This is a genomic window from Nocardia huaxiensis (assembly GCF_013744875.1).
GTDB lineage: Bacteria > Actinomycetota > Actinomycetes > Mycobacteriales > Mycobacteriaceae > Nocardia > Nocardia huaxiensis.
Map to the genome: position 1 here is coordinate 3,332,316 of NZ_CP059399.1, position 115,343 is coordinate 3,447,658.

Annotated in this window: 107 protein-coding genes and 2 tRNA genes (2 of these 109 cut by a window edge); 60 read left to right on the forward strand and 49 right to left on the reverse strand. The window is 67.5% G+C overall.

What is annotated here, in order from left to right; genetic code table 11:
• From H0264_RS38595 to H0264_RS14825, 10 genes are all read right to left on the reverse strand, one after another.
• A protein-coding gene (locus H0264_RS38595) for an amino acid adenylation domain-containing protein (protein WP_420832061.1) crosses the window boundary here: on the reverse strand, window positions 1–97 show its 5' end (the start). It extends 13,796 nt beyond the left edge of the window; only the first 97 of its 13,893 coding nucleotides appear in the window; the start codon lies at window positions 95–97; the stop codon falls past the left edge of the window.
• Between the two features lie 471 nt (window positions 98–568).
• Complete coding sequence (locus H0264_RS14785; RefSeq protein WP_244976190.1) at window positions 569–1,180, reverse strand: DUF305 domain-containing protein; 612 nt, start codon at window positions 1,178–1,180, stop codon at window positions 569–571.
• The gene (locus tag H0264_RS14790) at window positions 1,170–2,687 is read right to left on the reverse strand and encodes an LVIVD repeat-containing protein (protein ID WP_181584492.1); all 1,518 of its coding nucleotides are present in this window, start codon (window positions 2,685–2,687) and stop codon (window positions 1,170–1,172) included. Before H0264_RS14790 ends, H0264_RS14785 begins: the two co-directional genes overlap by 11 nt.
• Window positions 2,688–2,846: 159 nt before the next feature.
• A complete protein-coding gene (locus H0264_RS14795) occupies window positions 2,847–4,073 on the reverse strand; it encodes a cytochrome P450 family protein (protein WP_231086834.1) in 1,227 nt (408 codons plus the stop codon).
• Window positions 4,070–5,335 carry a cytochrome P450 gene (locus tag H0264_RS14800; protein WP_181584493.1) on the reverse strand — a complete coding sequence of 422 codons (1,266 nt, stop codon included), beginning with the start codon at window positions 5,333–5,335 and terminating at the stop codon, window positions 4,070–4,072. The genes H0264_RS14795 and H0264_RS14800 overlap by 4 nt, the downstream gene beginning before the upstream one ends.
• Window positions 5,332–5,862 carry a GTP-binding protein gene (locus H0264_RS14805; protein ID WP_181585558.1) on the reverse strand — a complete coding sequence of 177 codons (531 nt, stop codon included), beginning with the start codon at window positions 5,860–5,862 and terminating at the stop codon, window positions 5,332–5,334. The genes H0264_RS14800 and H0264_RS14805 overlap by 4 nt, the downstream gene beginning before the upstream one ends.
• A 76-nt stretch (window positions 5,863–5,938) precedes the next feature.
• The gene (locus tag H0264_RS14810; protein WP_181584494.1) at window positions 5,939–6,295 is read right to left on the reverse strand and encodes a DUF742 domain-containing protein; all 357 of its coding nucleotides are present in this window, start codon (window positions 6,293–6,295) and stop codon (window positions 5,939–5,941) included.
• Window positions 6,292–6,705 (reverse strand): roadblock/LC7 domain-containing protein, encoded by a 414-nt coding sequence (locus H0264_RS14815; protein WP_181584495.1) that lies wholly within the window; start codon window positions 6,703–6,705, stop codon window positions 6,292–6,294. The genes H0264_RS14810 and H0264_RS14815 overlap by 4 nt, the downstream gene beginning before the upstream one ends.
• Window positions 6,705–8,285, reverse strand: coding sequence for a sensor histidine kinase (locus H0264_RS14820; protein WP_244976192.1), 1,581 nt, complete (start codon window positions 8,283–8,285; stop codon window positions 6,705–6,707). The genes H0264_RS14815 and H0264_RS14820 overlap by 1 nt, the downstream gene beginning before the upstream one ends.
• A gap of 426 nt (window positions 8,286–8,711) precedes the next feature.
• Window positions 8,712–8,927, reverse strand: a complete 216-nt coding sequence (locus H0264_RS14825) for a hypothetical protein (protein WP_181584496.1) — start codon at window positions 8,925–8,927, stop codon at window positions 8,712–8,714.
• A 284-nt stretch (window positions 8,928–9,211) separates the two neighbouring features.
• Between H0264_RS14825 and H0264_RS14830 the strand changes: the two genes are divergently transcribed.
• From H0264_RS14830 to H0264_RS14875, 10 genes are all read left to right on the forward strand, one after another.
• Complete coding sequence (locus H0264_RS14830) at window positions 9,212–10,201, forward strand: zinc-binding dehydrogenase (protein ID WP_181584497.1); 990 nt, start codon at window positions 9,212–9,214, stop codon at window positions 10,199–10,201.
• A gap of 90 nt (window positions 10,202–10,291) precedes the next feature.
• A complete protein-coding gene (locus tag H0264_RS14835) occupies window positions 10,292–11,083 on the forward strand; it encodes a hypothetical protein (RefSeq protein WP_181584498.1) in 792 nt (263 codons plus the stop codon).
• Window positions 11,067–12,440, forward strand: coding sequence for an MFS transporter (locus tag H0264_RS14840; protein WP_181584499.1), 1,374 nt, complete (start codon window positions 11,067–11,069; stop codon window positions 12,438–12,440). The genes H0264_RS14835 and H0264_RS14840 overlap by 17 nt, the downstream gene beginning before the upstream one ends.
• Window positions 12,433–12,849, forward strand: a complete 417-nt coding sequence (locus H0264_RS14845) for a MarR family winged helix-turn-helix transcriptional regulator (RefSeq protein ID WP_181584500.1) — start codon at window positions 12,433–12,435, stop codon at window positions 12,847–12,849. The genes H0264_RS14840 and H0264_RS14845 overlap by 8 nt, the downstream gene beginning before the upstream one ends.
• A 209-nt stretch (window positions 12,850–13,058) precedes the next feature.
• Window positions 13,059–13,745, forward strand: coding sequence for an N-acetylmuramoyl-L-alanine amidase (locus H0264_RS14850; protein WP_244976193.1), 687 nt, complete (start codon window positions 13,059–13,061; stop codon window positions 13,743–13,745).
• Window positions 13,746–14,069: 324 nt separating this feature from the next.
• Window positions 14,070–15,932, forward strand: coding sequence for an APC family permease (locus H0264_RS14855; protein WP_244976255.1), 1,863 nt, complete (start codon window positions 14,070–14,072; stop codon window positions 15,930–15,932).
• Window positions 15,933–16,026: 94 nt separating this feature from the next.
• A complete protein-coding gene (locus H0264_RS14860) occupies window positions 16,027–16,932 on the forward strand; it encodes a metal-dependent hydrolase (protein WP_181584502.1) in 906 nt (301 codons plus the stop codon).
• A gap of 2 nt (window positions 16,933–16,934) precedes the next feature.
• Complete coding sequence (locus H0264_RS14865) at window positions 16,935–18,038, forward strand: PDR/VanB family oxidoreductase (RefSeq protein ID WP_181585561.1); 1,104 nt, start codon at window positions 16,935–16,937, stop codon at window positions 18,036–18,038.
• Between the two features lie 22 nt (window positions 18,039–18,060).
• Window positions 18,061–19,830 carry an SDR family oxidoreductase gene (locus H0264_RS14870; RefSeq protein ID WP_181585562.1) on the forward strand — a complete coding sequence of 590 codons (1,770 nt, stop codon included), beginning with the start codon at window positions 18,061–18,063 and terminating at the stop codon, window positions 19,828–19,830.
• Between the two features lie 161 nt (window positions 19,831–19,991).
• On the forward strand, window positions 19,992–20,264 hold the full coding sequence (locus tag H0264_RS14875) for a hypothetical protein (RefSeq protein ID WP_181584503.1): 273 nt from the start codon (window positions 19,992–19,994) through the stop codon (window positions 20,262–20,264).
• Window positions 20,265–20,283: 19 nt separating this feature from the next.
• On the opposite strand, the gene H0264_RS14880 is transcribed toward H0264_RS14875, so the two are convergent.
• Window positions 20,284–21,318 (reverse strand): TerC/Alx family metal homeostasis membrane protein, encoded by a 1,035-nt coding sequence (locus tag H0264_RS14880; RefSeq protein ID WP_181584504.1) that lies wholly within the window; start codon window positions 21,316–21,318, stop codon window positions 20,284–20,286.
• 175 nt (window positions 21,319–21,493) lie between these two features.
• Entirely contained in the window at window positions 21,494–21,922 is a 429-nt protein-coding gene (locus tag H0264_RS14885) for a nitroreductase family deazaflavin-dependent oxidoreductase (protein ID WP_181584505.1), read from the reverse strand.
• 115 nt (window positions 21,923–22,037) lie between these two features.
• Between H0264_RS14885 and H0264_RS14890 the strand changes: the two genes are divergently transcribed.
• Window positions 22,038–22,111 (forward strand) — tRNA-Ile (locus H0264_RS14890).
• Window positions 22,112–22,149: 38 nt separating this feature from the next.
• Here H0264_RS14890 and H0264_RS14895 read toward each other — a convergent pair.
• From H0264_RS14895 to H0264_RS14910, 4 genes are all read right to left on the reverse strand, one after another.
• Complete coding sequence (locus tag H0264_RS14895; protein WP_181584506.1) at window positions 22,150–23,253, reverse strand: FAD-dependent monooxygenase; 1,104 nt, start codon at window positions 23,251–23,253, stop codon at window positions 22,150–22,152.
• Window positions 23,254–23,303: 50 nt separating this feature from the next.
• Window positions 23,304–23,651 carry a DoxX family protein gene (locus H0264_RS14900; RefSeq protein ID WP_181584507.1) on the reverse strand — a complete coding sequence of 116 codons (348 nt, stop codon included), beginning with the start codon at window positions 23,649–23,651 and terminating at the stop codon, window positions 23,304–23,306.
• 72 nt (window positions 23,652–23,723) lie between these two features.
• Window positions 23,724–24,242 (reverse strand): carboxymuconolactone decarboxylase family protein, encoded by a 519-nt coding sequence (locus H0264_RS14905; RefSeq protein ID WP_181584508.1) that lies wholly within the window; start codon window positions 24,240–24,242, stop codon window positions 23,724–23,726.
• 194 nt (window positions 24,243–24,436) lie between these two features.
• Entirely contained in the window at window positions 24,437–27,415 is a 2,979-nt protein-coding gene (locus H0264_RS14910) for an AfsR/SARP family transcriptional regulator (RefSeq protein WP_181584509.1), read from the reverse strand.
• A gap of 71 nt (window positions 27,416–27,486) precedes the next feature.
• Between H0264_RS14910 and H0264_RS14915 the strand changes: the two genes are divergently transcribed.
• Genes H0264_RS14915 through H0264_RS14925 form a run of 3 tightly spaced genes read left to right on the forward strand, consistent with a single transcriptional unit; the run spans window position 27,487 to window position 30,533 of the window.
• On the forward strand, window positions 27,487–28,065 hold the full coding sequence (locus H0264_RS14915) for a carboxymuconolactone decarboxylase family protein (RefSeq protein ID WP_181584510.1): 579 nt from the start codon (window positions 27,487–27,489) through the stop codon (window positions 28,063–28,065).
• 55 nt (window positions 28,066–28,120) lie between these two features.
• Window positions 28,121–29,074: a pyridoxal-phosphate dependent enzyme gene (locus H0264_RS14920; protein WP_181584511.1), complete on the forward strand. Its 954-nt coding sequence runs from the start codon at window positions 28,121–28,123 to the stop codon at window positions 29,072–29,074.
• A 19-nt stretch (window positions 29,075–29,093) separates the two neighbouring features.
• Window positions 29,094–30,533 (forward strand): short-chain fatty acid transporter, encoded by a 1,440-nt coding sequence (locus H0264_RS14925; RefSeq protein WP_181584512.1) that lies wholly within the window; start codon window positions 29,094–29,096, stop codon window positions 30,531–30,533.
• 41 nt (window positions 30,534–30,574) lie between these two features.
• On the opposite strand, the gene H0264_RS14930 is transcribed toward H0264_RS14925, so the two are convergent.
• The 3 genes from H0264_RS14930 to H0264_RS14940 form a co-directional block, all read right to left on the reverse strand.
• Window positions 30,575–32,704 carry an SUKH-4 family immunity protein gene (locus tag H0264_RS14930; RefSeq protein WP_181584513.1) on the reverse strand — a complete coding sequence of 710 codons (2,130 nt, stop codon included), beginning with the start codon at window positions 32,702–32,704 and terminating at the stop codon, window positions 30,575–30,577.
• A 50-nt stretch (window positions 32,705–32,754) separates the two neighbouring features.
• A complete protein-coding gene (locus tag H0264_RS14935; protein WP_181584514.1) occupies window positions 32,755–32,925 on the reverse strand; it encodes a DUF6374 family protein in 171 nt (56 codons plus the stop codon).
• 100 nt (window positions 32,926–33,025) lie between these two features.
• Window positions 33,026–33,436, reverse strand: coding sequence for a PaaI family thioesterase (locus H0264_RS14940; protein ID WP_181584515.1), 411 nt, complete (start codon window positions 33,434–33,436; stop codon window positions 33,026–33,028).
• 116 nt (window positions 33,437–33,552) lie between these two features.
• Here H0264_RS14940 and H0264_RS14945 point away from each other — a divergent pair, with 116 nt between their 5' ends.
• From H0264_RS14945 to H0264_RS14960, 4 genes are all read left to right on the forward strand, one after another.
• Complete coding sequence (locus H0264_RS14945) at window positions 33,553–34,002, forward strand: helix-turn-helix transcriptional regulator (protein WP_181584516.1); 450 nt, start codon at window positions 33,553–33,555, stop codon at window positions 34,000–34,002.
• Window positions 34,003–34,007: 5 nt separating this feature from the next.
• Window positions 34,008–34,415, forward strand: coding sequence for a VOC family protein (locus H0264_RS14950; RefSeq protein ID WP_181584517.1), 408 nt, complete (start codon window positions 34,008–34,010; stop codon window positions 34,413–34,415).
• Between the two features lie 137 nt (window positions 34,416–34,552).
• On the forward strand, window positions 34,553–36,958 hold the full coding sequence (locus H0264_RS14955) for an ATP-binding cassette domain-containing protein (RefSeq protein ID WP_181584518.1): 2,406 nt from the start codon (window positions 34,553–34,555) through the stop codon (window positions 36,956–36,958).
• Between the two features lie 145 nt (window positions 36,959–37,103).
• The gene (locus tag H0264_RS14960) at window positions 37,104–38,144 is read left to right on the forward strand and encodes an alpha/beta hydrolase (protein WP_181584519.1); all 1,041 of its coding nucleotides are present in this window, start codon (window positions 37,104–37,106) and stop codon (window positions 38,142–38,144) included.
• Between the two features lie 87 nt (window positions 38,145–38,231).
• Here the strand turns inward: H0264_RS14960 and H0264_RS14965 are convergent, their stop codons facing one another.
• Window positions 38,232–39,860, reverse strand: a complete 1,629-nt coding sequence (locus H0264_RS14965) for a flavin-containing monooxygenase (RefSeq protein ID WP_231086813.1) — start codon at window positions 39,858–39,860, stop codon at window positions 38,232–38,234.
• 84 nt (window positions 39,861–39,944) lie between these two features.
• Complete coding sequence (locus H0264_RS14970; RefSeq protein ID WP_181584520.1) at window positions 39,945–40,328, reverse strand: ArsR/SmtB family transcription factor; 384 nt, start codon at window positions 40,326–40,328, stop codon at window positions 39,945–39,947.
• A 94-nt stretch (window positions 40,329–40,422) separates the two neighbouring features.
• On the opposite strand from H0264_RS14970, the gene H0264_RS14975 reads away from it, so the two are divergent.
• Window positions 40,423–41,226 (forward strand): hypothetical protein, encoded by an 804-nt coding sequence (locus tag H0264_RS14975; protein WP_181584521.1) that lies wholly within the window; start codon window positions 40,423–40,425, stop codon window positions 41,224–41,226.
• A 269-nt stretch (window positions 41,227–41,495) separates the two neighbouring features.
• On the opposite strand, the gene H0264_RS14980 is transcribed toward H0264_RS14975, so the two are convergent.
• Entirely contained in the window at window positions 41,496–43,241 is a 1,746-nt protein-coding gene (locus H0264_RS14980; RefSeq protein ID WP_181584522.1) for a TerD family protein, read from the reverse strand.
• A 139-nt stretch (window positions 43,242–43,380) separates the two neighbouring features.
• On the opposite strand from H0264_RS14980, the gene H0264_RS14985 reads away from it, so the two are divergent.
• A complete protein-coding gene (locus tag H0264_RS14985) occupies window positions 43,381–43,929 on the forward strand; it encodes a hypothetical protein (protein WP_181584523.1) in 549 nt (182 codons plus the stop codon).
• A 35-nt stretch (window positions 43,930–43,964) separates the two neighbouring features.
• On the opposite strand, the gene pabB is transcribed toward H0264_RS14985, so the two are convergent.
• Window positions 43,965–46,094, reverse strand: a complete 2,130-nt coding sequence (gene pabB, locus H0264_RS14990; RefSeq protein WP_181584524.1) for an aminodeoxychorismate synthase — start codon at window positions 46,092–46,094, stop codon at window positions 43,965–43,967.
• Between the two features lie 124 nt (window positions 46,095–46,218).
• Here pabB and H0264_RS14995 point away from each other — a divergent pair, with 124 nt between their 5' ends.
• A complete protein-coding gene (locus H0264_RS14995) occupies window positions 46,219–47,274 on the forward strand; it encodes a phosphotransferase family protein (RefSeq protein ID WP_181584525.1) in 1,056 nt (351 codons plus the stop codon).
• A 74-nt stretch (window positions 47,275–47,348) separates the two neighbouring features.
• Window positions 47,349–47,927: a DinB family protein gene (locus tag H0264_RS15000; protein ID WP_181584526.1), complete on the forward strand. Its 579-nt coding sequence runs from the start codon at window positions 47,349–47,351 to the stop codon at window positions 47,925–47,927.
• 2 nt (window positions 47,928–47,929) lie between these two features.
• Here H0264_RS15000 and H0264_RS15005 read toward each other — a convergent pair whose 3' ends face one another.
• Window positions 47,930–49,120, reverse strand: coding sequence for a serine hydrolase domain-containing protein (locus tag H0264_RS15005; RefSeq protein WP_181584527.1), 1,191 nt, complete (start codon window positions 49,118–49,120; stop codon window positions 47,930–47,932).
• Between the two features lie 140 nt (window positions 49,121–49,260).
• On the opposite strand from H0264_RS15005, the gene H0264_RS15010 reads away from it, so the two are divergent.
• The gene (locus H0264_RS15010; RefSeq protein ID WP_420832062.1) at window positions 49,261–50,688 is read left to right on the forward strand and encodes an amino acid permease; all 1,428 of its coding nucleotides are present in this window, start codon (window positions 49,261–49,263) and stop codon (window positions 50,686–50,688) included.
• Window positions 50,689–50,718: 30 nt separating this feature from the next.
• On the opposite strand, the gene H0264_RS15015 is transcribed toward H0264_RS15010, so the two are convergent.
• Window positions 50,719–51,486, reverse strand: coding sequence for an alpha/beta fold hydrolase (locus tag H0264_RS15015; RefSeq protein ID WP_181584528.1), 768 nt, complete (start codon window positions 51,484–51,486; stop codon window positions 50,719–50,721).
• Between the two features lie 45 nt (window positions 51,487–51,531).
• Here H0264_RS15015 and H0264_RS15020 point away from each other — a divergent pair, with 45 nt between their 5' ends.
• From H0264_RS15020 to H0264_RS15040, 5 genes are all read left to right on the forward strand, one after another.
• Window positions 51,532–51,918, forward strand: a complete 387-nt coding sequence (locus H0264_RS15020) for a MerR family transcriptional regulator (protein WP_231086807.1) — start codon at window positions 51,532–51,534, stop codon at window positions 51,916–51,918.
• 24 nt (window positions 51,919–51,942) lie between these two features.
• Window positions 51,943–52,794 carry a serine hydrolase domain-containing protein gene (locus tag H0264_RS15025; RefSeq protein ID WP_338040150.1) on the forward strand — a complete coding sequence of 284 codons (852 nt, stop codon included), beginning with the start codon at window positions 51,943–51,945 and terminating at the stop codon, window positions 52,792–52,794.
• Window positions 52,795–52,914: 120 nt separating this feature from the next.
• Complete coding sequence (locus tag H0264_RS15030) at window positions 52,915–53,451, forward strand: DUF3145 domain-containing protein (protein WP_181584530.1); 537 nt, start codon at window positions 52,915–52,917, stop codon at window positions 53,449–53,451.
• Window positions 53,452–53,547: 96 nt separating this feature from the next.
• On the forward strand, window positions 53,548–53,967 hold the full coding sequence (locus H0264_RS15035) for a hypothetical protein (RefSeq protein WP_181584531.1): 420 nt from the start codon (window positions 53,548–53,550) through the stop codon (window positions 53,965–53,967).
• An 89-nt stretch (window positions 53,968–54,056) separates the two neighbouring features.
• Window positions 54,057–55,604 (forward strand): hypothetical protein, encoded by a 1,548-nt coding sequence (locus H0264_RS15040; protein ID WP_181584532.1) that lies wholly within the window; start codon window positions 54,057–54,059, stop codon window positions 55,602–55,604.
• A gap of 39 nt (window positions 55,605–55,643) precedes the next feature.
• Here H0264_RS15040 and H0264_RS15045 read toward each other — a convergent pair whose 3' ends face one another.
• The gene (locus H0264_RS15045; RefSeq protein WP_181584533.1) at window positions 55,644–55,802 is read right to left on the reverse strand and encodes a hypothetical protein; all 159 of its coding nucleotides are present in this window, start codon (window positions 55,800–55,802) and stop codon (window positions 55,644–55,646) included.
• Window positions 55,803–55,872: 70 nt separating this feature from the next.
• Entirely contained in the window at window positions 55,873–58,971 is a 3,099-nt protein-coding gene (locus H0264_RS15050; RefSeq protein WP_181584534.1) for a DUF4132 domain-containing protein, read from the reverse strand.
• Between the two features lie 500 nt (window positions 58,972–59,471).
• On the opposite strand from H0264_RS15050, the gene H0264_RS15055 reads away from it, so the two are divergent.
• Entirely contained in the window at window positions 59,472–59,792 is a 321-nt protein-coding gene (locus tag H0264_RS15055; RefSeq protein WP_181584535.1) for a hypothetical protein, read from the forward strand.
• Between the two features lie 88 nt (window positions 59,793–59,880).
• On the opposite strand, the gene H0264_RS15060 is transcribed toward H0264_RS15055, so the two are convergent.
• The 6 genes from H0264_RS15060 to aceE all read right to left on the reverse strand — a co-directional run bounded on the left by H0264_RS15060 (window position 59,881) and on the right by aceE (window position 68,395).
• Entirely contained in the window at window positions 59,881–61,311 is a 1,431-nt protein-coding gene (locus tag H0264_RS15060; RefSeq protein WP_181584536.1) for an acyl-CoA carboxylase subunit beta, read from the reverse strand.
• A gap of 154 nt (window positions 61,312–61,465) precedes the next feature.
• The gene (locus H0264_RS15065; protein ID WP_181584537.1) at window positions 61,466–62,716 is read right to left on the reverse strand and encodes a KasA/KasB family beta-ketoacyl-ACP synthase; all 1,251 of its coding nucleotides are present in this window, start codon (window positions 62,714–62,716) and stop codon (window positions 61,466–61,468) included.
• 8 nt (window positions 62,717–62,724) lie between these two features.
• Entirely contained in the window at window positions 62,725–63,027 is a 303-nt protein-coding gene (acpM, locus tag H0264_RS15070) for a meromycolate extension acyl carrier protein AcpM (protein WP_181584538.1), read from the reverse strand.
• A 105-nt stretch (window positions 63,028–63,132) separates the two neighbouring features.
• Window positions 63,133–64,056, reverse strand: coding sequence for an ACP S-malonyltransferase (locus tag H0264_RS15075; protein WP_181584539.1), 924 nt, complete (start codon window positions 64,054–64,056; stop codon window positions 63,133–63,135).
• Between the two features lie 127 nt (window positions 64,057–64,183).
• The gene (locus tag H0264_RS15080; RefSeq protein ID WP_420832094.1) at window positions 64,184–65,482 is read right to left on the reverse strand and encodes a PucR family transcriptional regulator; all 1,299 of its coding nucleotides are present in this window, start codon (window positions 65,480–65,482) and stop codon (window positions 64,184–64,186) included.
• 45 nt (window positions 65,483–65,527) lie between these two features.
• Window positions 65,528–68,395: a pyruvate dehydrogenase (acetyl-transferring), homodimeric type gene (aceE, locus tag H0264_RS15085; RefSeq protein ID WP_181585567.1), complete on the reverse strand. Its 2,868-nt coding sequence runs from the start codon at window positions 68,393–68,395 to the stop codon at window positions 65,528–65,530.
• Between the two features lie 334 nt (window positions 68,396–68,729).
• Between aceE and H0264_RS15090 the strand changes: the two genes are divergently transcribed.
• From H0264_RS15090 to H0264_RS15125, 8 genes are all read left to right on the forward strand, one after another.
• Window positions 68,730–69,164, forward strand: a complete 435-nt coding sequence (locus H0264_RS15090) for a hypothetical protein (RefSeq protein ID WP_231086801.1) — start codon at window positions 68,730–68,732, stop codon at window positions 69,162–69,164.
• A gap of 157 nt (window positions 69,165–69,321) precedes the next feature.
• On the forward strand, window positions 69,322–69,744 hold the full coding sequence (locus H0264_RS15095; RefSeq protein ID WP_181585568.1) for a DUF3052 domain-containing protein: 423 nt from the start codon (window positions 69,322–69,324) through the stop codon (window positions 69,742–69,744).
• A 100-nt stretch (window positions 69,745–69,844) separates the two neighbouring features.
• Window positions 69,845–70,309: a peroxiredoxin gene (locus tag H0264_RS15100; protein WP_181584541.1), complete on the forward strand. Its 465-nt coding sequence runs from the start codon at window positions 69,845–69,847 to the stop codon at window positions 70,307–70,309.
• Between the two features lie 28 nt (window positions 70,310–70,337).
• Window positions 70,338–70,409 (forward strand) — tRNA-Val (locus tag H0264_RS15105).
• Window positions 70,410–70,600: 191 nt separating this feature from the next.
• Window positions 70,601–70,936, forward strand: a complete 336-nt coding sequence (locus H0264_RS15110) for a DUF6247 family protein (RefSeq protein ID WP_181584542.1) — start codon at window positions 70,601–70,603, stop codon at window positions 70,934–70,936.
• Window positions 70,937–71,295: 359 nt separating this feature from the next.
• The gene (locus H0264_RS15115; RefSeq protein WP_181584543.1) at window positions 71,296–71,724 is read left to right on the forward strand and encodes a hypothetical protein; all 429 of its coding nucleotides are present in this window, start codon (window positions 71,296–71,298) and stop codon (window positions 71,722–71,724) included.
• A gap of 123 nt (window positions 71,725–71,847) precedes the next feature.
• Window positions 71,848–72,858, forward strand: a complete 1,011-nt coding sequence (locus tag H0264_RS15120; protein ID WP_276514549.1) for a DUF3558 family protein — start codon at window positions 71,848–71,850, stop codon at window positions 72,856–72,858.
• 244 nt (window positions 72,859–73,102) lie between these two features.
• Window positions 73,103–75,445: a DUF6185 family protein gene (locus H0264_RS15125; RefSeq protein ID WP_276514550.1), complete on the forward strand. Its 2,343-nt coding sequence runs from the start codon at window positions 73,103–73,105 to the stop codon at window positions 75,443–75,445.
• Between the two features lie 415 nt (window positions 75,446–75,860).
• On the opposite strand, the gene H0264_RS15130 is transcribed toward H0264_RS15125, so the two are convergent.
• Window positions 75,861–76,166 (reverse strand): hypothetical protein, encoded by a 306-nt coding sequence (locus tag H0264_RS15130; RefSeq protein ID WP_181584546.1) that lies wholly within the window; start codon window positions 76,164–76,166, stop codon window positions 75,861–75,863.
• 114 nt (window positions 76,167–76,280) lie between these two features.
• Entirely contained in the window at window positions 76,281–77,069 is a 789-nt protein-coding gene (locus H0264_RS15135; RefSeq protein ID WP_181584547.1) for a GTP-binding protein, read from the reverse strand.
• Between the two features lie 131 nt (window positions 77,070–77,200).
• Here H0264_RS15135 and H0264_RS15140 point away from each other — a divergent pair, with 131 nt between their 5' ends.
• The 5 genes from H0264_RS15140 to H0264_RS15160 all read left to right on the forward strand — a co-directional run bounded on the left by H0264_RS15140 (window position 77,201) and on the right by H0264_RS15160 (window position 82,224).
• Complete coding sequence (locus tag H0264_RS15140; RefSeq protein WP_338040151.1) at window positions 77,201–77,647, forward strand: Zn-ribbon domain-containing OB-fold protein; 447 nt, start codon at window positions 77,201–77,203, stop codon at window positions 77,645–77,647.
• The gene (locus H0264_RS15145; protein ID WP_181584548.1) at window positions 77,640–78,839 is read left to right on the forward strand and encodes a lipid-transfer protein; all 1,200 of its coding nucleotides are present in this window, start codon (window positions 77,640–77,642) and stop codon (window positions 78,837–78,839) included. Before H0264_RS15140 ends, H0264_RS15145 begins: the two co-directional genes overlap by 8 nt.
• 102 nt (window positions 78,840–78,941) lie before the next feature.
• On the forward strand, window positions 78,942–80,126 hold the full coding sequence (locus tag H0264_RS15150; protein ID WP_181584549.1) for an NAD(P)/FAD-dependent oxidoreductase: 1,185 nt from the start codon (window positions 78,942–78,944) through the stop codon (window positions 80,124–80,126).
• A gap of 10 nt (window positions 80,127–80,136) precedes the next feature.
• Complete coding sequence (locus H0264_RS15155) at window positions 80,137–81,081, forward strand: sigma-70 family RNA polymerase sigma factor (protein ID WP_244976195.1); 945 nt, start codon at window positions 80,137–80,139, stop codon at window positions 81,079–81,081.
• A 60-nt stretch (window positions 81,082–81,141) separates the two neighbouring features.
• Window positions 81,142–82,224, forward strand: coding sequence for a serine hydrolase domain-containing protein (locus H0264_RS15160; protein ID WP_181584550.1), 1,083 nt, complete (start codon window positions 81,142–81,144; stop codon window positions 82,222–82,224).
• Here H0264_RS15160 and H0264_RS15165 read toward each other — a convergent pair.
• Genes H0264_RS15165 through H0264_RS15175 form a run of 3 tightly spaced genes read right to left on the reverse strand, consistent with a single transcriptional unit; the run spans window position 82,221 to window position 86,155 of the window.
• A complete protein-coding gene (locus H0264_RS15165; protein WP_420832063.1) occupies window positions 82,221–83,636 on the reverse strand; it encodes an aspartate ammonia-lyase in 1,416 nt (471 codons plus the stop codon). The two genes, H0264_RS15160 and H0264_RS15165, sit on opposite strands and share 4 nt — an antisense overlap.
• Before the next feature lie 21 nt (window positions 83,637–83,657).
• Window positions 83,658–84,689, reverse strand: coding sequence for an asparaginase domain-containing protein (locus H0264_RS15170; protein WP_181584552.1), 1,032 nt, complete (start codon window positions 84,687–84,689; stop codon window positions 83,658–83,660).
• Entirely contained in the window at window positions 84,686–86,155 is a 1,470-nt protein-coding gene (locus tag H0264_RS15175) for an amino acid permease (RefSeq protein ID WP_181584553.1), read from the reverse strand. The genes H0264_RS15170 and H0264_RS15175 overlap by 4 nt, the downstream gene beginning before the upstream one ends.
• 194 nt (window positions 86,156–86,349) lie before the next feature.
• Here H0264_RS15175 and H0264_RS15180 point away from each other — a divergent pair, with 194 nt between their 5' ends.
• Together H0264_RS15180 and H0264_RS15185 are read left to right on the forward strand one after the other, a co-directional pair.
• Window positions 86,350–87,027 (forward strand): FadR/GntR family transcriptional regulator, encoded by a 678-nt coding sequence (locus H0264_RS15180; protein ID WP_220139984.1) that lies wholly within the window; start codon window positions 86,350–86,352, stop codon window positions 87,025–87,027.
• Window positions 87,028–87,394: 367 nt separating this feature from the next.
• Window positions 87,395–88,798, forward strand: coding sequence for a wax ester/triacylglycerol synthase domain-containing protein (locus H0264_RS15185; RefSeq protein WP_181585572.1), 1,404 nt, complete (start codon window positions 87,395–87,397; stop codon window positions 88,796–88,798).
• Here H0264_RS15185 and H0264_RS15190 read toward each other — a convergent pair.
• Entirely contained in the window at window positions 88,690–89,322 is a 633-nt protein-coding gene (locus H0264_RS15190) for a TetR/AcrR family transcriptional regulator (protein ID WP_181584554.1), read from the reverse strand. The two genes, H0264_RS15185 and H0264_RS15190, sit on opposite strands and share 109 nt — an antisense overlap.
• A gap of 72 nt (window positions 89,323–89,394) precedes the next feature.
• Between H0264_RS15190 and H0264_RS15195 the strand changes: the two genes are divergently transcribed.
• The 6 genes from H0264_RS15195 (at window position 89,395) to ligD (ending at window position 95,981) form a co-directional block, all read left to right on the forward strand.
• Entirely contained in the window at window positions 89,395–90,396 is a 1,002-nt protein-coding gene (locus H0264_RS15195) for a GlxA family transcriptional regulator (protein ID WP_181584555.1), read from the forward strand.
• A 99-nt stretch (window positions 90,397–90,495) separates the two neighbouring features.
• Complete coding sequence (locus H0264_RS15200) at window positions 90,496–91,458, forward strand: alpha/beta hydrolase (RefSeq protein WP_181584556.1); 963 nt, start codon at window positions 90,496–90,498, stop codon at window positions 91,456–91,458.
• A gap of 29 nt (window positions 91,459–91,487) precedes the next feature.
• A complete protein-coding gene (locus tag H0264_RS15205) occupies window positions 91,488–92,198 on the forward strand; it encodes an alpha/beta fold hydrolase (RefSeq protein ID WP_181584557.1) in 711 nt (236 codons plus the stop codon).
• 155 nt (window positions 92,199–92,353) lie between these two features.
• Window positions 92,354–93,823, forward strand: coding sequence for a glyceraldehyde-3-phosphate dehydrogenase (locus H0264_RS15210; RefSeq protein ID WP_181584558.1), 1,470 nt, complete (start codon window positions 92,354–92,356; stop codon window positions 93,821–93,823).
• 123 nt (window positions 93,824–93,946) lie between these two features.
• Entirely contained in the window at window positions 93,947–94,960 is a 1,014-nt protein-coding gene (locus H0264_RS15215) for a YncE family protein (RefSeq protein ID WP_181584559.1), read from the forward strand.
• Window positions 94,961–95,024: 64 nt separating this feature from the next.
• Complete coding sequence (gene ligD / locus H0264_RS15220) at window positions 95,025–95,981, forward strand: non-homologous end-joining DNA ligase (RefSeq protein WP_181584560.1); 957 nt, start codon at window positions 95,025–95,027, stop codon at window positions 95,979–95,981.
• Between the two features lie 38 nt (window positions 95,982–96,019).
• Here ligD and H0264_RS15225 read toward each other — a convergent pair whose 3' ends face one another.
• The 3 genes from H0264_RS15225 to H0264_RS15235 are packed head-to-tail and all read right to left on the reverse strand — an operon-like array spanning window position 96,020 to window position 97,688.
• Window positions 96,020–96,856: a helix-turn-helix domain-containing protein gene (locus tag H0264_RS15225; RefSeq protein WP_181584561.1), complete on the reverse strand. Its 837-nt coding sequence runs from the start codon at window positions 96,854–96,856 to the stop codon at window positions 96,020–96,022.
• A 3-nt stretch (window positions 96,857–96,859) separates the two neighbouring features.
• Window positions 96,860–97,378: a DUF6879 family protein gene (locus H0264_RS39210; protein ID WP_181584562.1), complete on the reverse strand. Its 519-nt coding sequence runs from the start codon at window positions 97,376–97,378 to the stop codon at window positions 96,860–96,862.
• Window positions 97,359–97,688, reverse strand: coding sequence for a hypothetical protein (locus tag H0264_RS15235; protein WP_181584563.1), 330 nt, complete (start codon window positions 97,686–97,688; stop codon window positions 97,359–97,361). Before H0264_RS15235 ends, H0264_RS39210 begins: the two co-directional genes overlap by 20 nt.
• Window positions 97,689–98,070: 382 nt before the next feature.
• Here H0264_RS15235 and H0264_RS15240 point away from each other — a divergent pair, with 382 nt between their 5' ends.
• Window positions 98,071–98,415 (forward strand): hypothetical protein, encoded by a 345-nt coding sequence (locus H0264_RS15240; RefSeq protein ID WP_181584564.1) that lies wholly within the window; start codon window positions 98,071–98,073, stop codon window positions 98,413–98,415.
• A gap of 5 nt (window positions 98,416–98,420) precedes the next feature.
• Window positions 98,421–98,825, forward strand: coding sequence for a VOC family protein (locus tag H0264_RS15245; protein WP_181584565.1), 405 nt, complete (start codon window positions 98,421–98,423; stop codon window positions 98,823–98,825).
• Here H0264_RS15245 and H0264_RS15250 read toward each other — a convergent pair.
• Window positions 98,771–99,904 carry a hypothetical protein gene (locus H0264_RS15250; protein ID WP_181584566.1) on the reverse strand — a complete coding sequence of 378 codons (1,134 nt, stop codon included), beginning with the start codon at window positions 99,902–99,904 and terminating at the stop codon, window positions 98,771–98,773. The genes H0264_RS15245 and H0264_RS15250 overlap by 55 nt on opposite strands.
• Window positions 99,905–100,099: 195 nt before the next feature.
• Here H0264_RS15250 and H0264_RS15255 point away from each other — a divergent pair, with 195 nt between their 5' ends.
• The 3 genes from H0264_RS15255 to H0264_RS15265 all read left to right on the forward strand — a co-directional run bounded on the left by H0264_RS15255 (window position 100,100) and on the right by H0264_RS15265 (window position 103,015).
• On the forward strand, window positions 100,100–101,545 hold the full coding sequence (locus H0264_RS15255; protein WP_181584567.1) for a serine/threonine-protein kinase: 1,446 nt from the start codon (window positions 100,100–100,102) through the stop codon (window positions 101,543–101,545).
• Window positions 101,546–101,636: 91 nt separating this feature from the next.
• Complete coding sequence (locus H0264_RS15260) at window positions 101,637–102,356, forward strand: PASTA domain-containing protein (RefSeq protein ID WP_181584568.1); 720 nt, start codon at window positions 101,637–101,639, stop codon at window positions 102,354–102,356.
• Window positions 102,353–103,015, forward strand: coding sequence for a lysophospholipid acyltransferase family protein (locus H0264_RS15265; protein WP_181584569.1), 663 nt, complete (start codon window positions 102,353–102,355; stop codon window positions 103,013–103,015). The genes H0264_RS15260 and H0264_RS15265 overlap by 4 nt, the downstream gene beginning before the upstream one ends.
• Here H0264_RS15265 and H0264_RS15270 read toward each other — a convergent pair.
• The 3 genes from H0264_RS15270 to H0264_RS15280 form a co-directional block, all read right to left on the reverse strand.
• Window positions 103,012–103,941 carry a cutinase family protein gene (locus tag H0264_RS15270; RefSeq protein WP_181584570.1) on the reverse strand — a complete coding sequence of 310 codons (930 nt, stop codon included), beginning with the start codon at window positions 103,939–103,941 and terminating at the stop codon, window positions 103,012–103,014. The two genes, H0264_RS15265 and H0264_RS15270, sit on opposite strands and share 4 nt — an antisense overlap.
• Window positions 103,942–104,104: 163 nt before the next feature.
• A complete protein-coding gene (locus tag H0264_RS15275) occupies window positions 104,105–104,632 on the reverse strand; it encodes a hypothetical protein (RefSeq protein ID WP_181584571.1) in 528 nt (175 codons plus the stop codon).
• Between the two features lie 42 nt (window positions 104,633–104,674).
• Window positions 104,675–105,163, reverse strand: coding sequence for a MarR family winged helix-turn-helix transcriptional regulator (locus H0264_RS15280; protein WP_181584572.1), 489 nt, complete (start codon window positions 105,161–105,163; stop codon window positions 104,675–104,677).
• Between the two features lie 36 nt (window positions 105,164–105,199).
• On the opposite strand from H0264_RS15280, the gene H0264_RS15285 reads away from it, so the two are divergent.
• Window positions 105,200–105,595: a nuclear transport factor 2 family protein gene (locus H0264_RS15285; RefSeq protein ID WP_181584573.1), complete on the forward strand. Its 396-nt coding sequence runs from the start codon at window positions 105,200–105,202 to the stop codon at window positions 105,593–105,595.
• A 175-nt stretch (window positions 105,596–105,770) separates the two neighbouring features.
• A complete protein-coding gene (gndA, locus tag H0264_RS15290) occupies window positions 105,771–107,213 on the forward strand; it encodes an NADP-dependent phosphogluconate dehydrogenase (RefSeq protein ID WP_181584574.1) in 1,443 nt (480 codons plus the stop codon).
• A gap of 25 nt (window positions 107,214–107,238) precedes the next feature.
• On the opposite strand, the gene H0264_RS15295 is transcribed toward gndA, so the two are convergent.
• Window positions 107,239–108,276 (reverse strand): AraC family transcriptional regulator, encoded by a 1,038-nt coding sequence (locus H0264_RS15295; protein WP_181584575.1) that lies wholly within the window; start codon window positions 108,274–108,276, stop codon window positions 107,239–107,241.
• Between the two features lie 152 nt (window positions 108,277–108,428).
• On the opposite strand from H0264_RS15295, the gene H0264_RS15300 reads away from it, so the two are divergent.
• The 3 genes from H0264_RS15300 to H0264_RS15310 are packed head-to-tail and all read left to right on the forward strand — an operon-like array spanning window position 108,429 to window position 113,211.
• The gene (locus tag H0264_RS15300; protein ID WP_181584576.1) at window positions 108,429–110,018 is read left to right on the forward strand and encodes a GMC family oxidoreductase; all 1,590 of its coding nucleotides are present in this window, start codon (window positions 108,429–108,431) and stop codon (window positions 110,016–110,018) included.
• On the forward strand, window positions 110,015–111,538 hold the full coding sequence (locus H0264_RS15305) for an aldehyde dehydrogenase family protein (RefSeq protein WP_181584577.1): 1,524 nt from the start codon (window positions 110,015–110,017) through the stop codon (window positions 111,536–111,538). Before H0264_RS15300 ends, H0264_RS15305 begins: the two co-directional genes overlap by 4 nt.
• A 35-nt stretch (window positions 111,539–111,573) precedes the next feature.
• Window positions 111,574–113,211, forward strand: coding sequence for a long-chain fatty acid--CoA ligase (locus H0264_RS15310; protein ID WP_181584578.1), 1,638 nt, complete (start codon window positions 111,574–111,576; stop codon window positions 113,209–113,211).
• A gap of 137 nt (window positions 113,212–113,348) precedes the next feature.
• Here the strand turns inward: H0264_RS15310 and H0264_RS15315 are convergent, their stop codons facing one another.
• Both H0264_RS15315 and H0264_RS15320 read right to left on the reverse strand, forming a co-directional pair.
• Complete coding sequence (locus tag H0264_RS15315) at window positions 113,349–115,130, reverse strand: AMP-binding protein (RefSeq protein ID WP_181584579.1); 1,782 nt, start codon at window positions 115,128–115,130, stop codon at window positions 113,349–113,351.
• On the reverse strand, window positions 115,120–115,343 hold the end of the coding sequence (locus H0264_RS15320) for an SDR family NAD(P)-dependent oxidoreductase (protein ID WP_181584580.1). Its footprint extends 718 nt past the window's final position; the window shows 224 of its 942 coding nt (coding positions 719–942); its start codon lies off the right edge, out of view — the gene reads right to left on this strand; the stop codon is at window positions 115,120–115,122. Before H0264_RS15320 ends, H0264_RS15315 begins: the two co-directional genes overlap by 11 nt.

Sequence of the window (115,343 nt, forward strand, 5' to 3'; positions counted from 1 at the left end):
AGCGCTGTGCCACCAGCTCGCCGAGGCGGCGGCGGGTGTCCTGCAGCTCCCGGGTCGCTTTTGTCAGATACGAGCGAAGTGCCGCGTCGTCAGCCACGCAAACCTCCTGTGCGCACGGTCCGTTCCCCTGCGAATGGACGCGTGTCAGTGCGTAAATGCGAATCCGCAATGCGGATCACAAGGAAGCCGCCACAGCCGATTCCGGCCGCGGCAACAGGTATCCCACTGCCCTCGGGACGAAACACCGACGGATTGCCGATCGGTGTGCGACAGCACCTCGATGTGCTGAATTCATGTGGTATTCAATCGCATTGGATCGAATACGAACTGTTTGCCCTATCGGGCCCCACGATACATGTCCGGATGTTGCTCCGGTAGTGCTCGGTTCGCTGAGACTCCTTCGATCCAGACCCTTCGCATCATCGGCTCACGTATCGAAACATACTCTGGCGCATCGTATCTCGCACTACCTACGGTGCGCTTGGTCGCGGGCACAGGGATGTCGCGGTGCGCTTGTGCCCAAAACCAAGTAGCGTATGATTCGCGCATTCCCGGGGTGCGCCGATTCCTATGGATAGGGCAGTGGATTCGCCTCCCGCGTCGCGAGCAAGGTTGTCATGACCCCTATTTCGGCGGCCTGCTGCCGCACTATTTCGAGTGCGGTGCGCTTCACCTGGGCATTGCTCGCGTGGTCATAGGCGAACTGCGCCATATCCACGCCGCCGCGATGATGTCGCACCATCAATTGCAGGAAAAGCACTTCCGCGTCGGTGCCGCGCGATCCGGCCAGCCGGGTGATCTCGCCGGTGCTCGCCATGCCCGGCATATGCCCGCCGCCGTGCTCGTGCCCGCCCATCCAGCGCATGGATCCGTCGGAGGTGCGCGGCAGGTCGGACAGGTCGAGCCACCCGCGCATCATGGCGATCTCCGCCGTCTGCGCGGTGCTCATCTGATCGGCGAGTGCGCGAATCTGCGGCGTCACCTCCCGCGCCAGCGTCTGCGCCAGCAACACCGCCTGATCGTGGTGCGTCGACATGTCCTGGGCGAAGCCGATATCGACGTCGGTGAGCCGCACCCCCTGCTGCGTCTCGGGCGGCGCACTCCAGCGTCCGAGCCCGAACGCCGCCAGCACCAGCAGCAACACCGCCCCGGTGCGCACCACCCGCGCGCTACGAGCCAATGGTCGAATCCTGGTCCACCGGAGGTGAATACACCGAGGCGTCGAGCTCCAGCACCATGAAACCGTTGTCCGAGCAGGTGGTCCACAACTGGCTGCCGTGCCACTCCGGGGGCGACAGGCACCAGTCGGCCGAAAGATCCCCGAACACCGTCTGATTCAGCCGCGGTCCGAACAGCACATTCGGATCGATGCGCCCCTGCAACGCATCCCGCACCAGGGGCACCAGTGCGAACAGTGGCAGCCCCAGGTTCGAGGAGATCCCGTGCGGCGAATTGGGCAGCACCGCGCCCTTGCCGGTCTGGGCGGGCGGGTTGTAGTACGCGATCTCCCGAATGTCCTCGAGCCGGCGCACATCGAACACCCGGATCCCGGCCTGCCCCCACGAACAGGCCAGCGCCGTCGGATCATTCGGCCGATCGGCCGCACAGTAGTGCGAGTCGTACGAGTACGCGGAACCGCCCATGGCGGAACGCCATTGGTCATCGATGTTCCCCGGCAGGTTCACCTCGAGCTTGAGCGTCCGCACAATCCGCGGATTTCGCGGATCGGCCACATCCAGGATCTTCACCCCGCCCGACCCCGCCTCGTCCGGCGTGAAGATGTACGGCCGCCCGTCATAGGTGACCGGCACGCTGTGCTGATTGAACAGCCCGTCCGCCCACAGATAGGTAGCCAGCTGCGGCACAGCGGGATACGGATCCCGCCGCTGCACCGCACTGATATCCAGAATATTGATCCCGGTCTGCACCGACAGGAACATGGTGTTCCCATCCGGACTGATCCCGAACCCGTGCTCGGTCAGCGCCTGCACGCTCTGCCAGATGATCCGCGGATTCGCCGGATCACGCACGTCGATCGCACTCAGCACCCCCGGCCCCACCCCGGACGCCCAGTAGGTATTGCCATCCGGTGAGAACCCGCCCTCGTGCGACAGAAACGGCAGCGGCATGGTCAGATTCGTGCCCACCCCCGGATTGAGCAGCCGAGGATGCGCGCAGTCGGAGATGTCGTAGATCGAGAAGTACGCCGTCCCCATGGCCACCGGCACCGCCGTCGCGGCCAGCAGCTTCCGCTCCTTGTTGACCTTCAACGACTCCCACGTACCGCCCAGCATGGCCGGTTCATCGAGCGAGGCCGTCCGCACGGGATTGGCCGGATCGCTCACATCCAGCACATGCACGCCCGGGGCGGCCGGATCGAGAAGATTCCCGGGGAAGAACGTACTGGTGTACGAGCAGTGGTCGTAGGTGACCGACAGAACCCCGCCGCCCTGCTCCTGCAACCCGCCAATCTGAAACAAGTTGCATGAATATCCCAGCCTGCTGCGCCCGTTTCCGCGCTCCTCGGCGGGCACATCCCCCTGTAATCCGTTCTCCGGCGACGATCCCGGCCCGCAGTTCGCCCGCGGCACCGATACCGAGCCGATTTCGGTGGCGGTGAACGTCTCCGCCCGCGTTGCGCCGGGTGCTGTACCAGCGAACAGAGCCACTGCGATGGCCGTTGCCACGCCTCGAATCCGCGTCGACACATCGCCCCCTTCCCTGGCGAAATGTAACGCGTTGCAGCGTATGCGACGCGGGTGTGCGCCGGGAGTGGAATGAGGGGTGACAGAACACGCCAAAAGCCCGCCCGGTGGGATCCGGGCGGGCTTTGGGGAGCGGACGGCTCAGGACAGACGCAGTGGCAGACCCGTCAGATCGTTCTGGGTCATGACCGGGAGGTGGCCGATCTCGTCGGCCGGGACGGCCAGCTTCATGTTCGGGAAGCGGTCGAACAGGGCGGGGAGGGCGATGGCGGCCTCGAGGCGGGCCAGAGCCGCGCCGGGGCAGATGTGCGGGCCGTAGCCGAAGGAGATATTGCGGGCGGCGGTGGGGCGGGTGATATCGAATTCGTCGGCGTCGTCACCGTGCAGGGTGGTGTCGCGGCCCACGGCGCGATAGGAGATGACCACGCCCGCGCCCTGCTCGATGACGGTGTCGCCGACGGGGATGTCCTCGGTGGCGAAGCGCATGAGCAGGTGGGTCACCGGGCCGTCGTAGCGCAGGGTTTCCTCGATGGCCTGCTTCCACTCGATATCGCCGGAGCGGAGTTTGTCGAGCTGTTCGGGGCGGGAGAGCAAGGCGCGCACGGCATTCAGAATGAGGCTGACCGTGGTTTCGTGGCCCGCGGCGACCAGGGCCTGGAGGTTGCCCGCGACCTCCTCGGCGGTCAGCGGTTCGCCGCCCTCGTCGGCGAGGATCAACGCGCTGGTGAGGTCGTCGCCGGGTTCGGCGGTCTTGCGGGCGACCATATCGGCGAAGTAGGCGTTCAGGTTCTCGATGACGCGCAGGCGCTCGTCCTGGGGCGTCATGACCGAGAAGAACGCCTTGTAGCTTTCCAGCAGCATGGGGCCGTCGCTGTGCGGGACACCCATGAGGTCGCTGATCACCCGCATGGGCAGGGGGTAGGCGAAGATCTGCTTGAGATCGACGACTTCGCCTGCGCGACCGGCATTTTCGAGGTCGTCGAGGAGGCGGGCGACGATCTGCTCGATGGCGGGGCGCATCTCCTCCAGGCGGCGCGGGGTCAGCGCCTGGGTGGTCTTGATGCGCAGACGGCGGTGTTCGGCGCCGTCCACGGTGAACATGGAGCGGCCCACGTCGATCATGCCGATGAGCGGCCACTGGCGGGTCACCGCACCGGACTGCCACAGGCCCCAGGCATTGATGTCCTTGACAAGCCTGGTGTCGGTGAGCAATTGGCGGGCGAGCGCATGGTCGGTGACGGTCCAGGACTCGACCCCGAGCAGGTCGATGCGGGCGAGCGGTCCGGCCTCGCGCAGGCGGGCGGTCTCCCCGGCCAGGTCACCGACCATCGGATCGATGGCGATGGCGTGCGGGCATGCAGAACTCACAGAAAACCTCCGACGGCGCGTACAGGCGTGAAAACAACAGGAAGAGAAGTCATTCCGCGCAGGAACGGAGACGGCCGCCGGACCAGATGCTGCGCGGGCACGGCCAGGTCGATATCGGGCAGCCGATCCAGCAGCACCTCGATCCCGGTCCGGGCGATGATCTCGGCGATGTGCTGCGCAGGGAACGGGCAGCGGTACTCGCCGTGGCTGAACGCGAAATGCGCACTGTTGCCGTGATGTACGGCGCTGTCGCCGGAAACACTCTGGCGCACATGCGGATCGGTGTTCGCCGCGGCCAGGCCGAGCAGCAGCAGGTCGCCGGCGCGAATCAGCTTGTCGCCCAGCCGGGTGTCGCGAGCGGCCCAGCGACCGGCCAGGATCGAGGTGGGGGCGTCCTCCCACAGCACCTCGTTCATGGCCTGATCCACGCTGCGGCGGCCGCCGCCCAGCGCGGCCGCGAAACGGTCGTCGGTGAGCATGAGCCCCACCGAGTTCACCAGCCAGTCCGAGGTCGGCAGATGCCCGGCGGCCGTGACGGCCATCAGGTCCAGCACATATTCGGTGTCGGAGAACGCATCCGGGTGCGCGAGCATGCGCGAAACCAGATCGTCGCCGGGCGCGGCCTGCTTGCGGGCCAGCAGATTCTGCATGTGCCCCATGAAGGCCATGTACCCGGCCTGGGCCTCGGCGGTGCCGTCGGCCATGGTCTTCATGGCGCGCGCCAGCTCCGGGCCCTCCTCGTCCGGGAAGCCCAGCAGCCACGCGAGCACGAGCACCGGCAGCGGTTCGGCGAAGTCGGCCACCAGGTCGGCGCTGCCGCGACCGCAGAAGACATCGATCAGCCGATCCGCCAAACTCTCACAGACCCGGCGCAATTCGAATGGATCGACGCCTTCGAGAGCGGGCTCCACCATGGCCACGTGCCGCAGATGCTCGGCCCCGGCGGTGAAGTAGATCGACGGCATGGGCTGGCCGACCATGGGCAGCAGCGGCCAGTCCGGCGGAATATTGCCCCACTGGTTCCACAGGCTCACATCGCGCGGGAACAGCTCCGGCGAACTGGTGACCTGATGCAGTTCGCGATAGCCGATCACCAGCCACGCGGGCACGTTGCCGGGCAGTTCCACCGCCACCACCGCGCCGTGGTCGCGGCGCATCTCGCGGTAGAGGCTGTGCGGGTCGGTGTGAAAGCGCGGTCCGCTCAAGGGAACCGCGTCGTGCGCCACCGGGCAGCCGCCCGGGCCGGGTGCGGGCGAGGTCATCGGACGGTCTCCGGGGTGTAGAGGTGTTCCACCAGCGAGATCAGCACGTCCCGGCAGGACTCCCGATCGCGTGCGTCGCAATCCACCAGCGGCACTTGCGGATCCAGGTCGAGTGCGTCGCGCACCTCGTCGAGCTGCGCGTCACCGCCGAAGTTGTTGCACGCCACCACGAACGGCGTGCCCTGATGCTCGAGCCGGTCGATGGCGTACCAGGAGTCCTCGATGCGGCGCTGATCCACCAGCACGATCGCCCCCAGCGCGCCGGTGAACAGCCGGTCCCACAGGAACCAGAACCGTTCCTGGCCGGGCGCTCCGAACAGATACAGCACGTGCTCGGCGTCGATGGTTATCCGGCCGAAGTCGAAAGCGACCGTGGTGGTGGTCTTCTCGGGTGCACCCGCCGGATCGTCGATGCCGTAGCCGACCTGCGTCATGGTGGCTTCGGTGTCCAGGGGCCGGATTTCGCTGACCGAGCGCACCATGGTGGTCTTGCCGACCCCGAAACCGCCGACGATGACGATCTTCAACCCGTGCCGGGCATCGGCGTGCAGCGGGGCGTCCGCGCGGGCGGGACGGGGGTCGCGACCCCGGGGGTTCCAGAAGTCATAGCTTGCGGAGTCCAACGAGCACCTTCTCGAGCGTGGTGGTGTCGGGTAGTGAATTCCATTGCACGCCAGGGTTGTGGCGCGGATGGCGCACCGTGATCCGGCCGGCGTGCAGCAGATCCGACAGCAGAATGGTGGTGATGCCGACCGGCAGCCGCAGCTCCGCCGCGATCTCCACGACGGCGGTCGGCGCCCGGCACATGTCCAGGATGGCCCGATGCTCGGACTGCATGCCCGGCGTCGGATCGCATTCGCTGACAACGAGAGTCACGAGATCGAACGCATCCGAATCCGGTCGGCTGCGTCCCCCGGTCACCGTGTAGAGCCGGTCCGGACTCTCGTCTGGCCTGGTCACGACACGCTCGCTCCCCGCACCCGGGGCATGGCGACCAGATGCTCGCCGAGTTGTTCCACCAGTTCGCGCATATTGTGGCCGACCAGCCCGGCATCGGCGTCCTCGGCGGCGACCACCGCGATGTGCGCGCCCAGACCCGCCTCCACGATGAACAGGATGCCGCCGTAGAACTCGGTCATAGACTGGCGCACGCCACCCCGGCCGTCACCGAACTCGACCGACGCCCCGTGCGAAAGGCTCTGGATCCCCGCGGCAATGGCGGCCAGCTGATCGGCGCTGTCGACGCCCAGCTCCGGCGTATGGCAGATCTTGAGCCCGTCCCCCGACAGCAGCAGCGCGTGCCGGGCCTGCGGGGTGCGCGCCAGCAGTTGCTCCAGCAGCCAGCTCAAATGTGTCGCGGACGGTGTCATCACTCGCTCTCCAAACCTGCGGACGGGGACGATTCGGCCGGCTGCGGGCGGCCGTTCACCGCGCGCTGGAACGCCCCCAGCGCGGATGGCGGCGACGCCGGCCGCCGCGGCGCGGCCGCCTGCTCGTTCGAACCCCCGGAATAGGCCGACAATCCACCCGGATGCGTGGCCGCCAGCGTGCTGCCCCGCCGCCGCCTCGGCAACCCGGACGCCGTGGAAGTCGCTGCGCGCTGGGCAATCTCGTCCAAGCTGGCCGGTGCCGGCTGTGCGGCCGGAGCCGTATGCGCGGCAGGTGTGGCCGTGCTGCCGGAGGAATCCGTTGCGGTAACCGAGCCCCCCGTCATTCCGGCATGCTTTTGGCCGGAATCCACCAAGTCCGGCTGCGGTTCCTCGTGTGGATCCCGGCCAAGAAGCGCGCCGGGATGACGAGGGGGTTGATCTTCGGAAAGGGTTGTAGGCGAGGTGGATACAACGGCGGGAAGGCTCGCGGGTGTGGGAGCCGGGTCGGTGGCGGCCGGGAGGGCGGTCAGCGATCCGGTCTGTCGCTCCAGGCGAGTGGTGAGTTCGCGTGGCACCACGACGACGACGGCCGTGCCGCCGATGGCCGAGGGGCGGAAGGAGACGGTCAGATCGTGTTTGCGGGCCAGATGGCCGACGACCGCGAGACCGAGCCGGGTGCCGGACAGTGAGGAGAGGTCCGAGGTGCGCTGTTCGCGGGATACGGCCTGTTCCGCACGGCGCAAAGCGGATTCGCTCATGACGAGCCCGCTGTCCTCGATGGTGATCACGACCCCGGCGGGCACCTCCGCGGCGTACACGTGTACCTCGGTGGTGGGCGGCGAGAAATTGCAGGCATTGTCGAGCAGCTCGGCGAGCGCGTGCATGATGCCCTCGGCCGCGTGCCCGGCGATGGCGATCTCGGTGACCGCCCGCAGCCGCACCCGCTGATAACCCGCCACGCGACCCATTGCTCCGCGCAGAATCGATTCCATGGCAATGGGTTTGGCCCACCGGCGACCCGAGCGCGCACCGCTGAGCACCGCGATGCTGTCGGCCAGCCGGCCCGCCTGCGCGGTGCGGTGATCCAGTTCGAGCAGGTCCGCCAGCACCTGCGGATCGGCGTGCCGATGCTCCATCTCGCGCAGTTCGGCCAGCATGCTGGTGCTCATGGCCTGCATGCGCCCGGCCGCACCCGCGAACGCCGCCAGCGCCGCCGCCCGCCGGTTCTCACTGGCCTTCAGTTCCTGATCCTGTGCCGCGACCGTCGCGTTCAGGGCCTCGAAGTGCGCCTGCGCGTTGCTGATTCGCGCATTGGCCTCGGCCATGACGGAGGCGATGCGCGCCTCGGTGTCGGCGGTGTGCGCGACGGCGGCCCGCCGGGCCACCAGCGCCTGCCCGCGATAGTAGGCAGCGGCCGTGACCGCCGCGCAGCACAGCACCGCGACCAGGCTCGCGCCGACCGCGAGCGGGAGACGAAACTCGTTGGGAGCACTGAAAACCGCCGCCCCCACCACCACGACGGCCGCCCCGGCCGACACCAGCATCGCCTCGTACGGCAGCCGGACACTCCGAACGGCCACGGGCTCGCCCTGCGGCGAATTCGATGACTCCGACAAGCTACGCACTTCCGTACTCACGTTCACCGGGGGTGAACGCCCCGATGCGATCACCGCCCTGCCCGCCGCGCCGAAGCGTCGGAGCCGCAGACAGATTCGGATCCAGCTGTGGAGCATAAGCGTCTGAGATGGTCGGCGCTACCCGAGAGCGAACGCCGCGGCAACAGGCCGTCTCGTTCGCCGGGAAGCCGGTCGGATCACCGTAATTCGCTGTACAGCCGCAGTTTTCGATCCGGTCATGAGAGTGCGTCGGCGAGCGGCGAACAGTCCTGCGGTGAGCACCCGGACTGATCATGCGCGGGTCGACCGTCGGACGGCGTGCGTCTCATTATCGGGACAATTCTGGCCCTGGTTGGATTGGCGCGCGTGGTCCGGGGTTGGCGTGGTGGGTCAGCGACTTCCGGTGCGCACGCCGTCCCGGATCTGGTACACGCGCGATGTGGTGATGTCACCGGCGGCCTTGGCGATCAGGAAGACCCGCTCGCCCGCCAGGGTGGCGTCCTTGATCTTCTTTCGCCATACGGCATCGGCGGCACGTGCGGCATCGGTTGCGGCCTTGCGGGCGCGAGTGGCTTCGCGAACGTCGGAGAGCAGCGGCGTGGGCATTGCCCGGTCCTTCCTGTGTCTGATCTGAATTTGGGTCACAATGTTGTGTTGTTGCAACAACGGTAAACGTGGATGCAAACCGGAGTCAATACCGCTTGCCTCGAAAATGGCTCGATTATGGTTCAGCCCGCACGAGTGCGAATCCGTGGTCGGGGTCACCGTCGAGGCGCGGATTATTCCCTCGTTCACCCGTCGCGTAATCCCCGCCCGCGGCTTGACCTCAACCGAGCTCGAGGTTCGACGCTGGGTGCATCGGTGATCGAATTCGAAAGGGAGACAGCGATATGCGTGCAGTGGAGGTCAAGGCGTTCGGCGACCCCGAGGTCCTGACGGTTGTCGAGAGCCCCGACCCGGTTCCGGGTCCCGGCGAGGTGGTCATCGAGGTCGCGGCGGCCGACGTCATGTTCCTGGACACCCTGCTGCGTTCCGGCGCGGGCGCCCGGTTCTTCCCCGTCGAGCCGCCCTTCGTGCCCGGTGGCGCGATCGCGGGCGTGGTCGGAGCCGTCGGATCCGGCGTGGACCCCGCCTGGGTGGGCCGTCGCGTCGCCTCGAACACCGCGGCCAGCGGCATCGGCGGCGGCCTGCCGATCGGCGGGTATGCCGAGAAGGCCCTGGCCCGCGAGGAGCAGCTGACCCAGGTGCCCGCCGAGGTGGAGCTGACGCAGGCGGTGGCCCTGGTCCACGACGGCCGCACCGCCCTGGCGGTCTTCGATCGCGCTGCCGTCCAGCCCGGCGAATGGGTCCTGATCACCGCCGCTGCGGGTGGGCTCGGCACCCTCCTGATCCAGCTGGCCCGCGCGGCCGGGGCGCGCGTGATCGCGGCCGCGCGCGGGGAGAAGAAGCTCGCGCTGGCCCAGCGTCTCGGCGCCCACGAAGTCGTCGACTACTCCGAGCCGGGCTGGGCCGACCGGGTGCGCGAGGCGACCGGCGGCGTTCAGGTGATCCTCGACGGCGCGGGCGGCCCGATCGGTGTGGCGGCCCTGGCTGCCGCCTCCCCGGGTGCACGATTCATCGGATACGGCAATGCCGCAGGTGGATTCGCCCCCATCGCCCCGGAAACCGCTGCCGCCCAGCGCGTCACCGTCGTTCCGCTGTTCGAACTCACTGCGGCCGAGGTGGATTGGACCGCCTTGTTCGAACGCGCGCTCACCGAAGCCGCCTCCGGCCGCCTGGAGGTCGTGATCGGCCACACCTTCCCGCTGGATCATGCCGGGGCCGCACATGCCGCCATCGCCGCTCGCGAGACCTTCGGCCGCACCATCCTCACCGTCTGATCCCACCCGGCGTGTCGTAGGTGTTTTCCCAGTTCCCGCCGGTTTCGCGCGGCATGGTGGGAGCTGAGCGCACACGACACGGAGGTGGCGATGGGCTATCGGGCAGCGGTGCTGGGCATGGCCGGGGTGGCGGTGGTCCTGGGTGCCGGGCCGGCCGCGGCGGAGGTCGCCGACCCGGCGACGGTGCCGCCGCGCACCGCGATATCCCTGCGGTCGGTGGTGCCCGGCGTGCGGTGGGGCACCGCCAATGAGACCGAAACCCGTGCGGGGCTGTCGATTTCGAAGTTGTACCTGGCGGACTACGCGCTGCGGCACGGCGACGGGTCCGCCGAGGACAAGGAGCTGGGGGAGCGGATGATCCGCAACTCCGACGACGGCGCGGCCGAAGCGATGGCGGCCAAGTATCCGTACGCCATCGACGAGATCGCCGCCGAATACGAGCTGAAGGGCACCAGTGGCGCGGGCGGCTGGGGCATGTCGTCGACCACCACCGCGGATGTCGCCGACTTCCTGGCCGCCAAGCAGCGCCGTGAACCGGATTCGCCGCTGCTGCGGTGGATGGCCACCGCGAGCGAGGTCGCCGCGGACGGGACGGTCCAGGACTGGGGCACGTCCCAGGTGCCGGGCGTGACCGGGACCAAATGGGGCTGGTCGGACCTGGGGGTGCCGGAGGTGGCCTCGGCCTCGATCGGACCCGGGTTCACGGTCAGCGCGCACACCTACGGGACCGCCGCCGAGCAGACCCGGGACGTGCTCGCGGTGGTGCCCGAGGTGGTCGGGGAGTTGTACGCCGCATGCGTGCCGTGGCCGCTGCCCTGCGAACTGGGGGTTGCCATCGCAACAGTTGTAGGTTCACAATCGTTGTGTGCTTACAAGTGTTGAAGGGCTGAGCGCGCGGCGCAAACAGATCATCCTGATCACCTGCTGCCTGAGCCTGCTCATCTCCTCCATGGACGCGACCATCGTGAATGTCGCACTCCCCACCATCCGCGATGATCTGGGCGCACCCCTGTCGCGGCTGCAATGGATCGTCGACGTCTACACGCTCACCCTCGCCAGCCTGCTCATGCTCTCCGGCGCGACCGCCGATCGATTCGGGCGCAGACGCATGTTCCGGATCGGGCTCATCGTCTTCGCGACCGGCTCACTGCTGTGCAGCCTCGCGCCCACCATCGACATCCTCATCGGGGCGCGATTTCTGCAGGCCATCGGTGGCTCCATGCTGAATCCCGTTGCCATGTCGATCATTACGACCGTTTTCACCGGACGCGTGGAGCGGGCGCGGGCGGTCGGCATCTGGGGTGCGGTGGTGGGCATCTCGACCGCGCTCGGGCCGATCGTGGGCGGTACGCTCATCGACACCCTGGGCTGGCAGTCCGTGTTCTGGATCAACCTGCCGATCTGTGCGGTGGCCTTCGTGCTCACGACTGTCTTTGTGCCGGAATCGAAGTCGGCCACCTTCCGGGGCATCGACCCGATCGGGCAGGTGCTCGCCATCATCGTGCTGTTCACACTGGTGTTCGGCCTGATCGAAGGGCAGCCGCTGGTCTTCGTGGCCTCGGCGGCGGCGCTGGCCGGATTCATCCGGCACGAATCCCGGCATCCGTGGCCCTTCATCGATCTGCGGTTCTTCCGGAGCTTCCCGTTCACCTCGGCCACCGTCATCGCGGTGTGCGCGTTCGCGGCGCTGGGGGCGTTCCTGTTCGACATGTCCATGTATCTGCAAGGGACACGGCACTTCTCGGCCGTGCACACCGGATTGCTGTATCTTCCCATGGCATTGGGCATGCTGATCTTCTCACCGCTGTCGGGACGACTGGTGGGGCGCTACGGCACCCGGCCCTCACTGCTGATCGCCGGAATTCTCATGGCCCTGGCGGCCGCCGGGCTGACCCAGCTGCAACCGGATACGCCGATCTGGCAGTTGATCGTGCTGTTCGTCTTGTTCGGCATCGGCTTCGGCACCGTCAATGCCCCCATCACCACCGCCGCGGTGAGCGGCATGCCCCTCGATCGCGCGGGCGCTGCGGCCGCGGTGGCCTCCACCAGCCGTCAGGTCGGCGTGAGCCTCGGTGTGGCACTGTGTGGAGCGCTCTCCGGGGCCGGATTGTGGTGGACCATCACCGCATTCGCCATCGCCGTGACCGGCCTCGGGGTGGCCGCGAACACCGCGTGGGCATATCGTTCCCGCGATCGCGTCGCACCGCTACTGGAACAGAAGGCCCCCGCACATGTCTGAAACCCCCACCCCCGACGAGGTCTGGCGACTGCTCACCCACGTGGTGATCGACAGCCGCGATCCGTGGCGGCGGGCGGTCACCGAACGAACCGGGATGCCGTTCAGCCGGATTCGCGTGCTGAAGCGACTGCGGCCGGGACCCATCACCCTGAAGGAACTCGCGCACGCCGCCGGCATGGACGCGCCGGCGGCCACCGTGGCCGTGAACGACCTCGAGGAGCGCGGACTGGTCGTGCGGGAGATCGATCCGGCCAATCGGCGGCAGAAACTGGTGTCCATCACCGAGGCGGGGGAGCGGGTTGTCGCCGACGCCCTGGACACACCCGAACCCGCGCCCGCGCCGATCACCGAATTGTCCGACGCCGAATTGCGTGCCCTGCGCGACCTCCTGCGCAAACTCGAACCCTGACCGTCATCCCGGCGTGTATTCAGCCGGGATCCACAGAGCAAGGCACGCTATCCGTGTCGATCCCGGCCAAAAGCACGCCGGGATGACGGGGTGCGAGTTTGCTGAGGGGGCCGACATTCCGGTGCCCGGGCCGTAGGGTGGGCCGGGTGCGACAGCGACACTGGAAAGCAATGGCGGCGATCTGCGGTGCACTGTTGATCGGGGGACAGATGACAGCTTCGGCTCAGGAACCCGCGCGGACACAGTTGCCGTTCACCAAAACGGTGGTCATCGACCCCGGGCACAATGGCGGCGGCGCGGCGCAGCCCGATGTCATCAATGCCTCGGTGGCCGACGGGCGCGGTGGCAGCAAAGCCTGCAATACCACCGGCACCAGCGCCAATGACGGCTATACCGAGCACGAGTTCAACTGGGATGTGGCGCAGCGGGTCCGGGATCTGCTCACCGCGCGCGGCTATCGCGTGGTCATGAGCCGCGACAGCGATTCCGGGGCCGGTCCGTGCGTGAACGATCGCGGCACGCTCGGTCAGCGCGTCGGTGCGGCGGCCGTCGTCTCCATCCACGCGGACGGAGCCCCGGCGGGTGCGCACGGCTTCCACGTCGCCTACTCCAACCCGCCGTTGAACGCATCGCAGGGCGAACCCTCGGTGCGGCTCGCGACCACCCTGCGCGACAGCCTCGTGCGCTCCGGCTTCACCCCCTCCACCTACATCGGCGACGAGGGCCTCAACCCGCGCGCCGACCTGGCCGGCCTCAACTTCTCGGAAGTGCCTGCGGCCCTGGTGGAGTGCGGCAATATGCGCGATCCCGGCGACATCGCCATCCTCGAATCCCCGGACGGCCGCGCGCGCATCGCCGCCGCGATCACCGACGCCATCGCCGGCTACGTGGGCTGAGCTGCTTCGCCCCTGCCGGGGGTACGAGTAGTGCGGCCCCGCTGAGGTTCGTGCGTGAAGGGCCCTGGGCCGTCCCGGCTCTGGGGGTTCGGGGGCGAAGCCCCGGAGAGCTCGGAGAGTCCTTTTCTCTCTTCGGCGCGGGATTACCGACTGCCCGGTCGGCGGTCGGTACATTTGCCCCGACATTGCCGATTTCGGGACTACCGGGCATTCCGGGTCCGGGGAGGACTGGACTTGACCACCACCGAGGAACGGTCACGCTCGCGCTTCGCCGCCTGGCTGCTCGAGGATGCCGGGGAACAGCACGCGCAGATACCCGGACCCATGGTCAAGCCCGGTCCCAAGGAGCACCGGCAGCCGTGGTGGAAGGTCATGTGCCTCACCGGCGTCGACTACTTCTCGACCCTGGGCTATCAGCCCGGCATCGCGGCGCTCGCGGCCGGAGTGCTGTCGCCGCTGGCCACCATCGTGCTGGTGGCGCTGACGCTGCTCGGTGCGCTCCCGGTCTATCGCCGGGTGGCCAGGGAGAGCCCGAACGGTGGCGGCTCCATCGCCATGTTCGCCGACTTCCTGCCGAAATGGTGGGGCAAGATCTTCATCCTGGTGCTGCTCGGCTTCGCGGCCACCGACTTCACCATCACCATGACGCTGTCCGCGGCCGACGGCGCCGCGCACATTGTCGAGAATCCGTTCGTCCCGGACGCCCTGCACGGGCACAACCTGGCGATCACGCTGGTGCTGCTGGCATTGCTGGCCGCGGTGTTCCTCAAGGGTTTCTCCGAGGCCGTCGGCATCGCGGTGGTGCTGGTCGGGGTGTACCTGTCGCTCAATCTCGTGGTCGCCGTGACCGGCATCGTGAAGGTCGCCGAGCAGCCCGAACTCATCGGCGACTGGAAGGACCTGCTCACCGCGCAGCACGGCAGTCCGATCGCCATGATCGGCGTCGCCCTGCTGGTGTTTCCCAAACTGGCGCTGGGTCTTTCGGGCTTCGAGACCGGTGTCGCGGTCATGCCGCAGATCCAGGGCGGGCCGGGTGACACCCCCGAATACCCGCGTCACCGCATCATCGGCGCGCGCAAGCTGCTGACCACGGCCGCGCTCATCATGAGCTGCTTCCTCATCGTCTCCAGCTTCATCACCACCATCCTCATCCCGCAGGCCGCCTTCGAACCCGGCGGCGAGGCCAATGGCCGCGCACTGGCGTATCTGGCGCACGAGCACCTGGGCAATGCCTTCGGCACCGTCTACGACGTGAGCACCATCGCCATCCTGTGGTTCGCGGGCGCCTCGGCCATGGCCGGCCTGCTCAATCTGGTGCCGCGCTATCTGCCGCGCTTCGGCATGGCGCCGGAGTGGGCCCGTCAGATCCGGCCGCTGGTCTTGGTTTTCGCGGTGGTGGCCTTCGGCATCACCTGGTACTTCGACGCCAGCGTGGACGCGCAGGGCGCGGCCTACGCCACCGGCGTGCTCGTGCTCATCACCTCGGCGGCCGTGGCCGTCACCTGGTCGGCCTGGCGCAAGCAGCAGCGCAGCCGGGTGCTCGGCTTCGGGCTGGTGTCGGTGATCTTCGTGTACACCACCATCGACAACATCATCGAGAAGCCCGAGGGCGTGCACCTGGCGATTCTGTTCATCCTCGCCATCATCGTGGTGTCGTTCGCCTCGCGATTCCGGCGAGCGTTCGAATTGCGGGCCATCGAGGTCACTTTCGACGAGAAGGCCGCCGCGATCATCGACGATCTGGCCGCGCGCGGCGAGGTCCGCATCGTCACCCACGACGTCGATCAGCGCCAGCCCGAGGAGTACGCGGAGAAGGAAGCCGATCAGCGCCGCGAATCCCACATCCCGGAGGGCGAGCCCATCCTCTTCCTCGAGGTGATCGTCAAGGATCCCTCCGAGTTCAGCACCGATCTGCTGGTGACCGAGGTCGAGGTGGCCGAGTACCACATCCTCTCGGTCGAGGCCGCGGCCGTGCCCAACTCCATCGCGGCCATCCTGCTGGCCATCCGGGACCGCACCGGTGTGCCGCCGCACGTCTACTTCGAGTGGACCGAGGGCAACCCGCTCATCAACCTGGCCCGGTTCATGTTCTTCGGTGAGGGCGAGGTCGCGCCGGTGACCCGGGAGATCCTGCGGCGGGCGGTTCCGCGCCGGTCGCAGCGCCCGCACGTGCACGTCGACAGTTGATTCGGTTTAGCTGTAACTCCAGGTTTCACACAAGCGTAGAATATTGCTACGCTCACGCAGCAAAGCAGTGTGGAAACTGAAACCAGGAGTATCGATGAAGCTACTTCCGAAGCTGGGCCGCCAGCCGGTGACCGAACCCGGTGAGGTAGCCCTGCAGGCCCGCAATGTGCAGTTCGATTGGTCGCGGACCAAGCCGGTGTGGATGGCCGAGGAGCCGATCGCCTCGCATGTGCTCAACGCGCTCAGCATGCTGCTGCCCGAGGGTGAGCGCAGCTTCATCGTCACCTACGGCGAGGCGCTCGAACTGGTCCGCGACGAGAAGCTGCGCGAGGCCATGATCGGATTCATCGGCCAGGAATCCATGCATGCCGAGAGCCACCACAATGCCCTCGAAGAGGTGCTGCTGGCGCACGGCATCGACGTGGAACCCTATGTGCGGCAGACGGAATACCTCTTCCGCAAGACCCTGGGCCCGCGTGAGCTGGACACCCCGGCGGCACAACAGCAGCAGTTGGTGGAGCGGCTCGGCTTCATCGCGACCCTCGAGCACTTCTTCGCCTTTCTCGGCGACTGGATCCTCAATGCCGACCTGGAACAGTTCGACGCCGACCCGCAGATGCTGGACCTGTTCCGCTGGCACGGCGCCGAAGAGGTCGAGCACCGCATGGTCGCCCACGACGTGGCCGAGTACTTCGGGATCGGTTACATCCGCCGCGGCGCGCTCATGCTGATCGTGTTCCCGCTGTTCATCGCGCTCCTCGTGCGCGGCACCAAATACCTTGTGCACCAGGATCCTGCGCTGCCCAACCACCGCTACCCGATGCTCATCGGCCGCATCTTCGCGTCCATGTGGCGCGGTGCGCTGCCCGGGATCCCGTCGCTGCTGTGGAGCGCGCTGTCGACCTTCAAACCCGGCTACAGCCCGGAGCCGGTCGGCTCCACCGCGCAGGCGGTGGCCTACCTCGCCCAGTCCCCGGCGGCTCGGATCATGGCCTCGTGACCATGACCCGACCGATTCCGGCCGAGCCGCCCGCGGATCTGTACGGCAAGGAGCGGGCCGACCGCACCACCCGGGTGCTGGACAAGATCGCCGAAACGCGTTTGCGGTGGACCACTTTCGTCAACCGGAAGGAACCGCCCGCCCGGGTCGACGACCGGCGGATTCCGCTGGTCGTGGTGGAGCGGCGGGTGGAGGCGCACGACACCGATGTGATCAGCCTGCTGCTGACCGCGCCCGACTCGCGGGTGCTGCCGGAATGGCGGCCGGGCGCGCACCTGGATCTGGAACTGCCGTCCGGGAAGCTGCGGCAGTACTCGCTGTGCGGTGATCCGGCCGATCGGCACGCGTATCGCATTGCGGTGCGGCGGATTCCGGACGGACTGGGCGGCTCGCTGGAGGTACACGACTCGCTGAAGGTCGGCACAGCGGTGACCGTGCGCGGGCCGCGCAATGCGTTCCCGTTCGTGCTGCCCGGATACGGATCGTCCGCTGCCCGAGTGCATTTCGTCGCCGGTGGCATCGGCATCACGCCGATCCTGCCGATGATCCGCATGGCCGAGCGGCTCGGCGTGGAATGGTCGATGGTGTACGCGGGACGCAGCCGCGACACCATTCCCTTCCTGTCCGAGGTGGAGAGCTTCGGTGACCGCGTCACCGTCCGCACCGACGACGAGCACGGAATCCCCGACGCGGCAGCGCTTTTGCCGGGCGTCGGACCCGATACCTCGGTCTACTGCTGCGGTCCGGTGGTCATGACCAAGGTGATCGCCGATGCCGTGCGCGACATGCGCGGCGTGGAAATGTATTCCGAGCGCTTCTCCGCCCCGCCCGTGGTGGACGGGAAGCCCTTCCAGGTCGCGCTGGCGCGCAGCGGGGAAACCCTCGACGTGCCCGCCGACAGGTCCGTCCTCGAGGAAGTGCTGAAAGTCCGTCCGGACAGCGCGTATTCGTGCCGTCAGGGCTTCTGCCGCACCTGCAAGGTCCGGGTGCTCTCCGGCGACATCGACCACCGCGACACCGTGCTCACCGCTGACGAGCGGGCCGCCGGCGACATGCTCATCTGTGTATCCCGTTGCGACGGCGACCGTCTGGTGCTCGACCTCTGAGCTCCCGCCTCCCCAGGAGAAGATCGTGACCGATCAAACGACCATCATCCCCGCCGCCGAGCGCCTCGTCCGCAATGGTGAATTCGATATCGCCGTCTACGAATACGGCGAGCCGTCGGCGGAGACCATTGTGCTGGTGCACGGCTGGCCCGATGACAACCACCTGTGGGATCGCGTGGTGCCGCTGCTGGCCGACCGCTTCCACGTGGTCACCTACGACACCCGCGGGCACGGGCGCTCCACCCGCACCACGCGCACCGAGGACTACAAGCTCGAGCATTTCGCCTCCGACTTCTTCGCCGTCGCCGACGCGGTGAGCCCGGACAAGCCGGTGCACGTGCTGGCCCACGACTGGGGTTCGGTGGAGATGTGGGAGGCGGTGTGTGAGCCGCAGGCAGCGGACCGCATCGCCTCGTTCACCTCGGTTTCCGGGCCCAACCTCGACCACCTGGGTGCATGGACGCGCGGTGAGCTGTCGAGCGGCAAGGTGTGGGGGCCGTTCACCCAGTTGCTGTCCTCGCTGTACACCGGGCTGTTCATGACGCCGGGCGTGCCGCGCGTGGTGCTCAAGCCGCTGGGCACCGAGAAGATGTGGTCGCGGTTCGTCGGGCTCATGAACGACACCTCGCCGGAGAACATCAAGCTCGGACCGGAGTTCCGGCGCGACTTCTTCGACGGTATGCGCATCTACCGCGCGAACATCCTGCAGCGCATGGCCGATCCGCGCGAGCGTCGCACCGAGGTGCCGGTGCAGCTGATCATCGCGCGGCGCGATGTCGCCGTGCGGCCCGCCGGATACGCCGACACCAAGGAGTACGCACCCAACCTGTACCGGCGTGAGGTCGGCGGCGGGCACTGGCTGCCGTTCTCGCATCCCGAACTGCTGGCGACCTCGACCGCCGAACTCATCGACGCCTGCAATACCGGCGTGGTGCCGCGCACCCTGCGCCGCGCCGAAGTCGGCAGGGAGCAGCGGCCTTTCGACGATCAGCTGCTGGTGATCACCGGCGGCGGCAGCGGCATCGGGCGCGAGACCGCACTCGCGTTCGCGCGTCGCGGCGCCGAGGTGGTGCTGTCCGACATCAATCTCGACTCGGCCAAGGAAACCGCCGAACTCATTGCGGCCGAAGGCGGTACGGCGCACGCCTACGCGCTGAACGTCGCCGATGCCGACGCGGTGGACGCCCATGCCGCCGAGGTGATCGCCGCGCACGGGGTGCCCGACATCCTGATCAACAATGCCGGCGTCGGTCAGGCGGGCGACTTCTTCGACACTCCCGCAGCCGAATTCAATCGGGTGCTGGACATCAACCTGCACGGTGTCATCAATGGCTGCCGGTCCTTCGGCAAGGCCATGGCCGAGCGCGGACTGGGTGGCAATATCGTCAACCTGTCCAGCATGGCGGCGTACACGCCACAGCGTGGGTTCAGTGCGTACTCCACCAGCAAGTCGGCGGTCTTCATGTTCTCCGACTGCCTGCGGGCCGAACTGAGTGGCAAGGGTATCGGCGTGCAGACCATCTGCCCCGGCATCGTGCACACCAACATCGTCGCCACCACCCGCTTCGCCGGTGTTTCGGCCGATGAGGAAGCCGCCAAGCAGCAGAAGTTCGACAAGATCTACGCCGCCCGCCGCTACACCCCGGACAAGGTGGCCGAGCAGATCGTCAAGGCCGTCGAACGCGGCCGCGATGTCGTGCCGGTGACCCCCGAAGCCTGGTTGCAGTACCGGTTCAACCGCTTCGCACCCTCGGTCGCACGGTTCTTCGCGGCGCGCGTGAAACTGACGTAAACCGCACTGCCCGTTGGCAAACGCCCCCGTGCCGTACGCACGGGGGCGTTTGTCGTATCACGGCTGCTCCGCTACCCAGCAGCGGGATGTGTCACACCTGAACAGACTCCCCGGATTGTTCTGTCTGTCCGAGAGGTTCGGTGCGACAGTAGCTTTCGGCCATGGTCACAGCACTCATAGTCATCGGCATTCTCACCGCGCTCACCGTCGCGATGATCTCGCTCTCCCGCACGTCCACTTCGCCGCCGCCGCGTACGCATCGGCGCCGTCGTCAGAGCGGGTTCTATTACTACGACGGCGGCACCGGCAGCAGCGGCGGCGGATCGAGCTACACCGGCTGCGGTGGGGGCGGAAGCAGTTGCGGCTCCGGCAGTTCCAGCGGCTCCAGCGGTTGCGGGGGAGGCGGTGGCTGCGGGGGTGGCGGCGGCTGTTGAGCCGCCGCCACGCGATCCGTCAGGCCGGGTGTTCCGAAGACGCGGGCGTCTCGATCTCCGGCCGCTGTCCCCGCGTGGCCCGCAGGCTGGTGAGCGTCACCGTCACCAGTACCGCCACGATCACGCCGAGCGAAGCCGCAGTGGGAATGGTCGGCACGCCGCTCCACACGCCGTGCGCCCAGTGCAGCACCAGCTTCACGCCGATGAAGGCGAGAATCACCGCGAGGCCGTAGGCCAGGTGCACCAGTCGCGAAAGTGCCGCGTGCAGAACGAAATACAGTGCGCGCAGGCCCAGCAGCGCGAACGCGTTGGTGGCGAACACCAGGAACGGGTCGCCGGTCACGCCGTACACCGCGGGCACCGAGTCCACCGCGAACACCACATCGGTGGCCATGACCGCCGCGACCACCAGCGCCAGCGGGGTCAGCGCGCGCTTGCCGTTCTCGATGACGGTCATCTTCGTGCCGCGGTAGTCATCGGTCACCGGCCAGATCTTGCGCAGCAGCCGGACCGACTTCATCGAGGCCACATCCACCTCGGCCTCGTGCCCGCCCGCCGCATCGGCCAGCAGCTTCACCGCCGTCAGCAGCAGGATCATGCCGAAGAGCAGGAACGCCCAGTCCAGGGTGGCCAGCGCCGCGGCCCCCAGCGCGATGAACACGCCGCGCAGCACCAGCGCGCCGACGATGCCGAACAGCAGCACCCGCTGCGCCAGCACCTTCGGCACCGCGAACGCCGCCAGCAGCAGCATGAACACGAACAGGTTGTCCACCGACAGCGACTTCTCGAGCACGTAGCCGGTGAAGTACTCCACCGCCGGCGTGGACCCGTTGTTCACCCACAGAAAGACACCGAAAGCGACCGGCAAAGCGATATAGAAAGCCGTCCACCCCAATGCTTCGCGCATGGAGACTTCATGCGGCCGCCGGGTCAGCGCGAAGTCGAGCACCACCAGGGCGAGCACCACACCGATGGTTCCCGCCCACAACCAGGGCGTTCCCACCGAATCGATGGCGGTATCAGAACTAGCGAAATAGGACAGGGTGGAACTCATCGGACCTCCTCGGGCATGGGAAACCAGCCGAGGTCTCCTTCACCCATGTCCGTGGGCAACCACCCGGGGATTGGCGACGGCGCCATCCGTACTGACCGGAATGATTCGTGGGAAGTACTCCCCTCTGGCCCGACCTTAGCCCACCCTTATCTCACTTGTCCAGTTCGCCCGATTGCTACCGAGGGCTCAGCACCACCACAGCAATCGGCCGCGACGTCTTCTCCTGATACTGCGAATACCGCCCGCCATTGACCTTGTCCACAATCGCGAACCGCCGCGCATACTCCGGATCATCGGGATACGTGGCCCGCGCGGTAACCGGAATCTTGGTGGTCCCCACCTGAATCTCACAGTCCGCCTTGGCCTTCAGATTCGCCAGCCACCCCGGCGGCCGCGGCGACCCACCATTGGACGCGGTAACCAGATAATCCTTCCCATCCCGCCCATAGGTAAGAGCATTAGTCCGCTCCTGCCCCGTCTTCCGCCCAACCGTCCGCAACAACAGCGTCGGGTTCCCGAACAGCAACCGATGCCCGACAACCCCCTTGCTGTTCTCATAAATCCACTGATGCGCCCGAAGCACATTCACGAACAGATCCGCCATCGTCTTCCCTCCACTCCTGGCCCCCTACGCCACCGTAAGTTCTCGCGAGTCCGAATAGGCAACGACCCACCCGAGGCGGTAACATTCCACCGCCCGCAGCCATGCGCAGCGGTCGGGGGCGGTAGCTCAGTCGGTTAGAGCCGTGGACTCATAATCCATTGGTCGCGGGTTCGAGCCCCGCCCGCCCCACAACACCTGTATCCGGCCGCCGCGGATTCGCGGTCGGGTCAGCAGCATTCCCAGTCGAGGACCTTGGCCAGTGATCTGGACTGTGCCGAAGGCGGGGTCCAACGCAGCAGCGCGTTGCGGAGCAGTACGGCCGCGGGGGAGGAGAGCTGGCCGACGGAGCCGACCAATCGGGAGCGTTCGGCGATCATCTGGGTTCGGGGTCTGCGCTGAGTGTCGTAGCGCGTGAGGTCGCCATCCCGGGTGGCGACGTGGGCCAGCACCACGGCATCCTCCAGGGCTTGGCAGGCGCCCTGGCCCAGATTCGGGGTCATGGCGTGCGCGGCATCGCCGATCAGTGCGATCCGGCCCGCCACATAGGTTTTCAGGGGTGGCAGGTCGTAGAGGTCGTGCTTCAGGATCGTTGCTTCGTCGACCGCGGCGAGCAGGGCCGGGATGGGGTCGTGCCAGGAGCCGAACCGGGTCCGCAGTTCGAGCAGTCCGCCGCCCGGGGTTCCCGCCGCCATGTCGGCGGTGGCGAAGCAGTAGACCCGGCCGTCCGGGAGGGGGCTGTAGCCGAAACGTTCACCCCTGCCCCAGCTTTCCCCCATATCGTCGATCGGTTCGGTGGGCGTGACGACCACCCGCCAGGCGGTGTATCCGCTGTAGCGGGGTTCGATCGCACCGCAGACCGCCCGCCGGACGACGCTGTGAATGCCGTCCGCGCCCACGACCACATCTCCGGCCGAAGTTCCCGCCGAGTGCGTGACGACGCCGTCGGCCTGCGCCGCCGTCACCGAAATACCGGTGCGCACTGCGGCTTCCGGGACGGCGGCGCGCAGGATGTCGAGGAGGTCGGCGCGATGCATCATGACCGGACTGCCGTACTGCGTGCGGATGGCCTCGGTGTCGGTCCGGGAGAGCCAGCGGCCCCTGCTGTCACGGATCCCCGCCGAGCCGTCCGCCCGGGCCCGGCCGCGTACGGTTTCGCCGAGACCGAGCGCATCCAAGGCGCGAAGTGCATTGGGCCACAGCGATAGTCCGGCGCCGACCTCCTCGATTCGGGTCGAGCGCTCCAGCACCTCGACTTCCCAGCCGCGCCGCCTGAACGCGATGGCTGTCGCGAGACCACCGATACCGCCGCCGACAATGACCGCCTTGGGCATGTTGCTCTTTTCCTTTCACTGGTATCCGGGACGTGAACAGGACCAGCGGGTCAGGCCGCGGCTCCCAATCCCAGGGCCGCGGCGACCGGGACGAGATACAGCAGCGGGAAGGCGACCGTCTTGTAGGAGCGCGCTCGCAGGATGGTGATCACCGCGCCGGCGAAGTACAGGATCAGTCCGATCGCGGCGGCCACACCGAGCAGCGGGATGAACAGGCCGACGATCATTCCGATCGCGCCCGCGGCCTTGAGCAGGCCCAGCATGGTCCACCAGCTCTGCGGCACACCGTATTCCACCAGCGGATCGGTCACGAAGGTCGCTCGTCGCAGCAGCGAGAACGCCGAGAACCCGACCCAGGCGGCGGCGACGATGGTGACGGTGATGTAGGCGATGTTCATTTCTCTCCTTGTGAATGGGTGCGGGCAGGCGCGCGTACCGGCACGCCCGCGGTAGTCGAGGGTCAGTGGGTTCTACTGCGCTGCAACGGGTGTCCACTGTCCGGCGGGCGAGACGCCGGGGATCGGTTTGCCGATGAGGGCCACCGGGACGAAGAAGTTCACCTGGCCGATGGCCATCGCGAGGGTGGCCAGGGCCTTGTCGTCGTACTGCGCGCTCGCTCGCGCGTACAGCTCGTCGGAAACCCGTTCGCCGTCCGAGGAGGGCTGCAGGATTGCTTCCACCAGGGCGAGCGCGGCGCGTTCGGCCTCGGTGAAGTAGGGGGCGTCCTGCCAGGTGGCCACCGCCGCGATGCGCTCCTCCGACTCGCCGGCTTTGCGCAGGCCACCCACGTGCAGCAGCACCAGGTAGGTGCTGCCGACAATTTGACCGGCGCGCAACTGGATCAGGCTGATCGTGGTCTGCGGGACGGAGCCGTTGCCGGTGGCCTTGAACAGCGCACCGACGACCGCGCCCATCTCCGGGACGAGCTGCGCCGGGTTGGGCAGCCGGGAGCCGGTCTGCTGCGGTGCGATGGCGGCGGTGGTCGACATGGTGATTTCCCTTGCTGTGTGAGTTCTGGTGTGGAACCGGGGCGGTGGGAAACGTGACCGTGGGATCGCCGGCTCGGCGAAGTTCGCGTTTCCGCACCCCGAAAGCGTCCTGCGCCGGGTTGATACTTCGCCGATGCGTCGGCTATGGAATCGGCGATGCGGGTGAATCGCCGATGCGTCGTCCTGCGTGCCGACTAGGACAGTTCGGCGAGGAAGTCCCGCACGCCGTCGGCCATCGGAAGGCCGAGGGTCCGATACCGCTGCAGCGCCAGTTCGGCGTGCTCGCGGGCCGGGTCCAGCTGCCCGCACAGGTGATGCGCGCGGGCCAGCCCCTCGTGGGCGTCGGCTTCCTCGGGCAGATTGCCTGTCCGCACCGCGAGGTCGAGTGCGGCGGCATGTTCGGAGATCGCCTGTGCCGCATCGCCACCGGCGCGGGAGGTGTGCCCCAGCCCGTTCCACGCGGCGGCCTCGTCGCCGTGGGTGCCGAGTACGCGGTACAGCTCGAGCGCTCGGCTGTGGTGCTCGCGGGCCTGATCCGGCTGTCCATCCCAGCGGTACAGCGTGCCGAGCTTGTTCAGCACCAGCGCCTCGCCGCGCGCGTTGCCGACCTGACGATGCAAATCCAGTGCGCGCGAGAGATGTTCGCGGGCCTCGTCGTGCCGGTCGGCGCCGAGGACCAACGCGAGGTTCCCCAGCACGTGCGCCTCACCACCCCGGTTACCGATCTCCCGGGTTATCCACAGCGCGCTGCGGAAGAATTCGCGGGCGGCGTCGGGATCGCTTTGCCGCCAACGGACATTGCCGAGCGTATTGAGCGCGCGGGCCTCCTCGAACCGGTCCCCGTTCGTTCGGGCCACCGCCAGCGCATGCTCGGAATATCTTGTCGCGTCGGCGTATTCGCCGCGCCGCCACGCCGTCCAGCCGAGGTCGGCCAGTGCCCGCGCTTCGCCGGAACGATCACCCAGTTGACGCCCGGCCACCAGCGCGACCGCATGCAGCCGGGCCGCGTCGGTGTGGTGGAAGTACCCGTCCAGGTACGGGCGCAGCGTCACCGCCGCATCGCGGACGAATTCGGGCCGAGCGTGATCCGCCGCATGGACGATCACCGCCATGAGATTGGCCCGTTCGGCGTGCAACCATTGCACCGCGGCGACCGGACAGCCGACACCGGTGATCGGACCCGCGGCGGGCGGCAGTGAATGGCGGTCGGTCGCACTGTGCGGAAACAGCAGATCCACCGCGGACCGGGCCGTGTGCAGATAGTGGTCGAACAGCCGGGACTGCGCGGCCTGCCGTGCCGTCTCGGATTCGTCGACCGCCACGATCGCGGTCGCGTGCGCGCGCAGCAGGTCGTGCAGCAGATAGCGTCCGGGTTCGTGCTGTGCGACGACGTGCACGTCTAGCAGCTCCTCGAGCAGCAGTTCGGCGTCGTCGGCGTGCGGCAGTTCGGCGAGCGCGGCGGCGGCCGCGGGGTCGATGTCGCGGCCGGGATGCAGGCCGAGCAGCCGGAACAGGCGTTGATGCGCCGGGGCGAGCTGCCCGTAGGACAATGCGAAGGCCGCCGCCACACCGCGTTCGGCGGTGGCCAGTTCGACCAGCCGCCGCCGCTCGTCACGTAGCCGTCCCGCCAGGTAGCCCACGGTCCACTGCGGCCGGTGCAGCAGTCGTGCCGCCGCGATCCGCACCGCCAGCGGCAGGAATCCGCACAGCTGCAATACATCCAGCGCCGCCACCGGCTCGGCGGTGGCGCGGGTGCCGACGATCCGCTCGAACAGCGCGATGGCGTCGCCCGGCGGCAATACCGGCATCGACACCGCGTGTACGCCGTCGAGATCGATCATTCTGCGGCGGCTGGTGATCAGGATCAGGCTGTCGGTGATGGCGGGCAGCAGCGGGCGGACGTGGTCGGCGTCGGCGGCATTGTCGAGGACCACGACGATCCGGCGTCCGGTCAGCTCGCTGCGCCAGAGCGCACTGCGGTCGCTCTCGCCGATCGGGATGCGATCAGCGGGGATTCCCAACTGCCGCAGCAGTATTTCCAGCGCGGCAGCCGGGGCGACGGCGGCGCGCTCGGCCGCGTAGGCCTGCAGGTCGACGAACAGCTGTCCGTCCGGGTAACGCTCGGCGAGGCGATGCGCGGCATGGACGGCCAACGCGGTCTTGCCCACGCCGGCCATGCCGTCGATGGCGACGATGCCGCCCGGTCCCTGTTGATCGGCGAGGCCCAGTCGATCCAACTCGGCTGTGCGGCCTGCGAAATCGGGAATGTCGTAGGGCAGGAAGTTCGCGCCGGGCGGTGTCTCCGGGGGCGGGGCGGCCGCTGTCCGATCCGCGCGCGGCGGCTGGGGCGCACCCGAAGCCGGTTCCGGTGGCCGGGCCGGATTCGGCGGCGGGGGCCGGTGCGGTTCCGGGTGAATGCGCTCCGCGGGCAGCAGCAGCGCCGGATCTCCGCGCAGCACAGCCTGTTCCAGCTCGGTGAAGGCCGATCCCGGATCCAGCCCGTCCTGTTCGACGAGCGCGGTGCGCAGCGCGCGGGCGCAGGCCAGCGCGTCGCGTTGGCGTCCGGCACGATGCAGCGCCAGCACCAATTGGCCGGTCAGCCGCTCCCGCAACGGATTCTCGGCGACCTGGGCGGTGAGTTCATCCAGCAGTTGCTGGTGCCGCCCCAGCGCCAGTTCCAGGTCCATCAGTCGCTCGACCGCGGTGAGTCGCTGCTCATGCAGCCGGGCGCGGGCGGCGGCGACGTAGGCGGCGGTCAGGTCGCCCAGCGCGTCACCACGCCAGAGTGCCAGTCCCGCCCGCAGTTTCGCGACCGCTTCCAGCGGCTCCGCCGCGTGTTCCGCGGCGGCGACGTGATCGTTGAAGCCGGTGAGATCGAACTGATCCGATGCCGGATGCGCGACGTAACCGGCCGCTCGGGTCTCGACGGTCTGCACGGCATCGGCGGCACGCAGCACCCGCCGGATCGCGGTGAGCGAGGCATGGATCTGGGCCCGCGCGGTATCCGGCTCGTCGAAACCCCAGATCGCCTCGATGAGCCGCTCTATCGTGCAGACGCGACCGGCGTTGAGGAGCAGGTAGGCGAGTACCCCGCGGTGGCGCGGCGCGAGGGTCGCGACCTGGCCATCGAGACTGATCTCGACCGGCCCGAGAATCGAAAAACGTACATCCATTGTCGGGTCACATACAACACCCATCGCGGACGCATCGCAAAAGTATCAACGCACCCGATCACGCTGGCCCCATGACCGAGCTACCGCCGCTGCCGCTGATCGAGCCGGAGGCCGCCACCGGCGTGACACGCACCTTGTTCGACACCGCCCAGCGCCTGTTCGGCATCACACCGAATTTCGCCAAAGCGCTGGCGCACAGTCCGGCCGCGATGCGCGGCCATCTCGCCCTCGCCGATTCCCTGTACACGGAGAGCACGCTGGACTCGGACACCCGGACCCGGCTGGGCCTGCTGCTGGCGCAGGAACACGGCTGCGATTACGTGCTGTCGGCGCACAGCTTCCTCGCCGCGCGGGTCGGCGGATTGAGCGAGCAGGCGATGACCGAGGCCCGGTCCGGCTCGGCGACGGACCCGAAGCAGGCCCAGATCCTGGCCTGGGCAACGGCATTGGTCCGCCGCCGGGGCGCGGTCACCGACGAGGAGGTGGCCGCGGCCCGCGCCGCGCTGTCGGACGCCGAATTCGTCGATGTCGTGGCCGAGATCGCGCTCGCGGTGTTCGATTCCTACCTGTCGCTGGCCGGGCGCGTGCCGATCGACTGGCCGCTGGTGCGGCACACCGAACGGGGCGGCGACGGCGACAGCGAGCGCTGATACCCTCACTCGGCCCGCCGAGCTGGTGGCGGGATGTGAGGAGGCGTGCGGGGCAATGGGTTCGCGGACCCCGGTATTCGACGATGTCACGGCGGCCTCCCGGCGCATAGCGGGAACTGTCCGGCCCCTCACGGTGATCGATGCCGACGCGGATCTCGCACCGGCCGGCAGCATCGGTCTGGCCCTCGAATTCCTGCAGCACACCGGCTCCTTCAAGGCCCGGGGCGCGGCGAACCTGGTAGCCGCGCTGCTGGAGACGGGTGGCATGCCGCCCGCGGGCCTGGTCTCGGCCACCGAGGGCAATGCCGCCATCGGATTCGCCTGGGCCGCCCGACGATTCGGTGTGCCCGTCACCGCGTTCCTGAGCCGTTCCGCACCACCGGCCAAGGCGGAACGGTTGCGTGACCTGGGTGCCGAGGTGCGGGTGACGGGCGCGACGAAGGCCGAAGCCCAGCACGCCGCACGGCGATTCCGGGAGGACACCGGCGCCATCGACGCCTTCGTCCACGACGACGTACTGACCTCGGCCGGGGCGGGCACCATCCTGCTGGAGCTCGCCGCATTGCGACCGGACCTGGACACCGTGATCTGCGCGGTCGGCGCCGGTGGCATGTTCTCCGGAATCGCCGCCGTCGCCGAGAAACTGAGCATCCGGGTGGTCGGGGCCGAACCGGAGGGCAGTCAGGCGCTGCACGCCGCCCTCGCCGCGGACGCCGTGCAGGAGGTCGAGATCGATTCCATCGCCTCCGATTCCCTCGGCGCACCCCGGGTGTCGCCCGCCGCTCTGGCCTGGGCCAAGACCACCGGCGCCCGCTCGGTCGTGGTGGACGACGCCGCGATCATCGACGCGCGCCTGCAGCTGTGGCGGCGCCATCGCCTCGCCGTCGAGCACGGTTCGGCCACCGCGCTGGCAGCCCTGCTCACCGGTGCCTACCGGCCGCAACCCGGGGAACGGATCGGGATCGTGCTGTGCGGGGCCAATACCGATCCCGCCGACCTCACCCGCTGACCGCGCAAGGAACACCCGGATGGCGACTCCAGCAGTAGAAACCGACTCCGAGAAGGGACTCGCGCGGGTCGCGCAGGCGCTCGCCCGGTGGACGGAGGATTGGTTTCCGGACGCCTACGTGGTGGCGCTCGCGGGGCTGATCCTCGTGGCTGCCGCGGCCCTGGCCAACGGCTCCTCGCCGCAGACCGTTGTCGACGCGTTCGGTAACGGCTTCTGGGATCTGACGGCGTTCACGCTGCAGATGGCCATGGTGGTGCTGACCGGATATGTCGTCGCCACCTCGCCACCGGTCACCCGGCTCATCGACCGGCTGGCCGCCGTGCCGCGCAGTGCGGCCGGCGCCGTGAGTTTCGTTGCGCTGCTGTCGATGTCGGTGTCCCTGCTGAACTGGGCGCTGAGCCTGGTATTCGGCGGCCTGCTGGCCCGGGCCATCGCACGCCGGTCCGGCCTGCGCGTGGACTACCGCGCGCTCGGCGCCGCGGCGTTCATGGGAATCGGGTCGGTGTGGGCGCTGGGCATCTCGTCCTCCGCGGCGCAATTGCAGGCCACGCCCGCCTCGTTGCCACCCACGCTGCTGCGGATCACCGGTGTGCTCGACTTCGGGCACACCATCTTCACCTGGCAGTCGCTGTGCACGTGTGCCGTCCTCGTGGCGCTCACCGTGGCGATCGCGTACTTCTCCGCACCCAGGGGGGCGGCGATCGAGACGGCACAGGACCTGCGCATCGACCTGGACGATGAGCCGGCCGAAATCGCGCCGCGCTCGCGTCCGGGCGAATGGCTCGAGTACAGCCGCATTCTGCCGATGCTGGTCCTGCTCATGACAGCGGGCTGGCTGATCTCCCAGCTGTCCAGCAGGCCGGTGCTCGCGATCATCAGCAGCCTCAACTGCTATCTGCTCGTCTCACTGATGCTCGGCCTGGCCTTGCACGGGACGCCGAGAAAGTTCCTGCAGGCCGTGTCCCTCGCCGTACCCGTGACAGCCGGGATTCTCGTCCAGTACCCGCTCTACGCCGCGATCGCCGCCATCCTCTCGAAAGCGAAAGGGCGGGATGGGCATACCCTTTCCGAACATCTGGCAGCGGTCTTCACCGATATCGGTGGCGGCGGGAACTTCGCCGTCGCCATCGCCCTCTACACGGTGGTATTGGGCGTGTTCATTCCGTCAGGCGGCGGAAAGTGGCTGATCGAAGCTCCGTTCGTCATGCAGTCGTCGACCGACGTCGGCATGAATCTCGGCTGGACGGTACAGATCTACAATGTGGCCGAGGCGCTGCCGAATCTCATCAACCCGTTCTTCATGGTGCCGCTGCTGGCAGTACTGCGACTGCGCGCGCGTGACCTCGTCGGATTCACCTTCCTGCAGTTCATGATCCACCTTCCGGTGGTGCTGCTCCTCGTCTGGTTGCTGGGCACGACATTCGACTACGTGCCGCCGATCCTGCCCACCACGCCGTGAATGCGGCACTGCCGCATCGTGATCCGTCGGTCCGGGACGGTTCAGTGCCACTCGTCGAAGTGCAGCAGATGCTGCCAGATGTCGGTGGTCGCGGCGGGGTCCACTTCGGGTAGGTGCCGGCGGAGTTCGGCGAGGACGTCGTTGCGGTCGGGGCCGGCGGTGCGGTGGATGGTCGCGTAGCGCTGTAGCAGGGCGAGCATGAGCACGAAGGACTCCAGGGTGGTGCCCAGGAGGTGGTGTCGGGGATGGAGGTAGGAGGGCGCGTCGGCGGGGATCATGCGGAGGACGCGGCCGGTGCTGCCGTCGAGGAGCAATGGGGTGCCGAGGCAGTCGCCGAGGAGATGGAAGGGGCCCGCGCCGGGGGGTTGGTCGGCCTCGGGGATGGAATGCCAAGTGCGGGTGGGGAGTTCGCCGGTGGGGTCGAGGGTGATGCCCAGGAGCCATTCGATGGCGGGGACGCCGGTGTCGGTGAAGAGGCGGCGCGTGGGGGTATGGGTGATGGTTTCGGGGAGGTCGGTTCGACGGTGTAGGTGCGCGGGGGTGAAGACCTGTTCGAGGAGGTGGCGAGGGTTGGTGAGGGTGGTGGGGTCGAAGGGTCGCGGGCGGAGGCGGCCGTGAGCGCCGAGCAAGGGTGTGAGGTGGGTGGTGGGGTGGGTGCGCAGGAGGGTGGGGTCGATGCGCACACCGCAGGCGCCGTGCGGGCCGGCCATGACCAGGATGTCGGCGGCCATGGTGGCGTAGTCGGCGGTGGGGTGGTGGAAGATGCCGAGCGGCTCGCCGTCGCGGAGAATTGTTGTGCGGCGCCAGTTTCCGGAGGTGGTCAGTTCGCCGTCGACGGGGACGCCGTCTTCGAAGACGTCGGTGAGGCCGGGGTGGTCGAAGGCGTCGGGGACGGGGCCCGCGAGGGTTTCGCCGGTGGTGGCGTCGAGGATGAAGGCGATGCCGTCCTCGTCCACGGAGACCGCGGCGGGTGTGCCGTTGTAGCGGGTGGCGCCGACTGTTTCGAGGTCGGTCGTGTGCCAGGGCTCGGGTTCCCGGAAGTCGCCGCGGGCGCGCTGGCGGGACCAGACGGTGTGGAAAAGCAGTGGCTCGGGGCAGGATTCGGCGAGCAGGCGGGCGCGTTCGGGGTCGCCGCGCAGGATCGCGTCGTGGGCAAGGTGTGCGACCCATTCACCGTGCGGGGCGCCGGTGAGGCCGTAGCCGGTCAGGTAGTGCAGGGACGCTGCGTGGGTGCCGCGTTCGATGCCGTCGGGGTAACCGGCTCGGAAGGCTTCCACCAGCGCGTCCTGGGGGATCCGTGCCAGGGCGTTGGCGTCGGCGAGGAGATCGTCGAAGCGTCCGGCGGCGATCGCGTGGCCGGGGAGGGATCGCCGCTGCCAGTCGGCGCTCAGGTCACCGGTGCGGAGCAGTCCGGTCATGTGGGCGTGCAGGTCTGCCGCGTCGAATTCGTGGCGCAACTGTTCGGCAAGGGCGTACGAGGAGAATCCGATGCCATCGGGATCCCGTGCCAGGAACGGGAATTCGGTTGCCCACTCGGTGAGCTGGACGGTGGTGACAGACAGTCCGGCCGCGTGGCACAGCATTGCCCAGCCCTCGATCGGCAGCCGCCGCAATTGCGCCTGCGCCAGAGCGCGGACTGCGGGGAGCGCTGGGCCGTCCGGTGGCACGACGGGTTCGATGTCGGGCGAGCTCAGCTCGACGACCCGGGTTCGCTGCTGTTCGGCGGGATCGGTGAGATCGGGCGCGCGGTCGCATTCGACGATCAGTCGCAGTTGCCCTTCCCTGGTGGCTATCCGCAGCCATCGCAGCACGCCGCGCAGGCCCTGCGGCGCCCCGCCCGACAGCAGCGACCCCACCCGATGGGCATTGGCGATGATGATCGTGCGCCCCTTGCGGTCCCGGCGCAGCGCGGAGATCAGGTCGGCGAAGTCCCGGCACGGTCGACGGGTCGGCTGCGTAAGCAATTGCGCCACCACGGAATCCGCGTCCAGGCCCGCCGCGTCCACCAGGTGGGTATCGGGGGCGGCGGCCGCGAATCGGTGCAGCGCGGTCGTTTTGCCGCTGCCTTCGGGGCCGCAGACGTAGAGCAGGCCCGGCTCGCCGTCCAGTAGTTCCCGGAACGCGCTGTCGAGAACCGAACTGCCGGAGGCGATGTCGTCGTGCCGTGTCATGGCTCTCTTCTACCGTGCCCCGGGGTTTGCCGCTCGGCGGGCCCGGGCGGTCATTCGCCGATCTCCTCGCGGTAGATGCGCATGCCCTCGGCGATCTTGCCCGCGGCGTGTTCGAGTTGCTCGGGGGTTATGTACTTGCCCCAGGCGGCGGCGTCGAGCAGTTGTCTGCGGACCTGGTCGAGGTTCATGTGGGCCCATTCGAGGCGCGACAACTCCGGCATGGCAGGGGAGATTACCTCGAGTCGAACAAACTTTCGATAGTAGGGGAGGGGTCCGACAAACTTCCGGAAGCCGGTCGCGCGGGCTCGCTGCGGGCGCGGGTCAGAGCACCGCTTGGGTCTGGGTCACCTTGGCGACGAGTTTGCCTGCGTCGTCGTGGATTTCGGTCTCCACGATGATGAACTTGCGGCCCGCGTGCAGGGGGCGGGCGGTGGCGGTGGCGTAGCCGGAGCGGAGGCCGCGCAGGAAATTGGTCTTGGACTCGACCGTGGTGGTGCCCTGCGCGCCCTCGGGGAGATTCAGGAAGGCGCAGACGGCGGCGGTGGAATCGGCGAGGGACATGAAGACGCCGCCGTGCATGGCGCCGCCCAGGGTGCACAGGGACTCGTCCCAGGCCAGGCGGGTGCGGACCAGGTCCCTGCCGTGTTCGAGGACTTCGATGCCCAGCTTGTCGCTGAAGGGCATGGTGGCGAAGAGCTGGGCGCCGGTGGGGTCGAGCACGGTGTCGGTCATGGATTCGACTGTGCCGCATGGGCGGCGGCCCGTCGATTACCTGCCGGGTAATGCGGGTGGCTCGCGCACGCGGCGTGGCTGAGCGAGTGATCATGCAGGTCAAGTAGGCTCGGGGCGTGACGAGCACCTCCGCCGCCGAGCAGCGCAAGCGGGATCTTGCGCAGTTGCGGCGGGTGCGGGATCGGATCGATCGGGAGTACGCGCAACCCCTCGACGTCGAGAAGCTCGCGCGGGATGCGCACATGTCGGCCGGGCATTTGAGCCGCCAGTTCAAGGCCGCATACGGCGAGGCACCGTACAGCTATCTCATGACGCGGCGGATCGAGCGGGCCATGGCCCTGCTGCGCCGGGGGGATCTGAGCGTCACCGAGGTCTGTTTCGCGGTGGGCTGTCAGTCGCTGGGGACGTTCAGTACCCGGTTCACCGAGCTGGTCGGCATGTCGCCGAGCGCCTACAAGAAGGATGCCGCGCAGGATATCGAGGGGATGCCGTCGTGCGTGGCCAAGCAGGTCACCAGACCGGTCAGGAATCGAGAAGCGCAGCAGCCTGCGCCGAATCTAGCCTGATCAGTATGGATATCACCATTCAATCGAGCTTCCTGCCGCAGGACGATCCGGATGCGGCCGTGGCCTTCTACCGCGACACGCTGGGCTTCGAGGTCCGCAAGGATGTCGGCTACAACGGCATGCGCTGGATCACGGTCGGCCCGCCCGGACAGACCGACACCAATATCGTGCTCTATCCGCCGGAGGCCAGCCCCGGTCTCACCGATGACGAGCGCAAGACCATCACCGACATGATGGCCAAGGGCACCTATGCCAGCGTCGTGCTGGCAACCGATGATGTGGATGCCGCGTTCGAGAAGATCCAGGCCACCGCCGAGGTCGTGCAGGAACCGGCCGATCAGCCCTACGGCGTGCGCGACTGCGCCTTCCGCGATCCCGCGGGCAATATGGTCCGCCTCCAGCAGGCGAACTGAACACGCACCGAGACCCCGACCGAATCAGTGCCGACACCACCCGGGCAAATTTGCCCGGGTGTGCGGTGCTGCTGATTGAATCGAGCCTGGCCACGTCGACCGAGACCACGCAGCCGGCCCCCGCGTAAGGAGACCCGATGACCACGGCCACGAGAAACGGCGCGAAGAAGAAAACCGCGGCAGCCACCGCCCTCGCTCCCGCCGACAGCCACGATCTGATCCGTGTGCTCGGCGCGCGCGTGAACAATCTCAAGGACGTCAGCATCGAGATTCCGAAACGCCGGCTCACGGTGTTCACCGGCGTCTCCGGGTCGGGCAAGAGCTCGCTGGTGTTCAGCACCATCGCCGCGGAATCGCAGCGGCTCATCAACGAGACCTACAGCTCCTTCGTGCAGGGCTTCATGCCGACGCTGGCCCGGCCCGAAGTGGACGTGCTGGACGGGCTGACCACCGCCATCATCGTCGATCAGCAGCGCATGGGCTCGGACCCGCGTTCCACCGTCGGCACCGCCACCGACGCCAATGCCATGCTGCGGATTCTGTTCAGCCGCCTCGGTAAGCCGCATATCGGTTCGCCGCAGGCGTTTTCGTTCAATGTCGCCTCCATCAGCGGTGCGGGCGCGGTGAGCATCGAACGCGCGGGCAAGACGGTGAAGGAGCGCCGCAGCTTCAGCATCACCGGCGGCATGTGCCCGCGCTGTGAGGGCCGCGGCGCGGTCAACGACATCGACCTGACCCAGATCTACGACGAGAACAAGTCGCTCAACGAGGGCGCGCTCACCGTCCCCGGCTACAGCATGGACGGCTGGTACGGCCGGATCTTCAGCGGCAGCGGCTTTTTCGACATGGACAAGCCGATCAAGAAGTTCACCAAGAAGCAGCTGAACGATCTGCTCTACAAAGAACCGACCAAGATCAAGGTCGATGGCATCAACCTCACCTACGAGGGCATCATCACCAAGCTGCGCAAGACGACGCTGGCCAAGGACGTCGACTCGCTGCAGTCGCATGTGCGCGCCTTCGTGGAGCGCGCGGTGACCTTCCAGACCTGCCCCGACTGCGCGGGCACCCGGCTCAGCGAACTGGCCCGGTCCTCGAAGATCAAGAAGATCAGCATCGCCGACGCCTGCGCCATGCAGATCAGCGATCTGGCCGAATGGGTGCGGGAGCTGAAGGAGCCGTCGGTCGCGCCGCTGCTCGACGCGCTCGGCCAGACCCTCGACTCGTTCGTCGAGATCGGACTCGGCTACCTCTCGCTGGACCGCGCCTCGGGCACGCTGTCGGGCGGTGAAGCCCAGCGCGTCAAGATGATCCGGCATCTGGGGTCCTCGCTCACCGATGTCACCTACGTGTTCGACGAGCCCACCGCCGGACTGCATCCGCACGACATCCAGCGCATGAACAAGCTGCTGCTGCAATTGCGGGACAAGGGAAATACGGTGCTGGTGGTCGAGCACAAGCCGGAGACCATCGTGATCGCTGACCACATCGTGGATCTCGGTCCGGGCGCGGGTTCGGGCGGCGGCACCATCTGCTTCGAGGGCGACGTCGACGGACTGCGCAAGAGCAAGACCGTCACCGGACGCCATTTCGACGATCGCGCCCAGCTCAAGGACGCGGTGCGGAAAGCCAAGGGCGCGTTGCAGATCCGCAAGGCCAACACGCACAATCTGCAGAACGTGAACGTCGACGTCCCGCTCGGCGTGCTCTGCGTGATCACCGGTGTCGCGGGCTCCGGCAAGAGCTCGCTCATCCACGGCTCCATTCCCGCCGCGGAAGGCGTCGTGTCCGTGGACCAGACGCCGATCAAGGGCTCGCGGCGCAGCAATCCGGCCACCTACACCGGGCTGCTGGAACCCATCCGCAAGGCCTTCGCCAAGGCCAATGGCGTGAAACCCGCACTGTTCAGCGCGAATTCGGAGGGCGCCTGCCCGAACTGCAACGGCGCGGGCGTGATCTACACCGACCTGGGCATCATGGCCGGCATGGAGATCACCTGCGAGGTGTGCGAGGGCAAGCGGTTCGACGCCTCGGTGCTCGAATACCACCTGGGCGGCAAGGACATCAGCGAAGTGCTGACCATGTCGGTGGCCGAGGCCGAGGAATTCTTCGCCGCCGGCGAGGCGCACATTCCGGCCGCGCACGCCATCCTGGAGCGGCTCGCCGATGTCGGGCTCGGCTACCTGACCATCGGGCAGCCGCTCACCACGCTGTCCGGCGGTGAACGGCAGCGGCTCAAGCTGGCCACCCACATGGCCGACAAGGGCGGGGTCTATGTCCTCGACGAGCCCACCACCGGGCTGCACCTGGCCGATGTCGAGAACCTGCTCGGGCTGCTCGACCGGCTGGTGGAATCCGGCAAGTCGGTCATCGTCATCGAGCATCACCAGGCGGTCATGGCGCACGCCGACTGGATCATCGACCTCGGCCCGGGCGCCGGCCACGACGGCGGCAAGATCGTCTTCGAGGGCACGCCCGCCGACCTCGTCGCCGACCGCTCGACCCTGACCGCACAGCATCTGGCCGAATACGTGGGAGCCTGACCGCCGGGTCGGTGGACCGCAATTTCCGGCGGCCCACCGGCCCATCTCAGGTGACCATCAGGTTCGCGACAGCAAACCCTCAGCGCACTGGACGAGTGTGGTTTCTCGGATCTTTCCGATTGAAACTATTGAGGAGACGGCTCGCGTGCGTGTATCGAAGACCTGGGGCAGTGCAGTGCTGGCATTGACGGCAACCGTCCTGCTACCGGTCGCGGCGGGCACGGCCTCCGCCACCCCGGTCCCCACCGTCCAGGCCGCCGGCACCTCCGCCGACGGCTCCTACATCGCCTCCACGACCTCCACCGGAGACCGCACGCTGAAGTTGCAGGTCTATTCGGCCGCCATGCGGAAGAACATCGAGATCGATGTGCAGCTGGCCGCCGACACCTCCGCACCGCGCCCGGTGCTGTACCTGCTCAATGGCGCCGGCGGCGGCGAGGACTCGGCCACCTGGCAGAAGCAGACCGATGTGCTGTCCTTCCTGAAGGACAAGGACGTCAATGTCGTGCAGCCCGTGGGCGGACAGTTCAGCTACTACACCGACTGGCGCGCACCGGACCCCAAACTGGGCGTGAACATGTGGAAGACCTTCCTCACCGAGGAACTGCCGCCGCTCATCGACAAGGCGCTGAACACCAACGGGCTCAATGCCATCGCGGGCCTGTCCATGGCGGGCACCTCGGTGCTGCAGCTGCCCATCGCCGCGCCCGGCCTCTACAAGTCGGTGGCCGCCTACAGCGGCTGCGCGCAGATCAGCGATCCGATCGGCTACAACTTCGTCAATACCGTGGTCGCGGCCGGCGGCGGCAATTCCGAGAACATGTATGGCCCGCAGGGCGATCCGATGTGGGCGGCCAACGACCCCTACGTGCACGCCGAGGGGCTGCGCGGGGTGAATCTGTACATCTCCAGCGGTTCCGGTCTGCCCGGCCGCTGGGACACCCTCGACGGGCCGCACACCCTGCCCGGGCCGGGCGGCTATGCCAACCAGGTGCTGCTCGGCGGCGGCATCGAGGCGGCCACCAACTACTGCACCCGCAATATGCAGGCCAAACTGAACCAGCTGGGCATTCCCGCCACCTTCGACTTCCAGCCGACGGGCACCCACTCGTGGGGCTACTGGCAGGATGACCTGGAGAAGTCGTGGCCGGTGCTCGCCGAGGGACTCGGCCTGCCCGCCAATTGATCTCACCTGCGCGTCCGAGGAAGCGCGCAGGCGGGGGAACGGCTCGCCGCCATGACGGGCGGCGAGCCGCTTCGATTCCGTATCGCGCTACTTCGTGAGCTCGAAGTTCGGGTAGCCGTTGTCGCGCTCCTCGTCACAGAAGCGGCGGTAGTTTCCGAAACCGCCGATGTAGGGCATGAATACGCGCTTCTTGCCCTCGACATTCGCGCCCATGTACCAGGAGTTGGCCTTCACGAACAGGGTGCCCTCGGCGACCTCCAGCAGGTGATCGGTCCACTTCACGGCCGCCTCGTCGCGCGCCTCCACCCGCGAAATGCCCTGCGCGCGGCAGTGTTCGACCAGATCCAGCACCCAGTCCAGCTGCTGCTCGGAATGCAGCACCATATTCGCCATCACCGACGGCGTGCCGACGCTGTTGATGCTGAACATGTTCGGGAAACCGGGGATGCCGAAGCCCAGATAGGTGAGCGGACCATCGGCCCAGGTGTCGCGCAGCCGGGTGGCCTGCGAACCCTGGATGTCGATGCGCAGCAGCGCGCCGGTCATGGCGTCGAAACCCGTTGCGTAGACCAGGGTGTCGAGCTCGATGAACTTCTCGGCGGTGCGCACGCCGGTGGGCGTGACCTCCTCGATGGGCTCACGGCGCAGGTTCACCAGCGAGACGTTCGGGCGGTTGAACATCTCGTAGTAGCCGGAGTCGGTGCAGATGCGCTTGGTGCCGATCGGGTGATCGGTGGGAATGAGATCATCGGCCACCGCCTGGTTCTCGACCTTGGCGCGAATCTTGGCCACCGCGAAATCGCGCACCAGCTCATTGGCTCGCAGATCGCTGTTCTGGTCCGGGAAGACCTTGTTGAACAGCACACCACCGCCGTTCCAGCGGTCCTCCATGGCGGCCTCGCGCTCCTGCGCGCTCAGCTCCAGGGCCTTGGTCTGCAGGCTCGGATGCGGGGTCGCGGCGGGCGCGTAGTAGGACTTCTCGCGGCGCTGCGGGTAGGTGGCGCGGATCTGCTCCTGCTCCTCGACGGTCCACGGCCGGTTCGGCATGGGCACGCTGAAATTGGGGGAACGCTGGAACACGGTCAGCTCCAAGGCTTCCCGCGCGATGATCGGCGAGACCTGGATGCCGGAGGAGCCGGTGCCGATCACGCCGACCCGCTTGCCGGTCAGATCCGCGCCCTCCTCGGGCCAGCGGGCGGTGAAAAGCTCTTCGCCCGCAAAGGTTTCCACGCCCGGGATATTCGGCTTGATCGGCGCGGACAGGCAGCCGGTGGCGAAAACCACGAAGCGGGAGGTGAATTCCTCGCCCTGCTCGGTGCGCAGCGTCCACAGCGCGGTGCCGTCGTCGAAACGGGCCTGGGTGACGGTCGCATGGAAGCGGTAGCGCTGCTTGAGCGCGAAGCGATCCGCCACATGGTTGAGGTAGGACAGGATTTCCGGCTGCGCGGCGAAACGCTCGGTCCAGGTCCAGCTCTGCTGCAGATCCTCGTCGAAGGAGTAGGAGTAGTCGACGCTCTCCACATCGCAGCGCGCACCCGGATAGCGGTTCCAGAACCAGGTGCCGCCCACGTCCGCACCGGCCTCCAGACCGAGCACGTTCAGCCCGGCCCGCGCCGCCTGATGGACGCCGTAGAGTCCGGCGAATCCGGCGCCGATGATGATCACATCGAAGGGACTGTCCTGCCCCGCGGTGGGATGCATGCGTGACCTCGCCATTCGTCTAGAGACTATTTCGAATAGGCATATCGTCGGCGCGCATGCGGCCGCCCGCGAGCGCTGGTCCCACTGACCAGGAGCGTGTTATTCGTGCGCGGGTTCGCCGGTCACCACGTGATCGGCGTGATTGAGGCCCTCGCGCACCAGGCGCGACAGATGCCCGTCGCGAATGCGGTAGATGATGCGGCGGCCCTCGCGGCGCGTATCCACCAGACCGGTGAAGCGGAGTTTCGCCAGATGCTGGCTGACCGCCGTGCGGGACGCACCGCAAGCCTCGGTGAGCGCGGTGACATCGGCCTCGCCCTGGGCGAGAATCCAGAGAATGTGCAGGCGGGTCGGATCGGCCAGCATGCGGAAGGTCGCCGTCGCGGCATCGAGGCGAGCCTGATCGGGATCGGCGGGGTGCGTGAGGCTGGGTGGTGCGAGTGCGGGGGAGTGCACCGCCTCGGCAGTGCGCTTGCGCTCCATGACTCACCTTTCCCGCGGGTCCGTAGCCAACAGTGTAGCGATCACGGCGAATCCGGCAGCGAGGAATACCCGCCCGCCGCCTATGATCACCCGCATGGGGAGGAACTCCACGGTCTGCCTGATGATCGCCGCCGCCGCCATGGCCATTGCCGGATGCGACAGCGTCGCTGGCGTACCGGACGCGACCTCGTCGTCACCGGCCACGCAGACCGCGCACACCAGCACCGCACCCGGTCCCGCGACCACCACTGCGCCGCCCGCCGAAGACACTGCCGCGCAAGGACTTCCGCTGTGCGCGCTCGGGCCGGCCGCGCCGCCCCCGGACTGCACCCTGGAATCGCACGACGACACCGGCATCACCTTCGACGTGAAGCGGACCGGCAGCGGCAATGCCGTCACCGTCACCATCGACGTCCACGACGCGAACCACGAACTGACACAGACGATCACCGAGCCGGACACACAGTCCATGGCCGAGAATCCCAAACTGCGCGATATCGACGGCGACGGACGCGACGAACTCATGGTGCCGTTGCAGAGCGCGGCCAACAATCTCGCCTACGCCGTCTACCACTCCTACGACGGGGTCGAATTCGTGCGGGCCGGTGAGGTGAGCGGACTCGGAATCGAGTCCACCGCAGACGGTTACACCGCCATCTCCGCCAAGAACGGCACCCAGGGATGGGATATCGGCTTCTGGACCTTCGCCTCCGGCAAGCTGATTCCCCTCGTCACCGCGCAGGTGAGCTACGTGTACGACAGCAGTCAGAAGATCGTCGACTACGAGTGCACCGTGGTGGACGACGGCGGGCTGTACCTGACCGGGCTCGGCTCGCAGGCCGCGGCGCGGGAGAAGTTCTGCGCCGAGACGGTCGTCACCCGGGTCATGCATCGCTGACGACCCCGGATCACTCCTTCGGCGGATCCCGGTCGCGTCGCGGATCGGCATGCCGGATGACCCTGGCGGACTTACGAATCCGGGGACGTCTCCGGGTGAACCCGGATACCCCGGCACACCCCGTCGCGCGAAGATGAGAGCAGGCCGGCTACCCGGCGCGGAATATCGCCGGCACAACCGTTCGGGGTAGCCGAACGACTCTGCCTCGCCGCCGTCGCCGAGGCACAGCGCAGCGTCGCGCAACCGTCGTTCGGCTCGACCCGATCCGCTCAGATACGCGCGCCTTTCGAGCGATTGCAGGCGCGGCACAGGATTTGCAGGTTCGCCGCGCTGGTCGCGCCGCCGCGGCTGATCGGGATGATGTGGTCGAACTCCAGGTAGTGGCTGTCGCCGCATTCCACGCATTTGCCGCCGTCGCGCTGCCAGACCTGTGCCTTCACCTCCTGCGGGATGCTGCGGGTGTCACGGCGGCCCGGGGTGAGCGCGAGCCGCTTGGCCACGCGCAGCGCGCCCTCGATGGTGGCGGCCGCCAGATCCGGATCCGCCACGTCGAAGGTGGCTCCACCGCGCGCCGAGGTGGCGGACAGCACCACCCGGCCGCCCTCCGACACCACCGAAACCACACGCCCCCACGGCATTTCGGCGCCGGTGTCGACGCCGGTGAAGCGCAGCTTCTTATTGCTGCAAATCAGCCGGCCCTCGGTGAGCTTCGGGCCGCGCGCCAGCTGCCGGATCTGGATCGCGGGCACATTCAGGTGCACCCGCTCCTCCGGATCCAGGTGCAAACCCGTCACCGGGATCACCGGCAGCTCACCCGACCGCAGCCGAGTCAGCATGCGCCCCCGCTGCATTCGCCGGCGCAGATCCTCGATCTGCGGCCCGCCCATGCCCAGCTCGGCGATGGCCGTCTCGAAGGTATCCATCTCGGCCTGCTCGATGGCCCCGTCCGCGAACGCGAACGCCACCAGCCGTTCCACATAGTCGTGGCCCACCGGCCGCAGCACGGCCTGCCCCGCCTCGCGCTCGATCCGCTGATAGCGCAGTGCGATCCACAGTCCGTCCCAGTCGTCCCCGCCCGGCCCCACCGTGCGCAGCACCCGCTCGGCCCGGCCCCGCCACGCCGCGAGATAGCCGTCGATCTCCTCGGTGCACTCCCGGCACGGCGCGGGCCGCCCGAACACCCGCCACCGCCGCGCCCGCCCGCAGCGCGGGCAGTGCCGCGCATCGGCGGCCGGTCGCGGCCTCGTGGACCCGGTCCACTCCTCCCCGTCCCACCACCGCAGCAGCCCCGGATTCTCCGGATCCGTATGCCAATTCGGCTGCTCCGGCTCCGGCGGCGCGGGCAGCGGTTCCACCTGCCGCTCCCGTTCGAGCGAGGGGCCGCGCCGTGGCGGCGTCCCGGCGTCCGCCCGTTGCGGGGCCGCGCTGTCCGAACGACGTTGCGTGGCGGCGTTATCGGTGCGGCGCGGTGCGGCGCCGTTCGTGCCGGTGGGTTGGCCGACGCCGTCGCCCGGCTCGTCCACCTGGACGCCGAATTCGGTGACGATGCCCTCCAGGCCGCTGGCCCAGCCCTGGCCGACGGCGCGGAAACGCCACTGGTCGTCGCGGCGGTAGAACTCGCCGAACATCATGGCGCGCACCGAGTCCGGGTCGGTGATCTCGAACCAGGCGACGGGGCGATTGTGGTCGAAGACGGTGAGGATGAGGCCGGGGACCTCGGCGAAGGCGGCCGTGTCGACCGAGCCGGTGAGAACGATGCGCCGCACCTCGGATTCGGTGCGGGGCAGTGAAACCGACAGGCGAGCGGTGCCCGGGGCCGGTTCCTGATCCAGGGTCACCGCCTGGGAGATGTGGCGGGGCGCGTTGAAGAAGACGAAATCCCGGTCCGAGCGCACCTGGCCGGACTCGGACAGCAATAAGGCATGCGCATCCACCTCATGATCGGATTGCCACGAAAGGACAACCGTCAGAAGCGATGTCGGAACCGGCGTATTGCCACCCTTGGTGAGTTTCATTGTGATCGAATATTGCCACGCGACTCCGACACGCTGCGTTCGCCGAGTACACGGCCGGTGACGGTGCGCTTTCCCGCGCGCGCGGCCTTCGGCCGCAACCGTGATTTGAAACCGCGCGAACCTGCGGCACAGTGGAATCATGACCAACCCCAAGGGCCGCGGCGGCACCCCCGAGCAGCCACCGCGCTCCACCCCGCAGCCGCCCCGCGGCAAGCCACCGGTGCCGCCCCGCGGCAAGCCGCAGACCCCGCGCGTCCCCACCGCCGGCGACATCCTCTCCGCCGCCCAGGCCGCCGTCGAGGCCGCTCAGAACGCCGCCGGCGCGGCCCTGGACTCCGCACAGCTCACCGCCAGCACCGCCTTCGACACCGCCGTCCGGCTCCCCCCGGCCTCGGTCCAACTCGCCGCCCAGCTCCCCGACCTCATCGAGAACCTCACCACCGCCGTCGAACGCCTCAACTCCACCATCGACCGCCTCGACCGCACCCTCGCCCTGGCCGAACCCGCCTTCGTCGCCTACGACAACATGCTCACCCGTATAGAGCAGGCCACCGCACTGGCAGACCAGGTCTTCTCCCGCCTGGACAAACTCCCGGGCGCGGGCCTGTGGGGCCGCTTCGCGGGCAAGGAGACCCCCGAACCGCCCCAGCCCGAACCGAAGACACGACGCGACCCCCGGCGGAAGTAGGGCGGTCCCGCGACAGATCTCCTGGGTCCTCCGGGTCAGGCGGACGGCAGGGGAGCGGTGGGGGCAACACCGATTCCGGGGAGGGCGCGCAGCGCGGCGGCGGCCTTCCAGACCATCTCGTGGTACTCGTCGTCCGGATCGGAGTCGAGGACGATCGCGCCGCCCGCGCCGACGCGCCAGCGTCCGTCGTGGCGGACGGCGGTGCGGATGACGATATTCAGATCGGCGGTGCCGCCGAGGCCGAGGAAGCCGATGGTGCCCGAATAGATGCCGCGCGCTTCGGTTTCCAGCTCGTCGATGATTTCCATGGTGCGGAGCTTGGGGGCGCCGGTCATGGAGCCGCCGGGGAAACAGGCTCGGAGGCAGTCGATTACGTCGAGCTCGGGGCGCAGCGTGCCGCGCACGGTCGAAACCAGTTGGTGCAGGGTCATATACGTTTCGACGGCCATGAGCTTGGGGACGTGCACGCTGCCGACCTCGCAGACGCGACCCAGGTCGTTGCGGAGCAGATCCACGATCATGAGGTTCTCGGCGCGGGTCTTGGGGCTGCGGGCCAGCTCCGCCGCCAGCCGCTCGTCCTCGACGGGTGTCTGCCCGCGCGGGGCGGTGCCCTTGATCGGCTTGCTCTCCACCGTGCGCGAGCGATCCAGCTTGAGGAAGCGCTCCGGCGACGAGCAGGCCACCTCCAGCTCTCCGAATCGCAGAAAGGCCGCATACGGCGCGGGATTACAGCGCCGCAGCGTGCGGTAGACGCTCAGCCCGTCGGTGTCAGCGGGCAGGTAGGCGCTGTCGGTAATGCAGATCTCGTACGACTCACCCGCATGCAGCTGCTCCTGACAAGCCGCCACATCGGCGAGGTAGCGCTCGCGCCCCCGCGTCAGCAGCGGGGCGACCGCACGCTCCTCGGTGCGCAGCAGTAGATCCGGCGGATTCTCCCAAGTCGGAAGGGTTTCCACGATCGCGCGCGTGGCAGTCAGCCAATCCTGCACGGCGGCAGCGGATTCCGACTCCGCCAGCGCCAGCAGATGGGTGCGTCCGGCTTCGTGATCCACCACGATCAGCCGATCCGCGAACACCCACTGCGCATCCGGCGTCGCCGCGCGATGCGCGGTGGCGGCCCCGCAATCCGCCTTCATCTCATAGCCGAGATACCCGACATAGCCACCGGCGAAATCGAATGGCACATCCGGGAACTCGATCCGCCGTCGGCGTAGCTCACCGGACAGGTAATCCAGCACCCCGCCCGGCACCGTGCGCTTCCCGGCCGCGGATTCGACGGACACCTCGCCCGACCCCACCCGGTATCGCACCACTTCGGCCAGCGGCCCCGATGCGTCACCCAGGAACGAGAACCGATCCAGTCCCGGCTCCACATGCTCACTGTCGAGCCAGAACGCCGTCTCCGAGTCGTGGTACAGCCGCAGGAAAACGGCCTCCGCGTCCACCGCCCGCTCGATGACCGTGTGCTCCACGCGGTATTCGACGGTCTGTGCCTCCCTCGCGGTCTCGCGGGAAATCGGCTGCGTGGCAGGCCCGGCGGGACGGGTGACCGTGGCGCGTTCCGGTCGGGGATGAGTGTCCCAGTGCGCTGCCGTGAGCGCGGCGAAGTTCCGCAGCAGCGCTTGCCCGTACTCGCTGGCAATGGATTCGGGGTGGAACTGCACACCCCACTGCGGCCGCGTGCGATGCCGGATCCCCATGATCACGCCATCCGGCGAGGAGGCGGTGACCTCCAGATCCTCCGGTAAAGGCGTTGCCGCGCACAGCGAGTGGTAGCGCACCGCTCGAAACCCCTGTGGCACACCGTCGAACAGTTCTCGCCCGTCGTGTGTGATCAGATCCGGATACCCGTGCCGGGCCTCGGGCGCACGCACCACCGACCCGCCTGCCGCGATCACGATGCCCTGATGCCCCAGGCAAACTCCCAGCAGCGGTAGCCGAGCGTCCGCTATGACCGCCGCGGAGATCCCGAAATCGCGGGCCACATCCGGCCGGCCGGGGCCGGGGGACACCACGATGTTGTCGAATGAAGCGAGCTCCAGCTCGTCGAGCGAGCCCACCTCGTCATTGCGCACGACCATGGGCTCGCTCCCGTTCACCTCGGCGATGAGCTGATACAGGTTGTAGGTGAACGAGTCGTAGTTGTCGATCAGCAGCGTGCGCATTTGCCACGCACATTACGCCAACCTCGCCCGGATACCGTGCTCCGACCTGCGTGAACGAGCCGCCCGTCACTTCTGCGGGCATATGCCTTCAGTTCCTCTGGTGGCCTACGGCACAATGTGAGGCATGTCTGTAGCGCAGCCGCTCGAGGTGGACCGCGAGGTCGTCGACTTCGCGATCGTCGGTAATTGGATGGATGAACAGGGCTTGACCGGTGGTGAATTCACCGATGTCGCGCCCCTCGGCGGCGGCACGCAGAACATCATGCTGCGCTTCACCCGCGGCGGCCGGGACTACGTGCTGCGCCGCGGGCCCAAGCATCTGCGCCCGGCCAGCAACAATGTCATCCGCCGTGAATCCCGCATTCTCGGCGCGCTCGACGGCACCGGCGTGCGCGCGCCGAAGGTCATCGCGGCCTGCCCGGACGAGTCGCTCATCGGCGCGTCCTTCTATCTGATGGAGCCGATCGCCGGCTTCAACCCGCAGAACGAACTGCCCGCCCTGCACGCCGGCGATCCGGAGGTGCGCCGGCAGATGGGCCTGTCCGCGGTGGAGTCCATCGCGCGGCTCGGTTCGCTCGATCACGTGGCGCTCGGCCTGGCCGACTACGGCAAGCCGGAGGGCTTCCTGGAACGCCAGGTGCCGCGCTGGCTCTCCGAACTCGAGGGCTACAGCGCCAACGAAGGTTACGGCGGTCCGGAGATCCCGGGCGTCGAGCGGGTCGGCGACTGGCTGGAGCGCAATCGTCCCGCCGAGTGGAAACCCGGCATCCTGCACGGTGATTGCCACCTCGCCAACATGATGTTCTCCTTCGACGGCCCCGAGGTGGTGGCCATGGTCGACTGGGAGATGTCCACCATCGGCGACCCGCTGCTGGATCTCGGCTGGCAGATCTGCACCAGCCCGGTGCCCGGCACCGTCGGCTCGGCGCTGGTCGGCAAGCTCGGCGAGGTCGGCGGCCTGCCCACCCCGCAGGAGATGATCGCCCACTACGGCAAGTTCTCCGACCGCGATCTGAGCCATGTCACCTGGTATACGGTGCTGGCCTGCTTCAAGCTCGGCATCGTGCTCGAGGGCACGCATGCGCGCGCGTGTGCGGGCAAGGCGCCCAAGCAGGTCGGTGACTTCCTGCACGCCATCACCCTCGAGCTGTTCCAGAAGGCGCATCAGCTCATGGAGTGAATCTGTCGCCATCTCGGCGAGTTTTGGCAGAATATTTGTGGTAGATAATATTTCGCCACGATAGGTTGACGGTCATGTCGATCGTTCCCGATGCCAAGGACTGGACCTGGGTGCTAGAGCGCACCTGCACCGAATGCGGATTCGACCCGGCGGCCACCTCCTACGAGGCGGTCCCGGGTCTGGTCCGCGACAGCGCCCAGCGTCTGACCGCCGCCCTCGGCGGCCCCAACGCCACCGTGCGCCCGAATGATTCGACCTGGTCCGCGCTGGAGTACGCCGCCCACGTGCGCGATGTCTGCCGCATCTTCGAGCATCGCCTCGACATCACGCGCAGCGCCGGCGCCCGGCCCGGTCCGGTGATCGGCGGCTACGACCCGTCGGTCGCCGTATCCGACGGCATCCCCATGTTCGCCAACTGGGATCAGGACGAGACGGCCCTGGCCGAGAACTACGGTGCGCAGAACCCTGCCGTGGTTGCCGCGGACCTGTCCGGCGTCGCCGAAACAGCCGCGCGCGCTTTCGAATCCGTGCCCGTCGCCGAGCGCGGCAAGGTGGCCCGGCGCAGCAACGGTTCACAGTTCACCGTCGACACCCTGGCCCGCTACTTCGTGCACGATCTCGTGCACCACGTCCACGACGTCGAGCACGCCTGAGCTCAGACGCAGCGGCGCAACGCATCCCGCAGATTGCGGGACCGCACATCGTCGAGCACGGCCATGCCGAGCCGGTTCATGTTGTAGCCGAAGCCCAGACCCGTCGCGGGATCCGCGAATCCGAATGAACCGCCGTACCCGGTGGTGCCGTAGGCGCGCTTGTCGGTGCCGAATCGGAAGCTGCCGCGCGACTTGCGGAAGCCGAGGTGGTAGCGGCTCGGGGTGAGCAGCACCAGATCCTCGGCGGGGACGTCGTCGGCGGTGTCGGCGGATGCCAAGCGCGCCAGCAGGTCTCGGTCGATGGGCAGCTCGCCGGTCTGCGCCGCCGCCGCGCCGTACACGCGGGCCAGCGAACGCGCGGTGCCCACGCCGCCGGCGGCCGGGCTCTCCACCGACAGGAATTCCCGTCGGCTGGCGCGCGCGGGCGGACCCGACTTCACGCTGCCCAGCGCCCGAAAGGCCAGCCCGCGTTTGGCGTACAGTTGAATTCCGATGCGCAGCGGCAGATCTCGCTCGTATCGCAGGATATCGAGGCCCTCGGTGCTCGACAGCGCGGCCACCCGGTCCAGCGAAATCGATTCGGGCATACCGATATAGAAGTCCAGCCCCAGCGGCGCGGCGAAGTCCTCGGCGAAGGCGCGCCCCAGGGTCCGATGCTCCGGATCCACTCGGCGCAGCAGCTCACCCTGATACAGCCCGGCCGTGTGCGGGTGGTATCCGTGCCGGGTTCCCGGCCGCCACAATGGTTTCTGCTCGACCAGGCGCTCGGCCAGAGCATCCAGATCGGCCAGCTCCCGCAATCGCAGCGGCCGATCCAGCGCCGCCAGCCCCGCCTGATGATCCAGCAGCTGCCGGACGGTGATCGACTCCTTGCCGTGCACCCCGAACTCGGGCCAGTACTCGGCCACCGGCGTCTCGTAATCGAGCAGCCCGCGCGATACGGCGGACGCGATCACGAACGCCGTCATGCCCTTGGTGGACGACCACACCGGAGCCATGGTGTCGCGCTCCCACGCCAGGGTGCGCTTGCGATCCCGATGCCCCGCCCACAGATCCACCACCGGTTTGTCCCCGGCGTAGACGGCGACGGCCGCGCCGATCTCCCCGTGCTGCCGGAAATTACGCCGGAAAGCATCAGCGACCGGACCGAAACCCGCATCCACCTCGCCGTGGATCGTGACGTGCGCATTCATGGTGGGCCGATCGTATACGCCGTAACACCGAGCCGTCCGAGGCCATCGAATGCCATGGCTTTGCTGCCCGCCGCATAGACGGCCGCGGACACGCACCCCATTCCCGGTCAGGGGCCGTTCACCGGGTAGCGTCGTGGTACGTGCCCGGACTCAAACCGATTACCACGTCATTGCTGCGTACCAAGCCCGTGGAACAGCTCGCCTCCGACGGTGAGCACACCGCGCTGCGCCGCAGCATGGGTCTCGTCTCGCTGATCGCGCTCTCGGTCGGAGCGACCCTGGGCACCGGCATCTTCGTGGTGCTCGGCGAGGCCGCGCCGCTGGCCGGGCCGGCGGTCGTCATCTCCTTCGCCGTGGCCGCGCTGGCCGCGCTGTTCTCGGCGCTGTCGTATGCGGAACTCGCGGGCGCGGTACCGGTCTCGGGCTCGGCCTACTCCTATACCTATGCCACGCTCGGCGAGATCGTGGCCTGGGTGTGCGGGTGGTGCCTGCTGCTCGAATACGGGGTGTCGGTGGCGGCCGTCGCCGTCGGGTGGGGGTCGTATCTGAACGAATTCCTCGACTCGACCATCGGCTGGCGGATTCCCGACGCGCTGGCCAGTGCGCCCAGCGAGGGCGGGATCATCAATATCCCGGCGGCCGTGGTGGTGCTCATCGCCACCGCCGTGCTGCTGGACGGCATTCGCGAGAGCGCCCGCGTCACCACCATCACCACCATGATCAAGATCGCGGTGCTGATCTTCTTCGTGGTCGTCGCCGTCACCGCCTTCAACTCCGACAACCTCCAGCCGTTCGCGCCCATGGGCGTGGCGGGCATCAGCGCGGCGGCGTCCATGGTGTTCTTCTCGTTCATCGGATTCGACGCCGCGTCGACCGCCGGTGAGGAAGCCAAGAACCCGCAGCGAGATTTGCCGCGCGCCATCATCATTTCGCTCGGCATCGTGACGCTGGTGTACGTGCTCGTCGCGCTCACCGCCGTGGCCGCCGTCGGCGTCGACGATGTGAGCAGCTCCGGGGCCTCGCTGGCGACGGTGCTGGAGCAGGTCACCGGAAAGGGCTGGCCCGCCACCATTCTGGCCGCGGGCGCGGTCGTGGCCATCGCGTCCGTGGTGCTCACCGTGCTCTACGGGCAGACCCGCATCCTGGTCGCCATGTCCCGCGACGGGCTCATGCCGCAGGTGCTGTCCCGCGTCGGCCGCAAGCGCGTGCCGACCATCAACACCCTGGTCGTCGGCGGCGTGGTGGCCGTGCTCTCCGCGCTCATTCCGCTCGGCGAGCTGGTGAACGCCACCAATATCGGCACCCTGGTGTCCTTCGCGCTGGTGAACATCGGCGTGCTGGTGCTGCGCCGCACCAAGCCCGACCTGCCCCGCACCTTCCGCACCCTGGTCCCGCTGGTGCCGATTCTCGGTGTGGGACTGTGCGTTTGGCTGCTCGGCCATCTGCCCGCCGTCACCTGGATGGCCTTCCTGCTGTGGTCGGCCGTCGGCCTGGTCGTCTACTTCGGCTACGGCCGCCGCCGCTCGGCGCTCAACCGCGCGGCGGTCCAGGAGACGGAGACCGTCTGAGCCGACCGTCCCCGTCGTTCCGGCGTGCGGTCACATGTGGGCGGTTGCCCTGGCCAGGAAGTCGAGCACGGCCGCATGCCAGGGGTTCGGCTGCTCGAGCATGAACACGTGCCCGCCGGGCAGTTCGATGTACTCGGCGCCCGGAATGCCCGCCGCCAGCTGCCGGGAGTTGGCGACATCGACCAGCAGATCCGCAGGCACCCCGGCCACCAGCGTGGGCACCGTCAGCCGTGCCAGATCCGCGGTGGTGTCCGCGATCGCGACCAGCGCGGCCTGCGCGGAGGTTCCGCCGGGCACCTGGGCTGCGGTGAATTCGAGCATGGCCGTGATCTGCTCGGCCGGAAGCGAATTCACGTACTCCGCGCTGAATCCGGTGAGCAGCGCGATACGGGCGAACGACTCCCGGTCACCGGCCGCCAGGGCGCGGCGCCACAGATCGGTGATCACCCGCGCCCGGTTGTCGGCCTTGGCGAAACCGGCGGCCAGGATCAGCGCGCCGACCCGGTCGGGATGCCGGACCGCCGCGCGCACGGCGACGGCGGTACCGAGCGAGTAGCCGATGATGGTGAACCGGTCCGCCCCGGCGGCCACGGCTTCGGCGACCAGTGCGTCGGCGAGTTCATCCAGATCCAGCACGGTGTCGTCGGCCGGATAGTCGGAGCCGATGACCGTATGGTGCTGCGCGAGCAGCGGAATCAGCGCACCGAAATTGGCGTCGATGCCGCCGCCCGCCCCGTGCGCGAGCACGATCGCGGGGCCGGAACCGGTGACTGTGGTGGTGAGTGGAATCGTCGTCATGGCGGCGACGTTAGGGATTGACATGAATGTGAAGGTCAAGCCGCTGTGCCCGGGATCACCATGCTGATCGGCGAACTGTCGCGCGCGACCGGCGTGAGCCCGCGCCTGCTGCGCTACTACGAGGAGCAGGGACTGCTTGCCTCGCAACGGGATTCGAACGGCTACCGGCTCTATTCCGAGCGCGCGGTGGAGCGGGTCGGGAAGATCCGGGAATTCCTCGACGCGGGCCTGCCCACCAGCGCAATTCACGATCTGCTGCCGTGTGCCATGGAAAGCAGTGTGCAGCACTGCGATATGTCGCGCGGCATCATCGACGACGGTCTGGCCCGGCTCGACGACGAGATCGCCGAACTCACCCGCAGGCGGTCGCTGCTGGCCCGGCACCAGGACTCCCTGCTGATCCAGCCGCGACGTCCCGGCCCGGGGGAGTAGCGCGAACGCGCCGGAGGCCGGTGCGTGCGCGGCCGTCCGCGCGCGTCTCGTAGGCTCGTGGGCGTGCGAGCGCTGGATCTGATGCGACAGTGGCCGGTTCCCCATGCGGCGGGCGGGGTGGTGATGACCGACAAGGGCGTCATCGACACCGAGGGCGATGTGGATCGGGTCTTCCGGCTCGCCTCGGTCACCAAACCCCTTGTGGCGTACGCGGTTCTGATCGCCATCGAGGAGGGCGCGATCGAACTGGACCAGCCCGCGGGCCCGCCGGGAGCCACCGTGCGGCATCTGCTGGCGCACACCTCCGGTCTGGCCTTCGACTCGCGTGAGGTGCTGGCCAAGCCCGGCGCCAAGCGCATCTACTCCAGCGCGGGCTTCGAGGTGCTGGCCGATTTCGTGGCCGAGCACACCGAGATCCCTTTCGACAGCTACCTGCACCAGGCGGTCTTCGAGCCGCTGGGTATGACGTCGTCGGTGCTGGCCGGGCCCGCCGGGCATGCCGCGCGCTCCTCGGTCGCCGATCTGCTGCGATTCGCTGAAGAATTGCTGAATCCCACTCTCGTGAGTGCGGAACTGTATGCCAAGGCGTCCACAGTGCAGTTCCCGGATCGCAATGGCGTACTCCCCGGCTACGGCTCGCAGCGGCCCAACGACTGGGGTCTGGGCTTCGAAATCCGCGATCACAAATTGCCGCATTGGACGGGTGGGGCGAACTCCCCACGGACATATGGACATTTCGGACAATCCGGTACTTTCCTGTGGGTCGATCCGGAAGTCGGCATGGCGTGTCTGGCCCTCGCGGACGAAAATTTCGGGGACTGGGCGCGGGCCGCGTGGCCGACCCTCAGTGACGCGGTGATCGCCGAGTTCGCGTAGCGCGCCGACACGTCCACCAAGCAACACACGTAACACCGGGCACTCCAGTACACTCGGGCAACGTCGGCTGTCAGGGGTCGTTGGGGAAGACGTCCCTCGTCGAAGCCGGAGGTGTCAGTGGTGCGCGCATCGAGTCAGTTCGCGGACGCGACGTCGGGTGTCGTCTACATCCATTCGTCGCCTGCCGCGCTGTGCCCGCACATCGAATGGGCGCTCACCTCCACCCTCAAGGCACCCGCCAAGCTGAGGTGGACGGGCCAGCCCGCCGCGCCCGGCGCCGCGCTGCGCGCCACCACCGACTGGTACGGCCCGGTGGGCACCGGCAGCCGGTTAGCCAATGCGTTGCGGGACTGGCCGGTGCTCACCTTCGAAGTGACCGAGGAACCCAGCGAGGGCGTCGACGGCGAGCGCTACAGCTTCGTCCCCGGCCTGGGCCTGTGGCACGGGGCCATGAGCGCCAACGGCGACGTCATGGTGGGGGAGATGCGGCTGCGCTCGATCGTCGCCGAAGCCCGGGCCCAGGGCCGCACCTCGGCCACCGACATCGCCGCCGAAATCGACCGCGCGCTCGGCACCGCCTGGGACGACGCGCTCGAGCCCTACCGCATGGGCGAGGAAGGCGCCGAGGTCACCTGGCTGCGCCGTGACGTCGGCTGAACCGGGTCACGCCGGACCGCCGGCCGCGACCGCTCCGCCCGCAGTGCCGTTCGGTCTGTAATGCTCCGAAGTACCCTGCCCCGGAAGGAGTTTCCCGTGACGCGGTGGACCCGAGGTCCGCTCACCCTGCTCGCCGCCGGTGTCCTGCTGCTGACGGCTTGTGACGACGATTCCCCCAGCGATGCCGCCAAGGCATCCACCACCACGACCGCGTCCGCACCGGCCACCAGCCCCGCGCCCTTCCCAGGGCCCGGCCACGAGATCGTGCACTGCGGCACCGGCCCCTGGGGACTCGCGGTCGTCGTCGCCACCGCCAAGGGAAACGAGTACTGCCCCACCGCGACCGCGGTCGCCGCCGCCTACGCCGCCGACCGCGACAAGCAGCCCGACGGCGACATCGCCGTCACCGTCGACAATATGCGCTGGGTGTGCGGCGAACGCCAGGGCGACCCCAACCCCTATCAGGAATGCGCCAGCCAGAACGAGTCCGCCGACCGGATCCGCCTGGTCTCCTGATCCGGTCACACCGCCCGAATCTCTGATCTGACGCTCAGGAACCCGTGCTAGGTTTCGCCGATCGTTTTCGGTTCGAATGGAGTGTTCGGGTGGGGCTGGGCAGTGTATGGCGGCGTGGTCGGAATGGATCGACGGCCGGGGACGGGGAGTGGGCGGCAGCGGAATACGATCTGTGGCAGTGGTTTCCGGAAGAGCTGGCGTGGCGGCTGTTCGTGCTGCCCGTCGACGGATTCTTCGTGCTGTCCTCGCGCGAGGGGGTGCGGTTCGGATACTTCCAGCGGACCGGCGACCGGCTGCGCGGTGAACTGGAAGCCGCGACGGGCTTTCGCGAGCAGTTCGAGGTGCGCTGGCCCGCCCGGTTCGAGGAGTTCGAGCGGCTCGCCGAACGCGTGGCCGCCGCGCTGCGCGCCGAATTCGGGCTGCGCCTGCCCATCGAAGCGGCCGCGGCCGCCTGGGTCGACGGAGACGAGCAGATCGACTGCGGGCCTTTGGGATACGCCTTCCCACCCGAAACCCTGCGCACCCTGAGCCCCGCCGACGCACTGCGCATGGTCCAGCTCGGACGCGAAAGCCTCGCCGCCGACAAGGATGTCGCCGCCTCCGACCAGGAACTGCGGCTCATCGCCGGCGAGGACTACCTGGAGCAGCACGGCATCGACATCCTGACCCGCCCCGGACCGGGCCGGCCGGTGCGCGAACGCACCGTCGACTTCATCGGCATGGACGGCCCCGACTGCCTCGCCGTACTCGACGTCTTCCTGGATCTCGATGGCGAGAACAAACTTCCGCGCCGCATCCGCCGAGAGTTCAACGGCCACACCCTGGAACAGGGCAACCCCGACTACACCCTCGCCATGATCCACCACGACCCGGACATGCGGGCCATCCTCCAGCGGCATCCCGAGCTCGCGGAGGCCCTGTCCCAGGGCCGGATTCGCGTCGACTACGCGCTCATGATCGTCGACTCCGGCAAACGCATGCGCTTCCACGACTTCACCGCGACTCCCGAGCCCGACCGACCGGCCGCCGCGCCCCAACAGGTTCCGGAGCTGCGCCCTGAATCCGGTTCCGCCGCAGCGCCGTCCCTCCCCTTCGACCCGTATCCTCTGCTACAGCCGGTCGATTGGCCGCATCGCAACCTGATCCCCAACTGGCCCAGCGCCTCCGGCAACGCCCCCATTATCGTGCTCACCGCCGACACCGGCGACGGCTACGCCATGCAGAGCTACGACCCCGCCGCTCCCGGCAACGACTTCCTGCTCCCCGCCGCCATAGCCCGCCTGTCCAGCCTCCAGCGCTACCCCTGGGAAACCGACGAACTCTACGGCCTCCCCGTAGCCAACTGCTCCGGCCACGACTTCGCCGCGGAAAAAGTTCTCGACCCCCGCGCCATGCAGGACGCCCACCACCTCCTCGACAGCCCCCGCCTCTGGGTCTCCACGCCCCGCCGCACCTGCCTCACCGCCGTCCCCTACGAACTCGACGAACGCCAGCTCATGGTCTTCCAACGCCTGGTCACCCTCACCTACGAAGACGACTCCTACGGCAACGCCCCCATCACCCCCGGCGCCTACCTGGTCGAGAACGGCCGCATCATCGACTTCGTGGAGGACGTGAACCTGCTCGGCGTCGGCTGAAATCCGTTGCACCACACCATCAGACGATGAGGCACAGGTTCAGTGCGATTCGGCGACCCGCAGCGATCCGAGGTCGCGGAGCAGCTCGGAGGCGTCGACCGGGTCCAGCCGGGCGAAGCCACCGGTCATGCTGACCCAGATCCGCTGCCAAGGGCGGGACAGCGGATCGCGCAGCGGAATACCGGGTTCGCAGACCATCCGGACGCACTGATCCCCGCGACGGTTTGCGGCAGATCCGCTGTGCCGCAACATTGTCCGGTGCGGCAGCTCAGGGTTGTGTGAGGACCCGCAGCGATCCGAGGTCGCGGAGCAGCTCGGAGGCTTCGATCGGGCTCAGGCGGGCGAAGTGGCCGACCATGCTGACCCAGATCCGCTGCTGCGGGCGTGAGAGCGGGTCCCGTCGCGGTATGCCGGGTTCGCACACGATGCGGGCGTACTGATTGCCATGGTCGAGTGGGCGGAACAGTTCCCCGAACGCGTCGCCGCCATCCGGCTGCGTCTCCCAGCCCCGAGTGCAGAGCCGCAGCAGTGAGCCCGTGCTGACAGTGAGATCGCGGAAACGCTCGACACCATCCGCCGCCTCGGGTGAGGCGGGCGGGAAGACCGCGCGGGCCAATTGCTCGAACGGTTGCAGAATCTCGTAGTCGGTGAACACCTCGGTCCAAGCGGGGACGGCGCCGCCGAGATCCAGGGGATGGGCGACACCCACCCGGACCGGTTCCGGGAGCGATACGGCGCGATCGGAGACATCGGCGTAGCTGCCGTCCTCGGCAATTCGGAAGGTGCGGAACGGTATTCCCGCATCGTCGTAGGTGGCCCACACCACCCGGCGAGCGAGCCGCGCGAGCAGCGGATGCGTGCCGAAGGTCTGCCGGTGCGCGGCGACCGGCCAGCGGCGACCCCGGACCATGGCACTCTCGAGCCGGCGGGCTTGTTCGCGCACTGCGCGTTTCATGCCTTTGCGAGCAGTCCGATAGCGGCGATGCGCCGCGCCCGCCGTGGGGGAATCGTCGGCGGCCGGCTTCGGCACCGCCCGGCGGCGGGCGCCCGGCGACCACGGTCCGTGCCCGGGGCGCACCGCGTCGAAGGTGTGCAGGTTCAGTTGATCGTCCAGCTGAACCAGGAAACCGCGTGGCCCATAATCCAATTCGAGCCTCCCACCGGCATCGAATCCGAAGGTGGGCGCCAGGCTGTCGAGTAAATCCTCCAGTGTGAGCTGAGCGCGAGCCGCGACCTGTTCGAGCCGCAGCCGCGCCGCGTCTCGGCAGGCCCACATTCCGGCCCGCTCCGAGAGCCGGTGCAGATGACGCAACGCACCCCGGGTGCCGATCGCGACCAGGGCATCGAGCCAGGACACGGCAAAGGAATCCAGGCTGTTGCTCGACCACATGTGGAGGTACAGCGCGATCCGGTCCGCTGTCTCGTCATCGCCGAGCAGGCCGACAGCGGTGAGCACCCAGTCGTCCTGCCACGGGAACTCCGCCAGGCGCCATTCCTCGAAGAGGGCCCAGGCGAATTCGGCCAGCGACGCAGGATCGACGAGCGACTTGATGCCGGGGATACCGGCAGGCTCGTTGTTCTGGGCGCTGTGGGCCGGCGGCCGCACAGGCTCGATCGGCTCCGCCGACTCCCCAGCCTCCAACAGCATGGCGACCTCCAGCGGCCGAGCCGTCCGTTCGTACGACGCCAGCAGCGACCCGAGTTCGATGATCGCGGAATCCGGTAGTGCCCTCCGGGTTTCGCGGAGGAAGACCGGTGGCAGCGTAGCCGGGTCGAACCACTCCGGGAGCCCCGAAGCCCGCGGCGCCGGTGGTTCCGGGCCGATGATCGCGGTGATCGCCGCACCCACCTCGGGTCCGAAAGCCAGTGCGGTGGACCTGATCCGCGCGCGGTGGTCGGCGCTCAGCGTGCGCAGTGCCGCCGTCGCCCTGCTGCGTTCGCCGGCGGAATCTGACAATGCGTCAGCGATCAGATCCGCTGCGGCAGTGCCGATATGACGATCGAACCACTCCAGAGCGCCCTCGCGTTCCGCCTTGCGGCGCAAGCCACCCGCCATCAGCCGAGTGATCTCCGTGCCGGTGAGTGCGCCCAGCGCCCGACCGAGTTCGGCCGGATTCTTCCGCAGCACAGGCAGCACGAATTCGACAGCGTCCGTATCGAATCGCCCGAGAATGCAGGTCAAGACCGAGACGGTGTCGTTCGACGCCAGATCGCGCCTGCTGTAGTCGAGCGCAGGTGGTGGTGTGCCGAGGTGTTCGAGCGCGATGTCCCCGTCCGCGCACGCCAGCAGGACCGCCAATCGGGTGGCATTCGGATGCGGACCGGCGAGTTCCCGGTCGACGGCCGCGCGCACATCGCCGTTCGCCCATTGCGGACGCCGGAACCGGGCTGCGGCCCACTCCTCCCGCTCGCCTTCCAACCAGGCAAGCGAAACAGGTTGCGGCTCATGAAAACCGGTCAGGACCACCCGGCGAACACGCCTCCCGGGCGGGGCGATCACAGTCCGCCGCAGTGCGGCGGGCACCTCGCGCACCGGGGCGACCCGATGATTCACCGGCGCACAACCGAACTCGGCCGCCAGCTCCGGATTCGCCCGCGCGTGCCGGAACCGCAGATGCCGGATGATGAGCGAGCTGCCACCGGCTTCGTTCAGCATGCGCATGGCTCGACGCGGAAAACGCTGCACCGCAGCGGTAATCGCCGACGTCACCGCCGTTCGGTCCGCGTGCTTCAGCAGTTGCGCGAATGCCTCGTCGGTCGGAAGCCACGCGAGCGCGTGCGCGTGCTCGCGCATCTCGTCCGGTTGTTTCGACTGCTCCAACAGCCGGCCCAGCACGAAGCCGCCCTCCGGCCCTACCCGCACGAGTGCCGAGTACAGCAGCGCGAACCCGTTCTGCACCCCCACCGAGGGGAACGCGAACCGCTCGACCAGTATTCGCAACTGTGCCACCGTGGTGATCGACGCACCGAGCAGATGGCGCTCGCAGATCCCGTCGTCACGGAATTCCGGCTCGTCATGCGCCAGATCCTCATCCACCCACCGCTGTTCGCCGGGCGCCAGCACCGAGGCGGCGATCCGCAGCTGCCACGGCGGCGTACCCTCCCGCGCCGCCGCCAGCCCGGCCACCAGCGTCCGGTACTCCTCCTCGGACAGAGCGGCTGTACCCCGCCGCAACTCATACAGCAGATCGGGCAGCCGAACCGCGTGAATCAGCCTGTCCCGCAGCTGATCCGGGTCGGCTCCGAGCAGCAACCGGCATTCGTGAACAGCGAACTCGGCCCCGGCCCGCGGCCCGAACCCCCACGCCGGGACAACCTGCCCCCACCACGAATCCGGTACCCGCCAAGCATCCTCGTCACCCCGCACTGTCCGACATCATCCCCACGATCGAGCGAATCCCTGCCCGACGAAAGTACCCCGCCGGGCACGGTCCGTACGCCGGCGGCGCGCCTGCCGGGCTGCTGCCTTGGGCCGGTCACGATGGAAATTTCCGAACAGGGCCGGATCGCGGGCGCAATGGATGATTGCTCGGCAACGGGGGTATACAGCCTGCGCCGCCGCCCGGAAACGGTGTCGTGTGCGCACTCGAGCGGGCCAAACGGCTGTCGGGAGCTTTCGGCGCGCTAGCGGACGCGAGCGGAAGCTCCCGTCATCCATCCCAGAGGGCTAGGCTGAATTCGGTTGCGAAAGTCGGCCCACTTCGATGGCACGGACCGTGACGTGATCGCACGACGTTCGGACAACTCTGCCCCCAGGGCTCAGCTGTTTGCAGTACCTCCAGCCGCTTCACCGTTGTCGCGGGTGATCCGTCGCCGCCGCCGAATCCCGAGATGCCGGTCCCACCACTGATAGGGGCTCGGTTCGTAATGGACCACACCTGGATCTCCGGAAATTCGATCGTGGTCGTTGCCGCTGCCGACCGGGTGGCCACCTACGGTTTGGATTGGGAGCAAGCCGTACGTCTGTTGCCCAGCATCGATACTCCCGACCTCCATGGCTGGCTGCGAGCGCACGGTGACACGAATGTGCTCGTGGTCCCCGGGGACGGCTGCCCGGCAGCGCTACGCGCCCTGCCGCACCGTGAAATCTGCATCCCCGCATTGGAATTCGCGTTGTTCGCCACCGTGCTGTCCGCGCGGCCGCCACGACCCTGCGCGCCTGTCATCGCGGCCGGACCCGCCGCCTGACAGCGCAGGTCCCCCTCCGGTGCGGGCGAACGCGAAGCGGGCGGTCACCCACCGGGTGACCGCCCGCTTCGCAGTGCCGTACCAGGAGTTACAGCGGAATGTTCTTGTTGTGCTGCGGCCGGGCCGGCGCGGCGGCCAGGGCTGCGGCGAGGGTGGAGCGGGTCTTGGCGGGGTCGATGACCTCGTCCACGACGCCGATCGAAATCGCACGCTGCACGCCACCGGCGATCTTCTCGTGCTCGGCGGTGAGGCGCTCGAGCATGGCCTCGCGCTCCTCCTCGGGAGCAGCCGCGAGCGCCTTCTTGTGCAGGATGCCGACCGCGGCCTTGGCGCCCATGACGGCGACCTCCGAACCGGGCCAGGCGTAGACGGCGGTAGCGCCGAGCGCGCGGGCGTTCATGGCGATGTAGGCGCCGCCGTAGATCTTGCGGGTCACCAGCGTGACGCGGGGGACGCGCGCTTCGGCGAAGGCGTGCAACAGTTTCGCGCCGCGGCGCACCACGCCCTCGAACTCCTGCGAAACGCCCGGCAGGTACCCCGGAACGTCGGTGACGACGATCAGCGGAATGCCGAAGGCATTGCACAGGCGCACGAAACGCGAAGCCTTCTCGGCACTTTCGGAGTTGAGGCAGCCGCCCAGGCGAATCGGGTTGTTGGCCAGCACACCCACGGTGCGGCCACCGAGCCGGCCGAGACCGACCACCATGGAGCGGGCATACCCGCCCTGCAATTCCTCGAAAGTGCTTTCGCCGTCGACATTGTCGAGCAGCTCGTTGATGATCGGCTTGACGTCGTAGGCGCGCTTGGCCGACTCCGGCATCATGGCCTTCAGGTCCACGTCACCGTGTTCGGCTGCGGCCAAATCGAATTCGCCCTGCTCGGCGAACATCGACACCAGCCGGCGCGCGCGGTGCATGGCATCGGATTCGTCATCGGCGACGATGTGGCAGACACCGGACTTCTTGCCGTGCGTGACCGGGCCACCCAGGGTCGCCATGTCCACGCTCTCGCCGGTCACCGTCTTGACGATGTCCGGACCGGTGACGAAGACGCGGCCTTCCGGGGCCATGATCACGATATCGGTCAGGGCCGGACCGTAGGCGGCGCCACCGGCGGCGAAGCCGAGCACCACGGAAATCTGCGGCACCTGGCCGGACGCGCGGACCATGGCCTCGAAGACCAGGCCGACGGCGTGCAGCGCCTCGACGCCTTCGGCGAGGCGCGCGCCTCCCGAATGCCACAGTCCGACAACGGGAATCTTGGAGTCGATGGCGGTATCGATCGCATCGACAATGTGTTTGCAACCCTCGACGCCCATGGCGCCACCCATGACGGTGGCATCGGAGCAGTAGGCCACGGTGCGCACACCGTCGACCTCGCCGATGGCGGCCAGCACGCCGGACTTGTCACGCGGGTGCAGCGGCAGCACGGTTCCGGGATCGAAGAAGCGCTGCAGGCGACCCAGCGGGTCACGGGGATCGGTCGTGGTGTCCGCGTGCGCGGGGGCCATGATGGTCATCGCAAACTCTCCTCAGAAAAAGGAAGTGCGGTCGCCGAAGCGGCTGCGAAATGTCGAAGTCCCGGCAGGGAATTCAGATGCGAGATCTCCATCTGAAGATCCCCTGCCGGGACCGCTTGTCTATCGACCGGTGTAGAGAAGTACTGCTCGGTGATCAGTACCGGCCGAAGGCGAGCGCGACATTGTGCCCACCGAAACCGAAAGAGTTGTTGATCGCGTACTCGATGTCCTGGTGCCGGGCGACGCCGTGCACCACATCGAGATCGATCTCCGGATCCTGGTTCTCCAGGTTCAGCGTCGGCGGGACGATGCCGTCCCGGATGCTGAGGACCGTGAGCACCGACTCGAGAGCGCCGACAGCGCCGATCGAGTGGCCCAGGGCGGACTTGGGCGCGTACACCGACGCATGCTGCACCCCGGCCTTGTGAATCGCGTTGGCCTCGGCGGTGTCGCCGACGGGGGTGGCGGTCGCATGCGCGTTGACGTGCGTGACGTCCTTGGGCGACAGCCCCGCGGTCTGCATGGCGCGCTGCATGGCGCGCGCCGCGCCGGAACCCTCGGGATCCGGGGCAACCAGGTGGAAGCCGTCGGAGGTGATGCCCGCACCCAGCAGACGCGCGTGGATGGTGGCACCGCGGGCCTTGGCGTGCTCCTCGGTCTCGATGACCATGAGCGCACCCGCCTCACCGAAGACGAAGCCGTCGCGGTCCTTGTCGAACGGACGCGAAGCGCTCTTCGGATCGTCGTTGCGGGTCGACATGGCGCGCATCATCGAGAATGCCGCGATCGGCACCGAATCGATGAAGCCTTCGACGCCACCGGTGACGACCATGTCGGCGTCACCCATGACGATCATCCGCCACGCATTCGCGATGGCCTCCGAACCCGACGAACACGCCGAGACCGGAGTGATCACTCCTGCCCGAGCCTGGAGTTCGAGACCCACAACAGCGGACGGACCATTCGGCATGACCATCTGAACAGCCAGCGGCGAGATCTTGCGGTAGCCGCCGTTCTTCAGCTTGTCGACCGAGTCGATGAGGGCATCGCCGCCGCCGAGACCGGTGCCGATGGCGACACCCAGACGCAGCGGGTCGACCTCCGGGCTGCCGGCGTTCTTCCACACCTCGCGACCGAGGACGGTCGCCAGCCGCTCGACATACGCCATACGGCGGATCTCGACCCGGCTGAGCAGCGTGTCCGGGGACACCTTCAGGTGGCCACCGATACGGACCGGAAGGTCGTACTCCTCGACGAAGTCGTCCTCGAGGACATCGATGCCGCTCTCGCCGTTGAGGAGGCCCTTCCACGTCGCATCGACATCACCAGCGATCGACGTGGTCGCCGCCAGGCTAGTTACGACGACGTTGGGAAAGTTCCCGTTCAAGGTGGAAGGAGTGGTCACAGTAGGTCCTATTCGGCTTCGCCGAACTTGGCCTTCAGCTCCGCAGCCGCGTCGGCGTTCTCGGCCTCGAGCTTCTGGATGTAGGACACCGCGTCGCCGACGGTCTTCAGGCTGGCGAGATCCTCGTCCGGGATCTTCACGCCGTACTTGTCCTCGGTCTGCACGGCGATCTCGACCATCGACAGCGAGTCGATGTCCAGGTCATCGACGAAAGACTTCTCGATCGTCACTTCGGAGGGCTCGATACCGGTCACCTCTTCGATGATCTTGCCGAGCTCTTCGACGATCTGTTCCTGGGTCAGAGCGGCCACTGTGGTGGCTCCCTTCTTGATGCTGTTGGTGGTGTCGGATTGATTTGTGCTTGCGGCCGAAGATCTTTGCCCCATCGCCATTGGTGGAGCGGGCCGCGAGTCAAGCTAGCTGGTGACGGTCAGTTGAGCCAGTTCAGCCAGCGCGGGGAGTTCCGCGGGTGTCTTCAGCGCCAGGTTCGGGGTGCCCTTGAGCTCCCGCTTGGCGATGCCGACCAGGGTGCCCGCGGGCGGCAACTCTGCCACCCCGGAAACACCTGCCGCACGGACGGTTTCGGTGCACAGGTCCCAGCGCACGGGCCGGGTGACCTGAGCCGCGAGCTTCTCGACCGCATCCTTACCGGATACGACCGGCTGCCCGTCGAAGTTCGACAGCAGCACCCGCGTGGGCTCGCCAGGCGCAATCTTGGCGATAGCCGCGGCCACGGCGTCCTGGGCAGGAGCCATGAACCGAGTATGGAAGGCGCCGGCCACAGGCAGGGCCCGGATACGGGCCTTCTCGGGCGGGTTCGCGGCGAGTTCCGCGAGCGCGTCCAGCCTACCGGCCGCCACGATCTGGCCCACCGCATTGCGGTTGGCCGGGATCAGGTCGAGTTCCTCGAGCCGCGCGAGCACGGCGGATTCGTCACCGCCGAGCACCGCGGACATACCCGTCGGCTCGAGTGCGCAAGCTTTGGCCATCTCCGCTCCGCGGATGGCGGCCAGTGCCACCGCGTCGTCGGCGGAGAGGACTCCGGCGACGGCAGCGGCGGCGAATTCGCCGACCGAGTGTCCGGCGACGATGGTATCCGCGGGAAGGGTTTCCTGCGGGATTTCCGCGAAAGCCAAAAGGGCAGCCGCGACGACCAGCGGCTGAGTCACAGCCGTGTCGACGATCTCTTCAGCGGTCGCAGTGGTGCCCAACCGCAGCAGGTCCAGCCCGGAGGCGTTCGACCACGCATCGATGCGGGCAGCCGCACCGGGGAGTTCGAGCCACGGGGCGAGCATGCCGGGTGTCTGAGAGCCCTGTCCAGGGGCGAACAACGCGATCACGCCTCTAAGAGAACACTGTGATGTGGCTCCCCGAAGATGTCGGCACGAATGAACCATGCGGAGCAGTTTTGTGGGGAGTCCACAAAAGCGCAAGTCGCTCGCCGGGATCGTCCGATTTGGGGAAGCGTTACATCCCATCTTTCGGATCTGTGACGGGAGTCACTCCAGTGGCAGGTGAGGGTGGTTCGTTACGGGTTCGTGTCAGCCGGCCTACTGTGGCAGCGACCCGGAGCACGTAGGCATCACGCGGATTGACCGGATCCCGGCCCGTGATGTCGGCGATTTTCTTCAGCCGGTAGCGCACCGTATTTGGATGAACGTACAGCAGACGGGCGCAGGTCTCGACGGCTCCGCCGCAGTCCAGATACGCGTCCAGAGTGTCCGACAAATCAGCGCTGGCGGCGGCCAACGGTAGCACGAGGTGCTCGTTGAGGGCGTCAATGGCGGCCCGGTCGCCCAGCAGGGCGCGTTCGGGTAGGAGCTCGGAGGCGTTCACCGGGCGGGGCGCGCCGCGCCAGCCCACCACGGCCTCCATTCCGGCCATCGCCTCTATCGAGCTGTAGTGCGCGGCCGACAGCGTGCGCATGGTCGGACCGATCACGACGGGTCCGTCGGAGAAGGCCTCGGCGAGGATGTCGGCGAGGAACGGAGACGGATACATCGTCTCCCCAAGATGTCCGCTGACTACCATTACCAGCCGCGAACCCTGCACCACCGCGAGTGCTTTGCGGCCGTGCCGGGCGGCCACCGCATGTACGGATCCCACAACGGCGACCTGATCTTTGGGAGGCGTCCCAACCAGGACCGTCGCCGGGGCAGTGGCATCCCAGTTGAGAGTGGCCGCGCGCGAGAGCATTTCCGGGCCGGTGTCGCCGCGCACCACGGCGTCGACGACGAGAGCTTCCAATCGGGTGTCCCACGCGCCCCGGGATTCGGCGGCGCTCGCGTACACCGAGGCGGCCGCGAAACCGAGCTCACGCCCGTACCGCAGCACCGCCTCGGTGAGCGCCACCAGTTGCCGATCATTGCGAGCCAACGCGGGCAGCCACTGTTCGAAGAACTCCATGGCCACCCGGACCATGTCGACGGTCTGGCGCAGCGTGAGCCGCCGCGCCAGATCGTCCGGGATGACTTGGAAGGCATCAAGGGAGAACCGGATATCCGATTCCGGATCCTGCAGCCATTCCAGGAAGTTCACCACCGCCGTCTGCACCAGCATCTGCACGCCGGCCCGCTGGGCGGCATCCAGATTGGCGAAGAACGGCAGCCGATCCTGCATGGACGCAACAGCTTCGGTCGACAGGCGACCGGAGAACTGCTTGACCCGCTTCAGAAGAGTGTCCGGAAGCGGATCGCGCGTCTGCCGATTCGGGGAGAGCGCGCCGGTGGGGAGGTACACCTCGTGTTCGGAGGAGCCTTCGTTGATCCGGCGCGGCCTCGGCGGTTTACGTTCCACGGTATTAATCGTGCGTTATGCGTCGCCGCCCTCGGTACCGGGTGCCGCCTTCGGCGCGGCGTTCACATCGTCGATGCGGTAGCGGGCCGCGGCCTCGGCCACCGTCGCCTGCGCGACCCTGCCCTGCGCGGCCAGCGCCTGCAGCGCGCCCACCACGATGGACTGGGCATCGACATTGAACACGCGCCGCGCGGCCGGACGGGTGTCGGAGAAACCGAAACCGTCCGTGCCCAGGGTGACGAACTCGCCCGGCACCCACTGGCGGATCTGATCCGGCACCGCCCGCATCCAGTCCGACGCCGCCACGAAGGCCCCGCCCTGCGGCAGCACCCGGGTGACATACGGCAGGCCCGGATCCTGGTCCGGGTGGCGCAGTTTCGCGATCTCCTTGGCCAGGGCCTCCTTGCGGAGCTCACCCCACGAGGTCGCCGACCAGACATCGGCCTGCACACCCCACTCCTGCGCCAGCATCTCCTGCGCGCGCAGGCCGTCGGGCATGGTGACGCCCGAGACCAGGATGTTCGCGCGCAGCTCGCCCGCAGCGCCCGGCTTGAAGAGGTAGAGGCCCTGCAACAGGCCCTCCACATCCAGGTTGTCGGGCTCGGCCGGCTGCTGCTGCGGCTCGTTGTAGAGGGTGATGTAGTAGAAGATGTCCTCGCCGCCGAACTCGTGGTGCTGCGAGTGCGCCTCGGGATCGGTGCCCGGCAGGGCCTCCTGGTAGCCGGAGCTGAGGCCGCCGCCGTACATGCGGCGCATGCCGTCCCGCACGATGTGGGCGATCTCGAAGGCGAACGCCGGATCGTAGGGGACGCACGCCGGGTTGGTCGACGCCAGCAGCAGCGAGTGACCGTCGTTGTGCTGCAAGCCTTCACCGGTCAGCGTGGTGCGACCGGCCGTCGCGCCGAGCACGAAACCGCGCGCCATCTGATCCGCCGCCGCCCAGATGCCGTCGCCGGTGCGCTGGAAACCGAACATCGAATAGAAGATGTAGAGCGGGATCATCGGCTCGCCGTGTGTGGCGTAGGAGGTGCCGACCGCGGTGAAGCTCGAGGTCGAACCGGCCTCGTTGATGCCCTCGTGCAGGATCTGGCCGACACTCGATTCCTTGTAGGCGAGCATCAGTTCCGCGTCGACCGAGGTGTAGAGCTGGCCGTTGCGGTTGTAGATCTTCAGCGACGGGAACCACGAGTCCATGCCGAAGGTGCGGGCCTCGTCCGGAATGATCGGCACGATGCGCTTGCCGATCTCCTTGTCGCGCAACAGTTCCTTCATGAGACGCACGAAGGCCATGGTGGTGGCGACGCTCTGCTTGCCCGAACCCTTGCGGATCGCGCGGTAGGGCTCGTCACCGGGCAGCGCTAGCGGCTTGGCCTTGGTGCGGCGCTCGGGCAGGAAACCGCCCAGGTTCTGGCGGCGGCCCATCATGTACTGGATTTCCGGGGCGTCCATGCCGGGGTGGTAGTACGGCGGCAGGTACGGGTTGGCTTCCAGCTGCTCGTCGGTGATCGGAATGCGCTGCACGTCGCGGAACGCCTTCAGATCGTCGAGGGTCATCTTCTTCATCTGGTGCGTGGCATTGCGGGCCTCGAAGTGCTTGCCCAGGCCGTAGCCCTTGATGGTCTTGGCCAGAATGACCGTCGGCTGTCCCTTGTGCGCCATCGCCGCCGCGTACGCCGCGTAGATCTTGCGGTAGTCGTGACCGCCGCGCTTGAGGTTCCAGATGTCGCCGTCGGACAGGCCCTTGACCAGTTCCTTGGTGCGCGGGTCGCGACCGAAGAAGTGTTCGCGCACGTAGGCGCCGTCATTGGCCTTGTAGGTCTGGTAGTCGCCGTCGGGCGTGGTGTTCATGAGGTTGACCAGCGCGCCGTCGCGGTCGGCCTGCAGCAGGGAATCCCACTCGCGGCCCCACACCACCTTGATGACATTCCAGCCGGCGCCGCGGAAGAACGACTCCAGCTCCTGAATGATCTTGCCGTTGCCGCGCACCGGGCCGTCGAGGCGCTGCAGGTTGCAGTTGATGACGAAGGTCAGGTTGTCCAGGCCCTCGTTGGCCGCGACCTGGATGAGGCCGCGCGATTCCGGCTCGTCCATCTCGCCGTCGCCGAGGAACGCCCACACATGCTGATCCGAGGTGTCCTTGATGCCGCGGTCGTGCAGGTAGTGGTTGAAACGCGCCTGGTAGATGGCGTTCATCGGGCCCAGACCCATGGAGACCGTGGGGAATTCCCAGAAGTCGGGCATGAGCCGCGGGTGCGGGTAGGAGGACAGGCCGTGGCCGGGACCGCCGTGCGAGTACTCCTGGCGGAAGCCGTCCATCTGGTCTTCGGTGAGACGGCCCTCCAGGAACGCGCGCGCGTAGATGCCGGGGGAGGCGTGGCCCTGCACGAAGATCTGGTCGCCGCCGCCCGCGTGGTCCTTGCCGCGGAAGAAGTGGTTGAAACCCACCTCGTACAGCGCCGACGAGGACGCGTAGGTCGAAATATGGCCGCCCACACCGATACCCGGCCGCTGGGCGCGATGCACCATGACGGCGGCATTCCAGCGGATGTAGGCGCGGAAGCGGCGCTCGGTCTCCTCGTCGCCGGGGAACCAGGGCTCGTTCTCGGTGGGGATGGTGTTGACGTAGTCGGTCGAAGTCAGCGAAGGAATGGCGACTCGGCGTTCACCGGCGCGTTCCAGCAGGCGCAGCATGAGGTAGCGGGCGCGGCCCGGTCCTTCTCGCTGCAGCATCTCGTCGAAAGAGTCGAGCCATTCGCTGGTTTCCTCCGGATCGATGTCCGGAAGGTATGACGCCACCCCCTCGCGAATCACTCGAACCCGGCCCCCCGCCGGGCGGTTCGGTGCCGTGCCGTTTGTGGGACTCGACGAAGAAATCGGGTGCATCAGGTCGGTCAAGACGTTAGCTCCTCGTACACAGGGGTGGGACATCTGATGGCGTCATTACCCCGGGTAACCGCTGGTGGACGGCATACCCGTAACGATTGTTCTGGGGCGCACCTCACATCCTTGTCGAGAGTGCGTCCCAGGTCATCATGTCAGCCGAGAATCCAGTACGGTTCTCCAGGGAACCGGCCTTGGCGAAACGGGGAGGACGATGAAGCTGCTGAACCCACGTGGGTTCGGGATGTTGTGCACTGCGACGGCAGTCACTGCCGGGCTAGTTCTCGCAGGTTGCGCCAACGAGGTCGAGGGTACGCCGACGTTCAGCGAGGTCGAGGTGACCTCGTACAAGGCCGAAGCGTCGGCTTCCTCGGCGGCGGCGACGTCCTCGCGGCAGGCCGCGGCGCAGGCGCAATCGATCAGCGACAACTGCACGCCGTTCCGCAAAACCACGGGCACGGCTGTGGATCGCTACAACGAATTCGTCGACGCGCACGACGGAAACACCGCTGACCAGGCCGCCAAGCGGGACACCGCAGCGAACGCTTTGGACGATGCCGCACGCACGGTGGAATCACAGCTCACCTCGACCGGTGGTGCGCTGCCGGCGGATCTTTCGAAGAAGTTCACCGACTATGTGGCGGCGGCGCGGGCTTTGGCCGGCGCGGTGCGGCAGATGTCGAGCACCTCCAATGTCGGACCTCTCAATGACGCGAGCCGCGCTGTGAACGACACGCTCAACGCGGTGCGGGACGCCTGCCCGGCCAAGTGACGGACTCGATCGGCGGCTGACACAGGCCGTTCGGCGCGCTGACACAGGTCTCACATACGACATTTAGGGTGCGATTTCGGCGGATCGGCTTGCGCTGGACGCGTTTACCATGTTCGCTTGCAACTACCTATTGTCGGGAGTTGAGGAGGACACCACCGTGGTCGCCGCGGCGGACGCGCAGAACTACGCTCAGAAGCTTGGCATTGCACACGGAATGGTGGTCCAGGAGCTGGGCTGGGACGAGGATACCGACGACGACTTGCGGGCGGGTATCGAGGAAACCATCGGTTCCGAGCTGCTGGACGAAGACACCGACGAGGTCGTCGATGTCGTCCTGCTCTGGTGGCGAGACGGAGATGGAGACCTGGTAGACGAACTCATGGATGTCGTCTCCCCGCTCTCCGACGACGGTGTCGTCTGGGTTCTCACCCCCAAGACCGGTCAGTCCGGCCATGTGGATCCCTCCGAAATCGCGGAGTCCGCCACCCCTGCCGGCCTGACGTCCACCACCCCCGTGAGCCTCGGCACCTGGACCGGTACCAAACTCACTCAGCCCAAGACGCCTTCGAAGCAGCGCTGACCGCTTCGCTAAGGTTTCTTCGAACGGGCAACGGTTTTCGCTCGGACGGCGCGCACTGCTGCGCCGTCCGCGAAAGCGCGACAGGATGGAGGGTCCCCGCATGCCGCTAGAGGTCGGCACGGTCGCACCGGACTTCACACTCAAGGACCAGAACAACCAAGAGGTCACCCTCTCCTCCTACCGAGGCGAAAAGAACGTCCTCCTGGTCTTCTACCCCCTCGCCTTCACCGGCATCTGCCAAGGCGAACTCTGCAAGGTCCGCGACGAACTCCCCAAGTTCCAGAACGACAACGCCGAGATCCTGGCCATCTCCGTAGGCCCGCCGCCCACCCACAAGATCTGGGCCGCCGAACAGGGCTACACCTTCCCCCTCCTCTCCGACTTCTGGCCGCACGGCGCGGTGGCCCAGCAGTACGGCGTCTTCAACGAAAAATCCGGCTACCCCAACCGCGGAACCTTCGTCGTAGACAAGGACGGCATCATCCAGTTCGCCGAAATGAACGGCCCCGGCGAGCCCCGTGACCAGCAAGCTTGGGAAAAAGCCCTCGCCGCACTAGATTCATAACCCGTTGCCCCGGAAGCCCGGGGCATCCGGGCGTATAGCTCAGCGGTAGAGCACTGGTTTTACACACCAGCGGTCGGGGGTTCGATCCCCTCTGCGCCCACTCCGAACCGGCAGGTATCTGCCGGTTTCTTCTTGCCCCACATGCCGATTCGTGGGGCAAACGTGGGGCACCGGAGCGTAGCTTGCAGCTTGCTCGGTTCCTGTGCTTGCCAACGAGCTTCGAGTCGAGGGGCGTTGTGGACCTGCGAAAGAAGCTGCGTTTCTGACGGTGGCGCCAGCTATCGTTGTGACATGGCGTCACCAGCATCGCTTCCGTCCTCGCCGCAGGATGTTCCCGCAGCCGATCCAGCTGCGATTCGTGCTGCGCTAACGCCGGCGCTGCTGGCGGAGTTCGATCAGGAGTGGGCGATTGTGCTGGATCGAGCCAAAGAGTCCCACGAGCTCACCGGCGTGTTCGATCTGCTGAACAAGTGGCAGCACATTGTGGTGATGGAACGACGTTCGCCCGGCACCTATTTCGGTTTACTCGCGAAGGCTGAGCAGATTCTGCAGGCGGGTGGAAGTCGCGAGTCTGTCTCCATCGAGGATCATCGAGCCGCGATCCAACAGCGGCTGCAGGCCGGCTGAGGCATCGGCGCAGCCTATGTACCGAATAATCGTTGACCCTGCGGTCGACGAGCAACTTGATGCGCCGCTCCTTGGTCGTCCTGGTCGACTCGGACGGTAACGAGGTCGAACTGCAGGTTGCCTAACCGTTTCGGTGGATGGCCGGAAGGTTTAGACACCAGCGGTCGGGGGTTCGATCCCCTCTGCGCCCACTTCGAAAGTTCCTGGCCGAGAGCCGGATTCATTCTCTTCATCGTCAAGCCCTTGGTTCTTGTGGTTCCGGTTGGGCGAGCGATATGAAACGCTTCGATTTCAAAAGTGCTCGCTGGGTGAGTTGAGCGGGCCTGTCGCAACGACTCGGAGTAAGGATCGTCGGATCGATGAAGAGTGCAGGACTGGCCGCGGTGGCTGCGGGTGCGTTGTTCCTCCCGGTTGGGCTGGCGCCGTCGGCGTCCGCGGAGGTGGAGGATATTCACGTCACTGCCTGGGGCGGGGGCGAATATCAGGTCGCATGCGATTACGTCGGAGCGAGCTGCAACATCATGGTCCGCATGTTCGGCGCCGACTACACCCTGCCCGCGACAGTGACGATCAATGGTCGCGCCCTCGATTCGGCGGAACGTACGGATTACCCTGACCGGCAGCGCAGTGCGATCCAGGGGACGTGGCGACCGGCGGCGAAGGGTGCGTACACGATCGTTGCCACCCAGGGGGCCTCGACCAAGTCGCTCGTCGTTCAGATCACCGGGGACGCCAAGATCGGCACCGGTTCGCTGTCGGGTCTGCTGCCCAGTGGCTCGGGTAGCTGATAGCTGTGTGGCCGGCGGGGTGATCGATCGCGGGGTCTGATAGGAACGGTGCGCACTGTTCGGGTGGATTCATGCGGGTCGGAGGGGTTAGGGGTGGTGGGTGTGCGGCCTGGTTGGTGGGCCATGGGAGTTGTGGGAATCCTTGCGGGCGCGGTTGTCGCTTGTGGGGCGGAGGATTCCGTTTCGGCGGAGTCGGGTGAGCGTTCGGCGGTGTACAGCGATCCGTGCGCGATGCCCGATGAGGCGCTGGCCGCTGGCGGTCTCGTCGGTGCGGACAAGATGCCGGGAACCATGGGGGTCGAGTTCAATGGGTGGAAGGGGTGCAGATGGAAGACCACGGCCGGCTGGTACACGGTCGCGCTGTATACGGGTCCGCGGAAGCTCGCTGATTTCCAAGAGGATTCCATTTTCCGGCAGGAGTTCGCGCCTGTGGCGACAACGACTCTCGGGGATCGGGATGCGGTCGTATTCGCGGCTGCCTGGGACCCGAGTCGCCGGGAAATGTGCCATATCGGTGTGGAGACCTCCACGGGGATGGCGCTGTTCCGGGCGAGCACTTTCGTTCCCGAAGGACAGCAGCCGGCGGGCGATGTCTGCGCCGAAATCACCAGGGTGGGAACCGAACTCGTCGACTATCTGCCGACGGCGGTTGATGCTGCGGGGCCGCCGACCAGCTCCACCGCGCCGGTGCGCTCCGAATCCGACGTCTTGGCGCTGTTCGGGAATCTCGATCCGTGCGCTGTTGTCACGCCGGCCGAGGTGGAACAGCTGACCGGCACGGCTGGCTTGACGGGCGAGCGGACGGTCAGCGTGGAGGGGCGGACTGTCAGTTGTGCCTGGGGTGGTGAACGGCCCTCGCTTCAGGTCGATTTCCATGGGCTCGTCAAGGATGACTACACGATCGTTCCGCCTAATGAGCGCAGTCGGCAGGTGAGTGCGAAGGTGGGGCGGAATGTCGATGTCACCGGGTATGACGCGACCGACTGCATGGCCATGACGCTGTATGACGGACCGCGTCGGATGGTGTCGAGCGCCGTTGATCCGGCGGGTGATGCGACGGTCGAGGGCGGGGTTTGCCAGCGGGCCGAGCCGGTTTTCGAAAGCGTTCTGGCGGAACGTATTCCGTGGGCGTGACGGGCAGGGGCTGGATCACGGGTGGATCCGGCAACGGCGGCGAGGCGCGTGGCGTCTGTAGAGGGCCTCGGCGGCCGCACTCAATTCCCTCTTGGCGCAACACGTCACACATCAGGCGCTGAAGGTCCTCGACGTAGGGGTCCGGAAAATCATAGAAAGGACTACTGCAAACCGAGAGTGTTGGAGGGGGCCGACCTCCGTGAGTATTACTCGTCGGCTATGTGTGCTTCTCGCGGTTGTCAGTGTGCTCGTAGCGCCGTTGGCCGGCATCTACTTCATTACTGACAGGAACGAGACTCCTCGGGCCGAGGGTGGATATGCCTGTGAGCCGGGATATGTGGTCGATGCTCGGGTCAAAGTTTCGGTGAAGATTCGCGCCGAGAGGTCCGATTATCCCCGATTGATCACCGAAACCGTGATCGACATGGGTATCGACGGAATCGCACAGTCGCTCATGATGTCCGATGACCGCTGGGAATATCGCTCCACAATGCGCTGCCTGCTGGGCAGAGAGCACGAGAACTTCGGAACATCCGGGGAGCGCCGGAAAGAAAAGCCAACAGTCATAGTGCGGGACAATCGCGTGACCGTTCTCGACAAGAGCGAAACGGCACTGTGGGATGGATGGAGCATGGTGACGTCCGGGCTGGTCACCGCCCGGCAGACTGATCCGGGGCTCTGGGATCTCAGTCTTCATGTGCCCTCGGTGCTTTCGGAAGCATCGTGGGAATCGCTCAGTCTGGAAGCCCCCAATGGCTGGCTGACCAATCCGGCGCCCTGGCCACCCACCGAGGCCGACAGCGCGCACATCGTGTGGTCACCGTACGACCGTGCGAATCCACCCGATGTAGTGGCGACGCTGCGCGAGAGCACAGCGCGAAGAATCGTTGAATACAGTTACACCTCACCGTATTTCGAGTGGGAGTTCGGCCTGAGCTGTCTGGCGTTCGTCATCGCCGTCGGTGCCGTGTGGACCCTGGTACGAAGGTCGCACCTGCCCGTCGGTTTCACCAGAACCAGTCGTGCCTACCGGACGGCGTCGAGGATCAGTGCGGCGGCGGCGATCTTCACTGTCGGGTGGCTCGGCGTCCAAGCGGTGATCAGATGGCAGGCCGACAGCTACAGTGCGGACACCTGGATGATGGTGGAGAACTGGTCTGTCGCAGTACTTTTGGGCTTCTGCGCGATCTGCTACGGCGTCGGCCGGCTCAGCGCCGGGCTGTTGGTTCTGGTGTCGGCGGGGGTACTGAGCTACTTCGGAATGCACTTCGAGGGCGGCCCCTCGGCCGCATTCCTCAGCGTTCCGACGCCGATCGGCGTCACGACCAAAGCCGCTGTGGCACTGATGATGTTGGCTCTAGGGTCGGTCGGGTTCGTGCAGGCGCTGCGCAGTGCATCGAATCTGTCCAGGTCGCCCGCTTCATCGGCCCGCGCATGGTTGGCGGTGGTCGCGTTCTCGACGTTCGTGCTACTGGACCGGCTGCTCGCCGATGCCGTCGGCATCGTCCGCATCCGCTGGCTCGCGCTGGAGGAACTGAGCCCATCCACGGTGTGTTGTACGTTCGACCGCTACTCCGCGACATGGGCGAACGAGATGCTCTTCGCTGTGCCCGTAATTCTCGCGGCGGTCGTCTGGGGAGTGCTGGTCGCGCGCCGAGAGAACGGTGATACGGATTCGCGATGGTTGATCTACTCGGCGGTCGCGATCTTCACCTTGGCAGGCACGCCGATCAACACCTACGTTCTCGGCTTCAGAGTCCCTCAGTTGCTGGTGATCGCGCCCGTAATGTATTGGCTTGTCACCGTTTCCGTCCCAGTGCTGGATCGGCGCGACCGCGATGGACGCAAGCTGCGCGACCGCATGCAAGGTCCCGAGCATGCCCGGTTGCGTGATGCCGTGCTGCGCGGCGTCGCGCAGTATCCCGAGACGACCACCACCGCCCGCTTGCCCAATCGGGTCTCGGCCGTGGATGCCCTCCTTGCCGTCGGCCCGCACCGGTCGCCCATCGCGAACGCGCGGACGGCCTGTCGCCTCGCACTCATGATCGGTCTTCCCATCGCGATCCTGGTTGATCTCTGGGCCTGGCATCGAGGTTTCGATCTATCGCTCGCGCGCCAGGACTTCCTCAGCGGCTTGGCCATCGAGCTGCTGTGGGAGGTGGCGCTGTGGACTGCGGTAGGGATCACGATGGGCCTGCTGTGGCAATGGCTTCCGGGACGCTGGGGCCTCACCAGGGTCAGCCCATTGATCGTGGTGTTCGGTATCGGCCAGTTGGGCGCGACTCTGGACAGCGCCCTGGTCAGTCAGCCGTTGCTACTTCGTCTGCTTGCCGAGCTCTTGACGTTTTCGATCGCCGCCACACTGGTCGGCCTCGCGATGGATCACCTCACGCTGCGTCCGGATGCCGAGCGGAGTCGGCGGGTCTTTCTGGCCGCCTACGGATTACGAAGCGTCGCGAGTCAAGCCACCTTCCTGCTGGCTCAGATCGCAGCGGTGCTGGCTATTGTGAGCTTCCTGCGCGGGCAAGGAGACGCGCCTTCGGCTCCATCGGTGGATCCTCCGCTGGTCCCGAGGCCGAACCCTTGATCAATCGTGGCGAAACGGCAATCTGAAGTCGTTGTGTTTCATATGATCTGGCCGGTGCGGTGAGGGCCGCCCATCAGCTGGAACAGATTTGAGGACAACTTCATGAAGCGCGTGATTCTTGTGGGGGCTGTGGTTTTTGCGGCGCTCGGGGCCGGGGTGGGGACTGCGGGAGCGGAAGGGATTCCGGTTACACCGCAGGGGGCGGATGTGGACACCGGGTCGGCGAAGGATCTGGGGAACGCGGTGGGGGCCGGGTCGGTGGATGCCGGGAGTTCGGCCGCGGCCTTGGGGAGTGCGTTCGGCGGGGGCTATCTGGGTGGTGTGCTCAGCGGGTTGTCATCGCAGTGAGCGAAATGATTCGGGCCGGGGCGCACTGTGCGACCCCGGCCCGAATCATGCTGCGGAGCAGGCGGTTCTAGCGGGTGCAGATGCCGCTGAGGAGGGTGGCGGCCTGGCCCACGGCGGCCACGTCGCCGGAGTCGAGGGCGCGGGCGTAGGACTCGATGTAGGTGGCTTCGTCGCCGGTGGCCTCGACGGTGCGGAGGCGGGCGGCGGCGTCGGTCATTTCGGCGCCGTGCGGGCCGAGGGAGCCGTAGCTGTGCAGGATGTCGACGGCGGACTGGCAGGCGGGGGTCATGGCGTTGGCGGTGCCGGTGGGGAGGATGAGGAGGGCGGCGGTGGCGCCGGCGGCTGCGAGGGTGGCGGTGAGGGTTTTGCGCATTCGTTCACTCCAAGCGGTCAATTGCTGATTGTGGGTTCGAGTTTGCCTGATGGTCAGGCGAATCCGATCATGCACCCGCGGGACCATCGCGGGCGCAGGGGAATTTGTGACAGTTCAGTAGTCGAGGGCGTGTTCGGGCTGGCAGACGTCCAGGGGCGAGGGGAGATAGCGGACGATGGCGTCCAGGAGGGGGACGGTGTCGTCGCTCAGCGGGGTCGCGCCGCACAGGATGGGGACGATGTCGCCGATGCGGGTGAGCGAGCGGATGCGCTGGTGCAGCTGTTCGAGGGGGATGTCGCGCAGGGCGTGGTAGGCGGTCGCGTCCGGGGTGTTCTGCTGCATCACGGTTTTCACGAGGTCGGCGTAGGACGCTTCGGCGAGGGCCCAGTGCGGGCCGTAGATGTCGGCGGCCAGCGGGCCGAGCGCCCACATCGAGAGCAGGTCGATGCTGCCTTCGAAGGCGGCGCCGGCGCCGAGCGGAATCTGCAGGGGCAGGGGTACCGCTCCGCGGGTGTCGGCGATGGTGTGGACGCAGTGCGCGAAATCGGCGCCGGGGTGATCGAGGGCGGTGATCAGGCACAGGCGCGCGACCTGGTGGTCGTCGGCGACGCGCAGGATGGTTTCCAGTCGCGGGGCGTGGGGTGCGGTGGCGTGCACGACCGCGATCACGCTGTTGGCCACGCGGATGGATCGTTCCAGGGTGGCGATGGGTGCGTCGGCCGCGAGCTGGGTGAACCGGATGGTGTGGTCGACGCGGGCCGCGGCCCAGTGGATGACGTCCGGTGGGGAGGCGGGCAGCCCGGCGGCGTGGGACAGGCGTTCGATCACCCGTTGCGTCGCGCCGGGATCACCGATGATCGTGACATTGCGGATCGCCTGCGGGTCAATGGCTTTGCTGCCCATCGCGTTGCGGTACTCCAGATCGACTCGAGGATTCGTCGCATCCTCGATCCGGATTCACCGTACCTCCGCGCGGGCACCGGTGGATGGGATTTCGCCCCCAAAGTAGAACGTGTTCCTATACGGTCGGGGCTGTGCAGAAAGAACAACGCCCCGCGGTGGCAGACTGGTTCACTGCGGAGGACGGCGCGGTGCGTCTGAAGGGAAGCCGCTGCAATAGCTGTGGCACACCGTATTTCCCGCGGAACACCCTCGCCTGCCGCAATCCGCAGTGTGCCGGACCGAAGGACGGGTCCGAGCTGGCCGAGTACCTGTTCTCGACGCGCGGCCGGATCTGGTCCTACGCCGACGCGCGATACAAGCCGCCCGCACCCTATGTGTCGCCCGACCCCTTCGAGCCGTATGTCATTGCGGCGGTGGAGCTCGAGGTCGAGCAGATGGTGATTCTCGGACAGGTCGTGCGCGGATTCACCGTGGACGATCTCGCCGTCGGCATGCCGGTCGAGCTGGCGCTCGGCGTGCTGTACGAGGACGAGGAAGCGGAGCACACGGTGTGGATGTGGAGGCCGGTCAATGACTGACACGAATCGCGATATCGCCGTCCTCGGCGCGGGTATGCACCCGTGGGGCAAGTGGGGACGCAACTTCGTCGAATACGGGCTGGTCGCGGCGCGGGCGGCGCTGGCCGACGCGGGCGTGAACCACCTCGACGTCGGGTACATCGCGGGCGCGGACACCATCCGCAACGGGTATCCCGGATTCGTCGCGGGCGCGACCTTCGCACAGGCACTGGGCTGGTCGGGTGCGCGGATCTCGAGCAGCTATGCCGCGTGCGCGTCCGGCGCGCAGGCCATTGCGAGCGCTCGCGCCCAGATTCTGGCCGGGCTGACCGATGTGGCGCTGGTGGTCGGCGCGGACACCACGCCGAAGGGGTTCTTCCAGCCGGTCGGCGGCGAACGCCGCGATGACCCGGACTGGCTGCGCTTCCACCTGCTCGGCGCCACCAATCCCATCTACTTCGCGCTGTACGCCCGCCGCCGGATGGCTTTGCACGGCGCGACTCTCGACGACTTCGCCGCCGTCAAGGTGAAGAACGCGCGGCACGGACTGAACAACCCGAATGCCCGCTACCGCAAGGAAGTCACGGCGGAGGAGATCGCGGCCTCGGCCGTCGTCTCCGATCCGCTGCGCCTGCTCGACATCTGCGCGACCAGTGACGGCGGCGCCGCGCTGGTGCTGACGTCGATGGATTACGCACGCCGCCACGGCATTTCCGATCCGGTGCGGATCAGCGCCCTGTCGACGGTCACCCCGACCTTCCCGAAGACCGTCATCGATCTCCCGGATTTCGCCACGGATTCCGCTGTCGCGGTCGAACCGCAGCCGCGCGTATTCCGTTCCGCCATAGCGCATGCCGCGTACGAGGAGGCCGGTCTCGGCCCCGAGGACCTGTCGCTGGCGGAGGTCTACGACCTGTCCACCGCCCTGGAATTGGACTGGTACGAGGACATCGGCCTGTGCGAGGTCGGTGGCGCGGAGCAGCTGTTGCGCAGCGGCGCAACGACTCTGGGCGGACGGATTCCGGTGAATCCGAGTGGCGGTCTGGCCTGCTTCGGCGAGGCCATCCCGGCGCAGGCCATCGCGCAGATCTGCGAGCTCACCTGGCAGTTGCGCGGTCAGGCCGACGGCCGTCAGGTGGAGAACGCCCGCGCCGGTATCGCGGTGAACCAGGGCCTGTTCGGGCACGGTTCGGCCACCATCGTCATGCGCTGAACTCGCCGTCCGGCCGCAGGTGACGCACGTCACTGTTCGCTCCTGTCAGGAAATCGCGAGCTGTCTCGTTCAAGCAGCACGCGAACCAGACAGGAGCGAAACATGCACCGCATCGTCGTCCTCGGGGCCGGATACGCCGGAGCCTTCTCGGCCGGATACCTTGCCCGCCAATTGCATTCCGATGATTTCGAGATCACGGTCGTCAATGCCGAACCGGATTTCATCGAGCGGCTGCGCCTGCATCAGCTGGCCGCCGGGCAGGAGCTGCGGCATCGGCCGCTGGCGGAGATGTTCGCGGGCACCGGGATTCGACTCCGGGTGGCACGGGTGACCGACATCGACGTCGAACGCCGGACCGTCACCGTCGCCGACGGCGCGGGCCTCGACCGCATCGACTACGACACCCTGCTGTACGCACTCGGCAGCACCGCCGCCGACCACGGTGTTCCGGGTGTCGCCGAGCACGCCTTCCACGTGGCCGCGCGGCCCTCGGCGCTGCGACTGCGCGAACGCTTGAACACATTGGGCGAGAACGGAAATGTGCTGGTGGTGGGCGGCAATCTGACTGCCATCGAGGCCGTCACCGAGATCGCCGAATCCCATCCGGGGTTGCGCGTCGCCCTCGTCACCAGCGGCGAGGTCGGCGGCTGGCTGGGTGTGAAGGCCCGCCGTCATCTGCTGCGGGCGTTCGACCGGCTCGGCATCGCCCTGCACGAGCACGCCGCCGTCGAGCGCGTGCGGGAATCCGCGGTGATCACCGCGGACGGCACGGTCCTCCCCTCCGATGCGACGGTGTGGGCAGCCGGTTTCGCCGTGCATCCGATCGCCGCGGCCAGTGGTCTCGAGGTGATCGCCGACGGCCGGATCCGGGTCGACCGTCAGATGCGGTCGGTGTCGCATCCGGACGTCTACGTCGCCGGTGACAGTGCTTTCGTGCTCGGCGACAATGGCAAGCCGCTGCCGATGTCGTGTGCTTCGGCGGGTTTCACCGGCTCGCAGGCGACGGCCGCGATCATCGGTGACCGGACCGGGCGCTCGATCGCGGAGGCCGGGCTGCCCTATGTCGGCAACCACATCAGCCTCGGCCGCAAGGACGGGCTGTTCCAGCTGGTCGATGGTGACGCACAAGCGAAATCGTGGGCGCTGCGCGGCCGGGCGGCGGCGCGCGTCAAGTCGGCGATCCTCGGCACGGCCGCCTGGGGCGTGGGTCACCCGACCTTCGGGAAGCTGGATCACCGTTACCGCTCGGCCTCCCGGCAGTCCGCGCCCGAGGGTGTCACCGCCTAGGGTCGTGTTCATGATCATGGACACCGCCACCGTGGCGCGTTTCGAGGCCAGCCGGAATCGGCTGGCCTCGCTCGCCTATCGCCTGCTCGGCTCGGCCGCCGACGCCGAGGACACGGTGCAGGACGCGTTCCTGCGGTGGCAGGCCGCCGACCACGAGCATGTCGAGGTGCCGGAGGCCTGGTTGACCAAGATCGTCACCAATCTGGCGCTGGACAAGCTGCGTTCGGCGAAGACACGGCGGGAACGCGCGGTCGGCGCGTGGATGCCCGAACCCCTGCTCGACGGCGATCCCATGCTGGGCCCGGCCGACACCGTCGAGCAGCGCGAGTCGGTGACCGTGGCGGTGCTGCTGCTCATGGAGCGCCTGTCACCGGTCGAACGGGCCGTTTACGTGCTGCGCGAAGCCTTTTCGTACTCCCATGCCGAAACGTCCGAGATCCTCGGCATCACCGAGTCCGCCAGCCAGCAGCACCTGCACCGCGCCCGGCGCCGAATCACCGCCGCGCGCAATGAAACCGAGACCGACCCGGCCTCCGCGCGCCGCATTGTCGAGGCGTTCATAGCCGCTGCTTCGTCGGGCCGCACCGAACAACTCATCGCCCTGCTGACCAATGACGCCACCGCCGTGTCCGATGGCGCCGCCGGTCTGGCCGAGAAGCTCATCCGGTACGTCACCCCCGAACAGGTCGCCCACGCGATGCGCGTCGGTATCAAACCCACCGCCGCCAAGCGCGCGCTCGCGGGCGGCACGCCCTCGATCCATGCCGCCGTGATCAACCATCAACCGGCCCTGCTCTTCGTGGTCGAGGACCGGATCGCTGGCATCGCGATCCTGGAAATGCGCGGAGACAAGATCGCGGGCATGTGTGGCATCGCCGCCCCGGCCCGGCTCGGCCGCCTCACCGGCGAATGGCGGCGACACGAGCACGACGACCCGCTGATCGAATCCTGGTAAACCGCCCGGCTCGAGCGTGTCGCCGTCACTCGGTGTCCGATGGCTATTACTGTGCGCCAAATGCGTCGAGTGCTGCTCGTCCTGTCTGCTGCCATGCTGTTCGCGGGTGCCGCCGAGACTCCCGCCGTCGCCGATGCCGGGAGGTGGCAGCGGGCGGTGGACGGCATCGCCGCCATGGGGGCGTCGGGGGTGCAGGTGCACGTGCATGGGCCCGGCGGAGATTGGGACGGGTCCGCGGGCGTGAACGAGATGAGCTTTCTGGTCCCGGTGCTGGGTGGTGGGCGATTCCGGATCGGGAGCATCACCAAGACGATCACCGCGACCTCGCTGCTCCAGCTCGTGGGGGACGGGCGAATCGGGCTGGACGACGGGGTGGCGGGGTGGCTGCCGGAGTTCGGGATCGATCCGCGCATCACGGTGCGAATGATTCTGGCGCAGACCAGTGGGCTGGCCGACTACCTCAATGGCGGTGGCGGGGCACCGCCGCTGGTGGGGGACACGCTCGGGGATATCCGGCGGACCTGGGAGCCTGCGGAATTCGTGCACTGGGCCACGGACAAGCCCTTGCAGTTCACGCCGGGGAGCGGGTGGGCGTACTCGAACACCAACTACATCGTGGCCGGGCTGCTGATCGAGAAGGCTTCGGGGCTGCCGTACAACGCGAACGTGTACAGCCGGATCACCATGCCGCTGTTGATGTACGGGACGAGTGTGCCGCAGACGATGGAGGACATTCTCGGCCCGCACGCGCACGCCTACTACAACTACGGCGGCGGGCCGGTCGATGTGACCTACCAAAATCCGTCGTATGTGTGGGCCGCCGGTGGAATCGTCTCCTCCGCAAGGGATCTCGATACCTTCCTGGGCGGGCTGCTCGGCGGGCGCTTGCTGCCGCCGCACCTGCTGGCCGAGATGCGGGCCGCACGGCCGGTGAACGGGTCCTACGGATACGGGCTCGGGCTGTACGAATATCACCTCGGGAACGGGTGTGTCGGGTACGGGCACGAGGGGTACGTCAACGGGTACTCGTCGATCGCCATGCGCAGCGCCGACGGCAGCCGGGGCATCTCGATGTCGGTGACCGGCGGCGGCGGGCATTCCGCCGCCGTGGATCGCCTCGTCGAGGATGTGATGTGCGGCTAGCCGGTGGTCACCGGCGCGGGCAGACCGGCCAGACGATGCGGGGCCAGTAGGGCTTTCACGGTTTCGGTGTCGACCAGGCCCAGCTCCGTGGCGATTTCGCTGACGGGCTGCCCGGTTTGCAAGGCCAGCTTGGCGATTCGGGCGCTGGCGGCGTAGCCGATGTGCGGGGTGAGGGCGGTGACTATGCCGATGGAGCGGTGCACGCCCTCGGCCAGGTGATCGCGATTGGCGGTGATGCCGGTGACGCATTTGGTGGCGAGGGTGTCGGCGGCGGCGGTCAGATGCGCGGTGGTCTTCAGGATGCTGTAGCCGATGATGGGCTCGAAGGCGTTGAGCTGGAACTGGCCCGCTTCGGCGGCCATGGTGACGGCGAGGTCGGCGCCGATGGCTTCGAAGGCCACCTGGTTGACGATCTCGGGGATCACCGGATTGACCTTGCCGGGCATGATGGACGAACCCGCCTGCACCGCAGGCAGATTGATCTCACGCAGGCCGGTCAGCGGGCCGGAGGACATCAGGCGCAGGTCGTTGCAGATCTTCGACAGTTTGACGGCGACCCGCTTGAGGATGCCGGAGACCTGGACGAAGGCGCCGCAATCCTGTGTGGCCTCGATGAGATTCTCTGCGGGAGTGACGTTTTCGCCGGTGATCTCGGTCAGGCGCGCGCAGGCCAGGGCCGGGTAGGCGGGGTGACCGTTGATGGCGGTGCCGATGGCGGTGCCGCCCAGATTGCATTCGCGCAGCAGGGCGATGCCCTCCTCCAGGCGGGAGCAGTCCTCGCGGAGCATGACGGCGAAGGTGCCGAACTCCTGGCCCAGCGTCATGGGGACGGCGTCCTGGAGCTGGGTGCGGCCCATCTTGATGACATCGGCGAATTCCGTTGACTTGCCGGAGAATTCGTCGATCAGACGGCCCAGCGCCGCGACGAGATCCCGAATGTGCCGGATGACCGCCAGGCGGACGGCGGTCGGATAGACGTCATTGGTGGACTGGCCCAGGTTCACGTGATCCAGCGGATCGAGTGCGGTGTACGCGCCGCGCTCGTGGCCCAGCAGTTCCAGTGCGCGATTGGCGATGACCTCGTTGGCGTTCATATTCGTGGAGGTGCCCGCGCCGCCCTGGATCGGGTCGATCGGGAACTGGTCGTGCAGTGCGCCGGAACGGATTTCGGCGCAGGCCGCTTCGATGGCGGCGGCGCGCTCGTCGTCGAGCAGGCCGAGCTCGCGATTGGCTTGGCAGGCGGCCTGTTTGACGGCGGCGAGGGAGACGATCAGGGCCGGATACCGTCCGATGCTGTCGCCGGTGATGGCGAAATTGTGCAGGGCGCGGGCGGTGTGGATCCCCCAGTAGGCGCTGCGCGGAACCTCGAGTGTGCCGAGGGAATCGGATTCGGTGCGGGTATCGAGGGTCACGATCGTCTCCATGTGGTCGTCTCAGTTCTCGTCGATGTGCGGGTGATCGGTGAGTTCGCCGAGCAGATTGGTGGTGAGCATGCGGCGGAGTTCGGTGGAGGGGAGATTCAGAGCGGCGAGGTAGGACAGTTTGGCCAGGGCGGCTTCGCGGGTCATGTCGCCGCCGGGGAGTGCGCCCGCGTCGAGCAGGGCGCGGCCGGGCCGGTAGAGGGCGAGATCCACGGATCCGCTGTCGCAGTGGGTGATCACGACGACCGGGGTGCCGCGGTCGGCGGCGCGGCGGACGGCCTCGACTGTGGCGGAGCCGTGCATGGGCATGGTGCCCGCGCCGTAGCATTCGAGCACCACGCCGCCGTGGTAGATGCGCAGCGCCACATCCAGCAGGTCCGGGTCCATGCCCGGGAATGCGGTGAAAAGCCCTACCGGAGAAGTGGTTTCGCCCGGCCAGGCGGCCGGCAAGGCCCGCGTCGCCGGGGGCGTGTACTTCCGCAGCGTGACGAAGGCATCGTAGCCGTCGGCGCTGCGCTTGCTGGCGCGCACGGCGGGATGCACGGCGGCGCCGAAGGCGATGAACGTGCCCGGACCCGGTTGGTTCGCAATCGAATCCAGGGCCATCCACAGGTTGTCCCGTGCATCGCTGCCGCGCTGCCCGAGCGGAATCTGCGCGCCGGTGAGCATGACCGGCACCGGAATATCGTGCAGCTCGAAGGCCATTCGAGCCCCGACGTAGGCCATGGTGTCGGTGCCGTGGATGACGATCACGCCGTCGCAGTGGTCGGTCAGCCTGGAACGCACCCGGGCCGCGATCCGCCGCGCCGTGTCGTGATCGGCATTGGCGCTGTCGATGACCTCGTCGAGCTCGGTGTAGCGCAGGCCGACCGGGATTCCCGAGCCGGCCGCGAATTCCCGTACGACAGTGGCGATTTCCTCGCCGATCCCTTTCCTGGGATGCAGGCCGTCGCCATGGTCGACCATGCCGAACGTGCCGCCGGTGTAGAGAATGTCGATGCTCAATTCCCGCTGTCCCACGGGTGCTTCCAGGGCGGAACTCATAGGCTCTTGTCCCCCTCGCCGGCAGCGACGGCCGGGATGGGCGCCAGCACCTCGGGATCCAGTCGCCCGCGCACCCGGTACCAGCCGGCCACCATGGCGGCGACCACGCCCAGGAATACGACCAGCGTGATGCGTCCGATCTCGGTGTCGAAGAACATCAGAACGACCACCGCCACCAGGAATCCCAGCGTCAGCACATTGAGCACCGGCGCGTACGGCAGCCGGAACTCGGGCCGCTGGTATTCACCGCGTTCGGCGCGGCGCACGAAGATCCAGTGGCAGATCATGATCGAGGCCCAGGTGCCGACGATGCCGAGGCCGGCCAGGTTCAGCACGATCTCGAAAGCCTTGTGCGGCATGACCATATTGAGCACCACGCCCGCGATGCCGACCACGCTCGTGATGAGGATGCCGCCGTACGGCACGCCATTGCGGTTCATGCGCGCGGCGAAGCGCGGTGCGGCGCCGGCCACCGCCATCGAGCGCAGGGTGCGGCCGGTCGCGTACAGCCCGGCATTGAGGCTGGACATGGCGGCGGTGAGCACCACCAGGTTCATGACGTCGCCCGCGTGCGGGATGCCGATCTTGCTCATGACCGTCACGAACGGGCTCTTGTCCGCCGAGTACGCCGTCCACGGCAGCAGCAGTGTGAACAGCACGACCGAGCCGGCGTAGAACAGGATGATCCGCCACATGATGGAGTTGACGGCCTTCGGCACGACGGCGCGGGGATTGTCGGATTCGCCCGCGGCCACGCCGATCATCTCGGTGCCGCCGAAGGCGAAGACCACGCCGAGCGCGATGGTCAGCATGGGTGCGAGGCCCTTCGGGAAGAGCCCGCCATTGTCGGTGATCGTGGAGATGCCCGGCATGTTCCCGTCGATGGTGGTGCCGGTGACGATGAAGCCGATGGCCACCAGCATGAACAGCACGATGGTGCCGACCTTGATCAGCGCGAACCAGAATTCCATCTCGCCGAAGAGCTTGACCGACACCACGTTCAGCACCACCACGACGGCGAGTGCGATCAGAGCCAGCACCCACTGCGGCACCGGCACGAAGAACGACCAGAAGTGCGCGTACAGCGCCACCGCGGTGATGTCGGCGACCAGGGTGGTCGACCAGTTGAGGAAGTACAGCCACCCCACCGAGTACGCGCCGCGCTCGCCGAGGAATTCGCGGGCGTAGGACACGAACGCGCCGGACGACGGCCGGTACATGACCAGTTCGCCCAGTGCGCGGACCACCATGAAGGTGAAGATGCCGCAGATGATGTAGACGATGGCCAGTGACGGCCCGGCCAGCGCCATGCGCCCGCTCGCGCCGAGGAACAGCCCGGTCCCGATCGAGCCGCCGATGGCGATCATCTGCATGTGCCGCTTGCGCAGGCCCTTCTGATACCCGACGTCACCGAGATCGACTCTGGGCGCGGGGGTGGTCGCCGCCGGCGGCTGTTCGTGCTGCATGGAAAACCTTCCTCGGACCGCCCGGCCGTGCGAGCGCGATGGTTCGGAAGCGCTCAGGCAGTAAGGCTGTCAGGCTGTAAGACAGGTTGAAGGTAATTGGGATCACACCGGCTGTCAACGTCGGGGTGTCTCACGGCGGAAATCGCGGGGTCCGGTGTTTTGCGTGGCCTCGAGCGAATCGCGATACTGGTCGCGTGACGGTCGGAGAAGGACAGGTGCAGCGCATAGGCGCTACGGAAGCGGTCTTTCGCCGACTCAAATCCCTCATCCAGGACGGCGAGTACGCGGTGGGCGACCGCCTCCCCGGCGAAATCGCCCTCGCCAAGGAATTCGGCGTCAGCCGCCCCGTCGTCCGCGAGGCCCTGCAAGCCTGCGCCATCCTCGGCCTCACCGAAACCCACACCGGCAAAGGCACTTTCGTCGTGTCCGCCAAGGAGAGCGCCAAACTCACCTTCGCCGGCATCGAGGCCCGTCACCTCATCGAGGCCCGCCAGCTGGTCGAGATCCCCGCCGCCGGTTTCGCCGCCGAACGTCACACCCCCGCCCAGCTCCAGGCCCTCTTCACCCTCCTCGACCAGCTGGCCGCCACCACCGATGCCCACGAATGGGTCCGCCTCGACGGCGAACTCCACACCGCCATCGCCGCCGCCAGCGGCAACACCATGCTCACCTCCATGGTCGCCGACACCCGCCGAGCCCTCGACGTCCAATCCGAATTCCTCAACCTCACCCAGGACCGCCGCGCCGACTCCGACCGCGAACACGAAGCCATAGTCCGCGCCATCGAGGCCCGCTCCGCCGCCCGCGCCCGCCACGCCATGTCCGACCACCTGGACCGCGTAGCCGAAACCATTGCCCGCATAGCCGATTGACGCTCTCGCGCCCGGCCCCCGGGTGCCGTTCGCCTCAGGCAGGGCCTCGCGTGGCGGCTCTGCCCAGGGGTCAGTGGGGCGGGCGGGTCAGTTCGTAGCCGTGCGCGAAGTAGTCGCCTCTCGGCATGGCGCCATCGACTCCAGGGCGGTCACGCACCTTGACCAGTCGGTTGAATCCCGTGTGCCGATACCGGATTCGGGGTCCGACTCTGGCCGTGGCGATGAGGGCGGTCGGGGCTGATCGGTTCGGCGTCGGGGACCTTCGCCCCTGCCGACGTCCGGGGTCGTGCGGTCACGATGAAGTCATTGCCCGGTGGTGGGCGATGGCGACGAAATGGTGCGGACGATGAGCACAACCGATTCTCATATGTCACAGTCGGATCTGTTCACTTGGAGCATGGAGCAGGATCCGAGCCTTCGATCGACGATCGTGACGGTGCTGATCTTGGATTCCGAACCGGAGTGGGATCGGTTGCTGCGCATGCTCGATCGGGGGACGCGGGCGGTGCCGCGGTTCCGGGACAGATTGGATGTGGTGCCGTGGGGGCTGGCGCCGCCGCGCTGGGTGCCCGACCCTGATTTCGATTTGCGCTGGCATGTCCGGCGTTCGGGGCTGCCGCGGCCGGCCGACCTGGCCGAGGTGCTCGAGTTCGCGCGGATCGAGGCCATGGCCGCGTTCGATCCGGCGCGGCCGCTGTGGCAGCTCACCGTGCTGGGCGGGATGGCGGAGGGCAGGTGCGCGCTCGTGCTGAAGGTGCACCACAGCCTCACCGACGGGGTCGGCGGTATGCAGATCGCCGGTGAGATCCTCGATTTCGCTCGGGAGGGCACACCCCGGGAGCCGATCGCCGAGGCGGTGTCGCCGCGGGGCGGGGCGCTGGGTGATGTCGTCGCCTGGAATTGGTCGACGGGTGCGGATCTGGTGCGCGGTGGGGTGGCGGCGCTGCCCGGGATCGCCCGGCGGACGGTCACCGATCCGGTGGGCCTGGTCCGGGACGGGGTGGCATTGGCCAGATCCCTACTGCGACTTGCTCGTCCGGTGATCAGCACGCTCTCGCCGGTCATGTCCGAGCGCGGATTGGGGCGGCGGTTGACCGTGCTGGAGGTGCCCTTGGCGGCCTTGCGTGAGGGTGCCCGGCCGACCGGGGGCACGATCAACGACGCCTTCCTGGCCGCGGTTTCGATCGGCTTGCGCGCGTACCACGAGCGGCACGAGCAGCCGGTCGATCAGCTGCGCGTGGCGATGCCGATCAGTCTGCGCCGAGCCGAGGATCCGATCGGAGGCAATCGCATCACCTTGGCGCGGTTCACGATTCCGCTGGATTCGGCCGCCACCGCGGAGTTGATGCGGGCGCTCGCCGACGCGGTCGAACGGTGGCGGCACGAACCGGCGGTTCCGCTGTCGAATGCCGTGGCGGCCACCTTCAACCGGTTGCCGGTGGGTTTGCTCACCGACATGTTCAAACACATCGACTTCATCGCGTCCGACGTTCCGGGCTCGCCGGTCGCGCTGTATCTCGCCGGCGCGAAGGTCGAGCGGATCTACCCCTTCGGGCCGACCACTGGCACCGCCTTCAACATCACCCTGATCTCTTACCTCGAAACCTGTTTCCTCGGAATCAATTCCGACACCGCCGCGGTACCGGATCCGGCGGTGCTGACCTACTGCCTGGGCGAGGGTTTCCGGACGGTGGTCTCCCGGGCTGCCGCCGCGCCGCCCTCGGCGGGCGTCAACGCGGCCGCGGAAACCCTCGCTGTGCCGAACAACTGATCGCGGGGGATGCCCAGGCGGCTCGAGTGGATCAGGCCCTGGGCCATGGCGATGATGGCGGCGCTGCGTGCGCCCAGCGTGGAGTCGTCGACGCCGGCTCGGCGCAGGCGCTCGGCCACCGCCTGTTCCATGGCGGTGGTGGTGCGGGCGCTGAGGGTGATGACCTCGGGAATCCGGTGGCCCAGTTGGGCGATGCTGTTGAGCATCAGGCAGCCGCGGCGGTCCGGGTGGGAGGTGCAGTCGTCGATCACCGCTTCCAGCAGGGCTTCGACGGCGGCGCGGGTGGAGCCCGGGGCGGACAGGATCGTGTCGCGGATGAAGCGGGCGCGGTGGTCGCAGTAGCGTTCGAAGGCGGCGAGGAACAGGCCGCGCTTATTGGCGTAGGCGCCGTAGATGCTGCCGTTGCCTACGCCGGTGGCGCGGGAGACGTCCTCCACCGAGGTGTTGTCGAAGCCTTGTGACCAGAACAGTTCAGTGGCGGCGTCCAGCAGGCTCGATTCGTCGAACTGTCGTGGCCGTCCCATGTGGTCACGGTAGCAGGTGGGTTGCGACACATTGGTTTGTTCTGGAGGCGCGCCTCCAGAATACTGGCTGACATGGCCACCGATATCGCAGAGCGAGCCCGCCGTCGCGTGGGGATTCTTGTATTCGATGGGGTGAAGATGCTCGACTTCGTCGGGCCGGCAGAGGTTTTCGTGGAGGCCAATCAGGCCGCGCCGGGGTACGAGGTGGTGCTGGTGTCGGCCGATGGGGAGAATGTGCAGACTTCCATCGGGGCGCGGATCGAGGTGAGCGGGCGGGCGGTCGACGCGGGTCGGTTCGATACGGTGATCATTCCGGGCAGCGAGCTGCCCGCAGCGAAATTCGTTACGCCCGAGGTGCTTTCGGCGGCGCGGTGGATGTCGGCGCATACCCGGCGGCTGGCTTCGGTGTGCAGCGGGGCCGCGGTGCTGGCGGAGCTGGGGGTGTTCGACGGGCGGCGGGTGACCACGCATTGGAAGTACGCGGCGGATCTGGCGCGGCGGTGCCCATCGGCGAGGGTGGAACCCGACGCGATCTTTGTCCGGGACGGGAACCTGTACAGCTCTGCGGGTGTCGCGGCGGGAGTCGATCTGGCGCTGGCGCTGGTCGAGGAGGATTACGGCGCAGACGTGGCGCGGCGGGTGGCGCAATTGCTGGTGGTGTACATGCAGCGCTCGGGCGGGCAGTCGCAGTTCTCGGCGTCGCTGACCGGACCGGTCGCGCGAAGTCCCCTGGTGCGCAAGGTCGTTGATTTGATCTGCGCGGATCCGGCCTTTCCGCACACCGTGCAGACGCTGGCCGAGCACGCCCGGGTGAGCGTGCGGCATCTGACCCGATTGTTCCGGGCCGAGCTGGAGCGGTCGCCGGCCGAGTATGTGGCGTTCATCCGCTTCGGGGTGGCGCGGGACATGCTGCACGCGGGACACACCGTCACCGAGGCCGCGATGGTTGCCGGATACGGCAGCAGCGAGGCGTTGCGCAGGGCATTCATCGCGCGGCTGGGGATTTCGCCGCGCAAGTACCAGCAGCGATTCCGGACTACGGGGCCGGTCGGGCCGGTGGCCGCGGTGTCCTGATCGGTGGCTTTCACGGCCGATGGAGAGGGGCGCGGCGAAGGTTGCCCGGCGGAAACTGGGTGTGGCGCAAAGCCATCTAGAGATTCAGGAAGGATCACCATGTCCGGAAATCCGCTGGGACTCGCGCTCGAACCTGCCGCGCAGGAGTTCGTCGACGCGACCTCCCAGCCGCCGTTCCTCTACCAGCTGGCTCCCGAGGAAGGCCGCAAAGCCGTTGACTCGGTGCAGGATTCGCCGATCTTCAAGCCGGAGATCGACGAGGAGTGGATCACCGTGGAGGGCGGTCCGACCGGATCGGTGCGGGCGCGCATCGTGAAGCCGCAGGGTGCCACCGAACCGCTCCCGGTCATCATCTACACCCACGGCGCCGGATGGGTTTTCGGTGACGCGCACACCCATGATCGGCTCGTGCGCGACCTGGCCGTCGGGGTGCACGCGGCCGTGGTGTTCCCGGAGTACGACCGCTCGCCGGAGGTCCGGTACCCCGTCGCCAATGAGCAGTCCTACCGTGTGGCGCAATGGGTTTCGGCTCACGGAGCGGAGAAGGGGCTCGACGCCTCGCGGATCGCGGTCGCCGGTGATTCGGTCGGCGGCAATATGGCCATCGCGCTGACGCTCATGGCCAAGGAGCGCGGTGACGTGTCGTTCGCGCAGCAGGTGCTGTTCTACCCGGTCACCGACGCCGCCTTCGACACCGGCTCCTATCAGCAGTTCGCGACAGGGTACTTCCTGACTCGCGAAGGCATGCAGTGGTTCTGGGATCAGTACACCACCAGTGTGGAAGACCGCGCGCGGATCACCGTCTCGCCGCTGCGCGCCACCACCGAGCAGCTGGCCGGGCTGCCGCCCGCGCTCGTCATCACCGCCGAAGCCGACGTGCTGCGCGACGAAGGTGAAGCGTTCGCCGGAAAGCTGCGTGCGGCAGGCGTTCCCGTCATCCAGACCCGCTACGGCGGCATCATCCACGACTTCGTCATGGTCAATGCCATGCACGACACCAACGCGGCCAAAGCCGCTGTCGCCCAGGCCATCTCGGTGCTGCGCGGCGCGCTGCATGCCTGACCTACCCGACTCGACAAGGAGTTCCATCCATGAGCACTCAGCCCACCATCGTCCTGGTGCACGGCGCTTTCGCCGACTCCTCCAGCTGGAACGGCGTCATCGAAAACCTGCGCGGGCAGGGCTATTCCGTCCTCGCCGCCGCGAACCCGCTGCGCGGCCTGGACTCCGACGCCGCCTACATCGCCTCGGTGCTCGACACCATCGAGGGCCCGGTCGTGCTGGCCGGTCACTCCTACGGCGGCAGCGTCATCACCGTCGCGGCGCAGGGCAAGCCGAATGTCGACGCTCTCGTCTACATCGCCGCCTTCCTGCCCGCCGAGGGCGAGAGCGCGCTGGAGCTGACCGGCAAGTTCCCCGGCTCCACGCTCGGCGAGACCATCCGCGAGGCGCAGTACCCGCTCGCCGACGGCAGCACGGCCACCGAGTTCTACATCCGGCAGGCGGAGTTCCCGGCTCAGTTCGCCGGTGACGTGCCCGCCGACACCGCCGCGCTCATGGCGGCCACCCAGCGTCCGGTCGCCGTCGACGCGTTGCAGCAGCCCGCGGCCGCGGCGGCGTGGCGGTCCATCCGGTCCTACGCCCTGCTCACCACCGACGACAAGAACATTCCGATCGAAGCCCAGCGCTTCATGGCCGAGCGCGCGGGTGCGCAGGTCACGGAGGTCGCGGCGTCGCACGCGGTCGGCGTTTCGCGGCCGGATGCCGTCGCCGATCTCATCGCGCTGGCGGCGAAGAAGTAGCAAATTCGGGGCCGGACGGTCACTGCCGGAGATGAGGCGCAGGTCACAAGAAAATCGGAGGCGTTGCTCACAAAGGGGTTCCGCTGATCGGTGATCGTCCGGCCCTGGTTAGCATCGATATTCGTACAGATCAGAGGGAACCCCGAGGACTTGTGTTGACTACAGACCATCTTGACCGCTGGAACGCCCACGAAGCATCCGCGGAGGCGATGATTCCCATCATCGGACGGCTGTATCGCGAGAAGGGGGTGACGATCCTCCTGCACAGCCGATCGCTGGTGAACAAGTCGGTGATCAGCATCCTGCGCACGCACCGGTTCGCCCGTCAGATCGCCGGCGAGGAGCTGTCGATCGAGGAGACGCTGCCCTTCCTCGAGGCGCTCACCACCCTGGATCTGGGTCCCTCCAAGATCGACCTGGGCCGCCTGGTCATGGCCTACCGCGCCGACGACCGCGGGCTGTCCATCGCCGAGTTCACCGCCGCCGCGCTGGACGAGGTGACCGGCGCCAACAAGGCCGAGCCGCAGGGCCCGCGCGATGTGGTGCTGTACGGCTTCGGCCGCATCGGCCGTCTGGTCGCCCGTTTGCTCATCGAGAAGACCGGTTCCGGCAACGGCCTGAACCTGCGCGCCGTGGTGGTGCGCAAGGGCGGCGACGACGATCTGGTCAAGCGCGCCTCGCTGCTGCGCCGCGACTCGGTGCACGGGCAGTTCAACGGCACCATCAAGGTCGACGCCGCGAACAACACCATCACCGCCAACGGCAGCGTGATCAAGTTCATCTACAGCGACGACCCGAAGTCGATCGACTACACCGCGTACGGCATCAACGACGCCATCCTGATCGACAACACCGGCAAGTGGCGTGACCGCAAGGGCCTCGAGCAGCACCTGCGCCCCGGCATCGCCAAGGTCGTGCTGACCGCGCCCGGCAAGGGCGACGTCCCGAACATCGTGCACGGCGTCAACCACCGTGACCAGGATGTGTCGCAGCAGATCTTCTCCTGCGCCTCCTGCACCACCAATGCCATCGTGCCGCCGCTCAAGGCCATGGACGACGAGTTCGGCATCCTGCGCGGGCACGTGGAGACGGTGCACTCGTTCACCAATGACCAGAACCTGCTGGACAACTACCACAAGGCCGACCGTCGCGGCCGGTCCGCGCCGTTCAACCTGGTGCTGACCGAGACCGGCGCGGCCTCCGCCGTGGCGAAGGCCATGCCGGACTTCAAGGCCAAGATCACCGGCAACTCGATTCGCGTGCCCACGCCGGATGTCTCGGTCGCGATCCTGAACCTGCAGCTGGCGCGGGAGACCACCAAGACCGAGGTGCTCGAGTACCTGCGCCAGGTGTCGCTGTCGGGCCCGCTGAGCCGCAACCTCGACTACACCGCGGCCACCGACGCGGTGTCGAGCGACTTCATCGGTTCGCGCGCGGCCTCGATCGTGGACGCCAATGCCGCCATCGTCGAGGGCGACACCGCGATCCTGTACCTGTGGTACGACAACGAGTTCGGTTACTCGTGCCAGGTCGTGCGGACCGTGCAGTTCATCTCCGGCATCGAATACCCGACCTACCCGCAGCTGGGTGCGGAGGATCGGGTGGCGGAGCCGGCCGGGGTGTAATCCACCCGGATCGTCTCGAAAGCAGGCCGGTCATCGCGGTTTCCGCGGTGGCCGGTTTTCGCGTCGATAGCCGGATCTTCGCAGTCTGCGGTGAGTTACCCTGCGGGCGATGGAGGAGGCGCTATGCCGGGGCTGAGAACTGTTGCCGCAGGGGTGGTCGCCGCGCTCGTGCTCGCCGCCGGCGCTGGATGCTCTACCGCCGTGGAGGATGAAAAGGCCGGGCCCGCAACCGAAATCGGTGCGACCATTCCCATCGACGGATTTCTCCGCAGGGCGGAGATCGACGCCGCGGCCCACACCCTGTACGTCAGCGACTTCCTCGGGTTCGTGTGGCTGATCGACACGGAGACGGATCAGGTCACCGGAAAGATCGAAGTCGGCGCGGGCCCACAGGGATTGGCGATCGACACCGCCGCGCACACGCTGTACACGTCCAACTATCAGGCCGGCACGATCTCGGTGGTCGACACCGTGGAGAAGAAGGTCGTCGACACCATTCCGGTCCCCGGCCATCCGGATCTGCTCGCGCTCGACCCGGCCGCGCACACGCTGTACCTGTCGCACTTCGCCGGCAAGGAGTTGTCGGTGCTCGACACGGCGGGCAAGACGGTGAAGGCCACGATCCCGCTCGATGACTACGCGGACGATCTGGTGATCGATCCCGATGCGCAGCGGCTGTACATCGCCCACATCACCACCTCGAAGGTGACCGTCGTCGACACCTCGACGAACACGATCTCCGCGGCGATCGAGTACGGGGAGCAGCCTGCCGCGCTCGCGCTCGCACCGGACGGGCAGCGGCTGTACGCCGCGCACACCGGGGGTGTGGCGGCGATCGACACGCACACCGCGAAACCGGTCGGCACCGCCTCGATCGGCAAGCGACCGGTCGACATCGCGGTCGACGCGGATTCCCGGCTGCTCTATGTGGTCAACAATGACGGCAGGGCGAAGCAGCTGGGCGGTGACGGCGGGCCGGTGGCGGTGATCGACATGGCGGACAACACCTCGATCGCGACCGTGCTCACCGGTGACAGCCCGCAGGACGCGGTCGTCGATCCGGTGTCGCACAAGGTCTACGTGGTGGTCGTCCTGGACGAGAAGGTGACGGTGCTGAAACCGGCGGGAAGTCGTTGAGCGGCGACAGCGCCCGGACCGGATAGTCGCCTATCCGACCGGTTCGAAGGTTATCGTCGGACGGGTGGCCAGTAAATCGGCGACGCCGGCGGTGGAACTGACCGTCGGCGACCATACGGTGCGGGTGTCGAACCCGGATCGGGTGTACTTCCCCGAGACCGGGGCTACCAAGTTCGATCTCGTGCAGTACTACCTCAGCGTGGGCGACGGCATCGTCAACGCCCTGCGGGACCGTCCGTGCATGCTGCACCGTTTTCCGAAGGGGCTGCCGGGCGGCAAGGTGCACCAGAAGCGGATTCCCGGCGGCGCACCGGACTGGATTCCCACTGTGCAGCTGTACTTTCCGCGCTACGGCCGGACCGCCGACGAACTCTGCGTCGAGAAACTCGCCGATATTATTTGGGCGGTACAGATGTCCACCGTCGAATTCCACCCCTGGAACTCCCGCCGCTTCGACACCGAACTGCCCGACGAATGGCGCATCGACCTCGACCCCATGCCCGACTGCCCCTGGTCCCGAGTCCAGCGCGTAGCCGGTGTCGTCCACGAGGTGCTCGACGAACTCGGCGCGGTCGGCTGGCCGAAAACCTCCGGCGGCAAAGGATTACACATCTACGTCCGCACAACCCCCCGCTTCGGCTTCCAAGATGTCCGCCGCGCCGCCCTGGCCTTCGCCCGCGAGGTCGAACGCCGCGCCCCCACCGACGTCACCACCACCTGGTGGCGCCGCGACCGCGACCCCCACCTCGTCTTCGTCGACTACAACCAGAACGCCCGCGACCACACCATCGCCGCGGCATATTCGGTCCGAGGCATCCCCGAAGCAACCGTCTCAACCCCGGTCCACTGGACCGAAATCCCCGACATCAATCCCGCCGACTTCACCATGACCACAGTCCCCAAACGCTACGCCGCCCTCGGCGACCTCCACGCCGGCATCGACAACGCCGTCTTCGACATCGAGCCGCTGCTGGAATGGGCCAACCGCGACAAAGTCGAAGTCGACCTCGATGAGGAGTGAGACGCGTTCCAGCGCAATGACTTCACCAGGCCGAACGGCTATTTGATCCGCGCGTCCGTGGCCCGGCGAATGAGCGTCCGGGCTCGCTCACCGGTGACGGACTGTCCCGCCAGCACATCGAATGTCCGGTGGTAGAGCTTGATCTCTCGCGGCTGGGTGATTGTCAGCTCGGCTGAGATCCCCTCAACGGTCACCCGCCGCTCATCGAACATGACGAAATTGGTCAGCTGCATCGGGAGTTCAGTGCCCAGCGGGACAATCCCGAATGTGACTCGTGGCAACCCCATGGCCGCCAGCAATCTGTCCAGTTGCCCGCTCATCACCGAGTCTCCACCGACGTTGTTGTATAAAGCTTGCTCGCCCATGAGGAGATGGAACCGCCGGTCACCCCGGTAGAGGACCTGCTGACGCTCCAGGCGCTTCGCTACGCCTTCATCCAAGTCATCAGGTATCCCGTGAAATCTGATAGACCGCCGCAGGATCGCCTCCGCGTATTCGGCGGTCTGGAGCAGTCCTGGAATCAACATCGGTTGGTACACCCGCATAACCTGAGCGTTCTGCATCAGGCGCAGAATCTCGTGCTGCTTCTGCTTCGTTCCGCCACTGAGCGTGCGTCGCCACTCTCGATAAGCGGTCTCGATATTCCGCAGGGTCGCAAGCAGATCGGGTATCTCGCTCTGGGCTCCGGTGAGGTTGCACCACACCTGAATGTCAGCCACTGACGGCTGGGTCTTGCCGTACTCGATTTTCGGGACCCTCGTCTGATGCCAGCCCGCCCTGCGGGCAAGCTCGCTACCGCTGAGCCCGGCAGACTGGCGAAGCTCCCGGAGGCGTCCCCCGAGAGCTTCGCGTGCTTGTTGTACCGAATTGGTCACCGGTCAGAATTCACCGGCGTACTGGTGGAACGGGACTGCTGATTGCCAAAGCTTCTCCTTCACGCTGCGGCAGTAAGCCGCAATTCCGGGGTCAGTGGTGATGGCCGCACCAGCGGGCTTACCGTCGTCGTCTACCAGGTTGAAACCTACCGTCGCGTCATCGAATAGCCACCAATCGTCCGAGGGCACCTCCCCGGCGAGATGGCGGGGTAGGTACCGAATGTCTTCGCCGGCATCAACGTTGCTGGCCGTGACCGAAAGCAGCCAACGCTGATAGTCGCTGTGCGGCTCGGTCACCACGCGTACCCGAGTAATCCGCACACCGCGAATAACGGTCTCCTGGATCAGATCTGTCCACGGTCGCTTGTCGTAATCCGGCGACGGGGGTTCACCATTCAGGAATCTGCGTAGGGGCTCCGACTCGGCGGGCACCGAGTAGGTGTCTCGCACCTCGAGGTGGAATGCCTCTCGCTCGGCCTCTCGGAAGAGTTCGGGCCAAGGGCTAGGCTGCCGCAACAACACCGTAGAAAGTCCTCTCCGACTTCGGCACTTCGATGGCGGTCTCGTGGGGCTCCACGCTCATCTGGTTCAGCGTCTCAGGCTCGGTAATGGGTCGTCCAGAGACCAGGAAGGTCCCCCGGCCGGTGTCATTCAGGTTGGCACCGACGAATGTGTCAGGCTCCGCGAACCCCAGCAGGAGGTGCGGAATCTCCACTGTCCCTGGCATGTCCGTCTTCCAGCCGACCACAACGTAAGTGCTGGTGTCGGTCGCGAACAGTGTCGGGCATTCGCCGTCACCTGAACCACCCTTGCCCAGGAATTTCAACAACATGATGAGGCTCCTATCGGGACTACGCGCATTTATGCTGCCATCTCCTGATTGTCTCCCTCAGATATGTTGTCTGAACTGGGTTTAGGTGAATCTGGCATAGATGAGCATAGATGTGGTTCAGGAGGCTCAGGTTTTCTACCGTCGGGTGTGGCTGAACTGGCCGACACCGAAGCCGAGCGACCAGGGCGAGGGCTGACATGACTGAGCGCAGAAGGATTTACAGCTTTCCTGGCGGGGTCTTGGAGATCAACGACTACGGCGAAGCCGACACGGGAGGGGTGTACCTCGAGTGGCGGGCCGGGGAAACATTCGAGCCCTTCCCGGAACCTCCGGCCCACCATGAGCTCCCGGACCACGATGCAGACGAACGGAGAGGCGCGTAATGCGTTGGAAGCCAACCTGTCTGGGCTACCTCAGAACCGATGTATCCGGCCTGGCTCAACTCTGGGATCAGGCCGAAATCCGGAGACTCGCAAGCCGTCTCGGCTACGACTTCGCCGACATGGTGATCTTCGACCCGAAGTTCGCCCGACCCCCGCTGGCCCGCCTGAAGGCTCAGGCAACCCGGTTGGACGCTGAAGCGGTAATAGTGCCGAGTGCTGCCCACTTCGAAGGTGGGGAGATTCCAAGCGCTCTGATGGCGCGGCTCTACGTGATCACGGTGAGTCCTGAAGAGCACTTCACGGGAGAACCCGGGCGAACCGTTCGTCGTCCTGGATTACGGTGAGGCCCATGGGTTTCAGGGTGGAGCGGGTTGATCACATCGTGCTGAACTGTCGCGATGTGGGGGCTACCGCTGACTGGTATGCGCGGGTGCTCGGGATGACTGTCGAGATCTTCGGGGCGGCGCGGCGGACAGCGTTGACCTTCGGGAATCAGAAGATCAATCTGCGGCCGCTCGGCGCGCTGGGGGACGATCCTGATTGGGAGACAGGCGTTGTCGAGGCGGCGGGGGCGGGGGATTTGTGTTTCATTACCTCGGCTACGCCTGAGGAGGTGCGTGAGCATCTGATTGCTTGCGGTGTGGAGATCACCAAGGGGCCGGTGGTCAAGGTTGGCGCCCTTGGTGAGATGGTGTCGCATTACTGCCGGGATCTGGACGGGAACTTGATCGAAATCTCGGTGTATCCAGGGTGATTCAGCGGAAGTAGGGGGTGGGCTGGATCCAGTGGAAGCCGCGGGAGATGGCGGCGGAAGCGTTGTGGGGTGGCGGGGGAGTTGGCGGGGGTGTCGGTGAAATCGGTCAGGGCGGGGAGCTGTTGGCCGGAGAGGGTGAAGTCGGTGACGTTCCAGATGCCGTAGAGGGGGGATTGCGGGCGGGCGTTGCCGTAGGTCTGCCAGGCTTCGTGGCCTTCATTGGCCGCTGTGACCAGGAGCCAGAGGCCCAGGATCAGCTGGCCTGCCAGCATGATTCGGTTGCCGTGCGGGGTGGTGAGCAGGGGCTCGGGGGTGCGCGGGGCGAGGGCGTGGCCGATCGACGCTTTCACGATGCGGAGGATTTCGGGGGCGGCCAGAACTGTTGCGAAGGCCAGCAATTGGAAGGAGAACAGTTTTACCGGGACGTCGTAGGTGAGGTTGAGCAGTAGGACCTGGAGGGCCACGATGAAGGACAGGACTGCGCCCAGGCCGGCGGTCAGGGGGACGATCAGCAGTAGACCGGCGGTGATTTCGGCTGCGCCCAAAGCCATTTCGTAGCGTTCCGAGCCTGCGGTCTGGGCCCAGAGGGTCATCATCGGGCTCATGTCGCCGAAGGGTTCGACCAGGCGTTCCAGGCTGAATGCCATTTGTGAGGGCAGGAGTTTCACCATGCCGTACAGGAGCAGGGCGCTCGCCAGTGCCATGCGCAGAACCAGCCGGAACCATTCGTAGAGGCGGACGTAGGCCGGACGTCGGCGGTCGAGAACCGACCAGACGGTTGCGACCACGAGCGAGACCAGCAGGAGCGTGCAGACCGCGATCCACTGGGTGGCCGTGTCTCCGCTGCCGGTCGGCGTGTAATCGACGGCGGTGTGGAAGATCCCGGTGCCGATCCAGTCGGTGAGCGGATGCAGGGCCGTCCACGTCGACACCTCCACCACCGTCTCCTGTGCCATCCCGGTCGAGGGCAGCAGCGCGTGCAGCAGCCAGACGCCCGCCGTGCCGACACCACGCCGATTCCCTTCGAGCTTTCCCGACGCCAAATCCAGTGCGGGCGTGAACGTTATGGCTGTGATCAACCTCGGCGTATCCGGCAAAAACCTTGCCCCGACCGCCGGTGCCCCCGGAACCGCTGCCCCCGAACCTGGTCCGCGTGGTCGCGCCGGTTAACGGCGAGCGAGCCGCCGGGCGATGTTCTGATGCGAATGCACTGGCGGTAGCGCCGGTCGGGTCGCATACTGCGACCAGGGTTACGCCGCCGAGGGGGAAGTCGGGTGGGTAGTACATTGCAGCCGGGCGAATCCTTCGCCGGCTACCAGATACTGCGGCGGCTCGGCGCGGGCGGAATGGGCGCCGTGTATCAGGCGCGCGACCGGGACCTGCCGCGGTTCGTGGCATTGAAACTGCTCAAGGCCGCCGAGGATGTGGATCCGGAGCACAAGGCGCGATTCCGGCGCGAGGCGGATTCGGTTGCCCGGCTGGAACATCCGAACATCGTCACGGTGTACGCGCGCGGCGAGGACGCCGGGCAGCTGTGGATCTCCATGACTTTCGTCGACGGCAGCGATGTCGCGTCGGCGTTGAAACAGGGGGCCATGAATCCGGCGCGGGCGGTCCGCATCATCACCGAGACCGCGGGCGCGCTCGACCACGCACACGAGACCGGAATCCTGCACCGCGATGTGAAGCCCGCCAACATCCTGCTCACCCAGCGGCGCGGAGAACGCGTGCTGCTCACCGACTTCGGCATCGCCAAGGCCCTGGACGAGAGCCACCAGCTCACCCGCAAAGGGGAGGTGATGGCCAGCTTCCAATATGTCGCGCCGGAACGGCTGACGCGGCCCGACGATGCCGATCATCGCGCCGACGTGTACTCGCTGGGCTGCACGTTCTTCCACATGCTGACCGGCCGCCCGCCCTACCCGGGCGAGGACGTGGGCCAGATCGTCTACGGCCACGCCTACAAGCCGATTCCCAAGCCGAGCGAGCAGAACCCCACGCTCCCACAGGGTTTGGACGAGGTCGTGGCGCGCGCCATGGCCAAGGACCCGGAGAGCCGATTCCAGACCTGCTCCCAGTTCGCGTGGGCGGCGGCGCAGACGCTGCGGCAGGGTCCGCCGAACCCGATGCCGCAGGGCACGACTCGCGAAGCCGGCGGCAGTGCCCAGGGCGGCTCGTCCACCCGATGGAATGTGACAACCGATCAGGACCGCGCCGCGAACGCGCGGACCCCGATACCCGGCGGACCGAGGCCCCAGAACGGCACCTCAGCCCGCCCACCACTGCACACCGGGCCGCGCCCGCCCGGAAATACCGGCGCCAGACCGCAGGTGACGACCGGGCCACGGCCACAGCCGACTGCTGGCGCGAAACCTCCGGTGACGACCGGCCCACGGCCACAGCCGACTGCCGGGGCGACACCGCCCGTGACGACCGGCCCGCCGCCGCAACCGATTTCCGGGGCGACACCGCCGGCGACGACCGGCCCGCGGCCGCAATCGACTGGTGGGACGGCACCACCGGGTGCCGAGGCAGGCCACTCCGGTCCACGTCCGTCCGCAAATCACGATCCGCACCCGTCGGCGGCCACGGGCGAATACCGGTCTTCCGACGCGAGCGAACACCACATTCCGGATGCCGCCCCACACCCCTGTCCGGCCGCCCGCGAACCAGGCGCAGGGGCCGTCATCACGAAATGCGCCGCAGCCTATGCGGAATGAACAGCATGGTCCGCCCACGCCGCCACCGACCAGGATCCTGCCGGCCGAACCCGAATACCCTGCGCCGGATCGCGGGACCGGAGGTTATCCGGTGCTCCCTCCGGAACCCGGCCGGCCCGCCGATCCCCGGGGCGGCGTCCGGGCGTGGATTCTGCTGGCGCTGGCCGGGATCGTGGTGCTGGCGTCCTTCGCCTACATCCAGTCCCGGGAGGGCTCGCAGGGCGGCGGAGCGAGTCCGACCACGACCGTGGCGACCACAACGGACCCGACCACCACCGATCCGGTGACGTCGGTGGTGGAGACCACGGCACCCACGACCGCCCAGCCGACCACGACCTCCACCACACCGCCGACCACCACGACCACGACGACGACCGAACCGAAGCCGAAACCCGTGACTGTGCCGAATGTCGTGGGCGGCACGTACACCGAGGCGAAGTCGGCCCTCGAGCAGGCCGGGTTCACGGTGACCAAGGTCGAGCAGGAGGACAGCAGCGCCGCGGGCACGGTGCTGGCTACCGATCCCGCCGCCGGTACCGAGGTCAAGGCCAAATCCACGGTCACGGTCACGGTCTCCACTGGGAAGCAGACCACCACCGACATCACCGTGCCGAATCTCGTCGGACTCGATGTGGCCCAGGCGAAAGCGGCACTGAAGGAGCTCGGCTGGACGGGTTCGTTCCAGCAGACCGAGGTGACGGTCACCGATGCGGCGCAGGAAGGGTTGATCACCGGTCAGTCACCGGCGGATGGCACCGCGATCACTCCCGGCTCGACTGTGACCATCAAGATCGGCAAGCTGAAGACATGAGCGAGAATCCGGCGCGACGACCGAAGGGGCTCGGTAAGCGAGCCTGGCTGACCACGCAGTTCGTGCGGCGCATTCTGCGCACGCTGGCGTGGTCGAACTTCGTGCGGGTCACGGTGATCGGGCGGGAGCTGGTGCCGGAGACCGGTCCGGTGATCGTGGCGAGCAATCACATCTCGATGCTGGACGCGGTGTTCCTGTGGGGTGCGTTGCGGCGGCGTGCGGTCGCCATCGCCATGGCGGAGTTGTGGTCGTGGCCGGTGGTGGGCTGGCTGGTGCGGCGGCTCGGCCAGATCCCGGTGGTGCGGCGCGACAGTGAATCCGGGCAGGACGCCATGGCGCAGGCCGAGCAGATTCTGCGGCACGGCGGGGTGCTCATCATCTATCCGGAGGGGCGTCTGGTCGCGCCCTGCGAGAATGAGCCGTACAAGCCGGGCGTGGCGAAATTGGCGCTGGCGACCGGGGTTCCGATCATTCCGGTCGGCACCACCGGCACCGATCGCGTGCTGCCCATGCGGCGCCTGCGCGGCGACGGCCCGGCTTTCGACCGCCGCCAGCAGGTGACCGTGCATTTCGGCACGCCCATCGATCCCGCCGATTTCGATGATCCGGACAAATTGCTGGATCATCTGCGGCAGCGGATCGAGGATCTGCGCGCCTAGCGTTCGGCCGCGATATCGGCCAGCCAGTTGTGCAGCCAGGTGGTGGCGGCGGTGCCGTTGGCGTCCACCACGTAGTGCGGATACGACTGGTGCGCACCGGAAACCAGGAATTCCTGCACCTGCCGCATCCACTGCTCGCCCGCCGGGTCGTCGGCCGGGGCCGCCAGAATGGCCGCCACGCCGGGGACCAGCGCCTCACTCAGAATCGATTGCAGGGTCACCGCGTAGTTGACCACCTGGAACGGATCCGGCGCGGACAGCTGGGTGAGGAATCCGGCGAACCGCCCGGCGAGGTCGGTGCTGGGCACCGAGCAGTACAGGTCGCCGCCGGCGCAGAAGGTGCGCACCTTGTGGCTCAGCCAGCCGAAGCCGCCGATGCGCGCCCCGCCCGCTCCCGCGCCGGGCACGGGCGGGCCGATGAGGGCGTCGGTGGGGGAGCGGCGCGGATCGGAGAGCAGCCCGACCGCGGCCACTCGATCGGGCGGGACGACCCCGAGCCCGGTGCCGATCTCGGCCGCCAGATCACCGGCGGCGTCCGCGCCCTGGCTGTAGCCGATCAGGGCGAAACGTGTTGCGGGACAGCGGGCCGCCATCTCGGCGACCAGGCTGCGCGCATTGTTGACGGCCTCCCGCTTGGACTGCCCGTAAACCTCGCCCTCCCAGGGCAGGGCGGTGGCGGCGTAGGTGACGTAATCGGTCTGCACGGTCCCGGGCAGGCCGCGCGTGACGAGCGAGAGCATGCCCTGTCCGGGTTCTTCACGGGAGGTTTCCCAGGTTCCGGGGACGGCCACCACATCGAGGTCGGGGCAGCCGGGCGCCGCGCTCGCGGGTGAGGTGCCGGGTGACCACAGGATTCCTGCCGTCACCGCTACGGCCGCCGTCGCGGCCGAGCATATTGTCCGGAATGGCTTCGCAGTTCGAACCATCGAGCCCCACACTCCTTGATCGGACGGTTTCAAGGTGGTAGCTGTTCTCCGCGCGCTGCGGGCGCTGATTGGCCCCGACCATAGCGAATTTTCTGCAACAGTTCCGGGAATGAGCTGGTACGACACGGACTTCACGGGCTTCGTCCGATATGTCCAGATCTTGTCAGGGCCGGTTTCGTGCCTCGGTGACCGCTTCGCACAGGCTGTCCGCATTGTCGGCGCTCGCCAGGATCGCCCGGGCACGCACCCGCTTCCAGCCCTGTGTGCGCGCCTCGACCTCGGTATTCAGCTCGATGCGCACGAGCGGTGCGGACGGTGAGCGGATCACCGAGAGCAGCCCGGAGTCGTGGTCGAAATCCAGTCCCAGCTCGGCCGGGCGCCGGGGGTCGGCGCGGTGCGGGCGGATGTCGGCAATGGCTGACAGTGGAATGTCCACGGCGGCAAGCCATCCGAAGCGCAGCCGGAGCACCCGCGGGGTGAGGCGGTAGCTACCCCACAGCGGGGACAGGAAGGCCGCCACCAGCAGCAGGGTGAGGCTGCCTGCCACGACATCGACGACGAGGGCTGCCGGGTGCGGAAGGAGGGCTCGCGCGAGGAAATGCAGCACGGCCGCTTCCAGAATGCCCAGCAGCACGATCCCCGCGGCCAGTCCCCACCAGCCGCCGCTGCGCCCCAAGCCCATTCGCCGCACGTGCTTATTCTCCTCGTGATCTCGGTGTGGGTGCAGTCCGGGTCAGCGTTCGTGTGCGGGGAGTTTCACCTGCCGCCCGCGTACCGATTCGGCGAGGCCGAGCCGGTCGGCGAAGGCGGCGAGGCCGGTGGTGAGCGCGGTGAGGCCGGACTTTCCGAGTGTCTTCGCAAGGGCTGCTTGGTATTCCGCGCGGACTTCGCGGGCGGTCGCGATGCAGGCCGTGCCGCGATCGGTGAGGGTGATGCGCCGGACTCTGCTGTCGGAGGGGTCGTTCTCGCGGCTGACGTAGCCGAGGGTTTCCAGTTCGACCACCAGTTTCGAGGCGCCCTGCTGGGTGATGCCGAGGTGCCGGGCGAGCTCGCTGACGGTGGGGCTGCGGTCGATCAGGTGCTGGAAGACGAACCCGTGCGCCGGGCGGATGTCGGCGAAGCCCGCCGCGTGCACGCGCTCGGTCACCTGCGCCCGCACGGCTTCGCCGGTCAGCATGACCAGCGTCGGAATGTCGAGTTCGGCCAAGGTCGGATCACCCATACCCACAACTATAGTTGCACAACTATAGTTGTGGGTATGCATCTCGAAACCAGAACCCGCGACCTGCTGACAGCACTCGAGAACGGCGCTACCGGCGAACAGTTGCGCCCCTACTTCCACCCCGACGCCGTGCAGGTCGAACACCCCAGCCGGGTCGTCCCGGCCGGGCGAACGCGCTACCTCGACGCGATGCTCGAGGCCTCGCTCGCCGGCGTGGATCTGTTCGTCACCCAGCGCTACGACGTGGCCCAGCTCATGACCGTGGAAAACCGTGTGGCCCTCCAGCTTCGATGGTCGGGCATCCTGGCCCGGCCGCTCGGCGGATACGAGGAGGGCGCGGAAATGTGGGCGGACGTGGCCATGTTCCTCACCTACGACGAGGCGGGCCGGATTACGCGCCAGGAGAGCTACGACTGCTACCCCGCCGCCTGACCTGCGCACGGCGGGTGTGGAAGCAAGCGCCGGGATCAGCCCGCCGGGGCTGGGTGTGTGTTCCGGTTGCCGACCTGAGAGGGTAGAACAGGGCTGGCGTCATGGAAGCCTTCCGGGATGCCGCCGCCGCAGGATTGTGCGGCACCCTTTCACCTGTCGAATGGAGAGCTCTTTCATGGCGACCTCGGAAGCCCGCGCGCAGATCGGTGTCACCGGCCTGGCGGTCATGGGTAGCAATATCGCCCGGAACTTCGCGCGGCACGGGTACACCGTCGCCCTCCACAATCGCAGTGTCGCCAAGACCGACGCGCTGCTCGCGGAGCACGGCGGCGACGGCGATTTCGTGCGCACCGAAACCGTCGAGGAGTTCGTGGCGGCGCTGGAGAAGCCGCGCCGCGTGCTGATCATGGTGAAGGCGGGCGAGGCCACCGACGCGGTCATCGAGGAGCTCGCCGATGCCATGGAGCCCGGCGACATCATCATCGACGGCGGCAACGCGCTCTACACCGACACGATCCGCCGCGAGAAGGCCATGGCCGCGCGCGGGCTGAACTTCGTCGGCGCGGGCATCTCCGGTGGCGAGGAGGGCGCGCTCAACGGCCCCGCCATCATGCCGGGCGGCCCGAAGGAGTCCTACGAGTCGCTGGGCCCGCTGCTGGAATCCATTGCGGCGCAGGTCGACGGCACCCCCTGCTGCACCCACATCGGCCCGGACGGTTCGGGCCACTTCGTGAAGATGGTGCACAACGGCATCGAGTACGCCGACATGCAGCTCATCGGCGAGGCCTACAACCTGTTCCGCGACGCGCTGGGCTTCGACGCCAAGCAGATCGCGGACGTGTTCACCGACTGGAACTCCGGTGATCTGGAGTCCTACCTGGTGGAGATCACCGCCGAGGTGCTCAACCAGGTCGACGCCAAAACCGGCAAGCCGCTCGTGGACGTGATCGTCGATGCCGCCGAGCAGAAGGGCACCGGCCGCTGGACGGTCAAGTCCGCGCTGGATCTGGGCATTCCGGTCACCGGTATCGCCGAGGCCGTGTTCGCTCGCGCCCTGTCGGGTTCGCGGGCGCAGCGCAAGGCCGCGCAGGGGCTGGCGTCGGGCACACTGGCCGAAAAGCCCACGGACGTGGCGCAATTCACCGAGGACATCCGCCAGGCGCTCTACGCGTCGAAGATCGTCGCCTACGCGCAGGGTTTCGACCAGATCGCCGCGGGCAGCGCCGAATACGACTGGAACCTGCACCCCGGTGACCTGGCCACCATCTGGCGCGGTGGCTGCATCATCCGCGCCCGCTTCCTCAACCGCATCAAGGAGGCGTACGAGGCCAACCCGGAACTGCCGAGCCTGATCCTGGCCCCGTACTTCCGCGAAGCCATCGAGACCGCCATCGACTCCTGGCGTCGCGTGGTCTCCACCGCCACCCTGCTCGGCATCCCGGTGCCCGCCTTCGCCTCCTCGCTGTCCTACTACGACGCCCTGCGCGCCGAACGCCTCCCGGCGGCCTTGACCCAGGGCCAGCGTGACTTCTTCGGCGCGCACACCTACGAGCGCATCGACGCCGAGGGCAAGTACCACACCCTGTGGAGCGGCGACCGCAGCGAAGTCCAGGCGTAAGGCGAACCCGGCGGCGGGCGCTCCATCACTGGCTGGTGAGCGCCTCCCGCTGCGCTTTGCGCCACCGCAAGGGGGACAACCCGTTCCAGCGTTGGAAGGCGCGGGTGAAGCTGGCGGATTCGGAGTAGCCGAGGCGGTCGGCGATGGTGGCCGTGGGGAGGTCGGTGCCGGAGAGCAGTTCGCAGGCCAGGGTATTGCGCACCTCGTCCAGCAGGGAGCGGTAGGAGTGGCCTTCGGCGGCCAGCCGACGGCGCAGGGACCGCGTCGAAAGATGCAGGGCGGCGGCCACTTCGGGTTCGGTGAGGGGGCCGCGCGGCTGGGTGAACAGGACGTCGCGGACCTGGCCCGCCGTGCCGGTGAGGGCGCGGCGTTGCGCGGCGAGCTCGCGGCACTGCCGGTTGATCTGCTCGGCCGTGTAGGGATCCGCGAGCGGGAGCGGGTCGTCCACCACGCTCAGGTCGAAGACCGCCGCATAGTCGTCGCAGCCGTATTTCGGTGTGACGGACAGGATTTCGGCAATCGTGCGGGCGGTGTCCGGATCCGGTTCGGGGTAGGCGAGACGCACCGCGTGCAGGCGGGCGTCGGGGCCGGAGATATCGCGGTGCAGGGTGGTGATGACGCCGATATCGCGTTCGGCCACGAAGCGGGCGATCAGGGGATCGGTCACCGCGGGTTCGATCACCAGGGACAGCTGGCTGTCGGAGATCTCCGCGGTGATGCGGCAGAACGAGTAGGACAGGTCCAGAAACCGCAGCCCGACCTCGATGGCATCCCGGATGGATTGGCTGGCGATCAGTGCGTAACCCCAGATGCCGTGCGCCGTGGCGTGGTAGCGCACGCCCGCCGCCATGCCGAAGCCGGTGGTGTCGGGCAGGGTGCGCAGCACATTGGTGATGAGGGCGATCTCCTGTGCGCCGGTCACCAGGGTGCCCGGCCGGCGCAGGTCGTCGCCGCGTAAACCGGTGTGGCGCAGGCATTCCTGCTCGGTCACCCCGTGTTCGGCGGCGAGCCGGGTGACCAGCAGGGCGCTGGTCGGCGGGCGCAGCGCCGTCAGGACGCTCATGATCTCCTCGTCGTCTCGATATTCCCTCTGGCCAAAAATATCAAAAATGCGGCCCTCGCGGACGTGGGAATCTCCTGGTCGGCCGCTTTACCCTCGGTCCCAACCCACCGTGACCGCCGTCACGGTCCGCAGGGGAGGATGTGAGGAGCACCTTGAGCGAGCAGACACGCTTCGACTACGTGATCGTCGGAGCGGGGAGCGCCGGCGCCGTGCTGGCCGCGCGGCTGACGGAGGATCCCGCGATATCGGTCCTGCTGCTCGAGGCCGGCGGCGCGGACGACGCCGACGAGATCAGCATCCCCGCCGCCTTCCCGCAGCTGTTCAAGACCAAGTGGGATTGGAACTACGAGACCGTCGAACAGAAGCACATGGCGGGCCGCAAGGCGTTCTGGCCGCGCATGAAGGCGCTCGGCGGCTGCTCGTCCATGAACGCCATGATCTACATTCGCGGCAATCGCGCCGACTTCGACTCCTGGCGTGACGATTTCGGCGCCGACGGCTGGGGCTACGACGACGTCCTGCCGTATTTCGTTCGCGCCGAATCGAATACGCGCCTGCGCGATCGATTCCACGGCGGCGACGGACCGCTGCACGTGGAGGACCGCCGCTACACCCACGAGCTCACCGAGGGCTGGATCGACGCCGCCGTCGCCCACGGCCTGAAACGCAATGACGACTTCAACGGCGCCGAGCAGGAGGGTGCGGGCCGCTACCAGGTGACCTGCAAGAACGGACGACGCTGGTCGACAGCCGACGGCTACCTGCGCCCGGCCCTGGGGCGTCCCAACCTGACCGTGCGCACCTACGCGCTGGCGACCGGCGTGGTGCTGGAAGGCACTCGCGCCGTCGGGGTTTCCTACCGGCAGCGCGGCCAGGAACTGATCGCCTACGCCGACGGTGAGGTCATCCTGTCCGGTGGCGCGATCAATTCCCCTCAGCTGCTGATGCTTTCGGGCATCGGCCCGGCCGCGCACCTGCGCGAGCACGGCATCGACCCGGTGGTGGACCTGCCGGTGGGGGAGAACCTGCACGACCACCCCGTCACGCCGTTCCTGTGGCGCACCAGGGGCACCTCGGACCTCACCGACTACTCCAACCCGGCCCGCCTCATGCAGTGGAAGCTGACCGGCCGCGGCCCGCTCTCCTCGAATGTCGGTGAGGGCGGCGCGTTCTTCGCCTCCCGCGCCGGGCTCGCCGCCCCCGACATCCAGATCCACGTGGCCCCGACCGGCTTCTACGACAATGGTTTCCGCGAACCGGCGGGCCAGATGTTCACCGCCGGTGTGACCCTGGTGAACGTCGCCAGCCGTGGCCGCCTGCGCCTGCGTTCCGCCGACCCCACCTGGAAGCCGTCGATGGACCCCGCCTACTTCGAGGATCCGATCGATATGGCGGCCGTGATCGCCGGTGCCCGGCGGGTCTCCGAAATCGCCCGCGACGCCTCCTTCTCCCGTTACCTCGACCAGCCCTACCTCCCCGGCCGAATCGACGGCGTCAGCGACGACGACCTCGCCGACCACATCCGCGCCTGGACCCAAACCCTCTACCACCCGGTGGCCACCTGCTCGATGGGCAGCGGCGAAAACGCCGTCGTGGACCCGCAATTGCGCGTGCGCGGCATCGACAACCTGCGCGTGGCCGACGCCTCGATCATGCCGGTCGTGCCGCGTGGCAACACCAATGCCGCCACGATCATGGTGGGCGAGAAGGCCGCGGACCTGATTCGAGGCGCCCGCGCATGACATCGCAGACCGAGGACATCCGCACCGAGGACAGCCAGGGAGTATCCGTGACCATCACCGACGCCGCGACGTTCGATTCGCTCAACCCCGCGAGCGGTGACGTGGTCGGCACCCATCCGGTGTTCACCGCCGAGCAGGTGAGCGAAACCGTCACTCGCGCACGGGAGGCCGCGCAGTGGTGGGGAGCGCTCAGCTTCGAGGAACGTGGCGAGCGGCTGAAGCAGTGGCGCGGCGTCATTGCCCGTCGCATGGCGCAGCTCGCCGACCTCTCGCACCTGGAGACCGGTAAGCCGACCTCCGATGCGCAGCTCGAAATCGTCATGATGCTCGATCATCTGGCGTGGGCGGCCGGGAATGCGCGGAAGGTGCTGGGCCGTAAGAAGGTTCGCACCGGGCTCATGGCGGCCGATCTCGGAGCATCGGTGGAGTACCTGCCGTTGGGCGTGATCGGTGTGATCGGGCCGTGGAACTTCCCGGTGTTCACGCCCATGGGGTCCATTGCTTACGCGCTGGCCGCCGGGAACGCGGTGGTGTTCAAGCCGAGTGAGTTCACCCCCGGTGTCGGTAAGTGGCTGGTGGATGCCTTCGCCCAGGTGGTGCCCGAGCATCCGGTGCTGCAATTGGTGACCGGGCTCGGCGAAACCGGTGCGGCCCTGTGCCGTTCGGGCGTCGACAAGATCGCTTTCACCGGCTCCACCGATACCGGCAAGAAGGTCATGGCCGCGTGCGCCGAGACCCTCACCCCGGTTCTGATCGAGGCCGGCGGCAAGGACGTCCTACTGGTGGACGCGGACGCCGATCTGGATGCCGCCGCGGAAGCCGCTGTGTGGGGCGGGCTTTCGAATGCCGGGCAGGCGTGCATCGGGACCGAGCGGGTGTACGTGCACGAGCGGGTGTACGACGAATTCGTCACCAGGCTCACCGATCTGGCGAAGACCATGCGCGCGGGCGACGATCCGGAAGCGCAGATCGGCCCCATGACCATGCCGTCGCAGCCGCGCGTGGTCGCCGACCACATCGCCGATGCCCTGAGCCGTGGTGCGCGGGCGCTGGTCGGCGGGCTCGGCGCGGTCGGTGACCGACTGGTGCAGCCCACCGTCCTGGTCGAGGTCCCCGAGGATTCGATCGCCATGACCGAGGAGACCTTCGGTCCGACCCTGGCGGTCAACAAGGTTCGCGATATGGACGAGGCCGTCGCCCTCGCCAACAACTCCCGCTACGGTCTCGGCGCGGCCGTGTTCGCCAAGGCACGCGGGCAGGAACTGGCGCGCCGCATTCGCTCCGGCATGACCGGCGTCAACCTCGTCTACCTGTTCGCCGCCCTGCCCGAGCTGCCGTTCGGCGGCGTGGGCGATTCCGGATTCGGCCGCATCCACGGTCCGGACGGGCTCAAGGAATTCACCTACGCGAAATCCATTGCGCACCGCCGTCTTCCGCCGCTGCTGGCGCTCACCACCTTCGCCCGCTCGGCCAAGGTCGACAAGCTCATGGCCACCCTGACCGTGCTCCGGCACGGCTGATACTTCCGGAATATGTTGAGAGGAAAGGCATTCCGATGTTGAGCACCATGCAGGACGAGCAGCTCTCGCTCGCCACCCTGCTGAAGTACGCGTCCACCTTCCAGGGCGACAGCACCGTGTCGACCTGGACCGGCGAGGGTGTGCGCACCCAGACCTATCGCGAGATCGGCGCGGACGCGGCGCGGCTGGCGAACGCCCTGCGCGGCTTCGGCATCGGTGAGGGTGACCGGGTCGGCACCTTCATGTGGAACAACAATGAGCACATGGTCGCGTATGTGGCCGTGCCCGCCATGGGTGCGGTGCTGCACGCGCTGAACATTCGCTTGTTCCCCGAGCAGCTGGTGTATGTGGCCAATCATGCCGAGGATCAGGTCGTGATCGTGGACGGTACGTTGCTGCCGATGTTCGCGCAGTACCTGCCCAACCTGAAGACGGTGCGGCATGTGATCGTCGCCAACGGCGATGCGAGCGCGTTGACCGCGCCCGAGGGTGTGCAGGTGCACTCGTACACCGAATTGCTTGCCGCGCAACCGGATACCTTCGACTTCCCGGTCATCGACGAGCGGTCGGCGGCGGGCATGTGCTACACCTCCGGCACCACCGGCGACCCCAAGGGCGTCGTCTACTCCCACCGCTCCAACTGGCTGCACGCCGCACAGGTCTGCGCCCCGAGCGGCATGGGTTTCTCCAACGAGGACATCGTGCTGGCCATCGTGCCGCTGTTCCACGCGAACGCCTGGGGTCTGCCCTACGCCGCCCTCATGTCCGGCGCGAACATCCTCATGCCGGACCGGTTCCTGCAGCCGCAGCCGCTGCTGGAGATGATGGCCGCGGTCAAGCCGACCTTCGCCGCCGCCGTCCCCACCATCTGGGGCGGCGTGCTGGCCGGGTTGCAGGCTGCGCCGCAGGACATTTCGCACCTGCGCAGCTGCGTGGTCGGCGGCGCGGCGCTGCCGCCGTCGATGATGCACGCCTTCGAGGAGAAGTACGGTGTCAAGCTGCTGCACGCGTGGGGCATGACCGAGACCTCCCCGCTGGGCTCGGTGTCGCACCCGCCCAAGGGATCCGAGGGCGAGGAGCGCTGGGCCTACCGTTACACCCAGGGCCGTTTCCCGGCCGGCGTGCAGGCGCGCCTGGTCGACGACGAGGGCAATGTGGTGCCCAATGACGGAAAAGCCCTGGGCGAGGTGGAAGTTCGCGGTCCCTGGATCACCGGCTCCTACTACTCCCCGGATGGGGCCCAGGTGGATCCGGACAAGTTCCATGACGGCTGGCTGCGTACCGGTGATGTCGGCAAGATCAGCCCCAACGGCTATCTGACCCTGGTGGACCGGTCCAAGGACGTCATCAAGTCCGGCGGTGAATGGATCTCCTCGGTGGACCTGGAGAACGCGGTCGTGGGCCACCCGGCCGTCGCCGAGGCCGCCGTCATCGGCATCCCGGACGAGAAGTGGGACGAACGTCCCCTGGTCGCCGTCGTGCTGGCGGCTGATGCGCAGGCGAAACCCGAAGAGCTGCGCGAATTCCTGGCCGGCAAGTTCGCCAAGTGGCAGCTGCCCGAGTACTGGACCTTCATCGAGGAGGTCCCCAAGACCTCCGTCGGCAAGTACGACAAGAAGCGCCTGCGCGGCCAGTACTCCGACGGCGCACTGACGGTCACCAAGCTCGACTGACCTGGCACTGCAACGGCACTCCCGTCATTCCGGCGTGCTCTTGGCCGGAATCCACAGGGATGGTGCACTGTTCCTTGGTCGATCCCGGCCAAAAGCGCGCCGGGATGACGAGTTGGTGACGGGGTGCCGTCGCAGTTCTATCCAGCCGGGCGACTCGCCTGGCCCTCCAGTTGGCGTCGCAGGATCTTTCCGCTGGGATTGCGCGGGATCTGTTCCAGCGCAATGAATTCCTTGGGCACCTTGTAGCGTTCCAGGCGTTCGCGGATGTGGGCCTTGAGCTCCTCCGCGGACGGCAGGGACAGGCCGGGTGCTGCCACCAGGTAGGCGCGCAGCACCTGCCCGAACTCCTCGTGCGGCACCCCGATCACGACCACATCGTCGACGGCCGGATGGTCGGCGAGCACATCCTCCACCTCCTTCGGATAGATGTTCTCGCCACCGGACACGATCATGTCGTCGTCGCGGCCGTCGATGTACAACCGCCCCGCCGCGTCGAGGTGCCCCATGTCGCCGGTGTTCACGTGCCCGTCGAGGATCTCCTTGGCCTGGATCGGCGATCTCATGTCCGCCACGTAGCCGTGATAGCCGACCCCGCCGCGCACGAAGATGGTTCCGGTCTCGCCCACTGCCGCCGGGGTGCGGTCCGCGCGCAGAATGCGCACCGATACGCCGATGGCGGGCCGCCCGGCGGTCCTCGGGTCGAACGCCAGGTCGGCTGTGGTGGCGAGGGAGATGATGCCCGCCTCGGTCGAGCCGTACCCATTGACCAGGATGGGACCGAAGGCCCCGAGGAACCGGGCAATGGTGGCGGGCGAGATCGGCGCGGCCCCGGTCACCGCCAAACGCAATGAGCCGGTGCGGAATTCACGCCGCCGCTGCTCGGGCACCGCCACCAGGCGCTGCAACATCACCGGAACACCGACGAACACGGTCGCGCGATGCCGTTCGATATCGGCCAGCGCGACTTCGGGATCGAACCGCCTGCGCGTGACAATCGTCGAACCCAGCGCCAGCGCGCCGACCGCGACGGCCAGGCCGAAGCCGTGAAAGAACGGCGGAGCCAGCACCATGACATCGCGGGAGGTGAACCGCGTGGCCGACATGGCGGTCGCGGTCATCTCGGCCAGCGCGCGGGCACGCAACGGCCGGGACACGCCTTTGGCCAGACCGCCCGTCCCCGACGTCAACAGCGTGATCCTGACCGAGTGATGCACCGGCGGGGGAGCCGGATGCCGCTGGCGGGCAAGCGATTCCAGCGACAGCGCGCCACCCGGATCCGGCGCCGACTCGACATCCGGCCGCGCCCGCTGTCCGTCGGCCGCTTCGCCGGGCTGTGCTGCGGCTGCTTCGCCCGGCCGTGCAGCGGCAGTTCCCCCGGGCGGCGTCGCGGTGGAATCACTGAGCCTCGCGGTCTCCGCAGGCCACGCTCGCACCCGGAGGCCGGGAAAGGCCGTCGCATCCAGGGCGGCATCGTATTCCGCGTCGTGCACCAGAATGTCGGGCCGGTGTCGCTCGAGGATCTGGGCGAGCTGGGCCGCCGGGAGGTCGGTATTGAGGAATACCAGCTCACAGCCGAGCTGCGCGCCCACGACGGCCGCTTCCAGGAAGCCGCGGTGGTTACGGCACAGCACCGCAAGGGTTTTCGCCTCGGGCCGCAGTGCGTGCACCGCCGCGGCGATCGCCTCCGACCGGCGTTGCAACTGCCCGTAGGTCACCGTGCCCCGATCGTCGACGATCGCCGGGCGATCCGGATACCGGGCCGCGGACAGTGCCAGCACGGTCGCTATCGACGGCCCGAACTGCCACAGCGCCTTGATGATTCGCACACCCGCGGCCGGGCCGACCGGCCGCAGCGCACCGGAGGTCGCGAGCGGCAGCACCGCAGCGCGCCACTGGAATCCGGTCGCATTACGCGACATTGCCCGCCTCCTTTGCCGCGCTGGCCAGCGACGCCTTGGTGTCGCCGAGGAAGCGGTAGAGGAAGGTGGCGCCGATCTCCAGTGGGGTGCGCAGCAGCGGCACCAGCACCGACAGTGGCCATACCACCGCCGGGGCCAGCGTGCGCGGCTTGCGCACGATCGCGCGCGCGATGATGTATCCGGCGTCGCGGGCGGAATGTCCGGGCAGCGCGG

Bases quoted from the DNA above. Each gene is read 5' to 3' on its own strand.
- H0264_RS14800 (WP_181584493.1), bottom strand. From the start codon at position 5,335: ATGACCTCGCCCGCACCCGGCCCGGGCGGCTGCCCGGTGGCGCACGAC.
- H0264_RS14815 (WP_181584495.1), bottom strand. From the start codon at position 6,705: ATGACACCGTCCGCGACACATTTGAGCTGGCTGCTGGAGCAACTGCTG.
- H0264_RS14825 (WP_181584496.1), bottom strand. From the start codon at position 8,927: ATGCCCACGCCGCTGCTCTCCGACGTTCGCGAAGCCACTCGCGCCCGC.
- H0264_RS14830 (WP_181584497.1), top strand. From the start codon at position 9,212: ATGCGTGCAGTGGAGGTCAAGGCGTTCGGCGACCCCGAGGTCCTGACG.
- H0264_RS14835 (WP_181584498.1), top strand. From the start codon at position 10,292: ATGGGCTATCGGGCAGCGGTGCTGGGCATGGCCGGGGTGGCGGTGGTC.
- H0264_RS14845 (WP_181584500.1), top strand. From the start codon at position 12,433: ATGTCTGAAACCCCCACCCCCGACGAGGTCTGGCGACTGCTCACCCAC.
- H0264_RS14850 (WP_244976193.1), top strand. From the start codon at position 13,059: ATGACAGCTTCGGCTCAGGAACCCGCGCGGACACAGTTGCCGTTCACC.
- H0264_RS14855 (WP_244976255.1), top strand. From the start codon at position 14,070: ATGGTCAAGCCCGGTCCCAAGGAGCACCGGCAGCCGTGGTGGAAGGTC.
- H0264_RS14860 (WP_181584502.1), top strand. From the start codon at position 16,027: ATGAAGCTACTTCCGAAGCTGGGCCGCCAGCCGGTGACCGAACCCGGT.
- H0264_RS14865 (WP_181585561.1), top strand. From the start codon at position 16,935: ATGACCCGACCGATTCCGGCCGAGCCGCCCGCGGATCTGTACGGCAAG.
- H0264_RS14875 (WP_181584503.1), top strand. From the start codon at position 19,992: ATGGTCACAGCACTCATAGTCATCGGCATTCTCACCGCGCTCACCGTC.
- H0264_RS14880 (WP_181584504.1), bottom strand. From the start codon at position 21,318: ATGAGTTCCACCCTGTCCTATTTCGCTAGTTCTGATACCGCCATCGAT.
- H0264_RS14885 (WP_181584505.1), bottom strand. From the start codon at position 21,922: ATGGCGGATCTGTTCGTGAATGTGCTTCGGGCGCATCAGTGGATTTAT.
- H0264_RS14895 (WP_181584506.1), bottom strand. From the start codon at position 23,253: ATGCCCAAGGCGGTCATTGTCGGCGGCGGTATCGGTGGTCTCGCGACA.
- H0264_RS14900 (WP_181584507.1), bottom strand. From the start codon at position 23,651: ATGAACATCGCCTACATCACCGTCACCATCGTCGCCGCCGCCTGGGTC.
- H0264_RS14905 (WP_181584508.1), bottom strand. From the start codon at position 24,242: ATGTCGACCACCGCCGCCATCGCACCGCAGCAGACCGGCTCCCGGCTG.
- H0264_RS14910 (WP_181584509.1), bottom strand. From the start codon at position 27,415: ATGGATGTACGTTTTTCGATTCTCGGGCCGGTCGAGATCAGTCTCGAT.
- H0264_RS14915 (WP_181584510.1), top strand. From the start codon at position 27,487: ATGACCGAGCTACCGCCGCTGCCGCTGATCGAGCCGGAGGCCGCCACC.
- H0264_RS14920 (WP_181584511.1), top strand. From the start codon at position 28,121: ATGGGTTCGCGGACCCCGGTATTCGACGATGTCACGGCGGCCTCCCGG.
- H0264_RS14925 (WP_181584512.1), top strand. From the start codon at position 29,094: ATGGCGACTCCAGCAGTAGAAACCGACTCCGAGAAGGGACTCGCGCGG.
- H0264_RS14930 (WP_181584513.1), bottom strand. From the start codon at position 32,704: ATGACACGGCACGACGACATCGCCTCCGGCAGTTCGGTTCTCGACAGC.
- H0264_RS14935 (WP_181584514.1), bottom strand. From the start codon at position 32,925: ATGCCGGAGTTGTCGCGCCTCGAATGGGCCCACATGAACCTCGACCAG.
- H0264_RS14940 (WP_181584515.1), bottom strand. From the start codon at position 33,436: ATGACCGACACCGTGCTCGACCCCACCGGCGCCCAGCTCTTCGCCACC.
- H0264_RS14950 (WP_181584517.1), top strand. From the start codon at position 34,008: ATGGATATCACCATTCAATCGAGCTTCCTGCCGCAGGACGATCCGGAT.
- H0264_RS14955 (WP_181584518.1), top strand. From the start codon at position 34,553: ATGACCACGGCCACGAGAAACGGCGCGAAGAAGAAAACCGCGGCAGCC.
- H0264_RS14965 (WP_231086813.1), bottom strand. From the start codon at position 39,860: ATGGCGAGGTCACGCATGCATCCCACCGCGGGGCAGGACAGTCCCTTC.
- H0264_RS14970 (WP_181584520.1), bottom strand. From the start codon at position 40,328: ATGGAGCGCAAGCGCACTGCCGAGGCGGTGCACTCCCCCGCACTCGCA.
- H0264_RS14975 (WP_181584521.1), top strand. From the start codon at position 40,423: ATGGGGAGGAACTCCACGGTCTGCCTGATGATCGCCGCCGCCGCCATG.
- H0264_RS14980 (WP_181584522.1), bottom strand. From the start codon at position 43,241: ATGAAACTCACCAAGGGTGGCAATACGCCGGTTCCGACATCGCTTCTG.
- H0264_RS14985 (WP_181584523.1), top strand. From the start codon at position 43,381: ATGACCAACCCCAAGGGCCGCGGCGGCACCCCCGAGCAGCCACCGCGC.
- pabB (WP_181584524.1), bottom strand. From the start codon at position 46,094: ATGCGCACGCTGCTGATCGACAACTACGACTCGTTCACCTACAACCTG.
- H0264_RS14995 (WP_181584525.1), top strand. From the start codon at position 46,219: ATGTCTGTAGCGCAGCCGCTCGAGGTGGACCGCGAGGTCGTCGACTTC.
- H0264_RS15000 (WP_181584526.1), top strand. From the start codon at position 47,349: ATGTCGATCGTTCCCGATGCCAAGGACTGGACCTGGGTGCTAGAGCGC.
- H0264_RS15005 (WP_181584527.1), bottom strand. From the start codon at position 49,120: ATGAATGCGCACGTCACGATCCACGGCGAGGTGGATGCGGGTTTCGGT.
- H0264_RS15015 (WP_181584528.1), bottom strand. From the start codon at position 51,486: ATGACGACGATTCCACTCACCACCACAGTCACCGGTTCCGGCCCCGCG.
- H0264_RS15045 (WP_181584533.1), bottom strand. From the start codon at position 55,802: ATGGTCTGCGAACCCGGTATTCCGCTGCGCGATCCGCTGTCCCGCCCT.
- H0264_RS15055 (WP_181584535.1), top strand. From the start codon at position 59,472: ATGGACCACACCTGGATCTCCGGAAATTCGATCGTGGTCGTTGCCGCT.
- H0264_RS15060 (WP_181584536.1), bottom strand. From the start codon at position 61,311: ATGACCATCATGGCCCCCGCGCACGCGGACACCACGACCGATCCCCGT.
- aceE (WP_181585567.1), bottom strand. From the start codon at position 68,395: ATGCACCCGATTTCTTCGTCGAGTCCCACAAACGGCACGGCACCGAAC.
- H0264_RS15100 (WP_181584541.1), top strand. From the start codon at position 69,845: ATGCCGCTAGAGGTCGGCACGGTCGCACCGGACTTCACACTCAAGGAC.
- H0264_RS15110 (WP_181584542.1), top strand. From the start codon at position 70,601: ATGGCGTCACCAGCATCGCTTCCGTCCTCGCCGCAGGATGTTCCCGCA.
- H0264_RS15115 (WP_181584543.1), top strand. From the start codon at position 71,296: ATGAAGAGTGCAGGACTGGCCGCGGTGGCTGCGGGTGCGTTGTTCCTC.
- H0264_RS15120 (WP_276514549.1), top strand. From the start codon at position 71,848: ATGGGAGTTGTGGGAATCCTTGCGGGCGCGGTTGTCGCTTGTGGGGCG.
- H0264_RS15130 (WP_181584546.1), bottom strand. From the start codon at position 76,166: ATGCGCAAAACCCTCACCGCCACCCTCGCAGCCGCCGGCGCCACCGCC.
- H0264_RS15135 (WP_181584547.1), bottom strand. From the start codon at position 77,069: ATGGGCAGCAAAGCCATTGACCCGCAGGCGATCCGCAATGTCACGATC.
- H0264_RS15145 (WP_181584548.1), top strand. From the start codon at position 77,640: ATGACTGACACGAATCGCGATATCGCCGTCCTCGGCGCGGGTATGCAC.
- H0264_RS15150 (WP_181584549.1), top strand. From the start codon at position 78,942: ATGCACCGCATCGTCGTCCTCGGGGCCGGATACGCCGGAGCCTTCTCG.
- H0264_RS15155 (WP_244976195.1), top strand. From the start codon at position 80,137: ATGATCATGGACACCGCCACCGTGGCGCGTTTCGAGGCCAGCCGGAAT.
- H0264_RS15160 (WP_181584550.1), top strand. From the start codon at position 81,142: ATGCGTCGAGTGCTGCTCGTCCTGTCTGCTGCCATGCTGTTCGCGGGT.
- H0264_RS15170 (WP_181584552.1), bottom strand. From the start codon at position 84,689: ATGAGTTCCGCCCTGGAAGCACCCGTGGGACAGCGGGAATTGAGCATC.
- H0264_RS15175 (WP_181584553.1), bottom strand. From the start codon at position 86,155: ATGCAGCACGAACAGCCGCCGGCGGCGACCACCCCCGCGCCCAGAGTC.
- H0264_RS15185 (WP_181585572.1), top strand. From the start codon at position 87,395: ATGTCACAGTCGGATCTGTTCACTTGGAGCATGGAGCAGGATCCGAGC.
- H0264_RS15190 (WP_181584554.1), bottom strand. From the start codon at position 89,322: ATGGGACGGCCACGACAGTTCGACGAATCGAGCCTGCTGGACGCCGCC.
- H0264_RS15195 (WP_181584555.1), top strand. From the start codon at position 89,395: ATGGCCACCGATATCGCAGAGCGAGCCCGCCGTCGCGTGGGGATTCTT.
- H0264_RS15200 (WP_181584556.1), top strand. From the start codon at position 90,496: ATGTCCGGAAATCCGCTGGGACTCGCGCTCGAACCTGCCGCGCAGGAG.
- H0264_RS15205 (WP_181584557.1), top strand. From the start codon at position 91,488: ATGAGCACTCAGCCCACCATCGTCCTGGTGCACGGCGCTTTCGCCGAC.
- H0264_RS15215 (WP_181584559.1), top strand. From the start codon at position 93,947: ATGCCGGGGCTGAGAACTGTTGCCGCAGGGGTGGTCGCCGCGCTCGTG.
- H0264_RS15235 (WP_181584563.1), bottom strand. From the start codon at position 97,688: ATGTTGTTGAAATTCCTGGGCAAGGGTGGTTCAGGTGACGGCGAATGC.
- H0264_RS15240 (WP_181584564.1), top strand. From the start codon at position 98,071: ATGCGTTGGAAGCCAACCTGTCTGGGCTACCTCAGAACCGATGTATCC.
- H0264_RS15245 (WP_181584565.1), top strand. From the start codon at position 98,421: ATGGGTTTCAGGGTGGAGCGGGTTGATCACATCGTGCTGAACTGTCGC.
- H0264_RS15265 (WP_181584569.1), top strand. From the start codon at position 102,353: ATGAGCGAGAATCCGGCGCGACGACCGAAGGGGCTCGGTAAGCGAGCC.
- H0264_RS15270 (WP_181584570.1), bottom strand. From the start codon at position 103,941: ATGGTTCGAACTGCGAAGCCATTCCGGACAATATGCTCGGCCGCGACG.
- H0264_RS15280 (WP_181584572.1), bottom strand. From the start codon at position 105,163: ATGGGTGATCCGACCTTGGCCGAACTCGACATTCCGACGCTGGTCATG.
- H0264_RS15285 (WP_181584573.1), top strand. From the start codon at position 105,200: ATGCATCTCGAAACCAGAACCCGCGACCTGCTGACAGCACTCGAGAAC.
- gndA (WP_181584574.1), top strand. From the start codon at position 105,771: ATGGCGACCTCGGAAGCCCGCGCGCAGATCGGTGTCACCGGCCTGGCG.
- H0264_RS15295 (WP_181584575.1), bottom strand. From the start codon at position 108,276: ATGAGCGTCCTGACGGCGCTGCGCCCGCCGACCAGCGCCCTGCTGGTC.
- H0264_RS15305 (WP_181584577.1), top strand. From the start codon at position 110,015: ATGACATCGCAGACCGAGGACATCCGCACCGAGGACAGCCAGGGAGTA.
- H0264_RS15310 (WP_181584578.1), top strand. From the start codon at position 111,574: ATGTTGAGCACCATGCAGGACGAGCAGCTCTCGCTCGCCACCCTGCTG.
- H0264_RS15315 (WP_181584579.1), bottom strand. From the start codon at position 115,130: ATGTCGCGTAATGCGACCGGATTCCAGTGGCGCGCTGCGGTGCTGCCG.